Here is a 112966-nt window from a genome sequence, read left to right on the forward strand (position 1 = left end):
CGGCGCTTGGGTGAAAGGAGGAGGGGCGAAATCTCCCACAGTCTGTACTGCGGCTAACAGTCAGAATCGAGCCTTGTCCCTCCTCCTCCCTTCAAGTCCTACCATACAAGCGAGCCCTGCTCGCGATAGCGGCCTGTCAGGCGCCGCAAATACTCCAGCTTATTTCTCTACAAACGCCCGCTCGATCAGGTAATCACCCGGCTCACGCATACGTGGCGAAACGGTCAGGCCGAAGCTGTTGAGCACTTCGCTGGTTTCTTCCAGCATGCTCGGGCTGCCGCACAGCATGGCGCGGTCGTCCTGCGGATTGATCGGTGGCAGGCCGATGTCGCGGAACAGTTTGCCGCTGCGCATCAGGTCGGTCAGGCGGCCTTCGTTTTCGAACGGCTCGCGGGTCACGGTCGGGTAGTAGATCAGCTTTTCACGCAGGGCTTCACCGAAGAACTCGTTCTGCGGCAAATGCTCGGTGATGAATTCGCGGTAAGCGACTTCGTTGACGTAGCGTACGCCGTGGCACAGGATCACTTTTTCGAAACGCTCGTAGGTTTCCGGGTCCTGGATGACGCTCATGAACGGCGCCAGGCCGGTACCGGTGCTGAGCAGGTACAGGTGCTTGCCCGGCTTGAGATCGTCCAGCACCAGGGTGCCGGTGGGTTTCTTGCTGATGATGATCTCGTCGCCTTCCTTCAAGTGCTGCAGTTGGGAAGTCAGCGGACCGTCAGGTACTTTGATGCTGAAGAACTCGAGATGCTCTTCCCAGTTCGGGCTGGCAATCGAGTAAGCGCGCATAAGCGGGCGGCCGTTGGGCTGCTGCAGGCCGATCATCACGAACTGACCGTTCTCGAAGCGCAGGCCCGGATCGCGGGTGCACTTGAAGCTGAACAGAGTGTCGTTCCAGTGATGAACACTGAGGACACGCTCGTGGTTCATGTTGCTCATGTACGGGGGACTCCTGGAAATGATGCCTGCGCCGGGAAGGAGCGCAATTGCATCGCATTCTAATAGCGGCGACAATATCTGTTAAATGGATTATTAAGATAAGGGTTATCGGTTATATCGATATGCGATTTACTCTACGTCAACTTCAGGTCTTCGTCGCCGTCGCTCAGCAGGAAAGCGTTTCCCGTGCTGCGGACCTGCTCAATCTGTCGCAATCGGCCGCCAGCACTTCCATCACCGAACTGGAGCGTCAATCCAGTTGCCAATTATTCGACCGAGCCGGTAAACGCCTGAGCCTCAACGCCCTGGGCAAACAGCTACTGCCCCAAGCGGTGGCGCTGCTGGACCAGGCCAAGGAGATCGAGGACCTGCTCAACGGCAAGTCAGGCTTCGGCTCGCTGGCGGTCGGCGCCACGCTGACCATCGGCAATTACCTGGCGACCCTGTTGATCGGCGGTTTCATGCAGCGCCACCCGGAAAGCCAGGTGAAGCTGCATGTGCAGAACACAGCCAATATCGTGCATCAGGTTGCCCACTATGAAATTGATCTGGGTCTAATCGAGGGCGATTGCAGTCACCCGGATATCGAAGTGCAGAGTTGGGTGGAAGACGAACTGGTGGTGTTCTGCGCGCCGCAACATCCGCTGGCCAAGCGCGGCCAGGCGACCATGGATGAATTGACCCATGAAGCCTGGATTTTGCGCGAACAGGGCTCCGGCACCCGACTGACCTTCGACCAGGCCATGCGTCATCATCGCAGCGCGCTGAACATCCGTCTGGAGCTGGAACACACCGAAGCCATCAAGCGCGCCGTGGAGTCCGGCCTGGGCATTGGCTGCATCTCACGCCTGGCCTTGCGCGATGCCTTCCGGCGCGGCAGCCTGGTGCCGGTGGAGACGCCGGATATGGACCTGGCGCGACAGTTCTATTTCATCTGGCACAAACAGAAATACCAGACCTCGGCCATGCGCGAATTCCTCGAGCTGTGCCGGGCCTTTACGGCCGGTGCGCAGCGTAGCGACGAAATCGTACTGCCGGCCATTGCCTGAGTATTTAAAGCAGCACCAGCCCCCACACCAGCGCAATCATCGTCAGGGCGACAAGCTGGGCAGCACTGCCCATGTCCTTGGCGTTCTTGGACAACGGGTGCAATTCCAGGGAAATGCGGTCGATGGCTGCTTCCACCGCTGAATTGAGCAATTCCACGATCAAGGCCAACAGACAGACCGCAATCAACAGCGCCTGCTCGACACGGCTGACGTTCAGGAAGAACGACAGGGGAATCAGGACGACATTGAGCAGGACCAATTGACGGAACGCCGCTTCGCCGACGAAAGCCGCGCGCAGACCGTCCAGGGAATAGCCGGAGGCGTTAAGGATGCGTTTCAGGCCGGTTTGGCCTTTGAAAGGTGACATAGAGTAGGCAACTGATTGAAAGAAGTGGAAAAGCTAATCCAGGCCTGGTCAAAAAAGCGTGAATGGACACGCTATGGCTGCGGCGAAATTGACTCAAGTTGTTGCAACAACAAAGCCGCCTGGGTCCGGGTGCGCACATTCAGTTTACGGAAGATCGCCGTCACATGGGCCTTGATAGTGGCCTCGGACACATTCAATTCATAAGCGATCTGCTTGTTCAATAGCCCTTCGCAGACCATGGTCAGCACGCGAAACTGCTGCGGTGTAAGGCTGGCCAGGCCTTCACTGGCGGCCTTGGCTTCCTCGGACACGCTCACCGCCTCGAACGCCTGGGGCGGCCAGGCGGCGTCGCCATCCAGAACCGCCTTCACAGCCTTCTGAATCGCTTCAAGTGAACTGGATTTGGGGATAAACCCACTGGCGCCGAACTCCCGGGCCTTGACCATTACCGAGGCTTCTTCCTGGGCCGAAACCATCACGACAGGAATCTGTGGGTATTGACCGCGCAACAGCACCAGCCCGGAAAAGCCATAGGCGCCGGGCATGTTCAGGTCCAGCAGCACCAGATCCCAGTCGGCCTTTTCGGTCAACCGGCTCTCCAGCTCCGCGATACTGGCCACCTCCGTCAGCCGGACATCCGGGCCCAGGCCCAGGGTCACCGCCTGATGCAACGCGCTACGAAAGAGCGGATGGTCATCGGCAATCAGGATTTCGTATGTGGCCATTGTTCAAATGATCCTGTTTTTTATGGCAGACCCGATGCAATCGCGCCCTGCCAGAGCCACTCAAGACACCGTCATGCGGCGGTGCCCAAAGGGAGCACGTTCAACGCCAACGCGTCGCCATCACAGCGTCTTACCCTCGGCCGTGCCCCGGTCGGCGCCAAGCATGCCCAGCGAAACCGGGGTGGTCAAGCAGCATGGCCACGCTGCCTTCAGTATGGGCCACTATTGGGCCAATACTGGTTGGGCCACACGGATAAAGGGCATCAGCTCAGCGTGAGCCGGGGTCGATACATTCACTTCCTGCTGCCCTTTGGCACCCAGGTAGTGCTGGCTGAACACATCGAAATAGGCGTCCAGGGCCGAGGCGGCGTCACGGTCCCCCGCCAGCTCCAGGCACAGCGCCGCCACTTCGGCGGTGCACAAGTGCTCGCTGCGGGTGGAACGGCGCAAGCGGTAGCGCGACAGCCTGTCGGGCAGCAGGCTCAGGATCGGCAAACGGTCGAAATAGGGACTTTTGCGGAAAATCTTCCGCGCCTCCGTCCAGGTCGCATCCAAAAGAATGAACAGCGGACGCCTGGAGTGATCGAGATCGACCGTGTGGGTGACCCTCGACGGCTCGACGTATTCGCCGGGAAATACCAGGTAAGGTTGCCACTGCGGGTCGTTGAGCAAGGCCAGCAACTGCGGGTCGGCTTCGGTGCGCGACCAGATGAACGCATGATTGTCGCGAACCACATCGGCTATCAGCCAGCCGGTATTGCTCGGTTTGAACACTTCCTTGTTGGTCATGATCAGGCAAACCCCGGAGCGGGCCTCGACACTCGGGCGCCAGGCACAAAGGCAATGGCTTTCGATCACCCGGCAGGCACTGCAACGGGGAGCGCGCCAGCCCCGGGCCTGAAGCGGCTTGATGCCCTCATCGATGCGCTGGTCGCGCAGGCGGGCTACGGCGTTGGGGGTATGATTCGTCATGGAAAACGCCGACAGGCAGGAAAACTCGACACGAACGACACTCGGCAGGGCAATGAAGGCCGGCAGTTTACCAGAGCGCGCAAGCCTGTACCGTCCACCCTTGCTCCCCTATAATTCGCCGCCACTGAACGCACAGTCACGTGACCGGTCGAACCACCTGTCACTGAACCAGGAGAGTTTCATGCTGCGCCTTATCGTCCCCACCGTTGCCGTTCTGCTGGCGACGTCCTTCAGCGCTCAGGCTGCCTCGCTGAAAGAACTCGAACTGAACAAGATGCTGCAGAACGTGGCCAGGGAAAGCAGCGTCGGCACGCCACGGGCGATCAATGAAGACATTCTCGACCAGGGCTATACGGTCGAAGGCACCGAATTGATCAACCATCTCAGTGTGCAAAGCAGCCATGCCCAACAAATGCGCGCCGATCCCAAGGCCGTGTATTTCCAGCTGGGCGCCAGGGTGTGCACCAACCCGGGCTTCCGCAAGCTGATGGCCCAGGGCGCGACCATGCGTTACGAGTTCACGGAAGTTAAAACCAACCGCCCGGTCGCGACCGAACGCTTCCAGGAATCGGATTGCCCGAAACCGGCCAAGACCAAGAAGTAATCACCCCGTGCGTGCGCGCCGTTGCTCATCATCGGCGCGCAGTTCCGCCACCAGCGCCTGCAGATAACGCGAGCGCCACGTCCGGCCCTCCAGCCGGCGGCAACATTCTTCCTCAAGACTGACTTGATTGGCCTGGGCCGCTTCCAACAGCGCCAGATACAACTGCCTGTCGAGTTCCAGAGTCACCCTGGTCATTTTCTCCCGCCTCCATGCCCCATCCGCTTCAATCCATCGAGAGGCCCGGCCATGGGCATCGAATAGCATTGGCACGCCTGTTATCAGTAAATCAGAGCGGCACGCACCCGACCGTCAATCAGACGAGCGGCACGGTATTTCCAGTGTATGCATCCAGCGGTTGCCAACGGTCACTTTTGGGCGCCATGATCTGGACGTGAAGGTCAACTAAATTGATGAGTATCGCTTTGCTTTGGGCAGAACGAGGCTGCCCCCAGAACCTTGCCGTGAGATTGTTTTTTAATCCAAGGGAAAGACAGAACCCGATGGATGGCTCGATCGCCTTGCAGCAGACCGCATCGAGCCAAATCGAACGCCCGGGCACCGCCTGGACGACAACGACACACGACGTGTCGTGGCCCTGACGAAACTCGTCCGGACCGGGGTTCTGTAAGAAGGAGAAGCTTAATGCCTTACAAACCGAATGACCTGCTCAGTCGTCATTTTGAGAACCATGGCCACGACCTTACCCACAAGGTCGAAGAGCAACTCAACCTGGTATCACCCGACAGTCCCAACCTTCCCATCTACCGCGACATGATCCTGACCGTGCTGCGCATGGCCCAGGAAGACCACAACCGCTGGAATGCCAAGATCACCCTACAGGCGCTGCGGGAGCTGGAACATGCATTCCGCACACTCGAACAATTCAAGGGCCGCCGCAAGGTGACGGTCTTCGGCTCGGCCCGAACGCCTATCGAACACCCCCTGTACGGCCTGGCCCGGGAGCTGGGTGCAGCGCTGGCCCGCTCGGACATGATGGTCATCACCGGTGCCGGCGGAGGCATCATGGCTGCCGCCCATGAAGGCGCGGGTCGAGAGCACAGTCTCGGATTCAACATCACCCTGCCCTTCGAACAACATGCCAACCCGACCGTCGAAGGCACGCCGAACCTGCTGCCGTTCCATTTTTTCTTCACCCGCAAACTGTTCTTCGTCAAGGAAGCCGACGCGCTGGTACTCTGCCCAGGCGGTTTCGGCACCCTCGATGAAGCGCTAGAAGTCCTGACACTGGTACAGACAGGCAAGAGCCCGCTGGTGCCGGTGGTCTTGCTGGACGTTCCAGGGGGGAAATTCTGGCAAGGCGCCCTGGACTTCATTCGCGAACAATTGGAGGAAAACCGCTACATCCTGCCCACCGACATGAAACTGATGCGACTGGTATTCAGCGCCGAAGACGCCGTGGAAGAAATCAACCAGTTCTACCGCAACTTCCACTCCAGCCGCTGGCTCAAGCATCAATTCATTATCCGAATGAACCACAAGCTCAACGAGCAAGCCATGGAGCAGATGCAGGTGGAATTTGCCGACTTGTGCCTGAATGATCGTTTTCACCAACTGACCTACAACGGCGAAGAATCCGACGAGGCGCGGTTCAGTCACTTGACGCGGCTGGCCTTCAACTTCAACGCCCGTGATCATGGCCGCTTAAGGGCACTGGTGGATTACATCAACCTGCCGGAAAACTGGGTGCAGCCCCACTCCAAGGCCCGCCTCCATACCTGGGAGACGATCAAAGTCACCTGAGCCCATAAAAAAACGGCCCGCTATCGAAATAGCGGGCCGTTTTTTTATTAATCGTCCAGGCCGCGACCGCTGAACAAGCGGTTGATCATCTCCATGGAGTAACCTCTATACGCCAGGAAACGCCCTTGCCTGGCCCGTTCTCGTGCATCAATGGGCAAATGCCCTAAGAACTTGCGACGCCAGGTATCCGTTAACAGATCCTGCCAATCGATACCGCTTTCGCGCAAAGCCCGTTCGATGTCCGAGCGCTGCAAACCACGTTGCCCCAGCTCTTCACGAATCCTTAGCGGACCGTAGCCTGAGCGGGCACGATAAGCGACAAAGCTTTCGAGATAACGGGTTTCCGAGAGCAGCCCCTCTTCCGTCAAGCGGTCCAAGGCTGTTTCGATCAACTCATCGGGAGCACCGCGCTGACGCAGTTTACGCGTCAGCTCGACTCGACCATGCTCGCGTCTGGCGAGCAGGTCCATCGCAGTTCGCCGCACCGCGACGAGGGTATCGAGTACGGCGGTCATCGGATCGATCAGATATCAGCGTCAGCCAGGTCGTCAGCGGTCTCACGGCTGGACAGCGCCTTGACGTCCGCCACCGGGCTCAGCAGCTTGTCGCGCAGTTGCTTCTCGAGGGCTGCCGCCACTTCCGGGTTATCCGCCAGGAACTTGGCCGAGTTGGCTTTACCCTGACCGATCTTGGTACCGTTGTAGGCATACCAGGCGCCGGATTTTTCGACGAAACCGTGCAACACACCCAGGTCGATCATCTCACCATTGAGGTAGATGCCCTTGCCGTAAAGAATCTGGAACTCAGCCTGACGGAATGGAGAAGCGACCTTGTTCTTCACAACCTTGACGCGGGTTTCGCTACCCACCACCTCATCACCTTCCTTCACCGCGCCGGTACGACGGATGTCCAGGCGCACCGAGGCGTAGAACTTAAGCGCGTTACCACCGGTAGTGGTTTCCGGGCTGCCGAACATCACGCCGATCTTCATGCGGATCTGGTTGATGAAGATCACCAGGCAGTTGGCATTCTTGATGTTACCGGTGATCTTGCGCAGGGCCTGGGACATCAGGCGAGCCTGGAGGCCCACGTGCATGTCGCCCATTTCACCTTCGATTTCAGCTTTTGGCACCAGTGCCGCCACGGAGTCGACGATGATCACGTCGACCGCGTTGGAACGCACCAGCATGTCGGTGATTTCCAGGGCCTGCTCACCGGTGTCCGGTTGGGAGACCAGCAGATCGTCGACATTGACGCCCAGCTTGCCGGCGTATTCCGGGTCCAGGGCATGTTCGGCGTCGACGAAGGCGCAGGTCGCACCGGCTTTCTGGGCCTGGGCGATCACGGACAGGGTCAGTGTGGTTTTACCGGAGGATTCAGGACCGTAGATCTCGACGATACGACCTTTCGGCAAGCCGCCGATGCCCAGCGCAATGTCCAGGCCCAGGGAGCCGGTGGAGATGGAAGGAATAGCCTGACGGTCCTGATCGCCCATACGCATTACGGCACCCTTGCCGAATTGACGTTCGATCTGACCCAAGGCCGCAGCCAAGGCTTTCTTCTTGTTGTCGTCCATTAAAGTCCTCACGTAATCAATAAGGCCTGACGGCCAACACCTGTATAAGTAGCCAGTATTATTCCACAGCGATTCGGGATCGCCTACCCCTGATTTGAGATTTCTACGGCGGCATGTTGCAGCAACCCCTCTAGCGCGGCCTTCACCGTTTGTCGGCGGACCTCGTCGCGGTTACCCGGAAAGAATCGCTGCTCGCTGAAGACCGCGTCGCCGACGCCCCACGCGAGCCACACGGTGCCCACCGGCTTGTTCGGCGAACCACCGTCCGGCCCGGCCACGCCGCTGACCGCCACGGCAAACCGCGCCAGGCTTTTTTGCCGGGCGCCCTGCGCCATGGCCTCGACCACCTCGCGACTGACCGCTCCCACCGTCCCGAACAGATCGGCCGGCACGTTCAACTGCTGGGTCTTCTGACGATTGGAATACGTGACGTAACCCGCCTCGAACCAGGCCGAACTCCCCGGAATACGGGTGATCGCCTCGGCAATCCCACCCCCGGTGCAGGATTCGGCCGTGGTGACATGGGCATTGAGCAATTGCAAGCGCCTGCCCAGCTCAGCGGCCAGTTCGGTAATTTCGTCCATGGGGCTCTCCTGATTCGACGCAATGGGGCCTACCGTACACGAGCGTTCAAACGTTGCAAGGTTCGCCGGATTACTGACCCAACGCCCTGACGTAAGCCTGGCAAGCCTGCAGCGCGATCAATCCGCGGTCGCCTTCGTCGGTGATGGCGATAATTCGTTGAGCATGCGCCGGGTCAAGTCGGGCGCGTGGGGCGCCATGATCCACGCCGCCGGGGCCGGTGGCGGCGGGCACCGCGCAACCGGCGGCATCATCGGCGTCGAGGAGGACTGACAGCCGCACATCGGCAGTAGCAAGGCGATCGCGCAAGCGATCCTGGTCACGTTGGGCATCGCTCAAGGCTCGGTAATGGGTTTGTTCGCTGGTGGAGAGTCGTTGTTCAAGGGCGAGGCGTTTTTCCTCCTCGGCCTTTTGTTGCGCCATGGCAACCATTGTCAGCTGACTCAAAGTTTCAGCCTGCAACCTTGCTTGCTCCGCCAATACTTTGCCGTAGCGCCAGTCCTGGATTTTCCATGCTGAACCAACAATCAACAGTGTCAGCATAAACTTGGCCGCCGGCACCACCCTCAGCATGGTTGGACTCCTTGCAGTGTTTCCAGCGCCCGTGCATATAAAGCCCGCCGATCCTTTGCGCCATTCTGACCGCCATTGATCCTCTGGGTTATGGCATCGAAGCGTCCAAGATCAGCCAGGTCATTAAGCTTTAAAGTGCTCCAGAACCACGCCGCCGAATGAGCAGCCCATTGTGGCTGCTCCAATAACTCGGGCTTGTCGATTAGGTCCAAGCCCAGCGCCTGACCACAGGCCTGATAATTCGCCCGACCGGTTATCTGAATCAGTCCCCGACCTCGATATCTCAGACCATCACCATCCGGCTCGGGAGTATTCCCCAAGCGCAACGCCAGATAACCGGTATCGTATTTCTTCAGGTAGGCGTCGTTACCGAGCTCCCGTAAGTAGCGCAGTTGACCTGACTCATGACCGATTTGGGCAATAAATGCCGCAATACGCTTCGGACCAATTATCAGATAGCGGTCCATGGCTGTATTCAGGAAAGGTACAAAAACGCTGGCTTTGGTACCAACGTTCGGAAGGATACGCAGCAGTTGCGCCGAAGTGATGGGCATGGCGTTTCTCTTGAACGTGATTGAAGGATGATGAGGAAAGGATGGAATTGGCTCTAGACATTGTCGGAACCATCGCTATATTCAGCTCCTCACGCCAACCGGAACGATTCGATGAAAATCAGGGATCTCAGCAAACTGTCCGTAGATGGAGTTCTCTGCATAAGCCTTAAGGAACGACAGGACCGCAGAGACTTGTTGCTCAGGACCATGAACAACACAGGCTTGGACATCGAATTTGTGCTAGTAGACGCAGATAGGGAGGATCCAGTCAGAGGCTGCTTTGAATCACACTTGAAGTGCGCAAATATTGCGTTACAAAGAAAATATTCTAGGGTGCTGATACTGGAAGATGATGCGCTTCAATATGCTTTTTGCCAAAGCACAATTAATCACATAAACCATTTCATCACATCAAAAAATTTTTCCATACTACATCTAGGCTATACCATGGGAAAAATATGGCTCACCTGGAACCTATCCATTGCCCGCGGCAGAGTTACTGCACTACACGCTTACGTATTGAGCAAGCACGGTTGCGAAGAATTCTCAAAGCTTGAATATAACTCAGAGCCCATTGACCGAGTAGTAAGAAAAAAAATCAAGCAACACTGTGTATTTCCTATGCTATTTGGACAGCAACCTGCTCACCTTACGTCTAGTGATATAGAAAGCGTCGCATGCAATGACGATGAATTCTGGAAGAGAAACTGGAAGAAGCATATAAAGTCCGTTATAAAAAATTTTTACATGACCGTTTTTCGAGTGAATTTTTAAGCAATTTCATTCTATAACTGAAACATCGAACAAACGCTCCTCATGACAAGGAGCGTCTCTTTCGATAGCTAATACTTAATCACATATAACAATGCCAAGTTCCTTGGACGAACCTCATTGCCTCCGGAAACAGCTACCGTTATTACGTGGGCGTGATCCCCAGCAGATGCCGCAGTTCCGGAAATAGTATGGGTGTGATCGCCTGCTGATGCGGCCGTACCGGAAACGCTATGGGTATGTGCTCCGGCTGACGCCGCGGTACCACTAACAGCGTGGGTGTGTACTCCACTTGGGTTAGTCGGGGCTGTCACGCCACTTTGTAAATTCGCGGTTGTAAAATTAGGGCTCCCGCCACCCACATCATTGTTTTGTGCTCGCGGAGCAGTATGGGAATGTTCGCCAGCACTTGCAGCAGTGCCACTGACTGTATGCGCATGCGCCCCATCAGCTGCAGCCGTTGCGCTGAGCGTGTGTGTGTGGGCTCCGCCCGATGCTGCCGTAGCAGAGACAGTATGGACATGCCCCCCAGCATTAGCAGCCGTTGCGGTATGAGTATGGGAGGCATTCTGCCCGACCTGCGCCGTCCCCAGCGCCCGACCTGCATCAATCCCTCGTCCATCATCCCAACCACGGATGAACTCGCCTCGTAAATCTGGCAACGCAAAAGTTGTACTACCATCACCCGCACCAAAACGCGTGCCTATCGCCGCAAACAACGCCGCGTACTGTGTACGAGATACAAGACTGCCATTGCACTTGAGCCAGCCGTTAGGCGGCTCAATTGTCGCTACGGCTTTGATATCTCCCACGTCGCTGCCGGTTTCCTTGATCACCCCCGTACTGGCGATCATTACCCACGCACCACCTCCAACTGAACTGTTCCATTGGACCCAGACATCCCCGCCATTGGTAATTTCACCGCTCTGAATGGCGTTGTGATCCATACCAAGAATTGGCTTGGCCGCCAGTCCGTTCGGAGCGAAGGTACTTGCGCCGGTGTTGGCCCGCGCTGCCTTAAAACGCAGTACCAATCCATCAACCAGCGAAAGAGGAGCAGGTTTATAAGTAGCGATGTAAGCGTTGACCGTCGTACCAGTATCCACTGCGTAATCGACCAACCCTGACTGATTGATCTTACGTACCGCCAAAAGCAATTGCCCCAGGTCAGCTTCGTCAGGAACCATTCCGGCCCCGGTGATGACACCCAGTAACTCTTGCGTAACGGCGTTACCCCATACAGCCGGTATCAACGACCCCGGTGTACCGGTCACCGGATTCTCATCGACAAACTTGCCGTTCACCAACCCAACGCTGGGAACACTTTTTGGATAATCCATTGGTTTACCTCCTAGTCATAGTTAATGTGAACCTTCGTATGCGCCGGCGCACTACGATGAATCAGGCACTCCAGCGCCGACCCTGGATTCACGCCAAACCGCTCGCCCCAATAACTCGCGCCGAAACGTCGCCCGAGCAGCAACCGTCCACCGGTGTTGAGGGTCCACATGAATTGCGCCTGCCAGGTGCCGAAGTGGTCTTTGCCAAAACGGGCGCGGCCCATGCGGGGGGCTTTGTGTTCGGTGATGGTGGCGTTGGGGTAGCCCTGGCTCCTGGCGATTTCCACGTAGTACGCAATCGCTTGGCTGCCCACCGCCAACAAGCGTCGGCGTACCGCCAGGCGGCGATCGTCAAACAGCGGCGTGGCACCCAGGCAGGGGTCGGGCAGGTTCATCACCCGTTCCCAATCCGGCACCAGTTCGCTCACACCCGCCGGATCCATTTCGTGCAGCAAGTCAGCGGCGCGGGCATCGAGACGCGCCAGTTCCTGGGCGATGCCTTCCAACACCTGCTCCAGCTCCGGCACCCGCTCCGGGTCCCATGCGGGGCCGCTGGGGAGCAGGCTGCGCAATTGGGCCTGGTACTGTTCGGCGGTTCTTATTCCAGCCATACGCAACCCCCGAAGGTCAGCAGTTGATTGCTGGCAGCGGTCACGTCGGCGCTGGGCGCGGTCAGCTTGTGGTCGGTTTCGCCGTTGGCGCTGCTGATGGCTTCGGCGATGTGGGTGAGCAACAGCGTCTCGCCGAGACCGGCTTCGCGGTTATGCAGGTCGCGCAGTTGAGCTTCGATTGCCGCACGAACCGCGCTGGTGTCCGGAGTGATACGCAGTTTGTAGGTCACCGGCACCTGGGTCGGCGCCAACACATGCACCTCGGCGGTCACCGGGCGCAGCGGTTCGATATAGGCCCGGACTTCCTCCAGTTGATCGGCGGTGGGAATCGGTTGCGGATCGTCGTCGCGCATCACGAACAAGCCAACCGTGCCGGGCCCCAGGTAGCTGCCGCGGCACCAGGCGCGGGTAATGCCGGGGCATTCCAGGGCCCAGGTTTCATAGTCTTGCGCCGAGCCGCCGTGCGGAATGATGCGGTAGGAGCGGATCACCCTCGCCCGCAGGGACTCGAGGCTTTCCCGGGCGACGCCACCGGTCAATCCTGGCGCCAACACGGTGAAACTGCTGCCGACGCCCAGGATCGGTTGCACCGGTGTCAGGACCAGGCCGGCCTCGGCATTACCCAGGCTGCCAGCGTCCAGTGCGGCGACAGTGGCGGTGTTCAGGCCATTGCCGGTGGTGCGGGCCGTCGTCACTTTGTAGGTGCGGCCGTCGTTGGCTTGCAGCAGCGTGTCGACGTCCAGCACCGCACCGGCAGTGGCCGTGAAGCTGACGCTGCCGCTGGCCACCTGGGCCGCTTTGCGCGCCTGGTTCAGGCGCAGGGCAGCGATGCGTTCCAGGGTGGACTCGTCGGCCTTGTCCGGCAGGATCTGCTCGGCGATCCAGTCCAGATAACCATACAGGCCATAGGCTGCGCCGCCGAGGGTGCGGGCCAGCACCTGGGCATCGGACTGGCGCAGCGAATCACTGGCCAGGTCGCTTTGGGCGCGCTTGATCAGCACCGGCAGCGAAGGGGTTTCAAACGGCATAGGTCACCTGCCAACTGTTATCGGGGTTGATGTCCAGGCGCTCGCCGTCGGCCAGGGTCAGGACCGTACGCAGGCTCAGGCGCTGGCCGTCGAGGCGTTCGCTGATGATGTCGATGGCGCTGCAGTGGCCGTCGTCGATCAGCCATTGCAAGGCTTCCCGGGCATAGAATTCGGCGTCGAGCTGGGTCTGGCGGGTCAGCTTGACCCGTCGCAACAACCACAGCCGCGAGCCAATGCGGTCGTCGGCGACGGTAGGAAAGGTGTCGCCCCACCAGCCGAAACGCTCTTCGTCATCGATGGCGTCGTCGTCAGCGGCGCGACGCCAGGTGAACAGGCTGATCAGCACCGAACGGGTCAGCGCGGCATGCAGGTTCTGGCTGATGAACATCATTGGCCTCCCGCCGGCGCGCCGGTCTGGCCGCTGCCGGCCTGTACGCCGACATGCACGTGCTTGATCTGGCTGACGCCACCTGCGATCTGGTCGCCCTGGGAAACGATCTTGCCGGTGTGATTGATCACGGGACTGTCGATGTTCACCGCGCTGCTGGCGTGGATATTCAAAGTCGCGGTATCGATGTCGATGACGTGGCCGCGCTTGAAGTGAATCCTGTCGCCTTCGTCGGTGTAGATCGCCACCTCGCCGGGGGCCAGGGCCTTGAGGCGAAAGCGGCGGTCGGCGACCACCAGGACCACGGCATGGGAACGATCACCGCCCAGGAACGTGGCGATACCCTCGGCACCGGCGAGGGGGTTGCTGGTGAAGCCGTAGGGTTCGAAGTGTTCCATGTCGTCGTTCACTTCGCCGGCGGTAAGGCGCATTTGCAGCGATTGAAGCTTGGAGGCCGAGTTGGCGAGCACGACAGTGCCGCGCGCCAGGAGGCGGGTCAGTAGGCTCATTGGGGTTCCTTCGGAATCGCAAAAATATGTCAGCCACCACGGGACACTGTGGGAGCGGGCTTGCTCGCGATGGCGGTGGGTCAGCGGACGCAGGGGTGACTGATACGCCGTCTTCGCGAGCAAGCCCGCTCCCACAAAGGTTCGGCGCCAGCTCAGGATTTGGGCTTGATCGGGTTCGCGTCGAAGGTATGGGGTGGGGCGACCTGCAGGGTGGTCACGGAGCCTTGGGCGGACAGTGAATACGTCACTTTGGAAATCAGCCTGTCGCCATCGAAACCCAGCACCGGGTCGATCACCCGCACCAGGGTGTTGTGCCGCCACAAGTCGCCATTGGCCTGGCGCCAGCCCTGCACGCGGTAGGTGGTGGTCAGGGCACGGCCGGTGCGGATGGCGCTTTCCCAGTCGGCCCGTTGCTGGGCCAGTTCGAAGGTCAATTGGGCGCTCTCGCTGATCACCGTCACCCGCTTGCGCTTGAAACTCAGGTCGGTGGCGGTGCCGGAGACTTCACTCACCGCTGCCCCGCTCTGCTGGTCGCTACCCTTGTGCTGGCCGATGACGCGGTATTCGGAGAACACCTGGCTGTAATCCATCGGTGCGCTGGCCGAGAGAATATTCTTGCCCAGTTCCAGCACGTCGCTGGCGCGTCCGCCGCTTCCCGGCTTTGCCAGCAATACCCGCCCTTCGGCGTCGTCGGTGGAAAACACCCGGAACAAGGTCAGCAGCCGGTCAATGGACTGGAAGACCGTTTCCCCGGGCACGATGCTGTGCTGGCTCAACCGAGCGGTTTCCGGGATCTCGCTGACTACCCCGACGCCATATTGCGACGCCAGGGCCTGGACGATGCTCAGTACCGTCTGGCCGCGCCATTGGGTCGGTCGGTTGATTGCCGCGCAGTCCACCAGGTCCTGGGTCTTGGAACCGCCTTCGATGCTCAGGCTGATCTGGCGTCCGTCATAGCTGATCGGTGCCTTGAACACGTAGCCACTGAGCACCAGGTCGGAACCGATGCGCACCTGGCATTCGTCACCGGGGCGGATCGGTACTGCCTGGGTCTGTCCAGGCCATTGCCAGGTGATGTCGAGTTTGAATGTGCGGAACTGACGCTCCAGGTCCGCACTGATTTCCACGCTTTTCCAGCCACCGTAATCCAGCCCGCCGACGGTGAGCGTGACAACATTGTCGAGCTCGCTCATGGCTTACTCTCCCGAGACTTTCAGGTCATTGGGTGGCAGGAAACCAGGGTGGGCGACGCCGTTGCGCTGGGTCACTTCGGTGACCCGGGTGGCATCGGCGAATTGCTGATACGCCACCACCAGCGCCGGCAGGCTCTGCTTGAACGACAGGTTGATCAGCCTGACACCCGAAGAAGCCACTGCCGTCAGGTGCGCAGCCATTTGCTGACGCAGGTTATTCAAGGCCTGGTAGTGTTCCGGATCGGCCTTGAGGGAGGCCTGCCAAATGGCATCGTTGAGGGCATCGCGCAGGGCCAGTACATCGTCGGCCACCGGCACGTCCCGGCGCTGGATCGGCTGCACGGCCTGCTGCGCCACCGATGGCGTGGCCCCCAGCTTGACCACCGGCACCGCCACGGGCATCGCCGCAATCCATTGCGCGGCCTGCACCAGCAGCGTGTCCTGGACCAGATCGGCCACGGCCTGGGCCGCCGCCGTGGTGTCCTTGCCGGTGGTGAGCTTGGGCGCGTCCGTCTTGCGAATGGCTTCCACCTGTTGCGACACGCTGGCAATCACGCCGCGATAGCCGTCACGGGCGAAGTCCTTCAACTCGCGAATATCTCCCAGCAGTCCCTTGAACTCGGCCGCCACTTCCCTGGGCAACTCCTTGACCGCCTTGACCAGATCGCTGAGTTGCCGATAGGTCTCGATCAACGGCTTGAGCTCCTGCTCGATGATGCCGTACACCTCTTTGAGGCTGTTGCGCAGGTCGGCGATGCCGATCCGCGCCGCCTTGATCAACGTCATGGCGTCTTCGAAACGCCGCACCGCGGAGCCCAGCAGACTGTCGGCCGACACCAGCAGCAGCTTTTGGCTGTTGATCGCAGCCGAAGGAAATTGCAGCGGCTGATCGGGGTAGAACTTCAAGGCGAACGTCACCAGCCCGCCGTCCTGGCGAGTCTGGGTCATGTCGCACTCGCCGACCTTGACTTGCAGGCGCCCCAACCACGGATGCACCAGTTCGCCGCTGCCCTGCTCCAGCGCCTTGAGCAGCTTGTCGCGCTGCTCCAGGCAATCGGGGCCAACGATGAACGCAGTCAGTTCATGAATCCTGGCCTGCTGGCCCAGCCCTTCGAAAAACGGCTGGTCGCGCTGGGGATATTCATGCAACTGGCCCTTGTGACCCACCGGGGTCTTCGCCTGGTCGACCCAGAACCCGACGCCACGAAACGACGCCGGCAACAAACGATCACGCCAGCTCATTGGAGCCTCCTGTGGAAAGTGAGCGATAGCCGATGCGCGAACTCACCGCCAGGCCCGGTTGATTGGTCTGTGGCGGATCGGCGCGCAAACCGGCCGGCGCGTTTTCGAAGCGCACGGTCAGACCGCCTTCGAGTTGCGTACGATTGTTGGCGGCGCTTTGCTGTACCAGGGCACTGGAAGTCTGAGGCAACGCACCCGGCGCCAGCGCGGTTTTCGCCACCGGATTGCCGGGCGGTGGCGCGAGGCTGGAAGACAGGCCCGAAGGCTGTTCACTGGCCCCACCAAAGAATGCCGGCGCCAGTTCACCCTTGCCTTCGGCATTGGTCTTTTGCTGCGCTTCGGCCAACCCCTGCACCTTGCCGGTGAAGGTGGTGATGATTTCCCCGAAGCCACCGTTGAAAAACGCCTTGATCGGCGCAATCACACCCTGCAGCTCGTCCCACCACTGGCTGAACCACTCGCCCACCGGGCCCCACTGCTTGACGAGCCCTTCGATGGGCGACCAGTCGAACAAACTGCTGAACACCGCCAGCATGAGCGACACCTGGTTGCGAATGCCTTCGCCGATGCCGGCGAAGACCTCGACGAGGGTGCCCCAGTTGGCCATGATCAGGCCCAACGGCGTCCAGTTGAACAGTCCCTGGAGCACATCCATCACCGGCACTGTCAATGCCTTGAGCAAATCCCAAATGGCCGAGAACAACCCGGTCAGGGGCGTCCAGTTGCTGATGATCAACCCCAGGGGTGACCAGGCGAACAAGGTCTGCATGAACCCGATGACTGGCGTCGTCGCCGCCACGAGCACATTCCAGAGCACACCGAAAAACGCGCTGATCGGTCCCCAGTTGCTGATCACCAGCCCCATGGGCGTAAAGGCGAACATCGTCCTGAAGAACTCGGCCATCGGCAGCACGATGGGCGCAACCCTTTGCCACAGCCCGGCGAAAAACGCCGAGATCGGCTCCCAGTAGGCGATGATCATCCCGGCTGCCAGGGCGATACCCATGGCGATCAGGCCGATGGGATTCATCTTCAAGGCCAGGTTGACCACTTCCAGGGCCTGGCTCGCGCCACTGACTGCCGTCTGCATCGCGCTGAACGCCACGGCGCCGGTGGCCAGGCCCTGCACCAGTTGCGGGTTGTCCTGCAGCACTTGGCCCACGCCGTTGACCATCGGCTGCAAACCGGTCGCCACCGCGTTGACCGCCGGCCCCAGCGCCGAACCGAACTGTACCGACACGTTGCTGATGGAAGTCTTCAATCCATCCAGGCTCTGTGCCGCCACGCGAGGGGCCTCGGGTGCCTGGAGGGCGCCGGTCGCCACGTTCACCTCGGCGACTTCGCTCTTGAGGGCCGTTGCCGAGCGCAGCCCCTCCATGAACGGCTTGGCGAGGCCACCGTCCGGGAGCAGGCCTGAAATATCCAGGCTGCCCAGGCCCGTTGCATCGAGGTTCTGCTTGAACAGTTGGACTTTCGCCCGAAGGCCGGCGAGCTTGGGCGACAGCTCATCGATGCCGGTCAGCAGCACCGCCCTTTTCTCTACCTTTTGTGTGTCTGCCATCACTGCACCTGCTGCATCGCATTGATCCGTTGCGCGTGCTCCAGGGATTCGCGGAGCACATCCAGTGGCCTGGCCATCATCTGCTGGGGGTCAACCTTCCAGAACCAGGCCAGGTCATAGGCGGCTGCGATCAGGTCGCCGATGGCTGCGACGCCGCACTCATGAAAAAACTCGCGACAGCCCAGCTCAACGCGTTGAGGTCAGCCAGGTCCAACTGGTTGACCGACGACGGCGGGATGCCGGCGCAGACCGCGATGTATTTGGCCGCGACGTCCATGTCCAGGCTCACTTCTTCGCTCTTGTCGATCTTGTACGGCAGCGCCTTGATCGCGCGGACCTCCTGCACCGTAGGGCGGCGCAGGATCAGTTCGTGCAACGGCTCGCCGTGGGCCTCGATGGCCACGCGCAACGTCACGACATCCTTCATTGCCAAGTCCCCTTGATGCCCTCGAATTTCAGCTCGATGGTGGCGTCGTCGCCCTTGGACACCGACTCTTCCACCAGGTAGGCGCCGGCCAGCACGTAGACTTTGCCGTTGTTGAATTCACAGGTGACGGTCATGTCGGTGCCGGCCACCAGCTGCTTGAGCGGGAAGTCCGCAGTGTGCAAGGCCGTCACCTTGAAGGACGGCGCGATGTCGGTTTCCTTGTAGAAGCCCGGCACGACGGTTTCGCGTTTGGTGAACATCAGCGGTGCTTCACAGCCGCCGTTGATGGTCAGTTGAGCGCCGTCCACTTTGACGTAGCAGGTGCCCGCAATCAATTGACCCATGGTGTTTCTCCCTTCAAATAAAAAGCCCACAGGAAGTGGGCTGAATTCAGCTGTCCGAACACTATGTTCAGGCGGCGTCGTCGTATTGCAGGCGGAACTGGTTGAGCAGCGCGAACACGCGCAGGCCGTTGATGTAGTCCGGCGGGAACAGCACGTTGACCCGGCTCGGGTCCTGGCTGTCGCGCTCGACGATCAAGTGCTCGGCGAACAGTTCGGCGTTTTCCACGTGGCCTTCCAGTTCGAGCTTGGCGTACTGGGCAATCAGCTCACCGCGAATGGTGCTCGGCGTGACGATGGGCTGGCCTGCGCCGAAACGGGTGCCGTCGGAAGCCAGTTTGTGGCGGCCGTACTTGCTGGTGATCACGCTTTGCAGCCGGCGCACGATGAACGCCGACTGGTGCATGGTTTCGCTGTCCAGGTAAGAGTTGTCGGCCTGGCCGAAGGCATTCTTCTGATAGGTGGTGATGGAGCGCTGGATGCGAACGTAGCCACCTTCGTAATACGCCGTGGCGATGCCGTAGTTGAGCAGCGACTGACGCTCGGTCAGGGTGAAGCGTTCGCTGGCCGGGGCCGGATCCAGGCCTGGCAAGCTGCCGCTCTGAGTCGGACGGCTGGCGTCGGCCGAGATGAACACCGCGGTACGCGCGGCCAGTGCAGCGGCCTGAACCCAGAACGGTTGCGGTACGCCCGGCTCCAGAGCCTGGATGGTCATGTGCTGGTCATTGCGTGCCTGACCGGCAGCCACCAGCGTGCCGATAGTACCGCGCTTGGCACTGTAGACATGGCCGAACAACTGCTTGGCCCAGGACCAGCGACCGGTGCTGTCATCCATGACCGCTTGCCAGGTGTTCAGACTCGACACGTCGGACCAGGGCATGGCAATGAACTCGAACGGCTCGTCGCCCAGGGCCGCGACGGCAGCGGTCTGGTCCGGCACACCGGCGCCGCCGGTCATGGCGGTGACGGCCGTGGTCAGGCCCGCGGGCGTGTCTTCGCCGTTGCTCTTGCCGAGGCGATTGAATTGCAGGCTGATGTCGTTGCCGCTGTCGCCGGTCCATTTGGCGCTGAGGGTCACGACGCCATCGACGGCCGCGGCAGTCACCGGCAGATCGGCTGCGGCGTTAACCTTCAGGGCCAGTGCCGTGGCAGCCTGGGCAGCGGTGGCGCCGTTGACGATGGCTGCCTGGACGCGCACGCCGCCCACATACAGGTTGAGCACACCGCTTTCGGTGGCGGTACCGGTGAGGGTCAGCACACCCTTGGCGATGGCACCTTCGACGTTGTGCAGGGGCAGGCACCAGATTTCGCCGAGGGGATCGGTCTTGCGCCAGGTTTCGTACATCGAGGCGAGCATCGAACCCTGCCCACCGATGCTTTTCGCCAGGGCAGCGCTGGAAACCAGCACCAGTTTGCCGACGTCTGCCGGCGGTACGTTGTCGTTGACCTGGGCCACGATCAGCCGGCGCATCGCCGACGACGCGCTATTGGCGGCCGAGTTGTCCATTTCGGCGTAGAACAGCGGAACACGAATGTCCGCGGGAATGTTGCTGAATCCGATCGCCATTATTTGGCTCCCTGTGGTTTTGCCGTTTTCACGGCTTTGGTAGTGATATCGCCATCGGCCAGACGTCGACGCCACCAGGCGTTGTCCGGCACTTCACGGCCTTCGAGGGGCAGCAAGTCGCCCGCTTCCGGGTCCGGTACAGCCCGGCCGGGGGCCGGCAGCACGGTGATGCGTTTGCTCATGGGGTTACGCCTCCAGAGAAAGTCAGTTCCAGGCGCCCGTCGGGGCCGGGATGTTTCAGGTTGGGGTCCGCCGGATCGATGGCATCGACCCGCACGGTGACCCCGGTAAAGGACGACAAGCCGTCCAGTTCACGCTCGTGCCAGCTTTCGGCAGGCTGGCTCGCCAGATTGCGGCCCAGCTGGAACTCGGCGAAAAAGCGCAGCCGGTACAACACGCGGCTGCCATTGACCGAAACCGGTTCGCTGCCGTCGTACTCGATGCCGACGTAATCACCGCCCGGCTTGAATCCCACCAGTGCGCGCCACAACTCGGCCCGTAGCTCATGCAACAGTTCCAGCGCTTTTGTCGGGTCGCTGGCGTCGAGCACCAGCACGACGTCGAAGCGATCACGCACGGTTTGCAGCGTGACGTTCTGCGCGGTATTGCGGCCGGCGCTGTCGGCACTCGGCAGCACGTAGGCGCAGGGAGATTGCAGCGGCGTGTCGGCCAGCAACGTGGCGAGATCGAAGCCGGCGGCCACGCGACGGGCGAGCGTGGGGCATTGCTCACGCAACTGCGTGAGGATCGGGGTGATCTTCATGGGGGGCTCCAGCATTATTGGGATGTGCAACGAATGCTTCTTTGCAACGGCGGAGAACGGCTGCGAAGTTTTTTCAATGAATGAGAGCAAGCATGAGATGGCTTCTCTCTGTGAATCGGCAGCACCGGGCTCACTGTGGGTCGGAACGGGAATCCGGTGGCGGTACTTCGCACACGCCGATCCGCTTGGCGACCCAGCGCTCGTAGAGACCGATGGCCACGTCGGCACCGGCCATGGCGGTCAGGCAACCCAGGGCGCAGGCGCTCCAGATCGACATGCCGAGGGCATACAGCAGCATGATTGCCGAGACACCGCAGATCACGCAGGCACCGGAGCGCAAGGCCAGACGCCGTAACAGCGACCAGCCACGGGCTCCTTCCTTGTCGGCACGCCACATCTCGCCGGACACCCCGCCCACCAGGGCGAGCAGGATGACCAGCCAGATCGGCATGTCCAGCAACGCTTGTTGCTCGTTTGTCATTCACGACTCCTGGGGGATGGTTGATGGGGTGGGTACTGGCGGGAAGGACGATGTTTTACAGCCGCTCGACAATGACGTTGTCGATAAAGGCGAAGTGAGCATTCGGATTCTGCTCATTCCAGAAGCTCAACGTGGTTTGATCGCTCACCGCGGTGAAATCGTAGGTTCTGGTTTCCCATACGGTTGCATCACTGGTGGCGACAGGGGTGTCGAAACGGGTCGTCTGGCCTGCGACTTTGACGTTGATGATGCCGGTCCCCGTGCGGTTTACGTACTTGGAACTGCCGGCACTGAACGTCAGGCGATAACGTGCGCCTACCACCGTGTTGATGTTCTGCTGGATGCCCCCGCCGTTTTGATAGGCGTAGTTGGCGAGGTCGACACTCATTGCCCCCTCAGCGGCGACCGAACTGCCAATGGCAGCCCTGACATTGATGTACTCCACGCCCGACAGAAAGGTGGTCCAGCCGGTCACAAAGTCGGCTTGGGCAGGGGTATTCAGTACGCAGTCATTGCCACAACCAGGGGTTTCAAAGCTGCCGTTAACGACCAGGTTGGCTGCGAAGGCAGAATCGCACGCCGACAACAGCGCCAGAGACAGGACGAACGGACCAATAAGACTTTTGATTTTTTTCATGTTTTCACCTGAAGAGTCGAATGTTTTTTGCGCGAAGATTGCGCATTCATGTCGCTCAAAGGCGATAACTCGAGACTCAAGGCCTTCACATGATTCAACGTCCCGCATCGGGAACATTTGATCTGGAGTTCGGTGTGTTCGCCCATGCGGGCCAGAAGTCGTTTGCATTGACCGCATCTGAAATCCTTCAGCATTAGAAATGCCCTTCCATGGCGACGGCGAGCTGCGTTCAGCTCAAGCCTTTGTTTCTACTTGAGCAGAACTGGCTTTATTTTGGAGCAGCGCAGGTCGCGCCTTTGTAAGTCATGGTGTAGGTGTAATGCCTGTCCCAAGACAGCGGGAGCGCGCTCGGTGCAGCCCATTCCGCATAACTGCCCGACATCGAACCAACAGCAGTTACCTTCCCCATGGCGATGGTGGCGAGATTGTTGGCACTCCCTGCCCCCTTCATGGGCACACTCCCATTCCATTGGAGATCATCTCCATTCTGGAACCACGCTCCGTTCCAGCCTGCCTGCGAAGTGGAATACCAGGTGTTGTCCGCCTTGAAGCAAATCGTTTGGTTGGCATAAAAACCGCCGCCTGGAACGTGGTAGGAAGCGAATTGCCAAGAACCGATAGGCGATGTTTCAGCGAACGCATAAAGGATCTGGCTCGCCAGAACTGTTGCAACCAGCACACTGAACAACTTTTTCATGGGCTTGTTTCCTTTAGGTAAATAAGTTTTTGGAACGTTGATCTGCCTTTCGGCGCAGGCATTCCAAAAAGCCCGGTTGCCCAGGCTTCCGAGATGCATTCCTCTTAAGGGAGTACGGGCCAGACAACGGTGTGTGGGAAACCGGGTTGCTTGTTGACCTGGGTAAAGGCGACGAGGTACTCCTTGATAGCGACTAGGTAAGCCTGTTCGGCGGCGCTGGCGACGCCCAGATCGACTTTGAACTGCAATCCCGAAGACGCAATTTGGCTCAAGACATTGTCGTACCGACGGTTTCTTTCAATTCGCATCTGTTCGGCCAACGCAGTCTGCGACCAGGGAAACTCGGAGTTAAAAGACCAGACACCGTCGGTATTGACTGCGTTGTAGTCATAATCAACCTGACCGCTGAGAGTGCTGGTGATGTCGATCCAAAGTTGATTGGTTGGAAACTCCTCCGAGATTGGATTCACGGTTTCATAAATGTTGTCGACTTTGCCATCTACCACGCGTGCATATTTCTTCAGGCTCATTTCCATATTTCCTCGTTTAATGGCCGGCCACTCCGGCACTTGGATCTGCCCCATCAGGTAGGCATTCCAAAAAGCCCGGTGTGTATCGGGCCTTTCAGTAATGCGGTCCTTCACTCTCCCAGGCTGAGCCTGCAGAGTTGATCTTTCGGCGCGACTGGCGCGGTACGGATCCATTCAAATTGTTCCTCCGACCGCGGCCCCTGCCCGCCGGATAACTGCTTCTGGTGCTTTACGCTGCACACCTGGGCCAGTTGCCAACCCTCTGAACCGTTAAGGCCGGTTCATCGCTGCCTGTTGGTGGAACTAAAGAGCGTTGTTGCCAGCCGCTTTGTCGAGCGGCTTGGACACAGAATATGCATGGATGCATATACAGTCAATGCGGAAATGCATTTATTTATGCACAGAAAATGCACTAACGCATCGACGCTCAATGAATACGGGGGGATCGGCGGATTTTCAGGGCGAAAAAAAACCCGCACGGTGGCGGGTTTATCGGATGGCGGCGGGGTTAACGGGCGTACATGCCCCACCAGAAGACGTGACCGAGGATGACGATCTGCTCATCCTGCATCTCCTGGAAGCTGTAGTCTTCGTCTGGATGTTCATCGCGGTTGAAGCTGCGCAGACGAATACCGGTAGGCAGACGGTAAAGCTGCTTTACCCGCAACTGACCGTTGTGATTGATGGCGTACAGGTCGCCGTCGACAATGTCGCCGATCCCGCACTTGCCCGCGTTCACCCCGACCGTCGCGCCGTCGCGCAGCACCGGCAACATGCTGTTGCCACGAACAGTCACGCATTTGGCCTGGTCGAACTGCACGCCGTTATGCCGCAGGCTGCGCTTGCCGAAGCGCAGGCTCGAGCGCTCGCTCTCCTCGATGACGAATCTTCCTGATCCAGCAGCCAATTCAACCTCACGCAGAAAAGGGACCGACACCTCGTCTTCTTCGACGGGGGTATCGTCGTCCCACAGGCTAATGTCCTTGAGTTCGGAATGCGACGCGTCGCGGCGGCTGTTGCCGGCGGGCGAAACATCCGCGCGCCCGCGCAACTGGTCGGTGCTCACGGCAAAATATTCGGCGATCTTCGAGATGTGTTTATCCGAAGGATCGACGATCTTGCCGCTGAGGATCCGCGAAAGTGTGGATTGAGGCACGCCGGTACGACGGTGAAGCTCCGTGGGGGAGATCCCGTGCTGATCGAGCAGCGCTCTTAATACGGTAGAAACGTTGCGTTTTTGCATAACGCGCATGATGCTTGTTCTTTTTGCAGAAGACAAATGCGGATTTGCATAAATCCGCATATCAGGGCGGAAACCTGTGGGAGCAAGGCTTGCCTGCGATGACTTAGGCACATTCAACATTGGTGCAAGCTGACCCCCCGCTATCGCGAGCAGGCTCGCTCCCACAAAGGGATCGAGGCTGTACGCAGCATCGGCGGACGACTCGGTAAACCTGTGGGAGCGAGCCTGCTCGCGATGACGCTGGCACATCCAACATCGCCCCAAACTGCCCCTCCGCCACCGCGAGCAGGCACTTGGGAGATTTCCCCTACACCCTCTTGGGAAACGGCCCGATCCGTGTCCTTCAAATGTGCGACACCCGGCTACGTTGCCTTGCGCCTCTGCCTACAACTACGCCAGAATCCGCTGGCTTGTGCGCCTTGGGCCTCGTCGATACTTTGGTTCTCGTCACTGCCCATCAGTGATCGGGTTTAGTCGCCCGGTATTCCAAGGTGTTCACAGCCGCATTCAGTCAGGTAATCCCTATTCCTGCACTCGATGGTGGCTGTGCGCAGGGCGCCCTCGGGCGCGCCGGTTTCTTGGATCCCCGGTCGACTAACCTGCGTACAGCCGCCGCCCCCTCGTTTAGTCGCGAGAGGATGGTGGCTCAACCTAGAGGATCCATGAGCATGTTCAAAATCACACCGAATCCACCATCCACCGACGCCGCCGATTCGACCTCCAGCCGCACTGACTCCAAAAAACTCGACGAAGCCGCTACCCGCGCCTTGGACTATTACCTCAAGCCACCCGCCGAAAAAGAAACATCCGACGCCATCGACACCCTTTTCATCATCGCCCCGAATATCGACGCCGAATGCCTGCTGGCCAACCTCAGTGAAACCCTGGCCTCGGCCAATGCAATGGTCAGCGACCTGGCGTTCGACCTGGAGGGCTCGCGACGTCATGTAGCGCTGGGGGTCCAGCAAATGATCGAGCTGGGTCAGTTGCTGGCGAACCGGGCGTTGGATGTGGTTGAAGTGAGGCAAAACGTTCGTTAACGCATGCCCCATGTGGGAGCGAGCCTGCTCGCGATAGCGGTGCAACAGTCGGCAGGTACGTTGCCTGACACACCGCCATCGCGAGCAGGCTCGCTCCCACAAGGGTTACCTCCTAACCTGATTGAGTCATGCTACCTATGTTCCCGGAGCTTGGCTGCTATGGCTACTAATAGATGGATGGGACCGATTCAAATCGAACGCCTGATTTTTCTGACTGTCCTACTTGCTGTAGGAGTTTTTTTCAAAGTCACCGGTCTAGCGCTACCTTTCTCTGCCGATAGCTTGGCATGGGGGGAACGGACGAGTGGCGCTTGCTATAGCTTTTTTTCATTGACTTCATGCGTTGACGTATGAAAAATCACCCTCCATTTTAAGTGGACACAAAATCTTTCGTTTTGTGAGCACAAGCGTCGCCATTACTCGCTATAGTCATGGCATGTCCCGGCGGGCCGGGATTGAGGAGAGTATCGTGGGAAATGCACTGAAAAAAACTGATCGTATCTGCATACCGCAGCGCGACAAATCGAGCGTGGCGCTTGCGCGTCCTGCTGACGGCGCATACCAGGCTCAAATCGAAAAGGCTTTCTGCACAGCATTCCAGCGGTATGAAAAGGCGTTTGAGGATCTGGCCAAGGTCTGATTGAGGTTTCCAAATGCCGACAATGGAGCTGTCGGAACTCAGTGAAGCTCTGGAGGGGATAAGGTATCTCACTCCAGAGGCACTGATTTGGATCAACAAACGCTTGATCCTTGCTCAGACACCTAAAGAACCCATAGGGCTTCTAAAGCCGAATGAGCTGATTTCTTCTCAACAGCGACCTGCACAACACCGGTACTACACAGGTATCGAAGACATGTATTGCCTAGCCGCTCTACTGATGCAGAGTCTTATCCAGAATCATCCATTTGCAAATGCCAACAAGCGAACGGCAGCAGCAGCCGGCTATATGTTTCTTCTACTGAATGGTTACGAGTTAACCGCTCCAGGAGATGAATTCGTAGCCATTATGGTTGGAGTCGCAAATCATGAGTACAACGAACAGGACCTAGAGAATTGGCTTGCGTATTGGTCTCGTCCCTTCGATGCAGGGACTCTGAACGGCCCCAATGATTTTCTCGCAATGTTTGGCTACCAAGAGCTAGAAACCAAACCGGCTTGTTAAACCTCCACGTAACAAATAGGAAGCCAGCGAATGCTGGCTTTTTTCATTACTCCGCCTCAGCTTTTACGCAGAACCATTTTTTGTCAACTTGCTCATATTTTTTTCACTCTCATGCTCAGACCACCATCAGAGGCGCACTTATGATATCGATCAAGCTAGGTTTGTCCAAAGGCGCAAAAAGCACCTTCGCTGACTTCATTCGCAACGCGAAGTCGGAACAAAAGAAGCGTGTCTACAGCGAAGTGTTAACCGAAGCCACCAAGCAACAAAACCTGGTGATGATGCAAGCCGAAGCGAAACGAGCCTAACCATCATAGATGGAAGAGAACCCGACCAAGTGTCGGTTTTTTTGTTTCCATTCGAACAGGCATTGGAGCGCGGACGGGTAATTCGAGGCCCCGATGACGGATCCTGGTAGATCAAAGCTGTTCCCGCCTGGGTCACCCCCGACCACCCATGTTAACCTTGCGCCCATCGCGGAAAAGCCGGGCCAATGCCCCACTTTTGCCCCACACCTTTCAACGAGTTTGCCCGACACCGATGAATACAGCCGTGAACGATCTGTCCTCCCACACGCCGATGATGCAGCAGTACTGGCGCCTGAAGAATCAGCACCCCGATCAGTTGATGTTCTACCGCATGGGCGACTTCTACGAGATCTTCTACGAGGATGCGAAGAAGGCCGCCAAGCTGTTGGACATCACCCTCACGGCCCGTGGGCAGTCAGCGGGCATGGCGATTCCGATGTGTGGGATTCCTTATCATGCGGCGGAAGGTTACCTGGCGAAACTGGTCAAGCTCGGCGAGTCGGTGGTGATCTGTGAGCAGGTGGGCGATCCGGCCACCAGCAAAGGGCCGGTGGAACGCCAGGTGGTGCGCATCATCACCCCCGGTACGGTCAGCGACGAGGCGTTGCTGGATGAACGTCGCGACAACCTGATCGCAGCGGTGCTGGGGGACGAGCGTCTGTTTGGCATGGCGGTGCTGGATATCACCAGCGGCAACTTCTCGGTACTGGAAATAAAGGGCTGGGAGAACCTGCTGGCGGAGTTGGAGCGGGTCAATCCGGTGGAGCTGTTGATTCCCGATGACTGGCCAAAGGACCTGCCGGCGGAAAAACGCCGTGGCGTTCGTCGTCGGGCGCCGTGGGATTTTGAGCGCGATTCGGCGCTGAAAAGTCTCTGCCAGCAATTTTCCACCCAGGACCTCAAGGGGTTCGGCTGTGAGAACCTGACCCTGGCCATCGGTGCGGCCGGCTGTCTGTTGGCCTACGCCAAGGAAACCCAGCGCACCGCCCTGCCCCATTTGCGCAGCCTGCGCCATGAACGCCTGGATGACACGGTGGTGCTGGACGGCGCCAGCCGACGCAACCTGGAACTGGACACCAACCTGGCCGGCGGTCGCGACAATACCCTGCAATCGGTGGTGGATCGCTGCCAGACCGCGATGGGCAGCCGCCTGCTGACCCGCTGGCTGAACCGCCCATTGCGGGACCTGACGGTACTGCTGGCGCGCCAGTCCTCCATTACCTGCCTGCTGGATCGTTATCGCTTCGAGCAGTTGCAGCCGCAACTCAAGGAAATCGGCGATATCGAGCGGATCCTTGCGCGGATCGGTCTGCGCAACGCCCGTCCCCGGGACCTTGCCCGCCTGCGCGATGCCCTTGGCGCCCTGCCCGAACTGCAATTGGCGATGACCGACCTCGAAGCTCCGCATCTTCAGCACTTGGCGCGCATCACCAGCACTTACCCGGAACTGGCCGCGCTGTTGGAAAAAGCCATCATCGACAACCCACCCGCGGTGATCCGTGACGGTGGCGTGCTGAAAACCGGTTACGACGCCGAACTCGACGAGCTGCTGGCGCTGAGCGAGAACGCCGGCCAGTTCCTCATCGACCTCGAAGCCCGGGAAAAGGCCCGTACCGGCCTGAGCAATCTCAAGGTCGGCTACAACCGCATCCACGGCTACTTCATCGAGTTGCCGAGCAAGCAGGCCGAACAGGCTCCGGCCGATTACATCCGTCGCCAGACCCTCAAGGGCGCCGAGCGCTTTATTACGCCGGAACTCAAGGCGTTCGAGGACAAGGCGCTGTCGGCCAAAAGCCGTGCCCTGGCCCGCGAAAAAATGCTCTATGACGCGCTGCTGGAAGACTTGATCAACCAATTGCCGCCCTTACAGGACACCGCCGCCGCCCTGGCGGAGCTGGACGTTCTGAGCAACCTGGCCGAGCGCGCATTGAACCTTGACCTGAATTGCCCGCGCTTCGTCAGCGAACCGTGCATGCGCATCAGTCAGGGCCGTCACCCGGTGGTCGAGCAGGTTCTGACCACCCCGTTCGTGGCCAACGACCTGAGCCTGGACGACAACACCCGCATGCTGGTGATCACCGGTCCGAACATGGGCGGTAAATCCACCTACATGCGCCAGACGGCGTTGATCGTGCTGCTGGCCCACATCGGCAGTTTCGTGCCGGCCGCCAGCTGCGAGTTGTCCCTGGTAGACCGCATCTTCACCCGGATCGGCTCCAGCGATGACCTGGCCGGTGGGCGCTCGACCTTCATGGTGGAAATGAGCGAGACCGCCAACATCCTGCACAACGCCACCGAGCGCAGCCTGGTGCTGATGGACGAAGTCGGACGGGGCACCAGCACCTTCGATGGCCTGTCCCTGGCCTGGGCGGCGGCGGAGCGACTGGCACAACTGCGCGCCTACACCTTATTCGCGACCCATTATTTCGAGCTGACGGTGCTGCCGGAAAGCCAGCCGCTGGTGGCCAACGTCCACCTCAACGCCACCGAGCACAACGAGCGCATCGTGTTCCTGCACCATGTGCTGCCCGGCCCGGCCAGCCAAAGTTACGGCCTGGCGGTTGCCCAGTTGGCCGGTGTACCAGGCGAAGTGATAGCCCGGGCCCGCGAACACTTGAGCCGTCTGGAAACCTCCAGCCTGCCCCACGAGGCGCCGCGTCCGACCAAAGGCAAACCGGCGGCCCCGCAGCAAAGCGACCTGTTCGCCAGCCTGCCCCACCCGGTGCTCGACGAACTGGCCAAGCTCGACCTGGACGACCTGACCCCGCGCCGGGCACTGGATTTACTCTATACATTGAAGACACGGATCTAACGCACAGGCGTTCAAGCTGTTAGAATCTCGCGCGGTTTGGGATGCTGAGGACTATTAGCCTGGTCCGCACCCAAGCCTGGCGAGCCCTACCGTGAAGAGGGACCCGCTGCCGCCGCCTGAGGAGAGAATTAGAAATGACCTTCGTCGTCACCGACAACTGCATCAAGTGCAAGTACACCGACTGCGTAGAAGTGTGTCCGGTGGACTGCTTTTACGAAGGCCCGAACTTCCTGGTCATTCACCCAGACGAGTGCATCGATTGCGCCCTGTGTGAACCGGAATGCCCGGCACAAGCCATTTTCTCGGAAGACGAAGTGCCGGCTGGCATGGAGAACTTCATCGAGCTGAACGCCGAACTGGCGGAAATCTGGCCAAACATCACCGAGAAGAAAGACGCCCTGCCGGACGCCGAAGAGTGGGATGGCAAGCCGGGCAAGATCGCGGACCTCGAACGCTGATCGTCCCTGCGTACGTCTTGAAGGCCCCTTGTGGGCCTTTTTGCTGCCCGGACACAAATCGCAGACAAAAAAAAGGGGCGGTTTGACCCGCCCACATTTTTTCCCTAATCCCTTTGATCCTTTTCATCGTCCTGATGAATCGCATCCTGCGATGTCCTTCCTTCCCCATCGTCCGTGACGGGTGTGTCTGTCCGTCGACACAGGACTGATATTAGTGTTTTCCCTGGCGAGTGCAATTCATCCCCAAGCGGCGGACATCTACTGTCACCATTCGTTCACAAAAAAATAACCTTTGAAATCAATCAAATACAAACATCCACGCGGTTTATTGTCCTCTGTCCCCGGCCATGAGAAACCGAACGCTTACACAACACTAGGCAAAAGCTTACAAACCAAACCAGAAAACAGCGCAGGATCAGAAAACAGTCGTCCAGAAACGGCAAAGCCCCGAACCGGTCGGGGCTTTTTGTGCTGTAGCGGAGTGACTACTGGAACAGCGACTCGCTCGACAAGCCATTCTTTTCCAGGATTTCCCGCAGACGCTTGAGGCCCTCCACCTGGATCTGCCTGACCCTTTCCCGGGTCAATCCAATTTCCAGGCCGACATCTTCGAGGGTGCTGCTTTCGTGACCGCGCAGGCCAAAACGTCGGATCACCACTTCCCGTTGCTTGTCCGTCAGCTCCGAGAGCCATTGGTCGATGCTCTGGGACAAATCGTCGTCCTGCAGCAACTCACAGGGGTCGGTGGGACGTTCGTCGGTAAGGGTGTCCAGCAGGGTCTTGTCCGAGTCTGGCCCCAGCGAGACATCCACGGAGGAAACCCGCTCATTGAGCCCAAGCATTCGCTTGACCTCGCCCACCGGTTTTTCCAGCAGGCTGGCGATTTCTTCCGGTGAGGGTTCATGGTCGAGCTTCTGGGTCAGCTCACGGGCAGCCCGCAGGTAGACGTTCAGCTCCTTGACCACATGAATCGGCAGCCGGATCGTGCGGGTCTGATTCATGATCGCCCGTTCGATGGTCTGGCGGATCCACCAGGTGGCGTAGGTCGAAAAACGGAACCCCCGCTCAGGATCGAATTTCTCGACAGCGCGGATCAACCCCAGATTGCCCTCTTCAATCAGGTCCAGCAGTGAAAGCCCACGATTGACGTAGCGTCGGGCGATTTTCACCACCAGGCGCAGGTTGCTTTCAATCATGCGTTTTCGACCGGCCGGGTCGCCCTTTTGCGACAGGCGCGCAAAATGTACTTCTTCCTCGGGGGAGAGCAGCGGCGAAAAACCGATTTCGTTGAGGTACAGCTGAGTGGCGTCCAGCGCCCGGGTGTAATCGATGTACTTATGTTGTTTAAGCGAAGCGGAGTGTCTGGATTTGGCGCGAACGGAAGGTGGAGACGACGCCCCTTCATCATTCGACATCGAATCCATAGCGATGCCGGTCTCCATCAGGAGAACCTCATCGTCGATGTCAAACTCCGGCACTTCTTTACTGAGAGCCATTGTTATAGTCCTTTGGTGAGTTCGACCTCAAGCTCGAGCGACGCCTTTATCCTTGGCAACGCTGGAGCCTGTTCCCTCTACGTGACGGAACAGGCTGACAACCAATCAACGACGTGGCAGGAATTGCAGCGGATCTACCGGTTTACCTTGTCGGCGAATCTCAAAATGCAGTTTCACCCGGTCTGTACCCGTCGACCCCATTTCGGCAATTGTCTGTCCGACCTTGACCTGCTGCCCCTCCCGAACCAACAGCCTGCGGTTGTGACCGTAGGCACTGACGTAGGTATCGCTGTGTTTGATGATCACGAGTTCGCCGTAGCCCCTCAAACCACTCCCGGCGTACACAACCGTGCCATCAGACGCGGCTAAAACAGGCTGTCCCAAATCCCCGGCGATATCAATTCCTTTATTCAAACTACCGTTTGAAGAGAATTTTCCAATAAGAACGCCATTAGAAGGCCATCCCCAGCCTGTCGGGGCGGGGCCTGCCGGAGGCATCGGTGCGGGCTCCGGTTTGCTCGCGACGGACGGTACGGTGGCCGTCCCGGCGCCGACGGGTCGGCGAATGACAGTGGTTTTACTCGATGACGACGGTGTCGACCCCGACTGCGTGACCACCGCGGTCGGTGTTGAACCGCTGCGCCCATCGAAGCGAATTGTCTGACCCGGATGGATCGTATAGGGCGCAGGAATGTTGTTCCGCGCTGCCAAGGCTTTGTAGTCCCAGCCGTAGCGAAAGGCGATGGAAAACAACGTATCGCCCTTACGGACTACATACTGACCGGTCGTTACTGTAGGACGTTGTGGCGCAGCAGCGGTGTTGCGATCGACAACCCGGACGTTACCCGACGGTGTACTGGAACAACCGACCAGCAAGGTACTCAAGACAAGGCCAGTCACCAGGCGCTTAAAGCTCGTGATACCCATACGCTGCGCAATGACTGTGAGACTCACCCGCTGCTCCCTTTGTGGTGGCTGAAAAAATGGAAACTGCCTGTCCAGGCAGTGGTGGTGCGAGTAACGGGCGCATCCATCCTTCTATTAATGAAGCACGGGACGTTGCCGCACACGTTTGCTCGCCGCCATTGAAGCCTGTTCGATGAACCGATGCCGCTGTAAGACACAGCAAGCGTCACGGAATTCAGCCGCAGTTTATAAATGCTCAGGCCAACGGCCCATTGAGTAATGGTACGAACCGCACGGCTCCCAGAACGTGCCGCGAGAAGCCATGTTCTTCTCGTACGATCAGCATCAGTTGCTGCACTTCGCCGGCGCCCACCGGGATGACCATGCGTCCACCGGGAGCGAGTTGATCCAGCAGGGCCTGGGGAACATCAGTCGCCACGGCGGTGACAATGATTCCGTTATACGGCGCGAGGGCCGGCCAACCTTCCCAGCCGTCGCCCCAGCGAAACACCACGTTGCGCAGGTTAAGCTCCACCAGGCGCTCCTTGGCGCGGTCCTGCAACACCTTGATCCGCTCTACGGAAAACACCCGCTCGACCAACTGCGACAATACCGCCGTCTGATAACCCGAACCGGTACCGATCTCCAAAACCTTGTCCAGCGGCCCCGCCTCCAGCAGCAACTCGCTCATGCGGGCCACCATATAAGGCTGGGAAATGGTCTGGTTGTGTCCGATCGGCAGAGCCGTGTCCTCATAGGCACGATGGGCGAGGGCTTCATCGACGAACAGATGCCGCGGCGTGCGGCGGATGACTTCCAGCACCTGGGCATTGGACAGCCCCTCTTCGTAGAGCCGCTGGATCAGGCGTTCACGGGTGCGCTGGGAGGTCATGCCGATCCCGCGGCGCAGCATATCGTCTTGCTCACGAGCCATCAGTGCAGCCCCTCCAGCCAGCCATCGAGATGTCGGAAGGCATCATTGAAGGTGCGATCGAGCTGCAACGGTGTAATCGAGACGTAACCTTGCATCACCGCATGAAAATCCGTGCCCGGCCCGCCATCCTCGGCATCCCCGGCGGCGGCGATCCAGTAGCCGGCCTTTCCGCGTGGATCGACCACATGCATGGGCCTGGCGGCGCGGGCACGATGACCCAGGCGAGTCAGCTGGATGCCCCGGATGTGGTCGAGGGGCAGGTTCGGGATGTTCACGTTCAACACCGTGCGCGGTGGCAGGTCCAGCTCGCCGTGGGCTTGCACCAGTTTGCGGGCGAAATAGGCGGCGGTGGGCAGGTTGTCGACCTGCCGGGAAACGAACGAGAAGGCAAACGACGGGTGTTCGAGGAAACGCCCCTCCAGGGCCGCGGCGACCGTGCCGGAATACAGCACGTCATCGCCCAGGTTGGCCCCCAGGTTGATGCCTGAAACGACCATGTCCGGCGCACGCTCCAGCAAACCGTTGATGCCCAGGTGCACGCAATCGGTCGGCGTGCCGTTGAGACTGATGAAACCGTTATCCAGATAGCAGGGGTGCAGCGGACGGTCGAGCGTCAGCGAGCTGCTGGCGCCGCTTTTGTCCTGGTCCGGGGCGATCACCACGCACTCGGCAAAATCCGCCAGCGCAGCATAGAGCGCGGCAAGACCGGGTGCTGTCACCCCGTCGTCGTTAGAAATCAGAATACGCATGGGCTGTCCGTCTGCCCTACCGGCACCAGATCGACGAGTTCGCGCACCAAGGCAGTGGCGAAACATCCGGCCGGCAGGACGAATTCCAGTTGCAGAATGTCAGGCTCGGGATAATGCCACGACAGCCCGCCAATGGGCAGTCGCAGGATGCGACGTTCGTGATTCATTCCCGCGTTTATCAACCAGTCCCGCAGCTCGGCCTCGTCCTCGGCGATGGCCTGTTCCAGCGCGAAAGTCGCGCCGGCGGCCGGCGAAGGCCCCTCGCCCCACTGTGGCCCGGTCGGATGCAAGTCGAGGATAGCCAGGCGCGGATCGCTGCATTCAGCCTCTGCGGCCGGGAAAAAGCTGCGGCTGTCGGTGAAGGCCAGCAAGTCACCCACCTGGGCCAGTTGCCAGGTACCATCGGCCACTCGGGCCGCCAGTACCCGGTTGAACAAATAACTGCGGGCTGCCGACAGCAGCCGCGAACGCACGTTGCGCTGCTCCGGCAAGGCCTTGCGCGCCGCCCAGGCACGGGCATCGACGACGTTACCGCCGTCATGGCCAAAGCGCTGGGCGCCGAAATAATTGGGGATGCCCTGACGGACAATCCGTTGCAGCCGCGCATCGACAGCCGCCGCGTCACCCTTGAATTGGGTCAGGCGCAAGGTGAAGCCATTGGCCGAGTGTGCGCCACGCTGCAGCTTGCGTTTATGCCGAGCGGTCTTGAGGATTCTCAGCGTCTCATTCTCTGCCGACGACAGATCCGGATCGGCCTTGCCGGGCAACTGGACGCTGAACCATTGGCGGGTCAGGGCCTGACGGTCCTTGAGCCCGGCATAGCTGACGGTGCGCAACGGCACGCCGGCCGCCTTGGCAATCCGTCGGGCAGCCTCTTCTGTATTCAGGCCGCGCTTCTCGACCCAGATCCACAAATGCTCGCCATCACCGGTCAACGGGATGTCGAGGACTTCATCGACCTGGAAATCTTCGGCGGTGGCTTTCAGCACCGCGCTGCCCAGCGCCTCGCCATAGGCCCGCGGGCCCAACAGTTCCAGTTCGGTCATGGGCGCAGCAACAAGGCAACGGAATGAACGGCGATACCTTCTTCACGACCGACGAAGCCAAGCTTCTCGGTGGTGGTGGCCTTCACATTCACCTGATCCAGTTCGACCTGCAGGTCCTCGGCGATCATCCGGCGCATCGCTTCGATGTGCGGCGCCATCTTGGGAGCCTGGGCAACGATGGTGTTGTCGACATTGCCGACTTTCCAGCCCTTGGCATGGATCAGCGAGACGACATGGCGCAGCAGCATGCGGCTGTCCGCGCCCTTGAATTGCGGGTCGGTGTCGGGGAAATGCTTGCCGATGTCGCCCAGGGCGGCCGCGCCGAGCAACGCATCGCTCAAGGCGTGCAGCAGGACATCACCGTCAGAATGCGCGAGCAGCCCGAAGCCGTGTGCGATCCGCACGCCGCCCAGCGTGATGAAATCGCCTTCAGTGAACCGGTGAACATCGTAGCCGTGGCCAATACGCATAAAAAAACGCCCTGATTTCTGTCAGGGCGTGATTCTACCTGCATTAGGCGCTTAGAGCGCGCGCATGATGTTGCAGATGATCATCGATAAAACTGGCGATGAAATAATAGCTGTGGTCATAGCCCGGTTGCAGGCGTAACTCCAGCGGATGCCCGGCCGTCCTGGCCGCTTGCTGCAAGGCTTGCGGCTTGAGCTGGTTGTCGAGGAAATCATCGCGATCACCCTGGTCCACCAGCAATGGCAGTTTCTCGCCCGCCTCGGCAATCAGCGCGCAGGCGTCCCATTCCCGCCATTTGGAGCGATCTTCGCCCAGGTAACGGGAAAAGGCTTTCTGGCCCCACGGACAGTCCATCGGATTGTTGATCGGGGAAAACGCCGACACCGAACGGTAACGACCAGGGTTGCGCAAGGCGCAGACCAGTGCGCCATGACCGCCCATGGAATGACCGCTGATGCCGCGTTTATCCGACGCAGGGAAATGAGCCTCAACAAGTGCAGGCAATTCCTGCACCACATAGTCATGCATCCGATAGTGCTGCGCCCAGGGTTCCTGCGTGGCGTTCAGATAGAATCCCGCGCCGAGGCCGAAGTCCCAGGCACCGTCCGGATCGCCCGGCACATCGGCGCCACGGGGGCTGGTGTCCGGCGCGACAATAATCAACCCCAACTCGGCAGCCATGCGCTGGGCACCGGCTTTCTGCATGAAATTCTCGTCGGTGCAGGTCAGCCCGGACAACCAATACAGCACAGGCAACTTGCCGCCCTGCTCGGCTTGCGGTGGCAGGTATACCGCAAAAACCATGTCACAACCGAGCACTTCGGAACGATGTCGGTAACGCTTGTGCCAGCCGCCGAAGCTCTTCTGACAGGAAATATTTTCGAGGTTCATAGCTTCACCTCAGCGCCAAGCTGCAAGCCGCAAGCTGCAAGAAAAAGCACCGCGCTTCACTTGCAGCTTGTAGCTGGCAGCTTGCAGCTGCTCTTAAAAATGAATAACGGTGCGGATGCTCTTGCCTTCATGCATCAGGTCGAATGCCTTGTTGATATCTTCCAGGCCCATGGTGTGGGTGATGAAAGTGTCCAGCGGGATCTCGCCCTTCTCGGCCATCTCCACGTAGCTGGGCAACTCACTGCGCCCGCGCACGCCACCGAATGCCGAACCACGCCAGACGCGCCCGGTCACCAGTTGGAACGGACGAGTGGCGATTTCCTGGCCGGCACCGGCCACGCCGATGATCACCGACTCGCCCCAGCCTTTGTGGCAGCATTCCAGCGCGGCACGCATCAGCTGAACATTGCCGATGCACTCGAAGGAAAAGTCCACGCCGCCATCGGTCATGTCGACGATGACCTCCTGGATCGGACGGTCGAAGTCCTTCGGGTTGACGAAGTCGGTGGCGCCCAGTTGCCGGGCGATTTCGAACTTGGACGGGTTGATATCGATGGCGATGATGCGCGACGCCTTGGCCTTCACCGCTCCGATCACCGCCGACAGGCCAATGCCGCCCAGACCGAAGATGGCCACTGTGTCACCGGGCTGGACCTTGGCCGTGTTGATCACCGCGCCAATGCCGGTGGTGACGCCGCACCCCAGCAGGCAGACTTTTTCCAACGGTGCATCCTTGGCGATCTTCGCGACGGAGATTTCCGGCAGCACGGTGTATTCGGAGAAGGTCGAGGTGCCCATGTAGTGGAAAATCGTCTCGCCCTTGTAGGAAAAGCGCGAAGTACCGTCAGGCATCAAGCCTTTGCCCTGGGTGGCGCGAATCGCCTGGCAGAGGTTGGTCTTGCCCGACTTGCAGAACTTGCACTGCCCGCACTCCGGTGTGTACAGCGGGATCACGTGGTCCCCCACTGCCACCGAGGTCACGCCCTCGCCGATGGCTTCGACGATTGCGCCACCTTCGTGGCCGAGAATCGACGGAAAAATCCCTTCCGGGTCGGCGCCCGACAGGGTGTAGGCGTCGGTGTGGCAGACGCCGGAGGCCACCACGCGCAGCAGCACTTCACCCGCCTTGGGCATGGCGACGTCGACTTCTACGATTTCCAGGGGTTTCTTGGCCTCGAAGGCAACGGCGGCGCGCGACTTGATCATCGTGTTTCTCCAGCAAATAAAAACGAGATCGGAGTGTAATCCGCCGCCATACAAGGAATAATCCAATCAAAAGCAAAACATTATTGCCATACAGGGATAATCTTTCATGTCTGACAATCGCTGGGAAGGCATCGACGAGTTCGTCGCCGTGGCTGAGTGCAGCCAGTTCACCGCCGCGGCCGAACGTCTCGGGGTATCGTCCTCCCACATCAGTCGACAAATCGTACGGCTCGAAGAGCGCCTTCAAACGCGACTGCTGTATCGAAGCACCCGTCGCGTCACCCTGACCGAGGCCGGCCAGACTTTTTTGCAACATTGCCAGCGCTTGCAGGATGGACGGGAGGAAGCCTTGCGGGCGGTGGGGGATCTGGCCAGCGAACCCAAGGGCATGTTGCGAATGACCTGCGCGGTGGCCTATGGCGAACGTTTCATCGTGCCCTTGGTGACCCGGTTCATGGGGCTGTATCCGCAACTGCGGGTGGACATCGAATTGAGCAACCGTCCGCTGGACCTGGTCCATGAGGGGCTGGACCTGGCGATTCGCCTGGGTCGCTTGCAGGACTCACGCTTGATCGCCACACGCCTGGCCCCACGACGCATGTACCTGTGCGCCTCGCCGTCCTACCTGGAACGCTACGGCCGGCCCCATAGCTTGTCGGAACTGAGCCGTCATAACTGTCTGATCGGCAGTTCCGACCTCTGGCAACTGGAGCAGAACGGGCGGGAATTTTCTCAGCGCGTGCAGGGAAACTGGCGCTGCAACAGTGGGCAAGCGGTGCTGGACGCGGCACTGCAAGGCGCGGGCTTGTGCCAACTGCCGGACTACTACGTGCTGGAGCATCTGCACAGCGGCGCGCTGATCTCGCTGCTCGAAGCCCATCAGCCACCGAATACAGCGGTGTGGGCGCTGTATCCGCAGCAACGACATTTATCACCGAAGGTGCGCAAGTTGGTGGACTATTTGAAGGAAGGGTTGGCGCAGCGGCCGGAGTATCGGGGCTAAGTGTCAGCAGCATTTTGGGTGATTGGACGATCGCCTTCGCGAGCAAGCCCGCTCCCACCGGGGATCTTGTTGATATGAAGATCAGTATCCGCTGGAATTTCCGTGTGGGAGCGGGCTTGCTCGCGAAGGGCGCGGCGCGGTATCGCACAATTTAATGACGCTGTGCCCAACGCTGGCGCAACCACTCCAGATCCTCGGGGCGGGTGATCTTGATGTTATCCGACCGCCCTTCGATCAATCGAGGCGCCTGCCCTGCCCACTCCATCGCCGAGGCCTCATCGGTAATCACGACATCCGCCACCAGGCTGTCAGCCAAGGCCCGATGCAAGGCGCCAAGACGAAACATCTGCGGCGTGTAGGCCTGCCAGATCACGCTGCGATCAACGGTTTCCAGCACCCGGCCGTGCTTGTCGACGCGCTTGAGAGTATCGCGCGCCGGAACGGCCAGCAGGCCGCCGACCGGGTCATTCGCCAACTCGCTGAGCAAGGTATCCAGGTCGTCACGGGACAGATTGGGTCGGGCGGCATCGTGCACCAGCACCCAATCGTGATCGTCGGCGCCCTGGCCATGAAGATGCAGCAAGGCGTTGAGCACCGAATCCGAACGCTGGGCACCCCCGTCCACTCGCTGGATGCGCGGGTCGCTGGCGCAGGCCAGGGTCGGCCAGTAGGGATCATCGTGCGCAACACTGACCACCACGCCCTTGACGGTCGGATGATCGAGGAAACAGCCGAGGCTGTGTTCGAGAATTGTGCGGCCACCCAGTTGCAGGTACTGCTTGGGACGGTCCGCGGCCATTCGGGCTCCGATGCCCGCGGCAGGAATCACGGCCCAGAAGGCCGACAAACGAATACTCATTGGGCCAACTGGTAGAGGGTTTCGCCCTCCTTCACCATGCCCAGCTCATGACGAGCCCGCTCTTCAACGGTCTCCATGCCTTTTTTCAGCTCCATCACTTCGGCGTCCATCACCCGGTTGCGCTCCAGCAGGGCCTCGTTCTCGGCGTGCTGGTCAGCGATCTGCTGAGTCAGCTCGGCCACTTGGGCGAGACTGCCATTGCCCACCCACAGACGGTACTGCAGGCCGGCCAGCAACAGAAGCAAGACGAGGAACAACCAATTGGGACTGCGCATCGAATATCGGGTATCCAGTGAAAAAAGACCGCCATGCCAAACTTTGAAGCACCTGATAGCACGAAGCCTGGAAAAACCAGGCTTGTGCTTGATAAGGCATCAGATTAGAGGGAAAGCCACCGCTATGACGACTTTTCCGACGCAATCCGCTGTCTTTTTACCATTTACCGCTTAACCGCGAAACTCGGCGCGACCGTTGTACTTGGCCTTGCCGTTCAACTGCTCTTCGATACGCAGCAGTTGGTTGTACTTGGAAACGCGGTCGGAACGGCACAGCGAACCGGTCTTGATCTGGCCCGCCGCGGTGCCCACGGCCAGGTCGGCAATGGTCGAATCTTCGGTTTCGCCGGAGCGATGGGAGATCACGGCGGTGTAGCCGGCGGCCTTGGCCATCTGGATGGCTTCCAGGGTTTCGGTCAGGGTGCCGATCTGGTTGAACTTGATCAGGATCGAGTTGGCGATCTTCTTGTCGATGCCTTCCTTCAGGATCTTGGTATTGGTGACGAACAGGTCGTCGCCCACCAGCTGGGTCTTGGCGCCGATTTTGTCGGTGAGGATTTTCCAGCCGGCCCAGTCGGACTCGTCCAGGCCATCTTCGATGGAGATGATCGGGTAGCGCTCGGTCAGGCCCTTGAGGTAATCGGCGAAACCTTCGGCAGTGAACACCTGGCCTTCGCCGGACAGGTTGTACTTGCCGTCTTCGAAGAACTCACTGGCGGCGCAGTCCAGGGCCAGGGTCACGTCGGTGCCCAGCTTGTAGCCGGCGTTGGCAACGGCTTCGGAGATCACTTTCAGCGCGTCTTCGTTGGAGGCCAGGTTCGGTGCGAAACCGCCTTCGTCGCCAACGGCGGTACTCAGGCCACGGGCTTTGAGGACGGCCTTGAGGTGATGGAAAATCTCGGTGCCCATGCGCAGGCCTTCGGAGAAGGACTTGGCGCCCACCGGCTGGACCATGAATTCCTGGATATCGACGTTGTTATCGGCGTGCTCGCCGCCGTTGATGATGTTCATCATCGGCACCGGCATCGAGTAGACGCCCGGAGTGCCGTTGAGGTTGGCGATGTGAGCGTACAGTGGCAGATCCTGGTCCTGGGCGGCGGCCTTGGCGGCGGCCAGGGAAACGGCGAGGATCGCGTTGGCACCCAGGGAGGCTTTGTTCTCGGTACCGTCGAGCTTGATCATCGCCAGGTCGAGAGCCTTCTGGTCGGCAGGATCCTTGCCCAGCAGCAGGTCACGAATCGGACCGTTGATGTTGGCGACGGCTTTCAGTACGCCCTTGCCCAGGTAACGACCCTTGTCGCCATCACGCAGCTCCAGCGCTTCGCGCGAGCCGGTGGAAGCACCGGACGGCGCACAGGCGCTGCCGATGATGCCGTTGTCGAGAAGCACGTCCGCTTCGACAGTGGGGTTGCCACGGGAGTCGAGAACTTCACGACCTTTGATGTCGACGATTTTTGCCATTGTTGTAAACACTCCAAAGTTGACGAAAACGCTGTGGGAGCACGGCTTGCCGGCGATGGGGGCCTCAAGGGCGCCATCGCTGGCAAGCCATGCTCCCACAAGAGCAGTGCGGCCAGCGGGCCAGAGCGATAATCGAGCGGTACTTTACCGGAGAAAACCGCGTTATGCGGTTTCTATCGTCGGAAACCCTTTGACCAGCTCATCCAAAGCCTTGAGCTGAGACAGGAAAGGTTCCAGCTTGTTCAAGCGCAAGGCACACGGTCCGTCGCACTTGGCGTTGTCCGGATCCGGATGCGCCTCAAGGAACAGGCCCGCCAGGGACTGGCTCATGCCGGCCTTGGCGAGGTCGGTCACCTGGGCGCGACGCCCGCCGGCGGAGTCGGAACGGCCGCCCGGCATCTGCAGTGCGTGGGTCACGTCGAAGAACACCGGGTATTCGAACTGCTTCATGATGCCGAAGCCGAGCATGTCCACCACCAGGTTGTTGTAGCCGAAGCTCGAACCGCGCTCGCAGAGGATCAATTGGTCATTGCCGGCCTCTTCGCACTTGCTCAGGATGTGTTTCATTTCCTGGGGCGCGAGGAACTGGGCCTTCTTGATGTTGATCACCGCGCCGGTCTTGGCCATCGCGACCACCAGGTCGGTCTGGCGCGACAGGAAGGCCGGCAGCTGGATGATGTCGCAGACCTCGGCGACGACCGCGGCCTGGGCAGGCTCGTGGACGTCGGTGATGATCGGCACGCCAAAGGCTTGCTTGATGTCCTGGAAAATCCGCATGCCTTCTTCCAGGCCCGGACCACGGTAGGAGGTCACGGACGAGCGGTTGGCCTTGTCGAAGCTGGCCTTGAACACGTAGGGGATGCCCAGCTTCTGGGTGACCTTCACGTATTCCTCGCAGACCTGCATCGCCATGTCGCGGCTTTCCAGCACGTTCATGCCGCCGAACAGCACCATGGGCTTGTCGTTGGCAATCTCGATATCGCCGACGCGGATGATCTTCTGGGCCATCGTCTTATGCCTTTTTCTGGTGTTGAGCCAAAGCGGCCTTCACGAAACCGCTGAACAGCGGGTGGCCGTCCCGTGGCGTCGAGGTGAACTCAGGGTGGAACTGGCAAGCGACGAACCATGGATGATCCGAGGATTCGACCACTTCCACCAGTGCGCCATCACCGGAGCGACCGGAGATTTTCAAGCCGGCTTCGATCAGTTGCGGCAACAGGTTGTTGTTCACTTCGTAGCGATGGCGGTGACGCTCGACGATCACGTCCTTGGCGTAGCACTGGTGGACCAGGGAGCCAGGCTCGAGCAGGCATTCCTGTGCGCCGAGGCGCATGGTGCCGCCCAGATCGGAGGCTTCGGTCCGCACTTCCACGGCGCCGGTGGCATCTGCCCACTCGGTGATCAGACCCACCACCGGATGGCCGCTGGCGCGGTCGAACTCGGTGGAGTTGGCGTCTTTCCAGCCCATCACGTTACGGGCGAACTCGATGACCGCCACCTGCATGCCCAGGCAGATACCCAGGTAAGGCACTTTGTTCTCGCGAGCGTATTGCACGGCGGTGATCTTGCCTTCCACGCCCCGCAGGCCGAAGCCGCCGGGTACGAGGATCGCATCGGCGCCTTCGAGCAGGCCGGTGCCCTGGTTCTCGATGTCTTCGGAATCGATGTAGCGCAGGTTCACCTTGGTGCGGTTGCTGATACCGGCATGACTCATCGCTTCGATCAGCGACTTGTAGGCGTCCAGCAGTTCCATGTACTTGCCGACCATGGCGATGGTGACTTCGTGCTCCGGGTTGAGCTTGGCATCGACCACGGCGTCCCATTCGGACAGGTCGGCGCCGGCGCATTGCAGGCCGAAGCGCTCGACGACGAAATCGTCCAGGCCCTGGGAGTGCAGGATGCCCGGGATCTTGTAGATGGTGTCGGCGTCTTCCAGGCCGATGACCGCACGCTCTTCAACGTTAGTGAACTGGGCGATCTTGCGACGCGAGGAAATGTCGATCGGGTGATCGGAGCGGCAGATCAACACGTCCGGCTGCAGGCCGATGGAACGCAGTTCCTTGACCGAGTGCTGGGTTGGCTTGGTCTTGGTTTCGCCGGCGGTGGCGATGTACGGAACCAGCGTCAGGTGCATCAGCATCGCGCGCTTGGCGCCGATTTCGAAACGCAACTGGCGGATGGCTTCGAGGAACGGCTGGGACTCGATGTCGCCCACGGTACCGCCGATCTCGACCATGGCCACGTCGGCATCGCCGGCGCCCTTGATGATGCGGCGCTTGATTTCGTCAGTGATGTGCGGGATGACCTGGATGGTCGCGCCCAGGTAATCACCACGACGCTCTTTGCGCAGCACGTGCTCGTAGACGCGGCCGGTGGTGAAGTTGTTGTTCTGGGTCATGGTCGTGCGGATGAACCGCTCGTAGTGGCCCAGGTCCAGGTCGGTCTCGGCGCCGTCGTGGGTGACGAACACTTCGCCGTGCTGGAACGGGCTCATGGTGCCCGGGTCGACGTTGATGTACGGGTCCAGCTTGAGCATGGTGACCTTAAGTCCCCGCGCCTCCAGGATGGCCGCCAATGAAGCCGAGGCAATGCCTTTCCCCAATGAAGAAACAACACCGCCCGTGACGAATATGTAGCGCGTCATGAAAAACCCTAGAAGTCTGCGTTAAAGCGGTCCGAGCCGCCGGGGAAAGCGAAGGAAGGCCGAAGCCCCCGATCACCTGCATTAATCACAGTGCACCTTTCAAAAAAACCGCCGCGTTGGGACAGACCGGAAGAGAAATCACCGGTACGTTGCTCGCTACACATTTTTTGGAATCGCCCAGCAAAGACTGCTTGGTAATCGGCAACTCCTGCAATTCAGGCGAATCCACAGAAGTTGTATCAAGAAGGGAGCGTAGTCTACCGGAAAGCCCCTTTCAGCTCAAACCCCGATCTTGCCCCGGTGGCTGCCAACGCAATCGCCAGGTGCCATCAAGGTCTGCATCCAGCCCCGGAAGGCCGGCCACCGCCAGCAATTGTTCGCCCCGATACAGCAGCGGCAATCGGCCGCGAACGAACGCCGGCACGCCACGTTCATTAAGCAAACGCTTGAGATCCCGATGACCGCGTCCAGGCAACATCATGATTTCACCGCCCTGACGATAGCGCACACACAGCGGCCCTGCAGGGGGATGGCCCTCGACAATCACTTGACCATTACCCGGCAGGTTCAGGGGCTCGGCGACCTGCGGCCAGTCGAGGGCGCCTGGGACCGGGCCCAGCCAGTGGTCGGGTAACCACCAGACCCGCCCGCCCGTCCGGTGCAGCTCACCACCGACCAATCGCCAGACCGGTCGGGCATCATCCCCGGCATCCCGCAGCGAATCCCAACCGGCCCAGTGGTTGCTGTCGGGCAGCATCGTCATCGACGCCAGCCAATGGCTCAACGCATTGCGTTGGCGAGCGGGCGACAACGCCTGCAACGGCGCCAGCTCCAACGACCGCAACCCGAGCCAGTCGAACGCTCCCTGAGTGGTGGCGTGAGCCAGGTCGATTCGCGCCAGGTCATCCAACAGGCCTTGGGCTTCGCTCAGGTGCGCGGCACTGCGCGCCAGGGTCGACGAAGCTTGAGGCCACTGCTCCGTCAACACGGGAAAAACCCGCTGACGCAGATAATTGCGTGCATAACGGTGGTCATCGTTGGACGGGTCTTCAATCCAGCCAAGGCCGTGCTGCCTGGCATAGGCTTCCAGTTCCTCACGTGACACATCGAGCAACGGCCGCAGCAAATGCCCGGCCCCCAGAGGGCGCTGCCTCGGCATCGCCGACAACCCCCTCACCCCCGCGCCCCGCAGCAAGCGAAACAGCAGGGTTTCTGCCTGATCGTCGCGGTGCTGGGCGGTGAGCAACACTTCATTGTCCCGAAGCGCCGCGATGAACGCACCGTAACGCGCTTCCCGCGCCGCGCGCTCGACACTGGCGCCAGGCCGCACCTGGACGTTCACCACCTCAAGCGGTACGCCAAGGGCTTCGCACACCGAACGGCAATGACCAGGCCAGGCATCCGCGGCAGCCTGCAGGCCATGATGGACATGGATGGCGCTCAAGGCGGGCAGGGTTTGAGTGTTGGCGAGAGACGCGAGCAGGTGCAACAGGACAGTGGAGTCGAGGCCACCGGAGAAGGCGATGCGCCAGGTGGCGGCGTTGCGCCAGGGGGATAACTGTGTGAGGAGCCGGGTTGGCAGATCAATCCTGGACTGATTCATAGAAACGGGCCTTCACACAAATCAAATGTGGGAGCGAGCTTGCTCGCGATAGCGGTGTATCAGTCAACTTATCTGTTGAATGTTAAACCGCTATCGCGAGCAAGCTCGCTCCCACACAGGGGTACAGCGCTCGGATCAGAGACCGTAGCTCATCAACCGCTCGTAGCGACGGGCCAGCAGCGCGTCGTTGTCGAACTTCTTCAGCATCGACAGTTGCGAACTCAGCTCGGTGCGAATCAGTGCAGCCGCGGCAGCCGGGTCGCGGTGAGCGCCGCCCACGGGCTCGTTGATCACCTTGTCGACGATGCCCAGGCCTTTGAGGCGCTCGGCGGTGATGCCCATGGCTTCGGCGGCATCCGGCGCCTTCTCGGCGGTTTTCCACAGGATCGACGCGCAGCCTTCCGGCGAAATCACCGCGTAAGTGGAATATTGCAGCATGTTCAATTGATCGCAGACACCGATGGCCAATGCACCGCCGGAACCACCTTCACCAATCACAGTGGCGATGATCGGTGTTTTCAGGCGGGCCATCACTCGCAGGTTCCAGGCAATCGCTTCGCTCTGGTTGCGCTCTTCGGCGTCGATGCCCGGGTACGCGCCAGGGGTATCGATGAAGGTCAGGATCGGCATCTTGAAACGCTCGGCCATTTCCATCAGTCGGCAAGCCTTGCGGTAGCCTTCCGGACGTGGCATGCCGAAGTTGCGGCGCACCTTCTCACGCACTTCGCGGCCCTTTTGATGGCCGATCACCATCACCGGCTGATCGTCCAGACGGGCAACACCACCGACAATCGCGGCGTCATCGGCAAAGTGACGGTCGCCGTGCAGCTCATCGAATTCGGTGAAGATGTGTTCAATGTAGTCCAGGGTATATGGACGACGGGGATGACGTGCCAGGCGTGCGATCTGCCAACTGGTCAGCTTGCCGAAGATGTCCTCGGTCAGCGTGCGGCTTTTGTCCTGCAAACGGGAGATCTCATCGCCGATATTCAGCGAATTGTCATTACCGACCAAGCGCAACTCTTCGATCTTGGCTTGCAGGTCGGCGATCGGCTGTTCGAAATCTAGAAAATTCGGGTTCATAGGCGTCCGTCTTGGGTCGACGTCCAAGAGAGCTTGGGCCGGCCGGTTGTCTATTCGCGCCCTACCTTAAGGGAGAGGCGCGTTCAGGTCGAGATTAAAAATTCAGGTTGGGGTCAGGGCCACTCCGAGTCCAGGAGTGGCACCTGGCCGTCAACGGTATTGGAGGAAGACGTTGTCTTTGCCGAACTGGTCACGCAAGGCTTGAATCAACGCATCCGCCGGATCGATCCGCCAGCCTTCGCCGAACTGCAGCACGGCCTTGGCGTCGGGGCGCACGTATTCCATGGTGATCGGGCAGGCACCGCGATGACGGGTGAACAACTCCCCCAGCCAGCGTAGCTGATCGCCCTTGAGATCCTGGGTCTGCAACTTCAAGCGCAGGCTCTCGGCCAGGTTGGTACGGGCATCCTCCATGCTCATCACCCGCTTGACCCGCAACCGCAGGCCACCGGAAAAATCATCGTTGCTGACCTCGCCTTCCACCACCACCATCGCGTCGGTCTGCAACAGCGACTGGGCCGAATGGAACGCATCGGCAAACAGCGAGGCCTCGATGCGCCCGGAACGGTCGTCGAGGGTAATGAAGCCCATCTTGTCGCCCTTCTTGTTCTTCATCACCCGCAGGGCAATGATCATCCCGGCGACGGTTTGCGTATCGCGAGCCGGCTTCAGGTCGATGATGCGCTGGCGGGCAAAGCGACGGATCTCGCCCTCGTACTCGTCGATCGGGTGACCGGTCAGGTACAGCCCCAAGGTGTCCTTCTCGCCTTTGAGGCGTTCCTTGAGGGTCAGCTCCTTGGCCTTGCGATGGTTGGCGTAGACATCGGCATCTTCCTCGACGAACAGCCCGCCAAACAGGTCGGCATGGCCGCTGTCATGGGTCCGGGCGGTCTGTTCGGCGGCCTTGATCGCTTCTTCCATGGCCGCCAGCAACACGGCACGGTTGCGGTCGATGTTGGCTTGGTAAGCCTTGGGCTCATCGTGGAAATAGGGACCCAGCCGATCCAGCGCACCACTGCGGATCAAACCGTCCAGGGTGCGCTTGTTGATCCGTTTGAGGTCGACCCGGGCGCAGAAATCGAACAGATCCTTGAACGGCCCGTCCTGGCGCGCCTCGGTGATGGCCTCTACCGGCCCCTCACCCACGCCCTTGATCGCGCCAAGACCATAGATGATGCGGCCTTCCTCGTTCACCGTGAACTTGAACTCCGAAGCGTTCACATCCGGCGCGTCGAGGCGCAGCTTCATGGTCCGCACTTCCTCGATCAAGGTCACGACCTTGTCGGTGTTGTGCATATCCGCCGACAGTACCGCGGCCATGAACGGCGCCGGGTAATGGGCCTTCAGCCACGCGGTCTGGTAGGACACCAGGCCGTAGGCGGCGGAGTGGGATTTGTTGAAGCCGTAGCCGGCGAACTTCTCTACCAGGTCGAAGATGTTGCCGGCCAGGTCCGCATCGATGCCGTTCTTGGCGCAACCTTCGATGAAGCCACCGCGCTGCTTGGCCATTTCCTCGGGCTTTTTCTTACCCATCGCCCGGCGCAGCATGTCCGCGCCGCCAAGGGTGTAGCCCGCCATGACCTGGGCGATCTGCATCACCTGTTCCTGGTACAGGATGATGCCGTAGGTCGGTGCCAGGACCGGCTTGAGGCCGTCGTACTGGTAATCCGGATGCGGGTACGCCAGCTCGGCGCGCCCGTGCTTGCGGTTGATGAAGTCGTCTACCATGCCCGATTGCAGCGGGCCCGGACGGAACAGGGCCACCAACGCGATGAGGTCTTCCAGGCAGTCGGGCTTGAGCTTTTTGATCAGCTCCTTCATGCCTCGGGATTCCAGCTGGAACACCGCGGTGGTTTCGGCCTTCTGCAACAGACTGTAGGTCGGCTTGTCGTCCAGCGGAATGAAAGCGATGTCCAACGGCTCCTCGCCAGCCCTGGCCCGGTCGCGGTTGATGGTTTTCAACGCCCAGTCGATGATGGTCAGGGTCCGCAGCCCCAGGAAGTCGAACTTCACCAGGCCTGCCGCCTCGACATCGTCCTTGTCGAACTGGGTGACCAGACCATCGCCCTCTTCATCGCAATAGATTGGTGAAAAGTCAGTCAGCTTGGTCGGTGCGATCACCACGCCACCGGCGTGCTTGCCGACGTTACGCACGATGCCTTCAAGCTTGCGGGCCATTTCCCAGATTTCGGCGGCTTCTTCGTCGACCTTGATGAAGTCCCGCAGGATTTCCTCCTGCTCGTAGGCCTTCTCCAGGGTCATGCCGACTTCGAACGGAATCATCTTCGACAGCCGGTCCGCCAGGCCATAGGACTTGCCCTGCACCCGCGCCACGTCCCGCACCACCGCCTTGGCGGCCATGGAACCGAAGGTGATGATCTGGCTCACGGCATTGCGGCCGTACTTCTCGGCCACGTAGTCGATCACCCGGTCGCGACCGTCCATGCAGAAGTCGACGTCAAAGTCGGGCATGGAAACCCGTTCCGGGTTGAGGAAACGTTCGAACAGCAGGTCATATTCCAGCGGGTCGAGGTCGGTGATCTTCTGTACGTAGGCCACCAGCGAGCCCGCACCCGATCCACGGCCAGGCCCCACCGGCACGCCGTTGTTCTTGGCCCACTGGATGAAGTCCATCACGATCAGGAAGTAACCGGGGAATCCCATCTGGATGATGATATCCAGTTCGAAATTCAGCCGGTCGACATAGACCTGGCGCTTGGCCTCGTAGTCTTCGGTGGTGTCCTTGGGCAGCAGGACGCTGAGGCGTTCCTCCAGGCCGTCGAAGGACACCTTGCGGAAATACTCGTCGATGGTCATGCCATCGGGAATCGGGAAGTTGGGCAGGAAGTGCTTGCCCAGTTTCACTTCGATGTTGCAGCGCTTGGCGATTTCGACGGTGTTTTCCAGCGCCTCGGGCAGGTCACTGAACAGCTCGGCCATTTCCTCGGCGCTTTTGAGATATTGCTGGTCGCTGTAGTTCTTCGGCCGGCGTGGATCATCGAGGGCCCGGCCTTCACCAATGCAGACACGGGTTTCGTGGGCTTCGAAATCTTCCTGCTTGATAAAACGCACGTCGTTGGTCGCCACCAGCGGCGCGCCGATCCGGTCGGCCAGGGCCACCGCGGCATGCAGGTGTTCTTCGTCGTTGGGGCGATTGGTGCGCTGCACTTCGATGTAGAAGCGATCCGGGAACACGGCCATCCACTCGCGGGCGAGGGTCTCGGCCTCTTCGGTATTACCACTGAGCAGGGCCAGGCCGATTTCGCCCTCCTTGGCCGCCGACAGCATGATCAGACCTTCGCTGGCCTCGGCCACCCACTCACGCTCGATGATGATCGAGCCGTTGCGCTGACCATCGATAAAGCCACGGGAAATCAACTCGGTGAGGTTTCGATAGCCGACGGCGTTCATCACCAACAGGCTGATACGGCTCAACGGCGCATCCGGGTCCTTGCTCGACAGCCACAGGTCGGCGCCGCAGATCGGCTTGATCCCGCCGCCCATCGCCGTCTTGTAGAACTTGACCAGCGAACACATGTTGTTCTGGTCGGTGACCGCCACGGCAGGCATGTTCATGCCGGCCAGGGTCTTGATCAGCGGCTTGATCCGCACCAGACCGTCAACCAGGGAGTATTCAGTGTGCAGGCGTAGATGAACGAATGAAGCCGGCATAGTGATCCTGCGTAAAGTCATGAAAACAACAAGGCCCGGATTGTACCGGGCCTTGGGTAAAACATCAGCCATGAGTGTCCGGTCTTGAAAACGCGAGCACGGCTGTTGTGGCGAGGGGATTTATCCCCACTGGACTGCGAAGCAGTCCCAAAGTCGATTAGATGTAACGAGTTGTCAGGTTTAAGGGCCGCTTCGCGCCCCAGCGGGGATAAATCCCCTCGCCACAAAAAGCAGCGTTCGTCTTAAGAAACAGGGCACTGACTGTTTATGATCAACCCCTCACGCGCTTCATAAGCCAGCCGCACCGGTGCGAACGAGCGCCGATGAATGGGCGTGGGGCCCAGGCGTGCCAGGGCCTCCAGATGAACGGGCGTCGGATAACCCTTGTGGTTGCCGATGCCGTAGCCCGGGTAGATCATTTCAAAGGCGGCCATCTCGCGGTCGCGGCTGACCTTCGCCAGGATCGATGCCGCCGCGATGGCCGGCACCTTGCCGTCGCCCTGGATGACGGCTTCGGCGCGCATCGACAGCTTCGGGCAGCGATTGCCATCGATCATCGCCAGTTTCGGCGTAATGTGCAGCCCTTGCACGGCCCGCTGCATGGCAAGCATGGTGGCGTGCAGGATGTTCAGCTCATCAATTTCTTCGACTTCCGCCCGGGCGATGCACCAGCTCAGGGCTTTCTCGCAGATCTCGTCATAGAGGGCTTCGCGTCGAGCTTCGGTCAGCTTCTTCGAATCGTTGAGGCCCAGGATCGGCCGGTTCGGATCGAGAATCACCGCCGCCGTCACCACCGCGCCACACAGCGGCCCACGACCTACCTCGTCGACACCCGCCACCAACTCTTCCACCTCGGCGACGAGATTGAAATCCAGGCCCATCTGCATCTTCGGGTTGCTCATGATTTTGCGCCGATCAGGGTCAGTACCGCATCCGCGGCCTGGTTGGAGGCATCACGGCGCAAGGTACGGTGGATTTCATCGAAGCCCCGGGTCTGTTCCTCGCCACCCTCGATCAAGGGTAATAGCGTATTGGCCAGCGCCTCGGGCGTCGCCTCATCCTGCAACAACTCAGGCACCAGCAAGCGCTGGGCCAACAGGTTCGGCAAGGAAACGTAGGGGCTCTTGACCATGCGTTTGAGGATCCAGAACGTCAACGGTGCCAGGCGATAGGCGACCACCATCGGGCGTTTGTACAACAACGCTTCAAGGGTAGCAGTGCCGGACGCAATCAACACGGCGTCACAGGCCGCCAGTGCCTGGTGGGAACGGCCATCGAGCAACGTGACCGGCAGATCGCGCCCCGCCAACAGCGCTTCCAATTGGACTCGGCGCTGTGGACTGGCGCACGGCAGGACGAAACGCACCTCCGGACGCACCGCCCGCAGCCGTTCGGCGGCGTCGAAGAACAAGCCACCCAGGCGACTCACCTCACCGCCGCGGCTACCCGGCATCAGGGCCACCAGCGGCCCCTCAGGCAGGCCCAACGCCTGGCGCGCCTCGTTGCGGTCGGCCTCCAGGGGAATGGTATCGGCCAGGGTGTGACCGACAAAGCGCACCGGCACACCCTTTTCCTCGTAGAACCGGGCCTCAAACGGCAACAACGTCAGCATCAGATCGCAACCTTCGCGAATCTTCAGGACACGCTTCTGCCGCCAGGCCCAGACCGAAGGACTGACGTAGTGCACGGTCTTGATCCCGGCCTGACGCAGCTTGAGCTCGATATTGAGGGTGAAGTCCGGCGCATCGATGCCGATGAACACATCCGGTTTTTCTTCGATCAAGGTCTTGATCAGCGCCTTGCGGCGCGCCAGCAGCTCTCGCAGGCGACCGAGCACCTCCACCAAACCCATCACGGAGAGGCGTTCCATCGGGAAATAGGAGTTCAACCCCTCGGCTTGCATCAACGGACCGCCGACGCCGATAAACTCGACTGCCGGATGCTGCGCCTTGAGCGCACGCATCAAGCCGGCACCCAGAATGTCGCCGGAAGCCTCTCCCGCCACCAGCGCGATACGCAAGGTCGCCATGGTCAGCGAGTGATGCCGCGGGTCGAAGACTGGATGGAGTCGCGGAATATCGCGACTTCAGGGTGCTGCGCTGCAGCCTCGGCCAGCTCGGCCAGCGCCTGCTCGACGGTCAGCCCCTGGCGATACACAACCTTATAGGCCCGACGCAACGCAGCAATAGCCTCTTCGCTGAAGCCGCGACGACGCATGCCTTCGAAGTTCATGCTGCGTGCTTCGGCCGGGTTGCCGAATACCGTGACATAGGCCGGAACGTCCTTGCCAATGGCGGTGCCCATGCCGGAAAAACTGTGGGCGCCGATATGGCAGTACTGATGCACCAGGGTGAAGCCGGACAGGATCGCCCAGTCGTCCACATGAACATGGCCGGCCAGCGCCGTGTTGTTGACCAGGATGCAATGGTTGCCGATAACGCTGTCATGGCCGATGTGTGCATAAGCCATGATCAGGTTATGGTCGCCCAGGGTCGTTTCGGAGCGATCCTGAATGGTGCCACGGTGAATCGTCACACCTTCACGGATCACGTTATGGTCACCGATGACCAGGCGGGTTTCCTCGCCTTTGTATTTGAGATCGGGCGTGTCCTCGCCTACCGAAGAAAACTGGTAGATGCGGTTGTGCCGGCCGATCCGGGTCGGTCCCTTGAGAATTACGTGGGGCCCGATCACCGTGCCCTCGCCGATTTCCACACCTGCGCCGACAATCGACCACGGGCCGACCTCGACATCGGCGGCCAGGACGGCCGTCGGGTCGATGATTGCGCGAGGGTCGATCAAACTCATAGTTTGCGTTCCGCACAGATGATTTCAGCGGAGCAGACTGGCTTGCCGTCGACCGAAGCCTGGCATTCGAATTTCCAGATCTGGCGCTTGCAACTGATGAACTTGGCCTCGAGGATCAATTGATCGCCCGGGGTGACCGGCTGACGGAAACGCAGCTTGTCGGAGCCTACGAAGTAGTAGAGCGTACCGTCGGCGGGTTTTACGTCCATGATCTTGAAGCCAAGGATCCCGGCAGCCTGAGCCATCGCCTCGATGATCAGCACGCCGGGCATGATGGGATGCGCGGGGAAGTGACCATTGAAGAACGGCTCGTTGATGCTGACATTCTTGTAGGCGCGAATGCGCTTGTCCTCAACATCCAGCTCCACTACCCGATCCACCAGCAGGAACGGGTAACGGTGAGGCAGGTATTCGCGAATCTCGTTGATGTCCATCATTTCGGGGGGAAGCCTATGTAAAGATTGGGAGCGCGGGTTGCCACGCACTCCGCTGGCAAATCAAGGAGGCAGTCTAACGGCTGTGCACACTTGATATGAAAATGGTATCAGCCATCTGATGAAGCATTACCGTCAGGGGTCACGTCCCCCACACGCTTTTCCAGCTGTCGCAGGCGTCGAGCCATGTCGTCGAGCTGCCGGATACGGGCCGCGCTCTTGCGCCACTCGGCCGCCGGCTGCATGGCGGTGCCGGAAGAATAGGCACCCGGCTCGGTAATCGAGTGAGTCACCATGGTCATCCCGGTCAGGAAAACGTTGTCACAGATCTCGATATGCCCCACCAGCCCTACGCCGCCGGCGAGCATGCAATGCTTGCCGATTTTGGTGCTGCCGGAGATCCCCACGCAGGCCGCCATGGCGGTGTGATCACCGACCTGAACGTTGTGGGCAATCTGGATCTGGTTGTCCAGCTTGACGCCATTACCGATGATCGTGTCGGCCAACGCACCACGGTCGATGGCAGTGTTGACGCCAATCTCGACGTCGTCGCCGACCGTCACGCCACCGATCTGGGCAATCTTCTGCCAGATGCCTTTTTCGTTGGCAAAACCGAACCCTTCACCCCCCAGCACCGCGCCGGACTGGATGACCACCCGCTTGCCGATGCGTACGTCGTGGTACAGGGTGACCCGGGGCGCCAGCCAGCCGCCCTCGCCTATCTCGCTGCGAGCGCCGACGAAGCAATGAGCCCCCAGCGTGACACCCGCACCGATGCGCGCCCCACTTTCGATGACCACGAAAGGACCGATACTGGCGGAGGGGTCCACCACGGCATCGGCAGCAATCACCGCACTGGGATGAATGCCGGCAGCCGCCTTGGGCTTGGGGTCGAACAGATGGGAAATCCGTGCATAGGCCAGGTACGGGTCGGGCACAATCAGGGCATCACCGGCAAAACCTTCGGCATCGGCAGCCTTGAGCAACAGCGCGGCAGCGCGGCTGTAGGCCAGGTACTTGCGGTACTGGGGATTTGCCAGGAAGCTCAATTGAGCTGGGCCAGCCTCTTGCAAAGTGGCCAGCCCAGTGATTGCCTTCTCCGGGTCGCCACGCAGGGTGGCGCCGAGGAACTCGGCCAGCTGGCCAAGCTTGATAGTCGCTGTCATGGATTACTTCAGCTGATTCATGCGCTCGATGACCTGGCGCGTGATGTCGTACTGAGGTTTGACATCGATCACCGCGCCACGCTCGAACACCAGGTCAAAACCACCTTTCTTGATGACTTCTTCCACGGCACTGTCGAGCTTGGGCTTGAGCTGCTTGAGCATTTCACGGTCGGCCACGGCTTTGGCTTCGTTCAGCTCCTTGGACTGGAACTGAAAGTCACGGGCCTTTTGCTTGAATTCAAGCTCCAGACGCTCACGCTCGCCTTGGGCCATCTTGTCGCCGCCGGCTACCAGACGGTCCTGAATGCCTTTGGCGCTGCTTTCCAGGCTCTTGAGCTTGGTCAGTTGCGGGCCGAACTTCTTCTCGGCATCCACGGCGTACTTCTTGGCCGCATCGGATTCCAGCAAGGCCATCTGATAGTTCAGCACGGCAATCTTCATGTCGGCAAATGCCGGACCTGCGACCAGTACGGTCGCCAGGAGAACCAATTGAGTCAACTTACGCACGATGTACTCCTACAAAATCCATTGTCGTTATCTTGGGTCTGACGCTTAGAACGTCTGGCCGAGGGAGAATTGGAACACTTGGGTTTCAGCGTCATCCGGTTTCTTGATCGGCATCGCCAGGGCGAAGCTCAAAGGACCGAGCGCGGTGACCCAGGTCACGCCCACGCCCACGGAACTGGCCAGGTTGCTGAGGCTGATGTCGTTGCATTTCGCGTTGGACTTGGTGCCGTTGGCGTTTGTGGTGTCGTCGCAACTCGAGTCGAAAACGTTGCCCACATCCCAGAATACCGAGGTGCGCAGAGACCGTTGGTCCTTGACGAAAGGCATTGGGAACAGGACTTCCAGGCCACCCTGGATGAGTACGTTGCCACCGAACGGCAGCGGATCCTGATCCGGATCGGCCACGGTCCCCGTGTTACCAGTGACGGCCGCACCCCGGCTCGGGGTACTGCGCGGACCCAGGGTACTATCCTTGAAACCACGAACCGAGTTGAAACCACCTGCATAGTAGTTCTCGTAGAACGGCAGGCCATCGGTGGAACCGTAGCCGTCACCATAACCCAGCTCAGTGTGCAGGCGCATGGTGTAGGTATCGGTCAACGGCTGGAACAGCTGGCCACGGTAGTCGAGCTTGAAGAACGACAGGTCGCTGCCAGGGGTCGTGGTTTCAAAAACCAGGCTCTGGGAATGACCACGGGTCGCCAGCACACCTTTGTTCAGGGTCGACTCGGACCAGCCAGCGGACGCCTTGAAGTTCAGGTAGCTGTCGCCTTCCTTTTTGACGAAGTCGAAGATCTCGTCAACGGTGTAACGACCGGTGTTGATCTTGTCCTGCTGGGCAGTCAGACCGAACGTCAGGCGCGAGGTCTCGCTGATCGGATAGCCGATGTTGGCGCCGACACCGTAGCTGTCGACGGCATAGCTGGAAATATCGGAGTCCAGCTCGTCATAGTCGGTGGTGCGGTAGAAGGCGTTATAACCCAGGCTCACACCGTCTGCGGTCCAGTAGGGGTCCACGAAACCGAAGTTGTAACGGGTCTGGTATTCGCTGCGGGTCAGGCCGATGCTGACCTTGTTACCGGTACCCAGGAAGTTGTTCTGGGTGATCGAACCACCGAGGATCAGGCCGGCGCTCTGGGCAAAACCGACGCTGGCGGTGATCGAGCCGGAAGCCTGCTCCTCGACGCTGTAGTTCACATCGACCTGGTCATCGACGCCCGGTACCGCCGGTGTCTCGACGTTGACTTCCTTGAAGAAGCCCAGGCGCTCCAGACGGGTCTTGGACTGGTCGATCAGGTAGGTCGAAGCCCAGCCACCTTCCATCTGGCGCATTTCGCGACGCAGCACTTCGTCCTCGGACTTGGTGTTGCCACGGAAGTTGATGCGGTTGACATAGGCACGCTTGCCCGGGTCCACGGCGAAGGTGATGTCGACGGTATGGTCTTCGTCGTGCGGCTGCGGCACGCCGTTGACGTTGGCGAAGGTATAGCCTTCGTTACCCAGTCGACGGGTGATCAGTTCGGAGGTGGTGGTCATCAGCTTGCGCGAAAACACTTGGCCCTTCTGCACCAGCAACAGCGACTTGACCTGGTCTTCGGGCACCTTCAGGTCACCGCTGAGCTTGACGTCGCGAACGGTGTACTTCTCGCCTTCGTTGACGTTGACGGTAATGTAGACGTGCTTCTTGTCCGGCGTGATGGACACCTGGGTCGAGGCGATGTCCATGTTGATGTAGCCACGGTCCAGGTAATAGGAACGCAGACGCTCCAGGTCACCGGAGAGTTTCTCACGGGCGTACTTGTCATCGTTCTTGAAGAACGACAACCAGTTGGTGGTCTTGAGTTCGAACAGGTCGATCAGGTCTTCGTCGGGGAAAACCGTGTTGCCCACGACGTTGATGTGCTGGATCGCCGCTACGGTGCCTTCGTTGATATTGACCTTGAGGCCAACGCGGTTGCGCGGCTGCGGCACCACTTCGGTGTCGACGGTGGCGGAGTAGCGGCCCTGGGCGACGTATTGGCGTTGCAGTTCGTTACGGACGCCTTCGAGGGTCGCACGCTGGAAGATCTCGCCTTCGGCCAGACCGGATTGCTTGAGGCCCTTCATCAGGTCTTCGGTGGAGATCGCCTTGTTGCCCTCGATCTCGATACTGGCGACCGAAGGCCGCTCCACAACCGTGATGACCAGGACATTGCCGTCGCGGCCCAGCTGGATATCTTGAAAGAAGCCGGTCTTGAACAGCGCACGAGTGGACTCCACCAGGCGCCGATCATCCGCCTGCTCGCCGACGTTCAACGGCAAGGCACCAAACACGCTACCCGCGGAGACCCGCTGGAGGCCGTTGACGCGAATATCAGAGATAGTGAAGGACTCGGCGTGAACTTCGGCGATCATCAACACGGTAATTACCGCGGTTAGCAGCAGACGTTTCATGAAGTCCTTTCTTATTCCAACTGGCAATAAACAAACTGCCGCAAAATGCGGCAGATTCGCAATTCAGCGAAGCGTTACAGACGACCCAGATCGTTGACCAGGGCAAGCAACATAACCCCGACCACCAAGCTGATACCGATCTGTATCCCCCAACCTTGAACCCGATCCGACAAGGGACGACCACGCGCCCACTCGATCAGATAAAACAGCAGATGCCCCCCATCCAGTACCGGGATAGGCAGCAAATTCAGAACCCCCAGGCTAATGCTCAGATAAGCAAGGAAATTCAGGAAATCAGCGACGCCCGACTGGGCAGAAGCGCCCGCCACTTTAGCAATGGTTATCGGTCCACTCAAGTTTTTTACCGAGAGCTCACCGAACAACATTTTCTTCAGCGAATCGAGGGTCAGAACACTCATGGTCCAGGTACGACGCGCACCCTCGCCAATCGCCGCGACAGGCCCGAAGCTGACCTCGCGGATCATTTCCGGTGGCCACTCGACGGCCTTGACACCCGCCCCCAGGTAGCCGCTCGGCGCCTTGCTCTCGCCACGGGCAGCCAGGGCGACCGGGACGTCGATTGGAACACCGTCGCGCTCGACGCGCAGCACAATTTTGGTATCAGGACGTACACGAACCGCGTCGACCACCTGCTGCCAGTCGCTGACTGACTGCCCGTCGAGGGCCAGCAGGCGATCACCGGTCTTGAGGCCCGCGACCTGGGCCGGACCTTTCGGGTCGAGCTCGGCCAGGACCGGCGGCAGTGCCGGGCGCCAGGGGCGAATGCCCAGGGAACGGATCGGGTCCGGTTCATCGGCTCCCTTGAGCCAGTTATCCAGCACCAGTTCCCGAGGTGAGTCTGTCGTCGAGCCCTGCTCGCGCACCATCAACTGCAACGATCCACTCTCGCCAAGCCGACGCACCAATTGAAGATTGACAGCCGCCCAGCCGGAGGTTGGCTCACCGTCGACCGCCACGATCTCCTGACCCGGGCTCAGCCCGGCGCGCGCCGCCACGCTGCCGGCCTCGACCGCGCCGATGACCGGCCGCACCTGCTCGCTACCCAACATGGCCAGCGCCCAGAAAAACACCAGCGCCAGCAGGAAATTGGCGATCGGACCCGCCGCCACGATGGCGATGCGCTGACGGACGGTCTTGCGATTGAAGGATTGGTCGAGCTGATCGGCAGGCACTTCACCTTCGCGCTCGTCGAGCATTTTTACGTAACCGCCCAACGGGATAGCCGCCACGACGAACTCGGTACCTGTCTTGTCATGCCAGCGCAGCAACGGCATGCCGAAGCCAACGGAAAAACGCAGCACCTTCACGCCACAGCGACGCGCGACCCAGAAATGACCGAATTCGTGAAAAGTGACCAGCACACCCAACGCAACCAGGGTGCCGACAATCATATAGAGCGCGCTCATCTGCTTTCTCCGCAATCCAGTCCAGGGCGACCCTGGCTAACGTATCGCAACCTCAACGCCCGTAGCGCTTCAACCATTGGCCCGCCAGCTCGCGAGCCTTGGCGTCGGCAGTGAATACCGCGTCGAGATCATCGAGGCGAACCACAGCCTCGAGGTTCAAGACCTCTTCGATGATACTCGCGATCTCAAGGTAACGGACACGCCCATCGAGAAACGCGGCTACCGCCACTTCATTGGCCGCGTTCAGCATGGCCGGTGCGCTGTCTCCTGCCTCGGCGGCCTGGCGGGCCAGGCGCAGGCAAGGGAAGCGCTGCTCGTCGGGCGCCTGGAAATCCAGGCGAGCGATGGCGAACAGGTCCAGCGGCGCCACACCCGAATCGATCCGCTCTGGCCAGGCCAGCGCATTGGCGATGGGGGTACGCATGTCCGGGTTGCCCAACTGGGCCAGTACCGAACCGTCCACATAATCCACCAGAGAATGAATCACGCTCTGGGGATGGATCACCACCTCGACCTGGGACGGCTTGGCATCAAACAGCCAGCAGGCCTCGATCAGCTCCAGCCCTTTGTTCATCATGCTGGCCGAGTCCACAGAAATCTTGCGCCCCATGGACCAGTTCGGATGAGCGCAGGCCTGCTCAGGCGAGACATGCTCCAGTTCCGCCAGGGGGGTCTGCCGGAACGGACCGCCGGACGCCGTCAGCAAAATTCGCCGGACCCCCACCGCATCCAGGCCGCGGGAAAAATCCTGCGGCATGCATTGAAAAATCGCATTGTGCTCACTGTCGATCGGCAGCAGCACCGAACCACTTTTTCCGACAGCTTGCATGAACAGCGCGCCGGACATGACCAGCGCTTCCTTGTTGGCGAGCAGGATCTTCTTGCCCGCCTTCACCGCCGCCAGGGTGGGACGCAGGCCAGCCGCACCAACAATCGCCGCCATCACCGCATCGACCTCAGGATCGGAGGCCACTTCACACAGCCCTTCCTCTCCGACCAGCACCTGGGTCTGCAGGCCGGCAGCGCGCAGGTCGTCCTGCAACGCCCGCGCCACGCCGGCCTCCGGCACCACCGCGAATCGCGGGGCATGGCGCATGCACAAGGCCAGCAATTCGCTCAGCCGGGTGAAACCACTGAGGGCAAAGACCTGGTAACGCTCTGGATGCCGGCCAATGACATCCAGAGTGCTAAGACCGATCGAACCGGTGGCCCCCAGTACAGTGATCTGTTGAGGGCGACTCACGGCGCAGCCATCCACAACAGCACGGCAAAGATCGGGATCGCAGCCGTCAGGCTGTCAATGCGGTCCAGCACGCCGCCATGGCCTGGCAATAGACTACTGCTGTCCTTGATTCCGGATTGGCGCTTGAACATGCTTTCGGTCAGGTCGCCGACCACCGATACGAATACGATCAGCGCGGCGCCGAACAGGCCGATCAGCAACTGCCCAGCCGTCCATTCGCGCATGACACCGACCACCGTCGTGATCACCAGGCTCAAGGCCAGGCCACCGTAGACACCTTCCCAGCTCTTGCCGGGACTGACTTTCGGCGCAAGCTTACGCTTGCCGAACGCCTTGCCGGAAAAATAAGCACCGACATCAGCGCCCCAGACCAGCACCATCACAGCCATGATCTGCCAGTTGCCCAACGGGCCCTGCTTGATCCAGATCAGCCCTTGCCAGGCCGGCAGCAGGATCAACAGGCCAATGGTCAGCTTGGTCGCCGCGTTGGCCCAGTGATGGGTGGTCCGAGGGTAGGTCAGCACCAGGAACGTTGCCGTTGCCCACCACAGCACCGACGCGCCCAGCACCCAGGGTGCGATGCCCGGCACCACGTACATAACGAACAGCATGGCCGCCACGGCCGCCGCGTAGGTCATGCGCGCCGACTGCGCGGCAAAACCCGCCAGCCGTGCCCACTCCCATGCCCCCAGTGTCACGACCAGGCCGATGAACAGGGCAAAGCCAGCCCCTTCGAGCAGGAAGAAACCACCCAGGGCGATGGGCAACAGGATCAGGGCGGTGATGATTCGTTGTTTAAGCATTAAACCCGGGCTCCAGCTTCGATCTGCTCGCTCGTTTTACCGAAACGACGCTGACGGGAAGCGAAATCGGCCAGCGCAATGCGCATGGCTTCGTGTTTGAAGTCCGGCCAGAAAAGGTCGGAGAAGTACAGCTCGGCGTAAGCCAGCTGCCAGAGAAGGAAATTGCTGATGCGATGCTCGCCCCCCGTGCGGATGCACAGGTCCGGCAATGGCAGGTCGCCCGTGGCCAGGCATGTTTGCAGCAGATCGGGCGTGATGTCTTCCGGCCGCAGATGCCCGGCCTGAACTTCGCGTGCCAACCGCTGGGCAGCCTGGGCAATGTCCCACTGGCCGCCATAGTTGGCGGCGATCTGCAGGACAAAGCGGTCGGCACCGGCTGTAGCGGCCTCGGCTTCGCGCATCGCGGCCTGCAACTCCGGATGAAAGCGCGAGCGATCACCGATGATACGCAGGCTGATACTGTTCTCGTTGAGGCGCTTGGCTTCACGGCGCAAGGCCTTGAGGAACAGCTCCATCAAGGCGCTGACCTCATCGGCCGGACGCTGCCAGTTTTCACTGGAGAAGGCGAACAGGGTCAACACTTCAACCCCGGCCTCCGCGCACACCTCGATGACCGCGCGAACCGCATCGACCCCCGCCTTATGCCCGGCGACACCGGGCATGAAGCGTTTCTTGGCCCAGCGGTTATTGCCGTCCATGATGATCGCCACATGGCGCGGCACCGCGAACGACCCGGCCTGCTTGGTCTTTTCCATGAAAACGAGACCCTTATACGGCCATCAGGTCTTTTTCTTTCTGCGCCAAATCCGCGTCGATCTTAGCCACATACTTCTTGGTCAGGTCGTCGATCTCGCCCGCGGCGCGGCGCTCTTCGTCCTCGCTGATTTCCTTTTCCTTGACCAGGTCCTTGAGCGAACTGTTGGCATCGCGGCGGATGTTGCGCACGGCAACACGGGCTTCTTCAGCCACATCGCGGGCCTGCTTGGTGAAGCCCTTGCGGGTTTCTTCGGTCAGAGCCGGCATGGAGATCAGCAGCAACTCACCCAGGTTGGTCGGGTTCAGGTTCAGACCGGCACTGCCGATGGCCTTGTCGACCGCAGCGAGCATGTTACGCTCAAAGGCCACGACCTGCAGGGTGCGGGCGTCCTTGACCGTGATGTTGGCCACTTGCTTGATCGGGGTGTCGGTACCGTAGTAAGGCACCATCACGCCTTCGAGAATGCTCGGGTGCGCCTGGCCGGTGCGGATACGACCGAAGTTGTGCGCCAGAGACTCCAGGGACTTCTGCATGCGCTGTTCGGCGTCTTTCTTGATTTCATTGATCATTGTTGAACTTCCTCGATCAGGGTTCCTTCGGCGCCGCCATGCACGATATTCAGCAGGGCACCGGGCTTGTTCATGTTAAAGACACGCAGCGGCATCTTGTGATCGCGGCACAGGCAAATAGCCGTCAGGTCCATGACACCCAGCTTGCGATCCAGCACTTCATCGTAGGTCAGATGATCGAACTTCTCGGCATGCGGGTCCTTGAACGGGTCAGCGGTATAGACGCCGTCAACCTTGGTCGCCTTGAGCACGACATCGGCATCGATCTCGATCGCTCGCAGGCAGGCGGCCGAATCCGTGGTGAAGAACGGATTGCCGGTGCCGGCAGCAAAAATCACCACTTCCTTGGAGTTGAGGTGGCGCATGGCCTTGCGGCGATCGTAGTGATCGGTCACGCCAACCATGGAAATGGCCGACATCACGATGGCCGAGATATTGGCACGCTCCAGCGCGTCACGCATAGCCAGCGCATTCATCACGGTGGCCAACATGCCCATGTGGTCGCCCGTGACCCGATCCATGCCAGCCGCGCTCAGGGCCGCGCCGCGGAACAGGTTGCCGCCGCCGATGACCAGGCCGACCTGGACACCGATCCCGACCAGCTGACCGACTTCCAGGGCCATGCGATCCAGCACTTTCGGATCGATCCCGAACTCTTCCGAGCCCATCAGGGCCTCGCCGCTAAGCTTGAGTAGAATGCGTTTATAGCGAGCCTGATAACCACTGCCCTGCTGAGCCATTGCGAATCTCTCCTGCGGCGTATTTTCAAAAATTCTTTGCAAGCTGTTTACAGCCTGCCTTCAGCCTAGCTTGACGCTGACACAGCGTCATCGGAACACGGCTTTGTAAGCCAGTTCCGACAGGAAACCAATATAAATCGGCGTCCTCATCCAAAAAGAGGCTGCGCGCGTGAGCGGGCAGCCTCTTCTGGGCGACAGTTGTAAAAACCTGTCTTATTGCTTGGCGGCAGCAGCTACCTGGGCGGCAACTTCTTCAGCGAAGTTGTCGACCGGCTTCTCGATGCCTTCGCCTACTTTGAAGTAGGTAAAGGATACGATTTCAGCGCCGGCTTTCTTCGCCAGGTCACCCACCTTGATTTCCGGGTTCTTGACGAAAGCCTGCTCAACCAGGCTGGCTTCGGCCAGGAACTTGGAGATACGGCCAGCCACCATTTTCTCGGCGATGTCAGCAGGCTTGCCTTTGAGCTTCTCTTCGTTCAGCTGCAGGAAAACCGCTTTTTCACGCTCGATCGCTTCAGCCGAAACGTCCGAAGGCAGCAGGAATTCAGGGTTGGTTGCCGCTACGTGCATGGCGATTTCTTTCGCCAGCTCGGTGTCGCCGCCCTTGAGGACGACAGCCACGCCGATCTTGTTGCCGTGCAGGTAAGTACCGACCACGTCACCTTCAACGCGAACCAGACGACGGATATTGACGTTCTCGCCGGTCTTGCCAACCAGAACCAGACGCGCTTGCTCCTGAGCTTCGATCAGCGGAGCGGCATCGGTCAGCTTGTCAGCGAAAGCTTTTTCAACGCTGGCAGCGACGAATGCCTTGAAGTCGTCCTGCAGAGCCAGGAAGTCGGTCTGGGAGTTCACTTCCAGCAGCACGGCGGCCTTGCCGTCGTCCTTGATGGCGATGGCGCCTTCAGCGGCAACGTTGCCGGCTTTCTTGGCAGCCTTGATCGCGCCCGAAGCACGCATGTCATCAATGGCTTTCTCGATGTCGCCGCCAGCCTTGGTCAAGGCTTTCTTGCAATCCATCATGCCTTCGCCGGTACGCTCGCGCAGTTCTTTGACCAACGCTGCAGTAATCTCTGCCATTTCAAAATCCTCTTGGATAGGTTTTCAACCATTCCACCCGACCGAACGGGCGATCAATTCTTCCTGAAAACCACTGCTTATAGACCGCGGCAGGTTACAAACAGGTAGCGGTGCCGGCGACAAATGGTTTTCGAGGTGGCAAAAAGGGGGCCAAGCCCCCTTTTTGCTTACTGAGCCAACGCCAGGGGCGTCGATTACTCAGCGGCTGCTGCCGGAGCTTCTTCAGCGAAGACTTCGGTGCCGCCATTAACGTTGTTGCGACCACGGATAACAGCGTCAGCCATCGAACCCATGTACAGCTGGATGGCGCGGATGGCGTCATCGTTGCCTGGGATGATGTAGTCAACGCCTTCCGGGCTGCTGTTGGTATCGACAACGCCGATGACCGGGATACCCAGCTTGTTGGCTTCGGTGATCGCGATGCGCTCGTGATCAACGTCGATCACGAACAGTGCGTCAGGCAGACCGCCCATGTCCTTGATACCGCCCAGGGAGCGGTCCAGCTTCTCAAGATCGCGAGTGCGCATCAGCGCTTCTTTCTTGGTCAGCTTGGCGAAAGTGCCGTCTTCGGACTGGACTTCGAGATCACGCAGACGCTTGATGGAAGCGCGGATGGTCTTGAAGTTGGTCAGCATGCCGCCCAACCAGCGGTGATCGACGTACGGCGAACCGCAACGTGCTGCTTCTTCAGCAACGATCTTGCCAGCGGAACGCTTGGTGCCGACGAACAGAATCTTGTTTTTGCCCTGGGCCAGGCGCTCTACGAAGGTCAGTGCTTCGTTGAACATCGGCAGGGTTTTTTCAAGGTTGATGATGTGGATCTTGTTACGCGCGCCGAAAATGTACTTGCCCATTTTCGGGTTCCAGTAACGGGTCTGGTGGCCGAAGTGCACACCGGCCTTCAGCATATCGCGCATGTTGACTTGGGACATGATAGTTCCTTGATAAGTCGGGTTTGGCCTCCACGTATCCCAATGACCAACCAGCGACTTATATAAGCCGAAGGCACCCAGGTCATCGTGTCGACACGTGTGTGGATTTAAGCTTGCGGGGTCATCCCCGGAAAGCGGCGCATTTTATACCACAGCAAGGGCGAAAACGAAACCCGGATTCTGAAAACCTGTGGCGAGAGGATGAAGGGAGCAAGCTTTGCTTACTCAATCCACTCACCATGGAGCGCCAGGCCGGGAGCGCTTTGCCCCGATCGTCTGTTAGAATCGCGTCTTTAAGGGCCGCCCGGAACATCCTCCGCCGCCCATTTCGTTTCGAACAGCGCCGCCGGGCGCAGAGAGAGCCTGTATGACCGTCACCCTCAAGACCCCCGAGGACATCGCGAAAATGCGTGTCGCGGGCAAACTCGCCGCCGATGTGCTGGAAATGATCGCCGACTACGTCAAGCCCGGCGTCACCACCGAAGAGCTGGACCGTATCTGCCACGACTATATCGTCAACGAGCAGAAAGCCATCCCCGCGCCGCTCAACTACAAGGGCTTTCCGAAGTCGATCTGCACCTCGATCAACCATGTGGTCTGCCACGGTATCCCCAACGAAAAGCCGTTGAAGGATGGCGATACCCTGAACATCGACGTCACCGTCATCAAGGACGGCTATCACGGTGACACCAGCCGCATGTTCCATGTCGGCAACGTGCCGGAATGGGCCCAGCGCCTGTCGAAAGTCACCCAGGAATGCATGTACATGGCCATCGAGCTGGTGAAGCCGGGCTGCCGCCTGGGCGATATCGGCGAAGTGATCCAGAAGCATGCGCAGAAGAACGGTTTTTCCGTGGTACGCGAATTCTGTGGCCACGGCATCGGCAAGGTCTTCCACGAAGAACCGCAGATTCTGCACTACGGCCGCGCCGGCACCGGCATGGAACTGCAGGCGGGGATGACCTTCACCATCGAGCCGATGATCAACCAGGGTCGCGCCGAAACCAAGGTACTGGGCGACGGCTGGACCGCCATCACCAAGGACCGCAAGCTGTCGGCCCAATGGGAGCATACCCTGCTGGTGACCGAGACCGGGTACGAGATCTTTACCCTGCGCAGCGACGACACCATCCCTCGCGTTTCCGCCTGAACCGACCCCAGCTATAGATAGAAAGGAAAGCCATTCGATGCCGCAGGTGGATCCCGAACTCTTCGACCGAGGCCAGTTCCAGGCTGAACTGGCCCTGAAGGCAAGCCCCATCGCGGCCTTCAAGAAGGCGATCCGCCAGGCCCGTGAAGTGCTCGACCAGCGCTTCCGCAATGGCCGGGATATCCGTCGGCTGATCGAGGACCGTGCCTGGTTCGTCGATAACATCCTGCAAAGGGCCTGGGAGCAGTTCAACTGGAGCCCCGACACCCACATCGCCCTGGTGGCGGTGGGCGGCTATGGTCGTGGCGAACTGCACCCCTATTCCGACATCGATTTGCTGATCCTGCTGGACGGCGCCGACCACGAAGTCTTTCGCGATTCCATCGAGCGCTTCCTGACGCTGCTCTGGGACATTGGCCTGGAAGTCGGCCAGAGCGTGCGTTCGGTGCAGGAATGCGCCGATGAAGCCCGTGCCGACCTGACAGTCATCACCAACCTGATGGAAAGCCGCACCATCGCCGGTCCCGAGCACCTTCGTCAGCGCATGCTCGACGTCACCAGCACGGCGCACATGTGGCCCAGCAAGGACTTTTTCCTGGCCAAGCATGCCGAGCAGAAGGCCCGCCACCACAAGTACAACGACACCGAATACAACCTGGAACCCAACGTCAAGGGCTCGCCCGGCGGACTGCGGGATATCCAGACCATCCTCTGGGTTGCCCGTCGCGAGTACGGAACCCTGAACCTGCGGGCCCTGGCTGGCGAAGGGTTTCTGGTGGAGAGCGAAAATGCCTTGCTGGCATCTTCCCAGGAATTTTTGTGGAAGGTTCGCTACGCCCTGCACATGCTCGCCGGACGCGCCGAGGACCGCTTGCTGTTCGATCACCAGCGCTCCATCGCGGGCCTGCTGGGCTTCGAAGGAAGTGATGCCAAGCAGGCCATCGAAAACTTCATGCAGCAGTACTACCGGGTGGTGATGAGCATCGCCCAACTCAGCGAGCTGATCATCCAGCACTTCGAGGAGGTCATCCTCGCGCCGGAAGACGCCGAGCCGCCACAACCCATCAACGCCCGGTTCCAGTTGCACGATGGCTACATCGAGGCACGCAACGCGAACGTGTTTCGCCGCACGCCCTTCGCCATGATCGAAATTTTCGTGCTCATGGCCCAGCAGCCGGAAATCAAGGGGGTGCGGGCCGACACCATCCGCCTGCTGCGGGAAAATCGTCACCTGATCGATGATGACTTCCGCCACGATATCCGCAACACCAGCCTGTTCATCGAGTTGTTCAAATGCAAGATCGGCGTGCATCGCAATCTGCGGCGCATGAACCGCTACGGGATCCTGGGGCGCTATCTGCCGGAGTTCGGTTTCATCGTCGGACAGATGCAGCACGACCTGTTCCACATCTATACGGTCGACGCCCACACCCTGAACCTGATCAAGCACCTGCGTAAGTTGCAATACACCCAGGTGTCCGAGAAATTCCCGCTGGCCAGCAAGCTCATGGGCAAGCTGCCCAAGCCCGAGCTGATCTACATGGCCGGGCTGTATCACGACATCGGCAAGGGTCGTCACGGCGACCACTCCGAGATCGGTGCGGTGGATGCCGAAGCGTTCTGCCAGCGGCATCAACTGCCGGTCTGGGACAGCCGGCTGATCGTCTGGCTGGTCCAGAATCATTTGTTGATGTCGACCACGGCCCAGCGCAAGGACCTATCCGACCCGCAAGTGATCCACGACTTCGCTCAGACCGTCGGCGATGAAACGCGCCTGGACTACCTTTACGTACTCACCGTGGCCGACATCAATGCCACCAATCCCACGCTGTGGAATTCCTGGCGTGCCAGCCTGTTGCGCCAACTCTACACCGAGACCAAGCGCGCCTTGCGTCGCGGCCTGGAAAACCCGGTGGACCGGGAAGAGCAGATCCGTCGTACACAAAGTGCCGCCCTGGACATCCTGGTGCGCGGCGGCACCGACCCGGACGACGTCGAACAGCTCTGGTCGCAATTGGGCGATGATTATTTCCTGCGCCATACCGCAGGCGACGTGGCCTGGCACAGCGACGCGATCCTGCAGCAACCGGCCGATGGCGGCCCCCTGGTGTTGATCAAGGAAACCACCCAGCGCGAGTTCGAGGGTGGCACGCAAATCTTCATCTATGCCCCGGACCAGCATGATTTCTTCGCCGTGACCGTGGCCGCGATGGATCAACTCAACCTCAACATCCACGATGCCAGGATCATCACGTCCAGCAGCCAGTTCACCCTCGACACCTACATCGTGCTGGACACCGACGGCGATTCGATCGGCGACAACCCGGCACGGGTCAAGCAGATTCGCGACGGCCTCACCGAGGCCCTGCGTAACCCGGCGGACTATCCGACCATCATCCAGCGCCGGGTGCCACGCCAGCTCAAGCACTTCGCGTTTGCGCCCCAAGTGACCATCCACAACGACGCCCTGCGCCAGGTCACGGTGCTGGAACTCAGCGCCCCGGACCGTCCGGGCCTGCTGGCGCGGATCGGGCATATTTTCCTGGAGTTCGACCTGTCGTTGCAGAACGCCAAGATCGCCACCCTGGGTGAGCGGGTGGAGGACGTGTTCCTCATCACCGATGCGCATAACCAACCGTTGTCCGACCCACAGTTATGCAGCCGCTTGCAGGACGCGATCGTCCGGCATTTGAGCGTCAATCAGGAAACCGATATCAACCCGACGCGTATCAGCATCTGAACCCACGATTTTCCCCCCTGTGGGAGCGAGCTTGCTCGCGATAGCGTCAGATCAGCCGACCTTGATGTTGACTGACCCACCGCTATCGCGAGCAGGCTCGCTCCCACAAGGACAGCGCCCCACTTTGAAGAGGCCCTCGATGAACAACGCTCTGAACCAGTTGCAGCCCTACCCGTTCGAAAAGCTCCGCGCCCTGCTGGGCGGCGTCACGCCAAACCCTGGCAAGCGCCCGATCGCCCTGTCCATCGGTGAGCCCAAACACCGCTCCCCGAGCTTCGTGGCCGACGCGCTGGCGAACAACCTGGACCAGATGGCCGTCTACCCGACCACCCTTGGCCTGCCTGCCCTGCGCGAGTCCATCGTGGGCTGGTGCGAGCGGCGCTTCAATGTCCCGAACGACTGGCTCGACCCGGCGCGCCACGTGCTGCCGGTCAACGGCACCCGTGAGGCGCTGTTCGCCTTCACCCAGACCGTGGTCAACCGTGGCGACGATGCATTGGTCGTCAGTCCGAACCCGTTCTACCAGATCTATGAGGGCGCCGCGTTCCTGGCCGGAGCCAAGCCGCATTACCTGCCATGCCTGGACGAAAACGGCTTCAACCCGGACTTCGACGCCGTGTCGCCGGACATCTGGAAACGCTGCCAGATCCTGTTCCTGTGCTCGCCCGGCAACCCGACCGGTGCACTGATTCCGGTAGATGTGCTGAAGAAACTCATCGCCCTGGCCGATGAGCACGACTTCGTGATCGCCGCCGACGAGTGCTACAGCGAACTGTATTTCGACGAACAGACCCCGCCGCCGGGGCTGCTCAGTGCCTGTGTCGAACTCGGGCGCAAGGACTTCAAGCGTTGCGTGGTGTTCCACAGCCTGTCCAAGCGCTCCAACCTGCCAGGCCTGCGCTCCGGTTTCGTGGCCGGCGACGCGGACATCCTCAAGGGTTTCCTGCTGTATCGCACCTATCACGGCTGTGCGATGCCGGTGCAGACCCAACTGGCGAGCATCGCCGCGTGGAACGACGAAGAACACGTGCGGGCCAACCGGGCGCTGTATCGCGAGAAGTTCGATGCGGTGCTGGACATCCTCAGCCCGGTGCTGGACGTGCAACGTCCCGACGGCAGCTTCTACCTATGGCCGAACGTGGCGGGCGACGACGCGGCATTCTGCCGGGACCTGTTCGAACAGGAACATGTGACCGTGGTGCCGGGCTCCTACCTGTCCCGTGAGGTCGATGGCACCAACCCCGGCGCCGGGCGCGTGCGCATGGCATTGGTCGCGCCACTGGCGGAATGTGTGGAAGCGGCGGAACGGATTCGGGCGTTTATCCAGCGGCGGGGGTGAGGGATTCAGCGAGGGGCCTCAAATGAGGCTGAAACACCTGGCTCATCAACACCCAAAAACAACTGTGGGAGCGGGCTTGCTCGCGAAGGCGTTGGATCAGCTGAATTTTCCTCGGCTGACAGTCCGCTTTCGCGAGCAAGCCCGCTCCCACAGTGGGTTTGTGTGCTGTCCGGATTTGTGAACGCCATTCTTGTGTGCCAGCCTGCTCGCGATGAGGCGGGGCCCTTACAGGACATGCAAGGCGTAATCGCAGGAGTAAAGGCCTATCTTCCACTCTGACCTGCGTTATTTAACCAACCCCAAATTCGCCTCCGCCAGATCCAACTCCCCCAAGACCTCGCGCAACACATCATCGCCAATCTGGTGATGCCGACTAAGCCGATACAGCTCCAAGCGCTGCGCCTTCAGCGCCTTCAAGCGCAGCCGGCGTTCCAGCAGGTCCATTTCAAAGGCCAGGGCCTGGGCTTCGGCGGAGTCGTCGAAGACCTCCAATTGATGGCGATATTCGGACATCAGCCGCGCCTTGACCTCGGTCGACAGCGCCGCCGCCGGCGCGCTGGCAGGCTCGGCCGGCTCTTCCACTTCCAGCGCTCGGATTGCCGCTTCAGCGGTCTTGCGCCAGGCATCGCGGACTTCGTTGCGGCGCTTGTCGTCGGGGCTTTTTTCGACGCCCCGCAGCAACATGGGCAGGGCGATGCAGGCCGCGACCAGCGACAGCAAGATCACCCCGGCGGCAATGAAAATCAGCAGGTCACGCTCGGGAAACACCTCGCCCGCGTCAATCAGCAGCGGCACCGACAACACGCCCGCCAGTGTCACCGCACCGCGCACGCCACCGAATGTCAGCAGCCAGCACGAGCGCGCCGTCGGGACCAGGGTCAGTTCACCCCGGCCGCGCCAGCGCCGCAGCAATCCGGACAACCGCCAGATGCTTTGCACCCAGACAAACCGCAGCACCAGCAGTACCAGGAATATCGCCACCACATCCAGGCATCGGAAGAACAACGTCGGCCATAACGCCGTCTCGTGGCTGGTCACCGCCTTGATGATGTCCGGCAGTTGCAAGCCCAGCAGCAGGAAGATCAACCCGTTGAAGGCGAACTCCAGCAACGTCCAGACACTGCGATTGAGCAACCGGGTGCCGGTCTGGCGTGGCAGCAGGTCGAGCCAGCTCTGCATCATTCCCGCCGCCACTGCCGAGAGGATGCCCGAAGCGCCCAGTCGCTCAGCCAGCACATAGGCGGCGAACGGCAGCAGCAACATGAACACGACGTGGGTGGCCGGGTCGTCCCAGCCCCGTGCGACCATCCAGGCCCGCAGCCGGCCCATCAGCCAGCTCAAGGTGACGCCGACCAACAGACCGCCCAGCGCCACCAGTACGAAAGTCAGACTGGCACTGGCCAGGGAAAATACGCCGGTGATGGCCGCCGCCAAGGCGAACTTGAAGGTCACCAGGCCCGACGCATCGTTCATCAGCGCTTCGCCCTGGAGCATGTGCATCAGCGGCGCGGGCAGGCGATCCCGGGCAATCGCCGAGACAGCCACAGCGTCGGTGGGCGACAACACCGCCGCCAGGGCGAAGGCCACCGGCAGCGGAATACTCGGCAGCAGCCAATGAATGAAGTAACCGGCGCCCACCACGGTGAACAGCACCAGCCCCACCGCCAGCGTGAGGATTGGCCCGCGCAGGCGCCACAGTTCGCGCTTGGGCATGCGCCAGCCATCGGAGAACAGCAGCGGCGGCAGGAAGAGGAACAGGAACAGCTCAGGATCAAGGGCCACATGCAGGCCCAGGGAGGGCCAGGCCAACACGGCTCCGGCGCCGATCTGCACCAGGGGCAAGGGTAACGGGATCAACCGACCGATCAGGCGCGAAACGCCCACCAGCAACAACAGGATCAGGACGGTATAGGCGCTTTGCATGACGGCTTCCAGTAACTGCAACACACACATCCGGCAACAGGTTGCCGTTGAAGTGCCATATTAGCCGCTTAGCATGGACCTGACCGTTGCACTTATGTCGCAGCAGCTCCTTTTGGGAGCAAGGCTGTGGGAGTCATTCTGTGGGAGCAAAGCTTGCTCGCGATGAAACCACTTCGATCTGCCAGAACATCGCGTCATCGTTCATCGCGGGCAAGCCTCGCTCCCACAACCGTCCGGTCATGGCATAATCCTTCACCTTTTATTTCCAGCACCTGCAAAGGGGGCAGTTCCTTGACCGATTCAAGCAAAACGTTGCACCTTTTCGGCATCAAAGCCTGTGACACGATGAAAAAGGCGCGTATCTGGCTCGATGAACACGCTGTGCACTACGATTTTCACGACTACAAAATTGCCGGCATCGACCGTGAGCACCTGACCCAATGGTGCGACGAGCATGGCTGGCAAGTGGTGTTGAACCGTGCCGGTACGACCTTTCGCAAGCTCGACGACGAACGCAAAGCCGATCTCGACCAGTCGAAAGCCATCGAACTGATGCTCGCCCAACCCTCGATGATCAAGCGCCCGGTGCTCGATCTCGGTGACCGAACCCTGATTGGCTTCAAGCCAGATATCTATGCGGCGGCGCTTCAGTAAGCCTGCCCTGTCCATTTTGTTGAGGTAACGTTCATGTCCACTACCCTGTTCAGCCTGGCCTTCGGTGTCGGCACTCAAAACCGTCAAGGCGCCTGGCTGGAAGTGTTCTACGCACAGCCACTGCTCAATCCGTCGGCCGATATCGTCAAGGCCGTCGCGCCGATCCTGGGTTACAGCGAAGGCAACCAGGCCATCACCTTCACCACCGCCCAGGCCTCGCAACTGGCCGAAGCCCTCAAGGGCGTCGATGCCGCGCAAGCCAAGCTGCTGACTCGCCTGGCCGAGAGCCACAAGCCTCTGGTCGCCACCCTGCTGGCCGAAGATGCCCAACTGAGCTCCACGCCTGAGGCCTACCTCAAGCTGCACTTGCTGTCCCATCGCCTGGTCAAGCCTCACGGCCTGAACCTGGCCGGTATCTTCCCGCTGCTGCCGAACGTCGCCTGGACCAGCCAGGGTGCAATCGACCTGAGCGAACTGGCCGAGCACCAGCTCGAAGCCCGCCTGCGTGGCGAGTTGCTGGAAGTGTTCTCGGTGGACAAGTTCCCGAAAATGACCGACTACGTGGTTCCGGCCGGTGTGCGCATCGCCGATGCCGCGCGGTTGCGTCTGGGCGCCTACGTGGGCGAAGGCACCACCGTGATGCACGAAGGTTTCGTCAACTTCAACGCCGGTACCGAAGGCCCGGGCATGATCGAAGGCCGTGTCTCGGCCGGTGTGTTCGTCGGCAAGGGGTCGGATCTGGGCGGCGGTTGCTCGACCATGGGCACCCTGTCGGGCGGCGGCAACATCGTGATCAAGGTCGGCGAAGGCTGCCTGATCGGCGCGAACGCCGGCATCGGCATCCCGCTGGGCGACCGCAACACCGTGGAATCGGGCCTGTATGTGACCGCTGGCACCAAGGTCGCGCTGCTGGACGAGAACAATCAGCTGGTCAAAGTAGTCAAGGCCCGCGACCTGGCCGGCCAACCGGACCTGCTGTTCCGTCGCAACTCCGAGACGGGCGCGGTGGAGTGCAAGACCCACAAGTCGGCCATCGAGCTGAACGAAGCACTGCACGCGCATAACTAAGCCGCTTCACTGTCACCTGTGGGAGCACACTTGCTCCTACAGGGTCCGGCGTCACTCCAGCAGGGCCCGAAAGCATGTTGATTCCCTCCCCCTGGCGTGCCGATTTCCCGGCCATCGCCGCCCTTCAACGGCAAGGCCAGACCTACCTGGACAATGCCGCCACCACGCAGAAACCCCAAGCCCTGTTGGACGCCCTGGCGCACTACTACGCCAATGGCGCCGCCAACGTGCACCGCGCGCAGCATCTACCGGGCGCCCACGCCACCCAGGCGTTCGAGGACAGCCGCCTCAAGGTGTCGCAATGGCTTAATGCGGGGAGCTGCGGGCAGGTCGTCTTTACCCATGGCGCCACTTCGGCGCTGAACCTCCTGGCCTATGGGCTGGAGCATCTATTCGTTCCGGGCGATGAGATCGTCATCAGCGCCCTGGAACATCACGCCAACCTGTTGCCCTGGCAGCAGTTGGCCGAGCGCCGTTCGCTGAAGCTGGTGGTGTTGCCACTCGATGCCTGCGGGGTGATTGACCTCGACGCAGCCGCTGAACTCATCGGTCCGCGTACACGGCTGCTGGCGGTAAGTCAGTTGTCCAACGTACTGGGAACCTGGCAACCCTTGCCGGCGCTGTTGGCGCTGGCCAAGGCTCAGGGGGCGCTGACGGTGATCGATGGCGCCCAGGGCGTGGTCCATGGCCGCCATGACGTGCAGGCCCTGGGTTGTGATTTCTACGTATTTTCCAGCCACAAGCTCTACGGCCCCGAAGGGCTCGGCGTCCTGTTCGGCCGTAGCGAAGCCCTTGGCAAGCTGCGTCATTGGCAGTTCGGCGGCGAGATGGTGCAGCAGGCCGATTACCACAGCGCCACCTTCCGCCCCGCACCGCTGGGCTTCGAGGCCGGCACACCGCCCATTGCCAGCGTGATCGGCCTGGGGGCGACCCTGGATTACCTGTCCGGCCTCGATGCCCAAGCGGTCGTCGATCACGAGACGGCGCTGCACGACTATCTGCTCCACGGCTTGCTCGCGCGCAACGGCGTGCGACTGGTAGGCACCCCACGCCTGGCGCTGGTCAGTTTCGTGGTCGAGGGCATTCACAACGCCGACCTCGCCCACCTGTTGACCGAGCAAGGCATCGCCGTACGCGCCGGGCATCATTGCGCCATGCCGCTGTTCAAGCATTTGCAGTTGTCGGGGGCAATTCGGGTGTCGCTGGCGCTGTATAACGACTCCGCCGACATTGAACGTTTCTTCGAAGCAATGGATCAGGCCCTGGAGATGCTGCGATGAACCTGCCGGACGACGCCGTCGCGGCGCTGCAGATCTTCCAGGACGCCTCAGGCTGGGAACAACGCGCCCGGCTGCTGATGCAATGGGGCGAGCGCCTGCCGACCCTGAGCGACGCGGACAAATGCGAGGCCAACCTGGTCAGCGGTTGTGAAAGCCAGGTGTGGTTGGTGGGCCGGTTGCAGGAGGGCCACTGGCAATTCCGCGCAGCCAGCGATGCACGGTTGATTCGTGGGTTGGTGGCGTTGCTGCTGGCGCGAGTCAACGGACTGTCCGCCGCCGAGTTGCAGCAGGTGGATCTGCCGGGCTGGTTCAATCAGCTGGGATTGTCGCGCCAGCTATCGCCTTCGCGCAGTAATGGGTTGAATGCGGTGTTGCAGCGGATGGTTGAGTTGACTCGGTAACCGCTAAAAGCTTCGCGAGCAAGCCCGCTCCCACAGGAGATCTCATCGAACACAAATCTTGTGTACACCCCATATCCACTGTGGGAGCGGGCTTGCTCGCGAAGAGGCCATCAGCGACACCCTCAAACCTGAGGCTTGACCCGGTCAGCCGGCCGCCGCACACCCGCGACGATCTTATCCACAGCCTTGGTCGCCGCGACCATGCCGAACGTTGCCGTCACCATCATCACCGCGCCAAACCCGCCGGCGCAGTCGAGCTTCACGCCGTCGCCGACAAAACTTTTCTGCAAGCAGATGCTGCCATCCGGCTTCGGGTAGCGCAGTTGCTCGGTGGAGAACACGCACGGCACGCTGTAGTGGCGAGTGACGGTGCGGGAGAAGCCGTAGTCGCGGCGCAGGGTCGAGCGTACTTTGGACGCCAGCGGATCGTTGAACGTGCGGTTCAGGTCGCAGACCTGGATCAGCGTCGGGTCGATCTGCCCGCCCGCGCCACCCGTAGTAATAATCTGGATCTTGCGGCGCTTGCACCAGGCAATCAGCGCCGCCTTGGCATTCACACTGTCGATGCAGTCGATGACGCAGTCGATGTTCGGTGTGATGTATTCGGCCATGGTGTCCCGGGTGACGAAATCCGCCACCGCGTGCACCGTACAGTCGGGATTGATGCCGCGCAGCCGCTCGGCCATCACCTCGACCTTGGGCTTGCCGACAGTGCTGTCCAGGGCGTGCAACTGACGGTTGGCGTTGCTGACGCAGACGTCGTCCAGGTCGAACAGGGAAATCTCGCCCACGCCGCAGCGAGCAACGGCCTCCGCCGCCCAGGAACCGACACCGCCCACCCCGACAATCGCCACGTGGGCCGCCCGCAGGCGCTCCAGGCCTTCGATGCCATACAACCGAGCGATGCCGGCAAACCGTGGATCTTCTGTACTCATGACCGTTACCCCAAAAACCGGCGCGCATTATAGGGCACCTGCAGCCCATGCGTTGCGTTTTGCTATAAGATAACCGCCATTTTGCGGGAGCGTATTGGCTCCCGCCCATGTCTGTCCTTGCGCGCACTCGATAATCCCGGAGCTTTCCATGACGGCCCCCGCCGACCTCTCGCCGACCCTGCAACTCGCCTGCGACCTGATCCGCCGTCCGTCCGTGACGCCGGTGGATGCCGATTGCCAGAAACTGATGATGCAGCGCCTGGGCAACGCGGGCTTTACGCTCGAACCGATGCGCATCGAAGATGTGGATAACTTCTGGGCCAGCCATGGCAAGCATGACGGGCCGGTGCTGTGCTTCGCCGGGCACACCGACGTGGTGCCCACCGGTCCGGTGCAGGCGTGGCAGCTCGACCCGTTCGATGCGGTCATCGATGAGCACGGCATGCTCTGTGGCCGTGGTGCAGCGGACATGAAAGGCAGCCTGGCGGCCATGGTGGTGGCAGCCGAGCGGTTCGTTGCCGATTACCCGGACCACAAGGGCTCGGTGACTTTCCTGATCACCAGCGATGAAGAAGGCCCGGCACACCACGGCACCAAAGCCGTCGTGGAACGTCTCAAGGCCCGCCAGGAGCGACTGGACTGGTGCATCGTTGGCGAACCGTCGAGCACCACCCTCGTGGGCGACGTAGTGAAGAACGGCCGGCGCGGCTCCCTCGGCGCCAAACTGACCGTGCGCGGCAAGCAGGGTCACGTGGCTTATCCACACCTGGCAAAAAACCCGATCCACCTGGCTGCGCCAGCCCTGGCGGAATTGGCCGCGGAACATTGGGACCATGGCAACGACTTCTTCCCGCCCACCAGTTTCCAGATCTCCAACCTCAACGCCGGTACCGGGGCCACCAACGTGATCCCCGGTGAGCTGGAGGCGGTGTTCAACTTCCGTTTCTCGACTGAATCCACCGTCGAAGGCCTGCAACAGCGCGTCGCCGACATTCTCGACAAGCATCAACTGGACTGGCACATCGACTGGGCGCTGTCCGGCCTGCCGTTCCTCACCGAACCGGGTGCGCTGCTGGACGCCGTATCGTCGAGCATCAGAGACGTCACCGGCCGCGAAACCCAGGCGTCCACCAGCGGCGGCACCTCCGATGGTCGCTTCATCGCCACCATGGGCACCCAAGTGGTGGAACTGGGGCCGGTCAACGCGACCATCCACCAGGTCAACGAGCGCGTGCTGGCAGCCGATCTCGACGTGCTGACCGAGATCTACTACAAGACGCTGATCAAGTTGCTCGCCTGATGCTCGCCTGTCCGATCTGCAGCGAACCGCTAAATGCGGTGGATAACGGTGTGGCCTGCCCGGCCGGCCATCGATTCGACCGCGCACGCCAGGGCTACCTGAATCTTTTGCCGGTGCAGCACAAGAACAGTCGCGACCCGGGCGATAACCAGGCCATGGTCGAAGCCCGTCGCGACTTCCTCAACGCCGGGCACTACGCGCCGGTGGCCCGGCGGCTCGCCGAACTGGCCGCCGAACGAGCGCCGGGACGTTGGCTGGACATTGGCTGTGGCGAGGGTTACTACACCGCGCAGATCGCCGACGCCTTGCCCGAGGCCGATGGCTACGCCTTGGATATCTCCCGCGAGGCGGTCAAGCGCGCCTGCAAACGCAACCCGCGCCTGACCTGGTTGATCGCCAGCATGGCTCGGGTGCCGCTGGCGGACGCTTGCTGCCAGTTCCTGGCGAGCGTGTTCAGCCCATTGGACTGGCAGGAAGCCAAGCGCCTGCTCAGCCCCGGTGGCGGCCTCATGAAAGTCGGCCCAACCCGCGGCCACCTGATGGAACTGCGCGAGCGGCTGTATGACGAAGTGCGCGAATACACCGATGACAAGCATCTAGCCCTGGTGCCGGCGGGCATGGCGCTGGATCACAGCGAAACCCTCGAATTCAAGCTCACGCTCGACAACGGCCAGGACCGCGCCAATCTGCTGGCGATGACGCCCCATGGCTGGCGCGCCAGTGCCGAACGCCGCGCCAGCGTGATCGAACAGGCCGAGCCGTTCGAGGTCACCGTGTCGATGCGCTACGATTATTTCGTTCTTCAATAACCGATCAAATCCGCGAATGGATTTTTCAAGACCGCAGCGAGGACATCCATGCGCCAACCCGATATCGAGATTTACCTCAAGGACGCCGACGTCGACCACAAGGCCATCGCCGCCTGGCTGACCCAGGCCCTGGGCCCGTGCAGCGACTGGACCCAGAAGGGCCAGACCTACAAGTGCAAGGCCGGCAACATCCCGGTGACCTGGCTGCCCAAGGCCGTCGGCAAATGGAACAGCCTGTACCTGGAAAGCGACCAGACCCCATGGGACGACGACATCGCCTGCGCCCGCGCCGCCTACGCCGCACTGAACGTCGAAGTGCGCTGCGCGCCCGGTTCGTGGGTGGAAGAGGAAGGCGAGGATTCGGCTGATCGCTGGATTCGGATCAGTGCCGACGGGGAGGAGGAGATTACCTGGCGGACTGCCTGACGCAGGCCTACAGCCCACCGTAGATCAAAATGTGGGAGCGGGCTTGCTCGCGAATGCGGTGTGTCAGTCGATACTTTCATTGACTGATACACCGCATTCGCGAGCAAGCCCGCTCCCACAGGGGATTAGTGGCGCTGTTACAACCCCACCACATCCTCAGCCTGCAAGCCCTTCTGCCCTTCCACCACCGCGTATTCGACCTTCTGCCCTTCGGTCAGCGAACGATGGCCTTCGCCACGGATCGCGCGGTAATGCACGAATACGTCTGCTCCGCCTTCACGCTGGATGAAGCCGTAGCCCTTCGCGTCGTTGAACCACTTCACGTTGCCGGTTTCACGTGCTGCCATGGTGCTCACTCCCATTCTTATTTTTAGGTCGGCTGTTTCGAACTTTCGCCACCGTCCGGCCGTCCATGAGGGAGGCGGAGGCAGCCAGCCGACCGAGTATATGACAGCCGCAAAAACTCTCAACTGACTTTACTTCGCCGCTTTTTTGCCGATTTTCGATGAATCCTGCAAACTAGCGAGCCCGAGCATCCGCTCGGTTTCATCCACTCACGCAGAAGCCGTATGACCCGTTCTCCGTTCCGCCGTCTTGTGTTTGGCACCCTGCGCCGACTGTTGTACCTCTGGGTTCGCTCCGAGACGATCAACCAGTCGTCCTTCACCCTCAACCTCGACCGCAGCCGTCCGGTGTTCTACGTCCTGCAAGACCCTTCGCTCACCGACCTGGCGGTACTCGACACCGAGTGCACCAAGGCCGGCCTGCCCCGTCCGGTATTGCCGGTTTCGGTGGGTCAGCTATTGGAACCGGCGGCATTTTTCTACCTGACCCCGGCCCCGGACTGGCTCGGACGCCAGGACAAACGCGGCGCGCCGCCCACGCTGACGCGGCTGGTCAACGTGCTGAGCCATGACGCTGCCGAAGATGCGCAGATCATTCCCGTCAGCGTGTTCTGGGGCCAATCGCCGGACAGCGAATCCAGCCCGTGGAAGCTGTTGTTCGCTGACAGCTGGGCGGTCACCGGGCGTCTGCGGCGCCTGCTGAGCATCATGATCCTGGGTCGCAAGACCCGCGTGCAGTTCTCCGCGCCGATCCACCTGCGCGAGCTGATCGAGCACGACAAGGGCCACGAACGTACCGTGCGCATGGCCCAGCGGATTCTGCGGGTGCATTTTCGCAACTTGAAGGCGGCGGTGATCGGGCCCGATATTTCCCACCGACGCAACCTGGTCAAAGGGTTGGTGAACCAGCCGCTGGTCAAGCAGGCGATTGCCGACGAGGCCGAACGGGAAAAGATTTCCGCCGAGAAAGCCAAGGCCCAGGCCCTGCGCTACGGCAACGAAATCGCCTCGGACTACACCTACACCGCAATCCGCTTCCTGGAAGTGGTGCTGAGCTGGTTCTGGAACAAGATCTACGATGGCATCAAGGTCAACCACATCGAGAATGTGCAAGCGATCGCGCCCGGTCACGAGGTCATCTATGTGCCCTGCCACCGCAGCCATATCGATTACCTGCTGCTGTCGTACCTGCTGTTCCGCAACGGCCTGACGCCACCGCACATCGCCGCCGGCATCAACCTGAACATGCCGGTCATCGGTGGCCTGCTGCGCCGTGGCGGGGCGTTTTTCATGCGCCGTACGTTCAAGGGCAACCCGCTCTACACCGCTGTGTTCAACGAATACCTGCACACGTTGTTCACCAAGGGCTTCCCGGTGGAGTACTTCGTCGAGGGCGGTCGCTCACGCACCGGACGCATGCTGCAACCCAAGACCGGCATGCTCGCCATCACCCTGCGCAGCTTCCTGCGCTCATCGCGCACGCCCATCGTGTTCGTGCCGGTCTACATTGGCTATGAGCGGGTACTGGAAGGCCGCACCTACTTGGGTGAACTGCGCGGAGCCAGCAAGAAGAAAGAATCGATCTTCGACATCTTCAAGGTCATCGGCGCCCTCAAGCAACGCTTCGGCCAGGTGGCCGTGAACTTCGGCGAACCGATCAAGCTGGCCGAATTCCTCGACGGTGAGCAGCCCGGCTGGCGCCAGCAGGAACTGGGCCCGCAATTCAAACCGGCCTGGCTCAACGCAACCACCCACCGCCTGGGCGAGCGCGTGGCGCGGCACCTGAACGAAGCCGCCGCGATCAACCCGGTCAACCTGGTGGCGTTGGCCCTGCTGTCCACCAGCCGCCTGGCCCTGGACGACCGCGCCATGGCACGGGTGTTGGATCTGTACCTGGCGTTGCTGCGCAAAGTGCCGTATTCGCCCCACACCACCCTGCCCGCGGGTGACGGCCAGGCGTTGATCGAGCACGTCAAGGGCATGGACCTGCTGTCGGAACAGAGCGACGCCCTTGGCAAGATTCTGTACCTGGACGAACAGAACGCGGTGCTGATGACCTACTACCGCAACAATGTGCTGCACATCTTTGCCCTGCCGGCGTTACTGGCCAGTTTCTTCCAGAGCACTTCGCGCATGAGCCGCGAGCAGATCCTGCGCTACACCCGCGCGTTGTACCCGTACCTGCAATCGGAGCTGTTCATCCGCTGGTCGCTGGAAGAACTCGACGGTGTGGTCGACCAGTGGCTCGAAGCGTTCGTCGAACAAGGCCTGCTGCGTTTCGAAAAGGACCTGTACCTGCGCCCGGCCCCGAGCTCGCGGCACTTCGTGCTGTTGACGCTGCTGTCCAAGAGCATCGCCCAGACCTTGCAGCGCTTCTACATGACCGTCTCGCTGCTGCTCAACAGCGGCCAGAACAGCATCAGCGCCGAGGAACTGGAAGACCTCTGCACCGTAATGGCCCAGCGCCTGTCGATCCTCCATGGCCTGAACGCGCCGGAGTTCTTCGACAAGAGCCTGTTCCGCCACTTCATCCAGACTCTGCTGGACCTCGACGTGCTGCGCCGGGACGAAGCGGGCAAGCTAAGCTATCACGAGCTGTTGGGCGAACTGGCCGAAGGCGCCGCGAAACGGGTGCTGCCGGCGGAGATTCGCCTGTCGATTCGCCAAGTGGCGTTGCATCGCAGTGAAGACGCGGCGGATCAGGTTGCCCCGGAGTCCCGGGACTGATCTTCCCACAGGCGTCAGTTCGTCAACTGGCGCCTTCAATCAAGGACTGCCCCATGAACAAGCTTCTTACCCTTGCTCTCGCCGCACTGCTCAGTGCCTGCTCCAGCGCACCACTGGCGGACAAGCACAGCCTCGATGGCGAAGTGTTCTATCTGCAACGCATCGCCCTGCCACCCTCCGCGATCTTGAACGTGAGCCTGCAAGACGTATCCCTGGCCGATGCCCCGGCCGTGGTGCTCGATGAACAGAGCGGCCCGGTCAACGGCCAGGTCCCGCTGCCGTTCCACCTCAGTTATGATCCGGCCCAGGTCAAGCCAGGCCATCGTTATGCTGTCAGCGCTCGGATCGAAGTCGACGGCCAACTGATGTTCGTCACCACCGAACAACACACCGTGCAACTCGATGGCAACGATCCACAGCCGTTGAAGATCCGCGTCAATGCGGCACGCTGATTCCCTTTACTTCACCAAGGACGCTCCCATGTTCCGTTCCACCCTGCGTTTCACCGGCCTGTGCGCCGGCCTGTTGTTCGGTGCCCATGCCATGGCCCTGTCCCTGGGCGATCTGTCGCAATCGGATGCCACGGGCGGTCTCAAGGATGCCTTGACCCAAGGCGCACAAATCGCGGTCAAGCAACTGGGCACGCCCGGCGGTTTCAGCAACAACCCGGACGTGAAGATCGAGTTGCCGGGCAAGCTTGGTAAAGTCGCCAGCAAGATGAAAGCCTTCGGCATGGGTGATCAGGTCGATCAGCTGGAAACCAGCATGAATCAGGCCGCCGAGGCCGCGGTTGTCCAGGCTCAGCCGATCCTGGTCAACGCAGTGAAAAACATGAGCGTGAACGACGCCAAGGGGATTCTGAGCGGTGGCAACGATTCAGCCACCCAGTACCTGAACAAGAGCAGCCGCGAGCAGATCCGCGCCAAGTTCCTGCCTATCGTCAAGCAAGCCACCGACAAGGTCGGCCTGGCCCAGAAATACAATGCCTTCGCCGGCCAGGCCGCGACCTTCGGTGTGCTGGATGCGAAAAGCGCCAACGTCGAAAACTACGTGACCGAGCAAGCGCTGGATGGCTTGTTCGAAATGATCGGCAAGCAGGAAGCCACCATTCGCAAGAACCCGGCGGCTGCGGCGACCAGTCTGGCGAAGAAGGTGTTCGGCGCCCTCTGACCCCCAGCACTGAACAACGGTGGGAGCGGGCTTGCTCGCGAAAGCGATGGATCAGCCTATCAGGTGTCAACTGATGCTCCGCTTTCGCGAGCAAGCCCGCTCCCACATTGGCTTTGCGGTGTTCACTACATCGCAGTCAGGTCTTCTTGACCCTGAACCACGCCGCATACAGCGCCGGCAGGAACAGCAGCGTCAACGCCGTCGCCACGATCAGCCCGCCCATGATGGCCACGGCCATCGGGCCGAAGAACAGGCTGCGTGACAGCGGGATCATCGCCAGCACGGCCGCCAGTGCGGTGAGCACGATTGGCCGGAAGCGACGTACCGTGGCTTCGATGATCGCCTGCCACGGCGTGAGGCCGGCCTCGATGTCCTGTTCGATCTGATCCACCAGGATCACCGAGTTGCGCATGATCATCCCCGACAGCGCAATGGTGCCCAGCATGGCGACGAAGCCGAACGGCTGGCGGAATACCAGCAAAAACAGCGTCACGCCGATCAGCCCCAGAGGCGCCGTGAGAAAGACCATGGCCGTGCGCGAGAAGCTGCGCAGTTGCAACATCAGCAGCGTCAACACCACCACGATGAACAGCGGCACACCGGCGTTCACCGATTTCTGGCCACGGGCCGAGTCCTCGACCGTGCCCCCGACCTCCAGCAAATAGCCGTCCGGCAATTCGGCCTGAATCGGTTCCAGGGTCGGGAAGATCTGCTGCACCAGCGTCGCCGGCTGCTCCTTGCCGTAGATATCGGCCCGCACGGTCACGCTCGGCAGCCGGTTGCGGTGCCAGATCACGCCTTCTTCGAAGCCGTACTCCAACGTTGCAATCTGCGACAGCGCTACGCTGGCGCCATTCTCGGTGGGCACCGCCAGGCTTGGCAGCAGCGACAGTTCGGTGCGTTCGTGCACGGTGCCGCGCAGCAGGATCTCGATCAGCTCGTTGTCTTCCCGGTACTGGCTGACGCTGGAGCCGATGAGGGAGCTTTGCAGGAATTTCGACAGGTCGGCGGTGCTCACGCCCAAGGCCCGGGCACGCTCTTGATCGACATTCAGGTAGACGACCTTGCTCGGTTCTTCCCAATCCAGATGCACATTGGCCACGTAGGGATTCTCGCGAACCTTCGTCGCCACTTTGCGGGCCAGGGCGCGGACCTGCTCGATATGTTCGCCGGTGACCCGGAACTGCACCGGGTAACCCACCGGCGGTCCGTTCTCCAGGCGGGTGACCCGTGAACGCAGGGTCGGGAATTGCTCGTTCAGCGTGGTGATCAGCCAACTGCGCAACGGCTCACGGTCCTCGATGGTCTTGGCCAGCACCACGAACTGGGCAAAGCTCGACGCCGGCAGTTGTTGATCCAGCGGCAAGTAGAAGCGCGGTGAACCGGTGCCGACATAGGCCACATAGTTGTCGATGCCGGGATGGTCCTTGAGCAGGGCTTCAAGGCGCTTGACCTGTTCGGCGGTGTTGCTCAGGGAGGCGCCCTCCTCAAGCTTCAGGTCCACCATCAACTCCAGCCGGCCCGACGCTGGGAAGAACTGCTGCGGAACGAAACGGAACAGCACCACCGAGCCCACGAACAGCAGCACGGTCAGCATGATGACGGTTTTGCGCCGTCTCACGCACCACTCCACCAACCGCCGGACACGCTGGTAGAACGGAGTGGCGTAAGGGTCCGGATGCCCGTCACCGGTACCGTGCTTGGCCGCATGAATTTTCGCCAGGTCCGGCAGGAGTTTTTCCCCCAGGTAAGGCACGAACACCACCGCCGCCACCCAGGACGCTACCAGCGCGAGGGTCACGACCTGAAAGATCGAACGGGTGTATTCGCCGGTGCCCGATTGCGCCGTGGCGATCGGCAGGAAGCCCGCCGCCGTGATCAGCGTACCGGTGAGCATCGGGAACGCCGTGCTGGTCCAGGCGAAGCTGGCGGCCTTGATCCGGTCGAAACCCTGCTCCATTTTGATCGCCATCATCTCGACTGCAATGATGGCATCGTCCACCAGCAGCCCCAGCGCCAAGACCAACGCGCCCAGGGAAATCTTGTGCAGGCCGATCCCCAGGTAATACATCGCGGCGAAAGTCATCGCCAGCACCAACGGAATTGCCAGGGCCACCACCATCCCGGTGCGCAACCCCAGGGAGAAGAAGCTCACCAGCAACACGATGACCAATGCTTCCACCAGCACCCGGACGAACTCGCCAACGCCGGTCTTCACGGCCGCCGGCTGGTCAGACACCTTGCGCAGCTGCATGCCGGCCGGGAGATTGTCCTGGATTCGGGCGAACTCGGCCTCCAGGGCCTTGCCGAGGATGAGGATGTCGCCCCCCTCCTTCATGGCCACGGCCAGGCCGATGGCGTCTTCGCCCATGAAACGCATGCGTGGCGCGGGTGGATCGTTGAAACCACGACGCACATCCGCCACATCGTCGATACGGAACGTACGGTCGCCGACCCGGATCGGAAAGCGGCGGATCTCTTCTACCGTCTGGAAATTACCCGACACCCGCAGTTGCAACCGTTCGGTACCCGTTTCGAAGAAGCCGGCGGTAGACACCGCATTCTGTTCTTCGAGGGCTTGCTGGACGGCTGCCAAAGGCAAGCCCAGCGTCGCCAGCTTCACGTTTGACAGCTCGATCCAGATCTTCTCGTCCTGCAGGCCGATCAGCTCGACCTTGCCCACGTCCTTGACCCGTTGTAGCTGGATCTGCACGCGATCGGCGTAGTCCTTGAGCACGCCATAGTCGAAGCCTTCGCCGGTCAGGGCATAGATATTGCCGAAGGTGGTGCCGAACTCGTCGTTGAAGAACGGCCCCTGAATACCCGGCGGCAAGGTATGGCGGATGTCGCTGACCTTCTTGCGGATCTGGTACCACAGCTCGGGGATCTGCGCTGAATGCAGTGAGTCGCGGGCCATGAACGTTACCTGGGATTCGCCCGGGCGGGAGAAGGAAACGATGCGCTCGTAGTCGCCGGTTTCCATCAGCTTCTTTTCGATGCGCTCGGTCACCTGGCGGGACACTTCCTCGGCCGTAGCGCCCGGCCAGTTAGTGCGGATGACCATGGCCTTGAAGGTAAACGGCGGGTCTTCACTCTGGCCCAACTTGGTGTAGGAAAGGGCACCAACGATAGCCAGCAACAGCATCAGGAACAGTACGATCTGGCGGTTACGCAGCGCCCATTCTGAAAGATTGAAACCCATCGGGATTACTCCTTGGCCGCCAGATTGACCACGCGGTTGGAGCGATCCACCGGCCGTACCTGCTGGCCGTCGAGGAGCACATGCACGCCGGCCGCCACCACCCAATCATTGGGGTTCAGGCCTTCAAGCACCGGCACGGACTTTTCGCCGAAGGCGCCGACGCGCACCGGGACTTTTTTCAGGGTGTTGTCGGGATTGACCACCCAGACATAGGTCGCGCCGTTCTCGGCGGTGAGCGCCGACAGTGGAACCGACAGTGGCACCTTGTCCGCGGCCTGGATAAACACCCGCGCACTCTGGCCCAGCTCAGCCGGAACGCTGCCCGACGTGAACGCTACGCGAGCGGCGAACGTACGGGATTTGGGGTCCGCGGCCGGCGAAAGTTCTCGAATATGCCCACTGAAGCGCTGATCGGGCTGACTCCACAGCTCCACCGAGACAGGCTGACCAATCTTGAACCGACCGAAACTCTGTTCCGGCAGGCTAATCAGCACTTCACGTTCGCCATCGGTGGCCAGGGTGAAGACGGTCTGCCCGGCCGACACCACCTGTCCGACTTCCACCGAACGCCGGGCCACCACACCGTCCTGGGGCGCGCGCAGGACCGAATAGCTGGCCTGGTTGTTGGCAACGTCGAATTCGGCCTGGATCTGCTTGAGCCGGGCGGCGCCGGAACGGTAGAGATTTTCGGCGTTGTCGTACTGCGAGCGACTGACCATCTGCCGATCCAGCAAGGTCTTGTAGCGGTCACGTTCAGCACGCACCAGGTTGAGATTGGCCTCGGCGGCGGCGACCTGGGCCCGGGTGGCTTCCAGTTGCAGGCGCACATCCTGAGGATCGAGTTCGGCCAGCGGTTGATTAGCCTTGACCCGCTGGCCTTCTTCGACCAGTCGTCGGCTCACTTTGCCGCCGATGCGAAACGCCAGGTCCGGCTCGAAACGAGCCCGCACTTCGCCGGGATAGCTTTGCGTCGCCTGGGCCGAAGGCTCCGGTTTGACTACCATGGCGGGGCGCACGGCGACGGACACCGGCTCGTCATGGCCACACGCAGACAATAAAAAAACCAGGCTGACTGGCAGGGCGAGGGACGACGCATAGCGGAACATGACGAGAGACCTTTCGCTAAGGATGCTTGGAATAATTATACTGGCGAGTATGTTATTAATAGCAAACTCACCAGTCCAGTATTAAAGCGAAGAATGTCGAACAATCTTTCACCGCCCAACGGCCCTGGCCGCCCGAAGGATCTGGCCAAGCGCCAGGCCATTCTCGATGCGGCAAAACGGCTGTTTCTCAGTATGGGATATGCCAGCACCAGCATGGACGCGGTCGCCGCCGAGGCGGGCGTGTCGAAGCTCACGGTCTATAGCCATTTCAACGACAAGGAAACGCTGTTTTCCGCCGCCGTGATCGCCCAGTGCGAAGAGCAGGTACCGCCACTGTTTTTCGAATGGCCTGAGGGGGTGCCGATTGAAAACGTACTGTTGAACATCGCCCGTGGCTTCCATCAACTGATCAGCAGCGCTGAATCGGTGAACCTGCACCGGCTGATCATGGCCCTGGGCAGCCAGGACCCGAAACTCTCGACGATTTTCTACGAGGCCGGTCCACAGCGAATGCTCTGCGGCATGGAGCGGTTGCTGAGCAAGATAAGCCAGAGTGGCGCCCTTTCCATCGACAAACCTCGCCATGCCGCCGAGCATTTTTTCTGCCTGATCAAGGGTGCACCGAATTTCCGACTGTTGTACGGCTGCGGCGCGCCGCTGGACGCCGAAGCGGCCGAGGCCCATGTGCGGGAAGTGGTGGGGTTGTTCATTCGGGCTTATCGCCCTTAGTTCTCGGTGTACTGCAGGGCCTCATCGCGAGCAGGCTCGCTCCCGCACAGGTCCGGTGTCGTTCATCGACGTGGTATTCGACACTGATCCCTGTGGGAGCGAGCCTGCTCGCGATGAAGGCGCCTCGGTCTCAGGGCTTGAGCGCCTTCTTCGGATAGATATCGTAACGACTGGACTTGCCCTCCAGCCCATGGCTCGGCTTAGGTCCTTCGATGCACGGCGCCTTGCGTGGGCGCTTGACCACCACCCGATGGGTCGCCAGGGCCAGGGCCGCCGCCAGCAACGCAGGGGCATCCGCGTCGTCACCCACCAGAGGACGGAACAGACGCATCTCCTTCTTCACCAGGGCGGTTTTCTCACGGTGGGGAAACATGGGGTCCAGGTAGATCACCTGGGGCGGCTCGCCTTCCCAGTTACGCATCAACTCGATGGAGTTACCCTTGAGCAGGCGCATACGGCCCACAATGGGGGCCACGTCGAAATCCTCCGTCCCACGAGCCAGCCCGTCCTCCAGCAAGGCACCGATCAGCGGCTGGCGCTCGATCAGGCTCATGTCACAGCCGAGGCTGGCCAGCACGAAGGCGTCCTTGCCCAGCCCGGCCGTGGCGTCCAGCACACGAGGCCGCACACCCTGGGCGATGCCGACCGCCTTGGCGATCATCTGCCCGCTGCCACCGCCATACAACCGGCGATGAGCCGCTCCGCCCTCGACGAAGTCCACCCGCACCGGCCCCGGCGCATCCGGCCCCAATTGCTGCAATTGCAGCCCCTGCTCGCCGACCTGCAAGGCAAACTCGCTATCATCCACCTGAAGGGGCAGCCCAAGCCGCTGGGCCCAATGCTCCGCCTGGGGCTGGAAGGCCGGGGCCAGGGCCTCGACGTGGATGCGGCAGGCCGCAGGTTGCTCACTCATGGAAGTTGTTCATTCGCAAACATGCTCAAAAAATTAAGGATCGGCAAAAACGGCCGATAACAACGGTGAACGGCATTTTGCCAGAGCTGAGCGTCGACCGAAAAAAATGTCAGACATTCAATCCACATCGATAGGCGTTATCTCCCCTTACGGCGATTACAGCCTGCGTAACACCCAAGCGCTGAGCGGTGTCAGTCACCTGTGGCAGGATTTCTTTGCCCGGGCCCTGGCCGATCAACTGGGTGAAAACGCACCGGCGCCGGGCAGCTACCAGCCCGCCACCCTCGATGAAGCGGTTGAACCGACCCTCGGCGCCGAGTTGCTGGATCACATCGTCAGCCAACGCACCCTCGACGTGAAAGATACCCCGGTCAAGCCACCGGAGCCGTTGTTCCTGCCTATCGCCGAATTCGAACTCGACTTGCTGGACAAACCGTTCCCGCCCTTCCCGCCGGAAGAAATCGCCGCCCAGCAAAAACAGCAGAACTTCGAGAGCCACTGGGTTCGCCCCATCGTCCTCGCCGCCGGCCAACCGCTGCCCGAGCCTGGCCCGGCACCGCAGCCACGCCCGCTGCACCTGCCTATTGCCGAGTTTGAACTGGACCTGCTGGACAAACCCTTCCCGCCGTTCCCGGAAGAAGAAATCGTGGCCCAACAGAAAGCCCTGGATTTCGATACCCGCTGGGCACGCCCGATCGTGTTGCAGAACCTGCGTATCGCCGCCTGACGGGTGTCCCGTATCACCAATACGGTTCCTTTTTGACGGAACAAGACACTATCGACAGATCCACCACGGCCCCACGTCCAAGTGGAAATGGTTGCGGTGCGCCGCATTGTAATCCGGGCTCAAGACCACACTGAACATGTCACAGGCCCCGTCGCGCACCTCACGCAGGAAACGCGCATCGTTGCTGTCTTTCGGCCAATCCCTGAGCACGCTGACCGTGCGACCGTCCGCCAGGCGAAACCCGGCGATGTCTAACGCACTGGCCGTGGCATGCTGGCTGCGCGCACCGGTTTCCCGACCGTACATGTTACGGCAAGCGAAACTGCCCAGGTGATCCACCCGCGTCACTTTCTGCCCGTAGGCACCTATAGCCGCCGGCTGCAATGCATGGCGCTCGAACAGGGCGAACGCCACCGCCAACGGACAACTGGCCAGGAAGCTGCTGCTCAATGCCACCTCGCCACCCTGCACCCTCAACACGTTGGTCAGCGGGCAGTCAGCCTTGGCGCCACTGTCGGCCTGGCGAGCGGTCCGCAACCCGGAGGTCGAGAGGGCCTGGTCGCACAGTTGTGGGTCGTTGCGCAGGGCCATGAGCTTGTAGCGGGTCAGCAGGTTCGGCGGGACGTTGACATCCAGGGGTGCCCAGGGATTCCACTGCGGTGGCAGCGACAGCCAACCGCGCCATGCCGCGAATAACGCAACGCCCACCAACAGCCCCACCACCAGCAAACCTTTCAGAACCCGCACGGCCATGCCTCGATCATCAGCCCTTGAACAGCTCGTTGGCCTGCTTGAACGGCATTGAGCGTTTTGTGAAGGTGAACGTGCCGTGCTGCTGGATCTCCTCGGCAGCGCGGAAGAATTCGCCATACGCCGCCAGGGCCAGGGCCGAACCGACGCTGATACGCTTGACGCCCAATTCGCTCAGCTGCGCGACCGTCAAGTCCAGCGCCCCGGACATCAACACGTTCACCAGTTTCGGTGCCACGGCCTGAACCACGGCGAGCACTTGCTCGGCAGTGCTTAACCCCGGGGCATACAACACATCGGCACCCGCGTCGGCGAATGCCTTCAAGCGACGAATCGTGTCATCCAGATCGGGATTGCCGTGCAGGAAGTTTTCCGCGCGGGCCGTCAGCAGGAAAGGAAACGGCAGGCTGCGCACCGCGTCGGCTGCGGCCTTGACCCGTGCCACGGCATGGTCGAAGCAATAAATCGGGCTTTCTTCGCGCCCCGTGGCGTCTTCGATGGAGCCCCCGACCGCACCGGCGTGCGCCGCACGAAGCAGGTTGCGGGCGCAATCCTCGGGCCCATCGGCAAAGCCGTTCTCCAGATCGACCGCCACCGGCAGGTCAGTGGCCGCCACGATGGCCCGGACATTGGCGAGCGTGTCCTCCAGCGCCAGGGCGCCATCGGGCCGGGCCAGGGAGAAAGCATGACCGGCGCTGGTGGTCGCCAGCGCCTCGAAACCGAGCGTTGCCAGCATTTTCGCGGAACCGGCATCCCACGGATTGGGAATGACAAAGGCCCCTTCGCGTTCATGCAAGGCCTTGAACGCCTGGGCTCGACGGGTTTGTGCATCCATGAATGTGGCTCCTGAGCAGAGAAGATATCGCCTCAGAGCAAACCCAGTTGCTCGGCGGCGGGCTCTCTGTATAGCTCAGGCAGGGCCGGCAGGCCAGGCAATCGAGTCATCAATCGCCGATGGAAATGTTGCGCGAGTTTCGCCGCCAGCCGGTTATCCGAGGTATGCAAGAAGATATAAGGCGTACGCCCTTCTTCGATCCAGCCGGCGATCTTCTCCACCCATGGCGTCAGGAACGGCTCGTTGGCCTCCAGCACCGGATGACCGATGAAACGCACTTGCGGGTATTGGGTAAAAGCTGCCGGCCGAGGCGGCACCCGGGGTTTCTTCGATTGAGCATGGAGCACCGCCGGATCGGTCGAGGTACAACTGAACAAAGCCCGCGGGTCGAGACAGATGCGCTCGACGCCACGGTCAAGCAACAAGCGATTGAGACGCCGCTCGGCATCGCCCTTGGCGAAGAACTCATCGTGGCGGACTTCTACCGCCAGGGGACGCTGCAAGGCGTCGATGAACCCGGCCAACTCGGGCAGTCGATTCGGGGTGAAGGCCTTGGACAGTTGCAGCCAGAACGGCGAGACACGCTCGTCCAAGGGGCTGAGCAGTTGCAGGAACGTGTCGACGGCCACCGGGTGTTCACGCAAGTCGCCACCGTGGCTGATATCACCGGGAAACTTGGCGGTGAAGCGAAAATGCTCGGGCATGGTATCGGCCCAGCGCTGCACGATGGCCGCTGACGGGCTCGCGTAGAAGGTGGTGTTGCCTTCCACGGCATTGAACACTTGAGTGTAGAGATTCAGGAAATCGGAGCTTCTGGCATCCTGGGGATAAAGGTAATCGCGCCAGGCATTTTCGCTCCAGGACGGACAGCCCAGGTAATAAGGCAACACCATCAGATATAGAGGTCGAGCCCCAGCACTTCCATATCCCAGTCGACGAAACCGGCGGTGCTCAGGTAGCTCGCCAGGGCGGTCGCCACGCTTCGGGTCATGGCACGGTGGTAAATCATGTCTTGCTGACGGGCGGGAAGATTGCTCAGGCGTTGCGCGGAGGCTTTGGCGGCACGGGCAGCCAATTGCTCTTCGGACGGAAACTCCAGTTCGCCATCGACGTCGTCGAAGGTCTCCTGATCAGCGATCTTGCCCGTACGAGGCCTGCGCTTGATGGGATAGGACTGAGAAGAAACGCCGTCTATACGCATGACAGAATGCTCGGTATCAATGATGGCAATTTAGCGGCACTTTTAAAGCCGCGCAAATGCGCAAGTGATAACTAGAACACATAAAAGCTAAAAGGTTTAAAAACGGGGTAAAAAAATGACGACTGGTAATATCGGCTGTGACTTTTGGCGGAGAGTTCGTTGGGTGGGAGCAAGGCTAGCTCCCTCCGCCTGTAGAGCTGGGGTTAGCGTTCGGATTTAGGCGTGGCGACCTTGTCCCGCAGGTAAACAGGCTGGGCATCATCGGCCGGAATGGCTTCGCCACGCTCCCAGGCAAAACGCGCCAGGGTGAGCAGGTCTTCGGCGTGAGGCAACGAGGTGGCGTCCTGGCCGCTGAGCTTCACGGCAATTCGATCGCCGTAGCCCCAACCGGTGCCGGCGCCGAACCACTCCCCCTCGGCGCCTGCCGGCAACGCCGCGACTTCGGGTGGCAGAACCGCTTCGGCCCCCACCAGGCGCATCTCGCCAGCGGTTTCCCGGTAGCAGCCCCAGTACACCTCATCCATGCGCGCATCGATGGCAGCCGCCACCTGGCGGGCGCCATGCTCACGCAATGCCCGCTGGGCCAGCACCGCCAGGTTCGACACCGGCAGAACCGGGCGCTCCAAGGCAAACGCCAGCCCCTGCACCACACCAATGGCGATGCGCACGCCGGTGAAGGCCCCCGGGCCACGACCGAAGGCAATTGCATCCACCGCCTGCAAGGTCGTGCCGGCATCGCTGAGCAACTGCTGGATCATCGGCAGCAGTTTCTGGGCATGCAGGCGCGGAATCACCTCGTAATGGCTCGTGACCTTGCCGTCGTGCAGCAAGGCAACGGAGCAAGCTTCAGTCGCGGTGTCCAGTGCCAGCAAGGTGCTCATCGATGTGTCCGTCAGTCAGGTAGGAAAAGTGCGCCAGTATAAACAACTCCGGCCCGCAAGCGGGCCGGAGTCGAGACAGCGGATCAGATCTCTCAGCTCAGCGCTTCAAGCACTTTGCTGGTGATTGCATCGACCGAGCCGACGCCTGGGATGTGGCTGTACTTTGGCTTGCCCTGGGTCTTGGTGGACAAGTCCTGGTAGAAGGCCACCAGTGGTTTGGTCTGGGAATGGTAGACCGACAGGCGATGACGCACGGTTTCTTCAGTGTCGTCCTTGCGCTGCACCAGTTCTTCACCGGTGATGTCGTCCTTGCCAGCCAGTTTTGGCGGGTTGTAGACGGTGTGGTAGACGCGGCCCGATGGCTCGTGGACGCGGCGCCCGGCGATACGCTGGACGATCTCTTCGTCATCCACGGCGATTTCCACGACGTGGTCCAGTTCCACACCGGCTTCCACCAAGGCTTCGGCCTGTGGAATGGTGCGTGGGAAACCGTCGAACAGGAAACCGTTGGCGCAGTCGGGTTGAGCGATACGATCCTTGACCAATGCGATGATCAGGTCATCCGACACCAGGCCGCCAGCGTCCATGATGCCCTTGGCCTTGATGCCCAGCTCGGTGCCGGCCTTGACCGCCGCTCGCAGCATGTCGCCGGTGGAGATTTGCGGGATACCGAATTTTTCAGTGATGAACTTAGCCTGAGTACCTTTACCGGCCCCGGGAGCTCCCAGCAGAATGACGCGCATCGATGTGCTCCTCAATTTTTTTATGTAAAACGCTCGGATTCGCCTCGTGGGGCCAATCTCGGAAAACTGGATCGTGGCCGCCCAAACGGCCAAGGGCTGCTCAAGATACACAGCGGGCCCCACCCACACAAGCCGCCGAAAGTCGGAGGAACCCCCGCCCGGCGCGACCTTTGGATGAGGTGGCGAACGTCGCAACCGGGCAACAAACTGTCGCCCGGCCGACCTGATCGTGCACACGCCAGGCACTGCCCGGCGAAAGCGGGCGTGCCCTGGAAAGACATCAGACGGACCTCAACCGGTGTTGCGCAAGCCAGCGGCGATCCCCGCTACAGACACTAACAACGCCTGTTCCACGGGGCTGCCCTGGGCAACGTCCTGCTGCCTCGAACGCGCCAGGAGTTCGGCTTGCAACAGGTGCAACGGGTCCAGGTAGGTGTTGCGCAGGCTGATGAACTCCAGTGTCTCTGGGCTATGTGCCAGTAGCTGCGACTGACCGGTCAAACCCAGGACCACGGAGCAGGCCTGCGACAATAGGTCGCGTAAGTGCGCACCCAATGGTTGCAGTGCCGGTTCCACCAGACGCTCGTCGTAGGAGCGCGCGATATCGGCATCCGCCTTGGCCAGCACCATTTCCAGCATGTCGATGCGGGTCCGGAAGAAGGGCCACTGCTCGCGCATCTGCCCCAGCAACTCACCCTCGCCACGCTCCAGCGCCTTGCTCAGGGCGGTTTCCCAGCCGAGCCAGGCCGGCAACATCAGGCGGGTCTGGGTCCAGCCGAAGATCCAGGGAATCGCCCGCAGGCTTTCGATACCTCCAGCCCGCCGCTTGGCCGGCCGGCTGCCCAGGGGCAGGCGGCCCAGCTCCTGCTCCGGCGTGGACTGGCGGAAATACTCGACGAACTGCGGGTTTTCCCGCACCACGGCGCGGTACGCCTTGACGCCGTCGGCCGCCAGTTCATCCATCAGGTGCCGCCACTGGGGCGTGGGCGGCGGCGGTGGCAGCAAGGTCGCCTCCAGCACCGCTGCGAGGTAGAGGTTGAGGTTTTGTTCGGCGATGTCCGGCAGGCCGAATTTGAAACGAATCATTTCACCCTGTTCGGTGGTGCGGAAACGTCCCGCCACCGATCCTGGCGGCTGCGACAGGATGGCCGCATGTGCCGGGCCGCCCCCACGCCCCACGGTGCCACCACGGCCATGGAACAGCAGCAATTCGACTTGCTGTTCGCGGCAGATGTCCACCAGCCGTTCCTGAGCCCGGTATTGGGCCCAGGCCGCCGCCGTGGTTCCGGCGTCCTTGGCCGAATCGGAGTAACCGATCATCACTTCCTGGGGCCCTTGCAACCGGGAACGGTAACCCGGCAACAGCAACAACCGCTCGATCACCGGCCCGGCGTTGTCCAGGTCCGCCAGGGTTTCGAACAGCGGCACCACCCGCATCGGCCGCAACACGCCTGCCTCTTTCAACAGCAGCTGGACCGCCAGCACATCGGAAGCCGCGCCAGCCATGGAGATCACATACGACCCCAGTGATGCCGCCGGCGCCGCCGCGACTTCCCGGCAGGTCGCCAGGACTTCCGCCGTATCCGCCGAAGGCTTGAAATTGGACGGCAGCAGCGGGCGACGGTTATTCAGCTCGTCCAGCAGGAAGCCGATGCGCTGCTCCTCGTCCCATTCCTCGTAGCGGCCAAGTCCCAGGTAATCGGTAATTTCGGTCATGGCGGCGGTATGACGCGTCGAGTCCTGACGCACATCGAGGCGCACCAGGAACAACCCGAACGTCACTGCCCGGCGCAGGCAGTCGAGCAACGGCCCGTCGGCGATCACGCCCATGCCGCACTCATGCAGCGACTGGTAGCACAGCTCCAGGGGATCGAGCAGCTCGCGGTTGTTCTGCAACACCTCCGCCGGGGCCGGCGTAGCGACTTTGAGCGATGCCTGTGCCCAATTGCGCGTGGCCCGCAAGCGCTCGCGCAATTGCTTGAGCACCGCACGATAAGGTTCGGCACTGTCGCCGGCCTGGGCACGCAACGCGTCGCTGGCCTTTTGCATGGACAGGTCGGCCGCCAGCTGATCGACGTCGCGCAGGTACAGGTCGGCCGCCATCCAGCGCGCCAGCAACAAGACTTCGCGGGTCACGGCGGCCGTGACATTCGGGTTGCCGTCGCGGTCGCCGCCCATCCAGGAAGCAAAGCGCACCGGCGCAGCCTCCAATGGCAGGCGCAGGCCGGTGGCGGCGTGCAGGGCCTGGTCGGCCTTGCGCAGATAGTTGGGGATGGCGTGCCACAGCGAATGCTCGATCACGGCGAAGCCCCACTTGGCTTCATCGACGGGAGTCGGCCGGGTACGGCGGATTTCCTCGGTGTGCCAGGCTTCGGCGATCAATCGCTGAAGACGCTGATGAATCTGCGCCCGTTCGGCGGTGGTCAGGTCCCGATGATCCTGTGCCGCCAGTTGCGCGGCGATGGCGTCGTATTTCTGGATCAGGGTACGGCGGGCCACTTCCGTGGGGTGCGCAGTGAGGACCAGTTCGATCTCCAGCCGGCCCAATTGCCGTGCCAGGGATTCGGCACTGTGTCCCTCGGCCCGCAACCGCGCCAGCAGTTCCGGCAACACCCGCGCCTCGAACGGCGCAGGCTTGGATTCGTCGCGCCGGTGGATCAGTTGATACTGCTCGGCGATGTTGGCCAGATTCAGGAACTGGTTGAACGCCCGTGCCACCGGCAGCAGTTCATCCTCGGTCAACTGATTGAGGCTGGCGCTGAGTTCGGCATCCGCGGAGCCACGCCGATCGGCCTTGGCGCCCTTGCGAATCTGCTCGATCTTGTCGAGAAACCGATCCCCGTACTGTTCGCGAATGGTGTTGCCCAACAACTCGCCAAGCAGGTGAACATCCTCGCGCAAGCGTGCATCGATATCGGTCATCAGCAGTTCTCCAGCAAAAAGGTCCGGACAGCTATCGGGTTAGACACATGAGTTAGAGAGTGCCGATGCCAGTCGTTTATGACAAGCGACGAAGGGTCTTTAAACCTTGTAGGGCAAAGCTAGTCTCATGAGTAAGCCACACGACGGCTTGCCGTTCACCGCGCCTGCCACGAGCAGACTGATTGAGGTCATCATGAAAATCCGTGAGCTTGCCCAGCACTGGGAAGAAAACGCCAAGGGCCACCTGACCCAGACCGGCTACACGATTCATCTGGATGTAGAAGCCGCCGCACGCCTGGCGGCGATCTGCGATATGTACCCCAAACGCCAGCCCGAAGAATTGCTCGGCGAACTGATCGGGGCAGCCCTGGAAGAACTGGAAGCGAGCTTCCCGTACGTCAAGGGTTCACAAGTGGTCGCCACCGACGAAGAAGGCGACCCGCTGTACGAAGACGTCGGTCCTACGCCGCGATTCCTCGCCCTTTCCCGCCGCCATCTGCATCAGCTTTCGTCGCAGAACGACAAGTCGAAGCACTGACACATCCTCCTTCCGTACCGCTTCCCAGCGCCGTCATTTGGCGCTGGGAATACCGCTGCGCGCCTTGAAAGTTCAGCTTTTTTCACCTTGACCGATCGGTCAGCAATACTTTTTGGCGATTGGCCATCTTTGCTGAACTTTTGAAAAACGCCCTGTGTCACACCGAATAACCATACTGGAACGGTTGTTTAAATAAACGCGCCCTGGCCCCCCGTAAAAACAGACGCCAGGCTTGGCGTTTCAGCATGGATTTGTAGTTTTCTCAGGAGTTTTCCAATGGAGTTGAAGCCTATGAATACCTGCACTGCCAAACCCTCAGCCAATGGCCTGCGCGGCCTGAAATTGGCCGCCCTGGCCATCGGTAGCAGCTTCATCCTGGCCGGTTGTGCCGGAAATCCACCGTCGGAGCAGTACGCGGTGACGCAATCGGCGGTCAACAGCGCCGTCAGCGCCGGCGGTACCGAATTCGCCGCCGTGGAAATGAAGTCCGCCCAGGACAAGCTCAAGCAGGCCGAGATCGCCATGCACGACAAAAACTACGCCGAAGCCAAGCGTCTGGCCGAACAGGCCGAGTGGGACGCACGCGTAGCCGAGCGCAAGGCCCAAGCCGCCAAGGCTGAACAGGCTCTCAAGGATTCCCAGAAAGGGGTTCAGGAGTTGCGTCAGGAAGGCATGAACAAGATTCAGTAAGCCATTCATGCCGCGACCACTGTTATTGATAAAAGGACGACAGACTATGATGCACAAACATTTGATGATGCCCGCCCTGCTCGCTGCCTGTGTTTCGCTGGCCGCTTGCTCCACCGACCCTAACGTGAACCTGGAGCAGGCCCGTACCAACTACAACGGCCTGCAGGCCGACCCGGCGGCGACCAAGGTCGCTGCACTGGAAACCAAGGACGCTGCCGATTTCCTGGCCAAGGCCGACAAGGCCTATCTGGACAAGGAAGACGAAGCCAAGGTCGACCAACTGGCCTACCTGACCAACCAGCGCGTTGAAGTGGCCAAGCAGACCATCGCCCTGCGCACCGCCGAAGCCGAACTGAAAAATGCCGGCGACGAACGCGCCCGCGCTTTGCTTGAAGCTCGCAACGCCCAGATCAAGCAACTGCAGGACAGCCTCAACGCCAAGCAGACTGAGCGCGGTACGGTCGTGACATTCGGCGACGTGCTGTTTGCCACCAACAAGTCCGACCTGCGCGCAAACGGCGTGGCCAACGTGAACAAACTGGCGCAGTTCCTCCAGGAAAACCCGGACCGCAAGGTGATCATCGAGGGTTACACCGACAGCACCGGTTCGGACTCCTACAACCAGTCGCTGTCCGAGCGTCGCGCCAGCTCCGTGCGCACCGCACTGGTGAAAATGGGCGTCGACCCGGCCCGCATCGTGACCCAGGGTTATGGCAAGGAATTCCCGGTCGCCGACAACACCAGCGTCTCGGGCCGCGCCATGAACCGTCGGGTGGAAGTGACCATTTCCAACGACAACCAGCCTGTGGCACCGCGCTCGAGCCTGAGCGCCAACTGATGGGTTGAATGCCACGAAAAAGCCCCGCCTGACTGCATCAGGCGGGGCTCTTTATTAGCTGCACCTCGGCCAATGTGGGAGCGGGCTTGCTCGCGAAAGCGGTGTGTCAGTTAACGATGATGTCGACTGATCCACCGCCTTCGCGAGCAAGCCCGCTCCCACATTAGAGAGGGTTGAGTTACGGTTGGAGCTTCTGCGGCGTCTCTTGTCCCATGCACCGCACAGCGCGTTTCTTGTCGTTGACCAACACACCGGTCAGGCCTTTCTGTTCGGTATCGAACAGCACCAGCACGCCGTCGATGCACTGGGCCACCTGGGGCGCCGGCTCCAGGGAGACTTTGTAGTCTTCGCCCGGCACGGTCTTGAGCATGGTGAATTCGTTGAGCAGCAACGCATCCTCGGGCTTGGCGAAGTGCAGGTAGCCGTAGTACCAAAGCACCGCGACGGTGCCAAGGATGCTGCAGATACCGGTGATGATCAGGGGAATGGCGTTACGTTCTTCGCTCATTGCGGGCTCTCAGGAGTTTCAACGGATGTTTTCGGATAATTCGGGACTTCGCCCAGACGGCGCAGGCCGTCGAAATGTCGGGGATCGTCGAGGTAACGCAGCATCACCGTACGCCAGGTCGGGTCGGCGAACGTCTGCACGTGGCCGCCGCGGGTCAGTTGCAGGACCCGCGGCGGCGGTGCAGCTTGATACAAGCGGATGCCATTGGAAAGCGGCACGATCGGGTCATCGAGGCTGTGGTAGATCAGTTTCGGTACATCGATCAGTTGCGCGATCGAGCCGATTGCACTGTCGCCGTCAGGCACCAGCCAGGACAGCGGCACCTGGAACGTCCAGGTCAGCCATGACGTGCTCAAGGCGAAACGCCCGACATCGCGATAGCTGGCAGGCACACCATCGAGCACCAACGCTTTGAGTTGCCGTTGGCGCTGCGGATGTTCGACCAGATAGTGCACCGCCAACGCACCGCCCAGGCTCTGGCCAAGCAGCACCAGCGGCTTGCCCTGGACCTCGGGTGACTGGTCGAGCCACTTGAACGCCGCGTCGATGTCCTGATAAATCGCCGGCAGGCTCGGCTCGCCTTCGGACAAGCCATATCCCCGATAGTCGACCATCAGAACCTGATAGCCCTGCTCCGGCAGCCACCAGCTGCCACCGAGGTGCCAGGACAGGTTGCCGCCGTTGCCGTGCAAGTGCAGCACCGTCCCCTTGACCTCGACGCCTTTCCTGACGGGCAGCCACCAGCCGTGGAGCCGCAGGCCATCCGCGGTAGTCAGCGTGACGTCACGGTAATCGAGCCGGGCCCGCTCCGGGGTGAAGGGCTGGCCGCGCTCGGGGTAGAACAGCAGGGAACTGCAACCGCTCAGGGCCAACAGCAGGCAGATGATGCCGAGGGTTCGCATCCGGTGAAGCCTCGTAACACTTGAAGTTGAAACACGGTCCCTGTGGGAGCGGGCTTGCTCGCGAATGCGCTAAGTCAGTGACCTATGTATCGACTGACACACCACCTTCGCGAGCAAGCCCGCTCCCACAGGGGGTTGGGGTGACTCAAAGGATATTGGAATAATCCGCTTCGATCCGGTCCAGGCTCAGATGGTTCAGGAAGTTGGAGAAGCACATCCATGCCGACAACGCATTCATGTCGCGGAACTGATCGGGCAGGTACTTGGGCGGCACGACCAGGCCTTCATCCACCAGTTGCCGCAGGGTACGCATGTCCTCCAGAGTGGTCTTGCCGCAGAACAGCAGCGGCACTTGCTCCAGCTTGCCCTTGCGCACGGCCAACTGAATGTAGTTGTAAACCATGATGAAGCCCTTGAGGTAGGACAAATCTTTGGTGAATGGCAGACCGGTCGGCACCGAGCCACGGAAAACCCGACTGGCGTTGCCGTAGCTTTCAGCCATCTCAAAACCCTGCTCGCGGAAGAATTCGAAGATCTGGAGGAAATCGGCGCCCTCTTCCACCATATGGATCGCCCGGGTGCGGTTGGTGAGTTTGCGCAGGCGGCTCGGGTAGGAGGCGAACGTAATGATTTCCATCAGGATCGCCAGGCCTTCCTGGGTCACCGTGGACGAGGGCGGCCCCTTGGACAGGAAGGTGCAGATCGGCTGGTTCAAGCCATTGAGAGTCGTCCCGACGTGGACCAGGCCCTCATGGACCTCAAGGGCTCGCACGTCGCGCTCGTTGAACATCGCATCGGTACGGATCTTGATGTAGTCGGCGCCCGCCGCTGCGTCGGCGACGATGCCATCGGACTCGAACACCCGGATGGTTTCCTCGGCCTCGCCGAACACCCGATTGAGCCGGTGCTGCAACAGGTTGACCGCGTCCTTGGCACTGAGGATTTTTGGCTCGTCCTTTAGATCCCCACGGCCATCGATGTTGTTGAGGTAATCGGACAGCATCAGGCCCAGGTCGGACAGGGTCGGGTCACCGGCATGGAAGGCGTCGGACGCGGCGCCGTACAGTTCCTGGGAAATCAATCCGAAATCCTCGGTGCCGCGGGCCTCGAGCATGCGCACCACCATGCGGTATTCCTTGCACATGCGACGCATGATCTGGCCGACCGGGTTGAACTGCCCGAGCTGACGGGTAATGTCCCGTTCGATGTTCTGGAATTCCAGCTTCACCCCGCTGGAGTCGAAGGACAACGGTCGGTTGAGGTAATAATCGCGGTCCACGGCGGGCAGTTCCTTGCCCTTGGCCTTGAGAAAACCCTTGCGGATGTTCTCGTCCCACTTCACCGCGTCGAGAATGCGAATCGGCGTTTGCGCCAGCACTATGCGATCGGACAAGGTGCGTATCGTCTGCTGGTAATCGTCCACCCGAAACTCCTGATAAAAACGTCCGTTGAATACTGTTATTGGGCCTTGAGCCGTTGATAGCGCACAGCCTCCGAGAACACGTCGGAATTGGCCGGGTCGTCGAGGTAACTGAAGACCTTGCGCATGTCGCTGTCCACCAGCACACCCTCTCCCTCTTCGCTGTGGTTCGACTGGCCGCTGAGAAGCTTCTGGCCGATGGCCTGATTGATCTGTTCGATGTCCAGGTTGTAGACCACCAGCTCCTGCTTGTCGGTCAGCTCGAATCCGGCGATGACAAAATGCCCGCCGTATCGGGCCGGCACCTTGGCCGACAAGTACCAGCGGCTGCCGTGACGGGAGACGGTCAGGGGAATGGCTTCGCGCTCATGGGGCCGAGCCCGGAAGTAAGTGATGGCCTGGTAGCGGTGCTTGCCGACTTTCGTCAACTCCAGGTTCAACGGCTCGCCCCAGGCGTTGGTACTGGTCCAATGCCCGAGCAGGCCTTCGGGCGCAGCTTCGCTGTCGGGCAACGGCGCCGTGAAGGATACCAGGCAGCCACTGAGCAGCAGCAACGACACGGCCAGTACAACGGCACGCCAGGCTTTCATTTGAACTCCCTATGGCAGGCGACGCTTGGTCCCCTGTGGCGAGGGGATTTATCCCCGTTGGGCTGCGCAGCAGACCCAAACCCTTCAACTCGGTCTGCCTGAGGCACCGAGTTGTAGGGTTTCAGGGCCGCTGCGCGCCCCAGCGGGGATAAATCCCCTCGCCACAAGGACAGTGGTGACCCACAAAAATGAGTTACACCGACGCCAATACCAAGTGCATATAGCGGGTCAAAATGCCGAGCATATCCTCATCTGCGACGGGCTCGGCGCCATTGAGCAAGCCCTGATATTCCATCCGTCCGATAATGGCCGTCAACACTTTGGCATCCTGCTGCGGCTCACGGGAGCCCAGCACCTGGAAAAACTGGCAGGTACCGTGCAACAGAATCTGCTGGTGGGAACGCACCAATTCCGCCAGGCGCGGGTTGAGCAGCGCCTCCTGGCGAAAGGCCTGCTCGGCCATCAGATAGTCGCGTCGACTATGTAATTGGTGCTGCACATAATCGGCGGTCATCCGGGCAATGTCGTCTGCCAGCTGTGAACGGGACTCGGGGCTCCCGTCCCCGTAGGCGACCATTTCGCGCAGCAATCCCTCATTGTTGGCCCACAGCTTGGCCATGAACGCCGCGCTGCGTTCCACATACTGGGCGAAAGTATCGGTGAGCAGATCATCGATGTCCTTGAAATAGTATGTGGTGGCCGACAGTGGCACGCCCGCCTCGGCGGCCACCGCCCGGTGTCGTACCGCTCGCACGCCATCGCGCACGACAATGCGCATGGCCGCGTCGAGAATCTCCTGGCGACGCTGTTCACTGCCCTGTCGGCTGGCCTTGCGGCCCTGGTACTGAACACTTTCAGCCACAGCGGTGGCGACGCCCGCTGCACCTTCTTGAACCATTGCACGATTCACGACAGGTCTTTCCTCGCTATTTCAAAAGTAACCAATTGATACGTTTGTACCAGACAGGCATTAAAAAGCCGCCTGTGATAGGCGGCTTTTTAATTGAAGCACTTACGCTTGGGGCCGCATGTGCGGGAAGAGAATGACATCCCGGATCGACGGCGAGTTGGTCAGCAACATCACCAGGCGATCGATACCGATGCCTTCACCGGCGGTCGGCGGCATGCCGTATTCAAGTGCCCGGACGAAATCGGCATCGTAGTGCATGGCTTCGTCGTCGCCGGCGTCCTTGTCGGCCACCTGGGCCATGAAACGCTCGGCCTGGTCTTCGGCATCATTGAGCTCGGAGTAGGCATTGGCGATTTCGCGGCCGCCAATGAACAGCTCGAAACGGTCGGTCACGTTCGGGTTCTCGTCGTTGCGACGGGCCAGCGGCGAGACTTCGAACGGGTACTGGGTGATGAAGTGCGGCTGTTCCAGCTTGTGCTCGACCAGCTCTTCGAAAATCATCACCTGCAGCTTGCCCAGGCCTTCGAAGCCCAGCACCTTCGCACCGGCTTTCTTGGCAATTGCACGCGCCTTGTCGATGTCGTTGAGATCATCGGCGGTCAATTCAGGGTTGTACTTAAGGATCGAGTCGAACACCGACAGGCGCGCGAACGGCTCACCGAAGTGGAACACCTTGTCGCCGTAAGGCACGTCGGTGGTGCCGAGCACCAGCTGCGCCAGTTCGCGGAACAACTCCTCGGTCAGGTCCATGTTGTCTTCGTAATCGGCGTAGGCCTGGTAGAACTCGAGCATGGTGAACTCGGGGTTGTGCCGGGTCGAAACGCCTTCGTTACGGAAGTTGCGGTTGATCTCGAAGACCTTTTCAAACCCACCGACCACCAGGCGCTTGAGGTACAGCTCCGGCGCGATACGCAGGAACATTTCCATGTCCAGGGCATTGTGGTGGGTTTCGAACGGCTTGGCCGCCGCGCCGCCGGGAATGGTCTGCAGCATCGGCGTCTCGACTTCCAGGAAGTCGCGCTTCATCAGGAAGCTGCGGATGTGCGCAATGACCTGCGAACGCACGCGGAAGGTCTGACGTACGTCTTCGTTGACGATCAGGTCGACGTAGCGCTGACGGTAGCGTTGTTCGGTGTCGGTCAGGCCGTGGTGCTTGTCCGGCAGCGGGCGCAGGGATTTGGTCAGCAGGCGCACGTCGGTCATTTCAACGTACAGGTCACCCTTGCCGGAGCGGGCCAGGGTGCCCTCGGCGGCAATGATGTCGCCCAGGTCCCAGGTCTTGACCGCCGCCAGGGTTTCTTCCGGCAGGGTCTTGCGGTTGACGTAGACCTGGATGCGCCCGGTCATGTCCTGAATCACCATGAACGAACCGCGATTGAGCATGATGCGACCGGCCACCTTGACCGGAATCGCGGCCTCGGCCAGCTCTTCCTTGGTCTTGTCCGCGTACGTCTTCTGCAACACGTCGCAATAGGCATCGCGGCGGAAGTCGTTGGGGAAGGCCTGGCCCTTGGCACGCTCGGCAGCAAGCTTTTCCTTGCGCAGGGCGATCAGGGAGTTTTCTTCCTGTTGCAGGGCTTGCGGGTCGAGTTCTAGGTCGCTCATGTCTTTAAGGTTTCCATCACAGGTTCGTTGCCACCGGCCGGGGCCGCGCTTTCATGAAAGCGTGCCCGCCCGCCGCATGGGTGTCGCGTTACAGCCCTTGTTTGAGGCTCGCTTCCAGGTATTCGTCGATGTCGCCGTCGAGCACCTTGTCGCAGTCACTGCGTTCGATGTTGGTGCGCAGATCCTTGATGCGCGAGGCATCGAGGACATAGGAACGGATCTGATGACCCCAACCGATGTCGGACTTGCTGTCTTCCAGCGCCTGGGACGCCGCGTTGCGCTTCTGGATCTCCTGCTCGTACAGGCGGGCCCGGAGCATCTTCATCGCGGTGTCTTTGTTGGCGTGCTGGGAGCGTTCGTTCTGGCAGCTGACCACGGTGTTGGTCGGTACGTGGGTGATCCGTACGGCCGAGTCGGTGGTGTTGACGTGCTGGCCACCGGCGCCCGAAGAACGATAGGTGTCGATGCGCAGGTCCGCCGGGTTGATCTCGATTTCCACCTTGTCGTCGATTTCCGGGGAAACGAACACCGCCGAGAACGAGGTGTGGCGACGGTTGCCGGAGTCGAACGGACTCTTGCGCACCAGGCGGTGCACGCCGATCTCGGTGCGCAACCAGCCAAAGGCGTATTCGCCCTTGATGTGCACGGTGGCGCCCTTGATCCCGGCGACTTCACCGGCCGACAGTTCCATGATGGTTGCGTCGAAACCGCGTTTATCGGCCCAGCGCAGGTACATGCGCAGCAGGATGTTGGCCCAGTCCTGGGCTTCGGTACCGCCGGAACCGGCCTGGATGTCCAGGTAGGCGTTGTTCATGTCCATTTCGCCGCTGAACATGCGGCGGAATTCCAGCTTGGCCAGGGACTCGCCGAGGCGGTCCAGTTCGGCGACCACGTCACCGACCGCGCCTTCGTCGTTTTCTTCGACGGCCATGTCCAGCAAGTCGCGACAATCGGCCAGGCCACCGGACAATTCGTCCAGGGTCTCGACGATCTGCGCCAGCGCGGCGCGCTCGCGGCCCAGTTCCTGGGCGTACTCAGGCTTGTTCCAGACACTCGGATCTTCAAGCTCGCGATTGACTTCGGTCAGACGCTCATGCTTTTGATCGTAGTCAAAGATACCCCCGAATAGTTTCGGAGCGCTCGGACAGGTCCTTGATAGTGTTCAGGATCGGGTTGATTTCCATGGCGGGCAACACTCGTTGGCGAACTTTTGAAAGCCGGCGAGTATAACGTAATCAAGCGTCGACGGCAGCCCGCCTGGCGGCTTCGGGAGCACCAATGTGCAGTCCCTATGCAGTTCCTGTGGCGAGGGGATTTATCCCCACTGGCCTGCACAGCAGACCCTAAATCGACGATTCAATGGTTCCTGACACACCGAGTCGCCTGGTTTTGGGGCCGCTTCGCAGCCCAGCGGGGATAAATCCCCTCGCCACAGGTAGCATCCTCGAAAATATGGGGGTTATTCCACCCCGACCCGGTTACGCCCACTGTGCTTGGCCATGTACAGGCCCTTGTCCGCCGCCGAGATCAGTTGCCGGCAATCGCCGCCCTGCTGCGGGGTCACGGTCGAGACGCCAATGCTGATGGTCAGGTTCTCGCCGCCGTCAGGGGTGGCGTGGGGGATTTTCAGGGCTACGACACTCTGGCGCAGTTTCTCGGCCATCAACCGGGCGCCGCCGGATGCCGTGCCGGGCAGCACCAGGGCGAACTCCTCGCCGCCATAACGGGCCGGCAGGTCGGACGGACGGCTGCACGCCTCGCGGATCGCCGCGGCGACTTTGCGCAAGGCTTCGTCACCGTCCAGATGGCCGAAGTTGTCGTTGTAGGATTTGAAGTAATCCACGTCGATCATCAACAGCGACAGCTGGGATTGGTCCCGCATCGCCCGCCGCCATTCAAGTTCCAGGTATTCGTCGAAATGCCGGCGGTTGGACAATCCGGTCAGGCCATCGGAATTCATCAACCTTTGCAGCACCAGGTTGGTGTCGAGCAATTGCTGCTGGCTGACCCGCAGGGCGCGGTAGGCCGCGTCGCGTTGCAACAGCATCATGTAGGAGCGCGAGTGATAGCGGATACGCGCCACCAGTTCGATGTTGTCCGGCAATTTGACCAGATAGTCGTTGGCCCCGGCGGCGAACGCCGCACTTTTGACCAGCGGGTCTTCCTTGGTAGACAGGACGATGATCGGGATATCGCGGGTCGCCGGATGGTTACGGTATTCGCGCACCAGGCTCAGGCCATCGAGACCGGGCATCACCAGGTCTTGCAGAATCACCGTCGGCTTGATGCGAACGGCATGGGCGATGGCCTGGTGCGGGTCGGAGCAGAAGTGGAAGTCGATGTTATTTTCATTCGAAAGCCCACGCCGCACCGCCTCGCCGATCATCGCCTGGTCGTCGACGAGCAGGACCATCGCGGCGTTTTCATCGCGCTTGAAATCGTCGAGCTGTAATTCATTCATGGGGCTCACCTGAGTGCGGCCTGGGCCAGGACTGCTGGGATTGTCATTTTGCAAAAATCTCTACCAAGCGGGGGGCTATGGCGTCCAGGGCAAGAATCTGCGTCGCCGCGTCAATGGCCGCCGCCGCCTTGGGCATGCCGTACACCGCACTGCTTCGCTGGTCTTGAGCGATGGTCACGCAGCCCTGCTGGCGCATCAGTTTAAGCCCTTGCGCACCATCGCGGCCCATGCCGGTGAGCAGGATACCCACCGCATCACCGTTCCAGAAGTTGGCGACACTCTCGAAAAACACATCGATGGACGGCCTGTAGATTTCGTTCACCGGCTCGGCGGTGTACGCCAGGGTGCCGTCCTTCAACAGGCGCAGGTGATGGTTGGTACCGGCCAGTAGCACCGTGCCATTTTGCGGCGATTCGCCGTGTCGTGCCAGGCGGACCTTGTGGCCGGACACACTGCTCAGCCATTCGGCCATGCCCGCGGCAAAAACCTCGTCCACGTGCTGGACCAGGACGATGGCCGGGGCGAAGTGCCGCGGCAACGCCTTGAGCAAGACTTCCAGCGCCGCCGGCCCGCCCGCCGATGAACCGATGGCTACCAGGCTCTTGCGAGACGCAGCGGCGCGCTGGGCCGACGGTGCGGGACGCTCACGGTGACCGCGCTCGCCGATCAACCAGCCGATGTTGGTGATTTTGCGCAGCAAGGGTGCCGCCGCGTCTTCGGGATTGCCGACACCCAGGGCCGGTGTATCGACCACGTCCAGCGCGCCATTGCCCATGGCTTCGAACACCCGGTGGACGTTCTGCTGGCTGTCGCCGGTGACGATCAGGATGGCGCAGGGGGTTTCGGCCATGATCCGGCGCGTGGCCTCCACGCCATCCATGATCGGCATGAGCAAATCCATCAGGATCAGATCGGGGGTGTATTCGGCACAGCGCTGCACCGCCTCGGCGCCATTGGCGGCCACCCAGACCAGTTGATGAGCCGGCTCGAACGCCAGCGCGCGGCGCAGGGCCTCGACCGCCAGGGGCATGTCATTGACGATGGCGATCTTCAAGTACGTGCCCCTCCGATCAGTTCGACCACGGCATCGAGCAAGGCGTCGTCATGAAAGCTCGCCTTGGCCAGATAATAGTCGGCCCCTGCATCCAGACCACGGCGGCGGTCTTCTTCGCGGTCTTTGTAGGACACCACCATCACCGGTAGCGATTGCAGGCGGTTGTCGCGTCGCAGCAGTGTCACCAGCTCGATGCCATCCATGCGCGGCATGTCGATGTCGGTGATCAGCAGGTCGAACGCCTCAGAGCGTAGCGCGTTCCAGCCGTCCATGCCGTCCACCGCCACGGCGACGTCATAGCCGCGATTGAGCAGCAGTTTGCGCTGCAACTCTCGCACGGTCAGGGAGTCGTCCACCACCAGGATCCGCTTGCGGGGGGCTTGAGTCCGGTCCTGGCGGGCAATGCGTTCCAGGCGACCGGTATCGAGCAGCTTGTCTACCGAACGCAAGAGGTCTTCCACGTCGATGATCAGCACGACCGAGCCGTCGTCCAGCAGCGCTCCGGCGGAAATGTCCTGGACCTTGCCCAGACGCTCGTCCAGCGGCAGGACCACCAGGGTCCGTTCGCCGATGAACCGTTCCACCGCCACCCCGTAGATCGTATCCCGCTCGCGAATCACCACCACCTTGAGGGTCTGGCCGCTGCTCTGCGTGGCCGGGCGATCAAGCAACTGGCTGGCGGCGACCAGCCCGACGTGGCGGCCCTCGTGCCAGAAATGCTGGCGCCCTTCGACCTGCACGATGTCTTCCGGCGCCAGGTCGCACATGCGTTCGATATGCGCCAGGGGAAAGGCATAGGCTTCGGCACCGACTTCCACGACCAGGCTGCGCACCACCGAAAGCGTCAACGGCACCTCGAGGTGGAAACGACTGCCCTCGCCCGCCGTCTGCTCCAGCACCACCGCCCCGCGCAACTGCCGGACCATATGCTGGACGGCGTCCAGGCCGACGCCACGCCCGGAGACTTCGGTGACCTTGTCCCGCAGGCTGAAGCCGGGCAGGAACAGGAATGCCAACAGTTCTTCTTCGCTCAAGCTGGCAGCGGTGTGCTCAGGAGAAAGGCCGCGCGCGACGACGCTACGGCGTACCCGTTCCAGGTCGACGCCGGCGCCATCGTCCGACAGTTCAAGGACCAGCAGGCCAGCCTGATGGGAAGCGCGCAGGCGGATCAGGCCTTCGGCGGGCTTGCCCGCCAGCAATCGCTGATCCGGGGATTCGATGCCATGGTCCACCGCGTTACGCAGCAAGTGGGTCAACGGCGCTTCGAGCTTTTCCAGGACGTCGCGGTCGACCTGGGTTTTTTCGCCTTCTATCTCAAGGCGCGCCTGCTTGCCCAAGCTGCGGCCCAGGTCGCGCACCATACGCGCCTGGCCCGACAGCACATCGGCAAAGGGTCGCATACGACAGGCCAGCGCCGTGTCGTACAGCACTTGCGCCCGTTGGCTGGCCTGCCAGGCGAATTCGTCCAGCTCGGCTATTTTCTGTGCCAGCGACAGTTGGGTCTCGGCCAGCAGGCGCCGGGCGTCCCCCAGAGCCTCCTGGGCCTGAAGGCTCAAGGCGTGGTCCTTGAGGTGCACATTCAGCTCTTCCAGAGCACGCAAACCATTGTCCTGCTGACGCTTGAGCCGCTGCATCGTTGCCAGCCAGGGTCTGAGGCGCTGAGTTTCAACCAGGGATTTGCTCGACAGGTCCAGCAAGCTGTTGAGGCGCTCAGCCGTGACCCGCAGAACCCGCTCACCACTGTCGGTGATCCGCCTGTTCCGGGGGGCCGGTTCCCCTGGCACATCGGGCGCAGTTTCGGGCACCTCGACACGAATCGGTTCGATGGGTGCCTCGATCTTTGCCGACGCCATTACCGCCGGAAGCGGCACCGCGTCCGGATCGAGCAGACGCGTCATCATCGCCACGTAGGCATCGACGTCCGCGGCGCCGACATCGTGGCCCGGTGTCGCGATACGCGTCAGCAAATCAGTGCCTCGCAGCAAGGCATCGATGTGTTCGGCACCCAATACCAGGCGACGCTCCTGGGCTCCCACCAGGCAATCTTCCATGACGTGCGCCACACTGACACCGGCGTCGACCCCGACGATGCGCGCCGCCCCCTTGAGCGAGTGAGCCGCACGCATGCAGGATTCGAGGTGGTCGGCCTGGGTCGGGTCGCGTTCCAGGGCCAGCAGACCGGCGATCAGCACCTGGACCTGGGCTTCGGCTTCCAGGCTGAACAGTTCCAGCAACGAGGCATCGCGCATCTGATCGGGGGTCATGACAGGCTCCGGGCCATGGCGCTCAACAAGTGTTCCTCGTCCAGCCAACGCAGGCTGCGCCCCCTGAAAGGCAACACGCCGCGGGTGTACGTGTCGTCCGATGGCGACGCCGCCGCCAGGATGCGTTCATCGATGGCATGAATGCCGTCCACTTCATCCACCGGCACCACCACCGGCCCACCCTGGGCTGCGACAATCAGCATGCGCGGCATGACCCGTGCGCCAGGCACAACCGCCGAGCCTGGCTCCAGGTCCAACAGTTCCACCAGCGACAGGCAAGCCACCAGTGCCCCGCGTACATTCGCCACGCCCAACAAGGCTCGCGAGCGCTGGTGCGGCAATGAATGAATCGGTTGCATCGGCGCCACTTCCACCAGGCTGCGGGTGGTCAGGCCCAGCCATTCTTCGCCCAGGCGGAACATCAGCAACGAGCGGGTGACGACATCGGTGTCCACCGGATCATGAACCTGCTCGTGACCATCCTGTTGCAAGGTATAGCGGTCGAGCAGCCGGGTTGCGGCCGCCGAGTACACCGAGCAATTGCGACAGTGGATATGTTCGGCCAGTAGAGGACAGGATTTGTCGCCATGCACGCCGATGCGGTTCCAGCAATCGTCGATAGCCTGGGCGTCGTCATGGGTGACGTTCTGAAAAGCCGAACCGCTCATTGTTTACGCTCACTGTCAGCCGTGCGCCCGCCACGGGCAGCACGTTCCTGCAATCGACGGGCTCCGGCCACGTCTCCCTGGGAAGCCAGCAGCGCCGCCAGATGGACCAGGGCTTCGGCGTGTTGCGGCTCAAGATACAGCGCCTTGCGATAGAAACCCTGGGCTTCGAGTGCGCTACCGGCCATGTCGCTGAGCAGGCCCAGCCAATAGAACACCTGGGCTTTGGGCGGATGGCT

Annotated in this window: 113 protein-coding genes (1 of these 113 cut by a window edge); 28 read left to right on the forward strand and 85 right to left on the reverse strand. The window is 60.9% G+C overall.

The features are described 5' to 3' along the window. Positions 1–159: 159 nt before the first annotated feature. Positions 160–939, reverse strand: coding sequence for a ferredoxin-NADP reductase (fpr, locus tag EGM97_RS00005; RefSeq protein ID WP_016966062.1), 780 nt, complete (start codon positions 937–939; stop codon positions 160–162). Between the two features lie 122 nt (positions 940–1061). On the opposite strand from fpr, the gene EGM97_RS00010 reads away from it, so the two are divergent. Further along, entirely contained in the window at positions 1062–1988 is a 927-nt protein-coding gene (locus EGM97_RS00010) for a LysR family transcriptional regulator (protein WP_053152929.1), read from the forward strand. Between the two features lie 4 nt (positions 1989–1992). Here the strand turns inward: EGM97_RS00010 and EGM97_RS00015 are convergent, their stop codons facing one another. The 3 genes from EGM97_RS00015 to EGM97_RS00025 all read right to left on the reverse strand — a co-directional run bounded on the left by EGM97_RS00015 (position 1993) and on the right by EGM97_RS00025 (position 4052). Next, positions 1993–2355: a diacylglycerol kinase gene (locus EGM97_RS00015; RefSeq protein WP_053152926.1), complete on the reverse strand. Its 363-nt coding sequence runs from the start codon at positions 2353–2355 to the stop codon at positions 1993–1995. A 71-nt stretch (positions 2356–2426) separates the two neighbouring features. Further along, positions 2427–3080, reverse strand: a complete 654-nt coding sequence (erdR, locus tag EGM97_RS00020; RefSeq protein WP_053152923.1) for a response regulator transcription factor ErdR — start codon at positions 3078–3080, stop codon at positions 2427–2429. A gap of 222 nt (positions 3081–3302) precedes the next feature. Beyond that, positions 3303–4052: a tRNA-uridine aminocarboxypropyltransferase gene (locus EGM97_RS00025; protein ID WP_238961309.1), complete on the reverse strand. Its 750-nt coding sequence runs from the start codon at positions 4050–4052 to the stop codon at positions 3303–3305. 181 nt (positions 4053–4233) lie between these two features. Between EGM97_RS00025 and EGM97_RS00030 the strand changes: the two genes are divergently transcribed. Then, positions 4234–4656, forward strand: a complete 423-nt coding sequence (locus EGM97_RS00030; protein WP_238961310.1) for a quorum-sensing-regulated virulence factor family protein — start codon at positions 4234–4236, stop codon at positions 4654–4656. Here the strand turns inward: EGM97_RS00030 and EGM97_RS00035 are convergent, their stop codons facing one another. Next, positions 4657–4851, reverse strand: a complete 195-nt coding sequence (locus EGM97_RS00035; RefSeq protein ID WP_053152917.1) for a hypothetical protein — start codon at positions 4849–4851, stop codon at positions 4657–4659. A 447-nt stretch (positions 4852–5298) separates the two neighbouring features. Here EGM97_RS00035 and EGM97_RS00040 point away from each other — a divergent pair, with 447 nt between their 5' ends. Continuing rightward, the gene (locus tag EGM97_RS00040) at positions 5299–6417 is read left to right on the forward strand and encodes an LOG family protein (protein WP_238961311.1); all 1119 of its coding nucleotides are present in this window, start codon (positions 5299–5301) and stop codon (positions 6415–6417) included. 47 nt (positions 6418–6464) lie between these two features. On the opposite strand, the gene recX is transcribed toward EGM97_RS00040, so the two are convergent. The 24 genes from recX to EGM97_RS00160 form a co-directional block, all read right to left on the reverse strand. Continuing rightward, positions 6465–6932 carry a recombination regulator RecX gene (gene recX, locus EGM97_RS00045; RefSeq protein WP_238961312.1) on the reverse strand — a complete coding sequence of 156 codons (468 nt, stop codon included), beginning with the start codon at positions 6930–6932 and terminating at the stop codon, positions 6465–6467. Between the two features lie 8 nt (positions 6933–6940). Then, entirely contained in the window at positions 6941–7993 is a 1053-nt protein-coding gene (recA, locus tag EGM97_RS00050; protein WP_053152907.1) for a recombinase RecA, read from the reverse strand. Between the two features lie 83 nt (positions 7994–8076). Then, positions 8077–8577 (reverse strand): CinA family protein, encoded by a 501-nt coding sequence (locus EGM97_RS00055; RefSeq protein WP_238961313.1) that lies wholly within the window; start codon positions 8575–8577, stop codon positions 8077–8079. A 70-nt stretch (positions 8578–8647) separates the two neighbouring features. Next, the gene (locus EGM97_RS00060; RefSeq protein WP_238961315.1) at positions 8648–9148 is read right to left on the reverse strand and encodes a lysis system i-spanin subunit Rz; all 501 of its coding nucleotides are present in this window, start codon (positions 9146–9148) and stop codon (positions 8648–8650) included. Further along, on the reverse strand, positions 9142–9702 hold the full coding sequence (locus EGM97_RS00065) for a glycoside hydrolase family 19 protein (protein WP_238961318.1): 561 nt from the start codon (positions 9700–9702) through the stop codon (positions 9142–9144). The genes EGM97_RS00060 and EGM97_RS00065 overlap by 7 nt, the downstream gene beginning before the upstream one ends. Before the next feature lie 842 nt (positions 9703–10544). Further along, positions 10545–11813, reverse strand: a complete 1269-nt coding sequence (locus EGM97_RS00070; RefSeq protein ID WP_238961320.1) for a phage tail protein — start codon at positions 11811–11813, stop codon at positions 10545–10547. Positions 11814–11824: 11 nt separating this feature from the next. After that, positions 11825–12424 (reverse strand): YmfQ family protein, encoded by a 600-nt coding sequence (locus EGM97_RS00075; protein ID WP_238961321.1) that lies wholly within the window; start codon positions 12422–12424, stop codon positions 11825–11827. Then, positions 12412–13452, reverse strand: a complete 1041-nt coding sequence (locus EGM97_RS00080) for a baseplate J/gp47 family protein (protein WP_238961322.1) — start codon at positions 13450–13452, stop codon at positions 12412–12414. Before EGM97_RS00080 ends, EGM97_RS00075 begins: the two co-directional genes overlap by 13 nt. Further along, positions 13442–13840: a phage GP46 family protein gene (locus EGM97_RS00085; RefSeq protein WP_238961323.1), complete on the reverse strand. Its 399-nt coding sequence runs from the start codon at positions 13838–13840 to the stop codon at positions 13442–13444. Before EGM97_RS00085 ends, EGM97_RS00080 begins: the two co-directional genes overlap by 11 nt. Continuing rightward, positions 13840–14349: a phage baseplate assembly protein V gene (locus EGM97_RS00090; protein WP_238961324.1), complete on the reverse strand. Its 510-nt coding sequence runs from the start codon at positions 14347–14349 to the stop codon at positions 13840–13842. The genes EGM97_RS00085 and EGM97_RS00090 overlap by 1 nt, the downstream gene beginning before the upstream one ends. Positions 14350–14501: 152 nt before the next feature. Further along, a complete protein-coding gene (locus EGM97_RS00095; protein WP_238961325.1) occupies positions 14502–15542 on the reverse strand; it encodes a phage baseplate assembly protein in 1041 nt (346 codons plus the stop codon). Between the two features lie 3 nt (positions 15543–15545). Continuing rightward, on the reverse strand, positions 15546–16784 hold the full coding sequence (locus EGM97_RS00100) for a DNA circularization protein (protein WP_238961326.1): 1239 nt from the start codon (positions 16782–16784) through the stop codon (positions 15546–15548). After that, the gene (locus tag EGM97_RS00105; RefSeq protein ID WP_238961327.1) at positions 16771–18345 is read right to left on the reverse strand and encodes a phage tail tape measure protein; all 1575 of its coding nucleotides are present in this window, start codon (positions 18343–18345) and stop codon (positions 16771–16773) included. Before EGM97_RS00105 ends, EGM97_RS00100 begins: the two co-directional genes overlap by 14 nt. A 130-nt stretch (positions 18346–18475) precedes the next feature. Then, positions 18476–18772: a phage tail assembly protein gene (locus EGM97_RS00110; RefSeq protein WP_238961328.1), complete on the reverse strand. Its 297-nt coding sequence runs from the start codon at positions 18770–18772 to the stop codon at positions 18476–18478. Next, complete coding sequence (locus EGM97_RS00115; protein WP_238961329.1) at positions 18769–19116, reverse strand: phage tail tube protein; 348 nt, start codon at positions 19114–19116, stop codon at positions 18769–18771. The genes EGM97_RS00110 and EGM97_RS00115 overlap by 4 nt, the downstream gene beginning before the upstream one ends. 67 nt (positions 19117–19183) lie before the next feature. Next, positions 19184–20680: a phage tail sheath subtilisin-like domain-containing protein gene (locus EGM97_RS00120; RefSeq protein WP_238961330.1), complete on the reverse strand. Its 1497-nt coding sequence runs from the start codon at positions 20678–20680 to the stop codon at positions 19184–19186. Beyond that, positions 20680–20862, reverse strand: a complete 183-nt coding sequence (locus EGM97_RS00125) for a DUF2635 domain-containing protein (protein WP_053152846.1) — start codon at positions 20860–20862, stop codon at positions 20680–20682. Before EGM97_RS00125 ends, EGM97_RS00120 begins: the two co-directional genes overlap by 1 nt. Continuing rightward, positions 20859–21458: a phage tail terminator protein gene (locus tag EGM97_RS00130; protein WP_477788772.1), complete on the reverse strand. Its 600-nt coding sequence runs from the start codon at positions 21456–21458 to the stop codon at positions 20859–20861. Before EGM97_RS00130 ends, EGM97_RS00125 begins: the two co-directional genes overlap by 4 nt. 115 nt (positions 21459–21573) lie before the next feature. Continuing rightward, complete coding sequence (locus tag EGM97_RS00135) at positions 21574–21924, reverse strand: phage holin family protein (protein WP_053152799.1); 351 nt, start codon at positions 21922–21924, stop codon at positions 21574–21576. A 55-nt stretch (positions 21925–21979) separates the two neighbouring features. Continuing rightward, the gene (locus EGM97_RS00140; protein ID WP_238961332.1) at positions 21980–22561 is read right to left on the reverse strand and encodes a DUF642 domain-containing protein; all 582 of its coding nucleotides are present in this window, start codon (positions 22559–22561) and stop codon (positions 21980–21982) included. Then, positions 22558–22755 carry a Com family DNA-binding transcriptional regulator gene (locus EGM97_RS00145; RefSeq protein ID WP_238961333.1) on the reverse strand — a complete coding sequence of 66 codons (198 nt, stop codon included), beginning with the start codon at positions 22753–22755 and terminating at the stop codon, positions 22558–22560. Before EGM97_RS00145 ends, EGM97_RS00140 begins: the two co-directional genes overlap by 4 nt. 74 nt (positions 22756–22829) lie before the next feature. Next, the gene (locus EGM97_RS00150; protein WP_238961334.1) at positions 22830–23258 is read right to left on the reverse strand and encodes a hypothetical protein; all 429 of its coding nucleotides are present in this window, start codon (positions 23256–23258) and stop codon (positions 22830–22832) included. Positions 23259–23362: 104 nt separating this feature from the next. Further along, positions 23363–23962, reverse strand: coding sequence for a tail fiber assembly protein (locus EGM97_RS00155; RefSeq protein ID WP_238961335.1), 600 nt, complete (start codon positions 23960–23962; stop codon positions 23363–23365). A gap of 334 nt (positions 23963–24296) precedes the next feature. Beyond that, positions 24297–25031, reverse strand: coding sequence for a LexA family transcriptional regulator (locus EGM97_RS00160; protein WP_238961625.1), 735 nt, complete (start codon positions 25029–25031; stop codon positions 24297–24299). A gap of 668 nt (positions 25032–25699) precedes the next feature. Between EGM97_RS00160 and EGM97_RS00165 the strand changes: the two genes are divergently transcribed. The 6 genes from EGM97_RS00165 to fdxA all read left to right on the forward strand — a co-directional run bounded on the left by EGM97_RS00165 (position 25700) and on the right by fdxA (position 30812). Then, positions 25700–26071 (forward strand): DUF6124 family protein, encoded by a 372-nt coding sequence (locus EGM97_RS00165; RefSeq protein WP_238961336.1) that lies wholly within the window; start codon positions 25700–25702, stop codon positions 26069–26071. 469 nt (positions 26072–26540) lie between these two features. Next, entirely contained in the window at positions 26541–26711 is a 171-nt protein-coding gene (locus EGM97_RS00170) for a hypothetical protein (RefSeq protein ID WP_238961337.1), read from the forward strand. A 13-nt stretch (positions 26712–26724) separates the two neighbouring features. Continuing rightward, complete coding sequence (locus tag EGM97_RS00175) at positions 26725–27234, forward strand: type II toxin-antitoxin system death-on-curing family toxin (protein ID WP_238961338.1); 510 nt, start codon at positions 26725–26727, stop codon at positions 27232–27234. Positions 27235–27374: 140 nt separating this feature from the next. Next, positions 27375–27542, forward strand: coding sequence for a hypothetical protein (locus tag EGM97_RS00180; protein ID WP_238961339.1), 168 nt, complete (start codon positions 27375–27377; stop codon positions 27540–27542). A gap of 244 nt (positions 27543–27786) precedes the next feature. Beyond that, positions 27787–30354 carry a DNA mismatch repair protein MutS gene (mutS, locus tag EGM97_RS00185; RefSeq protein WP_238961340.1) on the forward strand — a complete coding sequence of 856 codons (2568 nt, stop codon included), beginning with the start codon at positions 27787–27789 and terminating at the stop codon, positions 30352–30354. A 134-nt stretch (positions 30355–30488) separates the two neighbouring features. Further along, positions 30489–30812: a ferredoxin FdxA gene (fdxA, locus tag EGM97_RS00190; protein ID WP_011535248.1), complete on the forward strand. Its 324-nt coding sequence runs from the start codon at positions 30489–30491 to the stop codon at positions 30810–30812. A gap of 485 nt (positions 30813–31297) precedes the next feature. Here the strand turns inward: fdxA and rpoS are convergent, their stop codons facing one another. From rpoS to EGM97_RS00230, 8 genes are all read right to left on the reverse strand, one after another. Next, positions 31298–32308 (reverse strand): RNA polymerase sigma factor RpoS, encoded by a 1011-nt coding sequence (gene rpoS / locus EGM97_RS00195; RefSeq protein WP_053152784.1) that lies wholly within the window; start codon positions 32306–32308, stop codon positions 31298–31300. 105 nt (positions 32309–32413) lie between these two features. After that, positions 32414–33262, reverse strand: coding sequence for a peptidoglycan DD-metalloendopeptidase family protein (locus tag EGM97_RS00200; RefSeq protein WP_238961341.1), 849 nt, complete (start codon positions 33260–33262; stop codon positions 32414–32416). A gap of 208 nt (positions 33263–33470) precedes the next feature. Then, complete coding sequence (locus EGM97_RS00205; RefSeq protein WP_172679635.1) at positions 33471–34106, reverse strand: protein-L-isoaspartate(D-aspartate) O-methyltransferase; 636 nt, start codon at positions 34104–34106, stop codon at positions 33471–33473. Between the two features lie 41 nt (positions 34107–34147). After that, the gene (surE, locus tag EGM97_RS00210; RefSeq protein WP_238961342.1) at positions 34148–34897 is read right to left on the reverse strand and encodes a 5'/3'-nucleotidase SurE; all 750 of its coding nucleotides are present in this window, start codon (positions 34895–34897) and stop codon (positions 34148–34150) included. After that, positions 34885–35943 (reverse strand): tRNA pseudouridine(13) synthase TruD, encoded by a 1059-nt coding sequence (gene truD / locus EGM97_RS00215; RefSeq protein ID WP_238961343.1) that lies wholly within the window; start codon positions 35941–35943, stop codon positions 34885–34887. The genes surE and truD overlap by 13 nt, the downstream gene beginning before the upstream one ends. Next, the gene (ispF, locus tag EGM97_RS00220) at positions 35940–36413 is read right to left on the reverse strand and encodes a 2-C-methyl-D-erythritol 2,4-cyclodiphosphate synthase (protein ID WP_238961344.1); all 474 of its coding nucleotides are present in this window, start codon (positions 36411–36413) and stop codon (positions 35940–35942) included. The genes truD and ispF overlap by 4 nt, the downstream gene beginning before the upstream one ends. Before the next feature lie 43 nt (positions 36414–36456). Continuing rightward, complete coding sequence (fghA, locus tag EGM97_RS00225; RefSeq protein WP_238961345.1) at positions 36457–37302, reverse strand: S-formylglutathione hydrolase; 846 nt, start codon at positions 37300–37302, stop codon at positions 36457–36459. Positions 37303–37395: 93 nt separating this feature from the next. Next, positions 37396–38508, reverse strand: a complete 1113-nt coding sequence (locus tag EGM97_RS00230) for an S-(hydroxymethyl)glutathione dehydrogenase/class III alcohol dehydrogenase (RefSeq protein ID WP_053152770.1) — start codon at positions 38506–38508, stop codon at positions 37396–37398. Positions 38509–38614: 106 nt separating this feature from the next. On the opposite strand from EGM97_RS00230, the gene EGM97_RS00235 reads away from it, so the two are divergent. Beyond that, positions 38615–39511 carry a LysR substrate-binding domain-containing protein gene (locus tag EGM97_RS00235; protein ID WP_238961346.1) on the forward strand — a complete coding sequence of 299 codons (897 nt, stop codon included), beginning with the start codon at positions 38615–38617 and terminating at the stop codon, positions 39509–39511. 151 nt (positions 39512–39662) lie between these two features. On the opposite strand, the gene ispD is transcribed toward EGM97_RS00235, so the two are convergent. From ispD to rpsB, 23 genes are all read right to left on the reverse strand, one after another. Continuing rightward, the gene (gene ispD / locus EGM97_RS00240; RefSeq protein ID WP_238961347.1) at positions 39663–40370 is read right to left on the reverse strand and encodes a 2-C-methyl-D-erythritol 4-phosphate cytidylyltransferase; all 708 of its coding nucleotides are present in this window, start codon (positions 40368–40370) and stop codon (positions 39663–39665) included. Next, positions 40367–40645: a cell division protein FtsB gene (gene ftsB / locus EGM97_RS00245; protein WP_030139474.1), complete on the reverse strand. Its 279-nt coding sequence runs from the start codon at positions 40643–40645 to the stop codon at positions 40367–40369. The genes ispD and ftsB overlap by 4 nt, the downstream gene beginning before the upstream one ends. Before the next feature lie 171 nt (positions 40646–40816). Continuing rightward, the gene (gene eno / locus EGM97_RS00250) at positions 40817–42106 is read right to left on the reverse strand and encodes a phosphopyruvate hydratase (RefSeq protein ID WP_238961348.1); all 1290 of its coding nucleotides are present in this window, start codon (positions 42104–42106) and stop codon (positions 40817–40819) included. Between the two features lie 162 nt (positions 42107–42268). Then, the gene (gene kdsA, locus EGM97_RS00255; protein WP_053152762.1) at positions 42269–43114 is read right to left on the reverse strand and encodes a 3-deoxy-8-phosphooctulonate synthase; all 846 of its coding nucleotides are present in this window, start codon (positions 43112–43114) and stop codon (positions 42269–42271) included. 4 nt (positions 43115–43118) lie between these two features. After that, a complete protein-coding gene (locus EGM97_RS00260) occupies positions 43119–44750 on the reverse strand; it encodes a CTP synthase (protein WP_238961349.1) in 1632 nt (543 codons plus the stop codon). A gap of 274 nt (positions 44751–45024) precedes the next feature. Further along, entirely contained in the window at positions 45025–46353 is a 1329-nt protein-coding gene (gene tilS / locus EGM97_RS00265; protein WP_238961350.1) for a tRNA lysidine(34) synthetase TilS, read from the reverse strand. A 135-nt stretch (positions 46354–46488) separates the two neighbouring features. Further along, positions 46489–47436, reverse strand: coding sequence for an acetyl-CoA carboxylase carboxyltransferase subunit alpha (locus EGM97_RS00270; protein ID WP_238961351.1), 948 nt, complete (start codon positions 47434–47436; stop codon positions 46489–46491). A 150-nt stretch (positions 47437–47586) separates the two neighbouring features. Beyond that, positions 47587–51108: a DNA polymerase III subunit alpha gene (dnaE, locus tag EGM97_RS00275; protein ID WP_238961352.1), complete on the reverse strand. Its 3522-nt coding sequence runs from the start codon at positions 51106–51108 to the stop codon at positions 47587–47589. A 242-nt stretch (positions 51109–51350) separates the two neighbouring features. After that, a complete protein-coding gene (gene rnhB / locus EGM97_RS00280) occupies positions 51351–51995 on the reverse strand; it encodes a ribonuclease HII (RefSeq protein ID WP_238961626.1) in 645 nt (214 codons plus the stop codon). 11 nt (positions 51996–52006) lie between these two features. After that, complete coding sequence (lpxB, locus tag EGM97_RS00285; protein WP_238961353.1) at positions 52007–53137, reverse strand: lipid-A-disaccharide synthase; 1131 nt, start codon at positions 53135–53137, stop codon at positions 52007–52009. A gap of 2 nt (positions 53138–53139) precedes the next feature. Continuing rightward, the gene (gene lpxA / locus EGM97_RS00290; RefSeq protein WP_053152748.1) at positions 53140–53916 is read right to left on the reverse strand and encodes an acyl-ACP--UDP-N-acetylglucosamine O-acyltransferase; all 777 of its coding nucleotides are present in this window, start codon (positions 53914–53916) and stop codon (positions 53140–53142) included. Continuing rightward, positions 53913–54353, reverse strand: a complete 441-nt coding sequence (gene fabZ / locus EGM97_RS00295) for a 3-hydroxyacyl-ACP dehydratase FabZ (protein ID WP_053152746.1) — start codon at positions 54351–54353, stop codon at positions 53913–53915. The genes lpxA and fabZ overlap by 4 nt, the downstream gene beginning before the upstream one ends. 107 nt (positions 54354–54460) lie before the next feature. Further along, entirely contained in the window at positions 54461–55516 is a 1056-nt protein-coding gene (lpxD, locus tag EGM97_RS00300; protein WP_238961354.1) for a UDP-3-O-(3-hydroxymyristoyl)glucosamine N-acyltransferase, read from the reverse strand. Positions 55517–55519: 3 nt separating this feature from the next. Next, the gene (locus EGM97_RS00305; protein WP_024779019.1) at positions 55520–56023 is read right to left on the reverse strand and encodes an OmpH/Skp family outer membrane protein; all 504 of its coding nucleotides are present in this window, start codon (positions 56021–56023) and stop codon (positions 55520–55522) included. Between the two features lie 45 nt (positions 56024–56068). Continuing rightward, positions 56069–58456: an outer membrane protein assembly factor BamA gene (bamA, locus tag EGM97_RS00310; RefSeq protein WP_238961355.1), complete on the reverse strand. Its 2388-nt coding sequence runs from the start codon at positions 58454–58456 to the stop codon at positions 56069–56071. 74 nt (positions 58457–58530) lie between these two features. Then, positions 58531–59883, reverse strand: coding sequence for a sigma E protease regulator RseP (rseP, locus tag EGM97_RS00315; protein WP_238961356.1), 1353 nt, complete (start codon positions 59881–59883; stop codon positions 58531–58533). A gap of 52 nt (positions 59884–59935) precedes the next feature. Beyond that, complete coding sequence (ispC, locus tag EGM97_RS00320) at positions 59936–61126, reverse strand: 1-deoxy-D-xylulose-5-phosphate reductoisomerase (RefSeq protein ID WP_238961357.1); 1191 nt, start codon at positions 61124–61126, stop codon at positions 59936–59938. Further along, complete coding sequence (locus EGM97_RS00325; RefSeq protein ID WP_238961358.1) at positions 61123–61929, reverse strand: phosphatidate cytidylyltransferase; 807 nt, start codon at positions 61927–61929, stop codon at positions 61123–61125. The genes ispC and EGM97_RS00325 overlap by 4 nt, the downstream gene beginning before the upstream one ends. Then, complete coding sequence (gene uppS / locus EGM97_RS00330; RefSeq protein WP_053152735.1) at positions 61929–62684, reverse strand: polyprenyl diphosphate synthase; 756 nt, start codon at positions 62682–62684, stop codon at positions 61929–61931. The genes EGM97_RS00325 and uppS overlap by 1 nt, the downstream gene beginning before the upstream one ends. A 13-nt stretch (positions 62685–62697) precedes the next feature. Next, a complete protein-coding gene (gene frr / locus EGM97_RS00335) occupies positions 62698–63255 on the reverse strand; it encodes a ribosome recycling factor (protein WP_053152734.1) in 558 nt (185 codons plus the stop codon). After that, positions 63252–63995, reverse strand: coding sequence for a UMP kinase (pyrH, locus tag EGM97_RS00340; RefSeq protein WP_003198235.1), 744 nt, complete (start codon positions 63993–63995; stop codon positions 63252–63254). Before pyrH ends, frr begins: the two co-directional genes overlap by 4 nt. A gap of 213 nt (positions 63996–64208) precedes the next feature. After that, entirely contained in the window at positions 64209–65075 is an 867-nt protein-coding gene (gene tsf / locus EGM97_RS00345) for a translation elongation factor Ts (RefSeq protein WP_053152732.1), read from the reverse strand. 194 nt (positions 65076–65269) lie between these two features. Next, entirely contained in the window at positions 65270–66007 is a 738-nt protein-coding gene (rpsB, locus tag EGM97_RS00350; RefSeq protein ID WP_003198231.1) for a 30S ribosomal protein S2, read from the reverse strand. Between the two features lie 367 nt (positions 66008–66374). Between rpsB and map the strand changes: the two genes are divergently transcribed. The 3 genes from map to dapC all read left to right on the forward strand — a co-directional run bounded on the left by map (position 66375) and on the right by dapC (position 71236). Further along, on the forward strand, positions 66375–67157 hold the full coding sequence (gene map, locus EGM97_RS00355; RefSeq protein WP_053152730.1) for a type I methionyl aminopeptidase: 783 nt from the start codon (positions 66375–66377) through the stop codon (positions 67155–67157). A 37-nt stretch (positions 67158–67194) separates the two neighbouring features. Further along, a complete protein-coding gene (locus EGM97_RS00360) occupies positions 67195–69897 on the forward strand; it encodes a [protein-PII] uridylyltransferase (RefSeq protein WP_238961359.1) in 2703 nt (900 codons plus the stop codon). A 139-nt stretch (positions 69898–70036) separates the two neighbouring features. Further along, positions 70037–71236 carry a succinyldiaminopimelate transaminase gene (gene dapC / locus EGM97_RS00365; RefSeq protein WP_238961360.1) on the forward strand — a complete coding sequence of 400 codons (1200 nt, stop codon included), beginning with the start codon at positions 70037–70039 and terminating at the stop codon, positions 71234–71236. Between the two features lie 285 nt (positions 71237–71521). Here dapC and EGM97_RS00370 read toward each other — a convergent pair whose 3' ends face one another. Further along, positions 71522–73159: a Na+/H+ antiporter gene (locus tag EGM97_RS00370; protein WP_238961361.1), complete on the reverse strand. Its 1638-nt coding sequence runs from the start codon at positions 73157–73159 to the stop codon at positions 71522–71524. Positions 73160–73450: 291 nt separating this feature from the next. Here EGM97_RS00370 and EGM97_RS00375 point away from each other — a divergent pair, with 291 nt between their 5' ends. The 4 genes from EGM97_RS00375 to EGM97_RS00390 all read left to right on the forward strand — a co-directional run bounded on the left by EGM97_RS00375 (position 73451) and on the right by EGM97_RS00390 (position 76562). Continuing rightward, positions 73451–73813 carry an ArsC family reductase gene (locus EGM97_RS00375; RefSeq protein WP_275300554.1) on the forward strand — a complete coding sequence of 121 codons (363 nt, stop codon included), beginning with the start codon at positions 73451–73453 and terminating at the stop codon, positions 73811–73813. A 33-nt stretch (positions 73814–73846) separates the two neighbouring features. Then, entirely contained in the window at positions 73847–74881 is a 1035-nt protein-coding gene (gene dapD / locus EGM97_RS00380; RefSeq protein ID WP_053152720.1) for a 2,3,4,5-tetrahydropyridine-2,6-dicarboxylate N-succinyltransferase, read from the forward strand. A 74-nt stretch (positions 74882–74955) separates the two neighbouring features. After that, positions 74956–76161, forward strand: coding sequence for a cysteine desulfurase (locus EGM97_RS00385; protein ID WP_238961362.1), 1206 nt, complete (start codon positions 74956–74958; stop codon positions 76159–76161). Further along, positions 76158–76562 carry a SufE family protein gene (locus tag EGM97_RS00390; protein ID WP_238961363.1) on the forward strand — a complete coding sequence of 135 codons (405 nt, stop codon included), beginning with the start codon at positions 76158–76160 and terminating at the stop codon, positions 76560–76562. The genes EGM97_RS00385 and EGM97_RS00390 overlap by 4 nt, the downstream gene beginning before the upstream one ends. Positions 76563–76684: 122 nt before the next feature. Here the strand turns inward: EGM97_RS00390 and tcdA are convergent, their stop codons facing one another. Then, a complete protein-coding gene (tcdA, locus tag EGM97_RS00395) occupies positions 76685–77497 on the reverse strand; it encodes a tRNA cyclic N6-threonylcarbamoyladenosine(37) synthase TcdA (RefSeq protein ID WP_238961364.1) in 813 nt (270 codons plus the stop codon). A gap of 148 nt (positions 77498–77645) precedes the next feature. Here tcdA and dapE point away from each other — a divergent pair, with 148 nt between their 5' ends. Genes dapE through EGM97_RS00410 form a run of 3 tightly spaced genes read left to right on the forward strand, consistent with a single transcriptional unit; the run spans position 77646 to position 80032 of the window. Next, positions 77646–78797, forward strand: coding sequence for a succinyl-diaminopimelate desuccinylase (gene dapE / locus EGM97_RS00400; protein ID WP_238961365.1), 1152 nt, complete (start codon positions 77646–77648; stop codon positions 78795–78797). Beyond that, on the forward strand, positions 78797–79606 hold the full coding sequence (locus tag EGM97_RS00405; RefSeq protein WP_238961366.1) for a putative RNA methyltransferase: 810 nt from the start codon (positions 78797–78799) through the stop codon (positions 79604–79606). The genes dapE and EGM97_RS00405 overlap by 1 nt, the downstream gene beginning before the upstream one ends. 48 nt (positions 79607–79654) lie before the next feature. After that, positions 79655–80032, forward strand: coding sequence for a hypothetical protein (locus tag EGM97_RS00410; protein WP_238961367.1), 378 nt, complete (start codon positions 79655–79657; stop codon positions 80030–80032). A gap of 137 nt (positions 80033–80169) precedes the next feature. Here the strand turns inward: EGM97_RS00410 and EGM97_RS00415 are convergent, their stop codons facing one another. Beyond that, positions 80170–80379 (reverse strand): cold-shock protein, encoded by a 210-nt coding sequence (locus EGM97_RS00415; RefSeq protein WP_053152705.1) that lies wholly within the window; start codon positions 80377–80379, stop codon positions 80170–80172. A gap of 222 nt (positions 80380–80601) precedes the next feature. Here EGM97_RS00415 and plsB point away from each other — a divergent pair, with 222 nt between their 5' ends. From plsB to EGM97_RS00430, 3 genes are read left to right on the forward strand one after another with little or no spacing between them, the layout of a single operon-like run. Beyond that, positions 80602–83103 carry a glycerol-3-phosphate 1-O-acyltransferase PlsB gene (gene plsB, locus EGM97_RS00420; protein ID WP_238961368.1) on the forward strand — a complete coding sequence of 834 codons (2502 nt, stop codon included), beginning with the start codon at positions 80602–80604 and terminating at the stop codon, positions 83101–83103. Between the two features lie 53 nt (positions 83104–83156). Further along, complete coding sequence (locus tag EGM97_RS00425) at positions 83157–83555, forward strand: YbaY family lipoprotein (RefSeq protein ID WP_238961369.1); 399 nt, start codon at positions 83157–83159, stop codon at positions 83553–83555. Positions 83556–83583: 28 nt separating this feature from the next. Beyond that, complete coding sequence (locus EGM97_RS00430; protein WP_238961370.1) at positions 83584–84273, forward strand: DUF4197 domain-containing protein; 690 nt, start codon at positions 83584–83586, stop codon at positions 84271–84273. Between the two features lie 136 nt (positions 84274–84409). Here EGM97_RS00430 and EGM97_RS00435 read toward each other — a convergent pair whose 3' ends face one another. Together EGM97_RS00435 and EGM97_RS00440 are read right to left on the reverse strand one after the other, a co-directional pair. Continuing rightward, positions 84410–87475, reverse strand: a complete 3066-nt coding sequence (locus EGM97_RS00435; protein ID WP_238961371.1) for an efflux RND transporter permease subunit — start codon at positions 87473–87475, stop codon at positions 84410–84412. Positions 87476–87480: 5 nt separating this feature from the next. Beyond that, complete coding sequence (locus EGM97_RS00440) at positions 87481–88581, reverse strand: efflux RND transporter periplasmic adaptor subunit (protein WP_238961372.1); 1101 nt, start codon at positions 88579–88581, stop codon at positions 87481–87483. Positions 88582–88674: 93 nt separating this feature from the next. Here EGM97_RS00440 and EGM97_RS00445 point away from each other — a divergent pair, with 93 nt between their 5' ends. Then, positions 88675–89310: a TetR/AcrR family transcriptional regulator gene (locus EGM97_RS00445; RefSeq protein ID WP_238961373.1), complete on the forward strand. Its 636-nt coding sequence runs from the start codon at positions 88675–88677 to the stop codon at positions 89308–89310. 130 nt (positions 89311–89440) lie between these two features. On the opposite strand, the gene EGM97_RS00450 is transcribed toward EGM97_RS00445, so the two are convergent. Further along, positions 89441–90223, reverse strand: coding sequence for a class I SAM-dependent methyltransferase (locus tag EGM97_RS00450; protein WP_238961374.1), 783 nt, complete (start codon positions 90221–90223; stop codon positions 89441–89443). A 106-nt stretch (positions 90224–90329) separates the two neighbouring features. Between EGM97_RS00450 and EGM97_RS00455 the strand changes: the two genes are divergently transcribed. Next, positions 90330–90950, forward strand: a complete 621-nt coding sequence (locus EGM97_RS00455; protein WP_238961375.1) for an energy transducer TonB — start codon at positions 90330–90332, stop codon at positions 90948–90950. A 48-nt stretch (positions 90951–90998) separates the two neighbouring features. Here the strand turns inward: EGM97_RS00455 and EGM97_RS00460 are convergent, their stop codons facing one another. The 7 genes from EGM97_RS00460 to ppc form a co-directional block, all read right to left on the reverse strand. Next, positions 90999–91697, reverse strand: a complete 699-nt coding sequence (locus EGM97_RS00460) for an extensin-like domain-containing protein (RefSeq protein ID WP_238961628.1) — start codon at positions 91695–91697, stop codon at positions 90999–91001. 16 nt (positions 91698–91713) lie between these two features. Further along, positions 91714–92535 carry an isocitrate lyase/PEP mutase family protein gene (locus EGM97_RS00465; protein ID WP_238961376.1) on the reverse strand — a complete coding sequence of 274 codons (822 nt, stop codon included), beginning with the start codon at positions 92533–92535 and terminating at the stop codon, positions 91714–91716. Positions 92536–92567: 32 nt separating this feature from the next. Further along, positions 92568–93428 carry a DUF72 domain-containing protein gene (locus EGM97_RS00470; protein ID WP_238961377.1) on the reverse strand — a complete coding sequence of 287 codons (861 nt, stop codon included), beginning with the start codon at positions 93426–93428 and terminating at the stop codon, positions 92568–92570. Further along, on the reverse strand, positions 93428–93736 hold the full coding sequence (locus tag EGM97_RS00475) for a hypothetical protein (RefSeq protein ID WP_238961378.1): 309 nt from the start codon (positions 93734–93736) through the stop codon (positions 93428–93430). Before EGM97_RS00475 ends, EGM97_RS00470 begins: the two co-directional genes overlap by 1 nt. 203 nt (positions 93737–93939) lie before the next feature. After that, positions 93940–94617, reverse strand: coding sequence for a tRNA (adenosine(37)-N6)-threonylcarbamoyltransferase complex dimerization subunit type 1 TsaB (gene tsaB, locus EGM97_RS00480; RefSeq protein ID WP_238961379.1), 678 nt, complete (start codon positions 94615–94617; stop codon positions 93940–93942). A 92-nt stretch (positions 94618–94709) separates the two neighbouring features. Continuing rightward, positions 94710–95360 carry an adenylate kinase gene (gene adk, locus EGM97_RS00485; protein WP_053152677.1) on the reverse strand — a complete coding sequence of 217 codons (651 nt, stop codon included), beginning with the start codon at positions 95358–95360 and terminating at the stop codon, positions 94710–94712. Between the two features lie 291 nt (positions 95361–95651). After that, complete coding sequence (ppc, locus tag EGM97_RS00490) at positions 95652–98282, reverse strand: phosphoenolpyruvate carboxylase (RefSeq protein WP_238961380.1); 2631 nt, start codon at positions 98280–98282, stop codon at positions 95652–95654. Positions 98283–98475: 193 nt separating this feature from the next. On the opposite strand from ppc, the gene EGM97_RS00495 reads away from it, so the two are divergent. The 3 genes from EGM97_RS00495 to lptF all read left to right on the forward strand — a co-directional run bounded on the left by EGM97_RS00495 (position 98476) and on the right by lptF (position 100348). Next, complete coding sequence (locus EGM97_RS00495; RefSeq protein WP_053152674.1) at positions 98476–98820, forward strand: hypothetical protein; 345 nt, start codon at positions 98476–98478, stop codon at positions 98818–98820. Positions 98821–99096: 276 nt separating this feature from the next. Continuing rightward, positions 99097–99510, forward strand: a complete 414-nt coding sequence (locus EGM97_RS00500) for a DUF4398 domain-containing protein (protein ID WP_238961381.1) — start codon at positions 99097–99099, stop codon at positions 99508–99510. A gap of 49 nt (positions 99511–99559) precedes the next feature. Beyond that, entirely contained in the window at positions 99560–100348 is a 789-nt protein-coding gene (gene lptF, locus EGM97_RS00505) for a lipotoxin F family OmpA-related lipoprotein LptF (protein ID WP_238961629.1), read from the forward strand. 178 nt (positions 100349–100526) lie between these two features. Here the strand turns inward: lptF and EGM97_RS00510 are convergent, their stop codons facing one another. The 12 genes from EGM97_RS00510 to EGM97_RS00565 all read right to left on the reverse strand — a co-directional run. After that, on the reverse strand, positions 100527–100856 hold the full coding sequence (locus tag EGM97_RS00510) for a PA3694 family proteiin (protein ID WP_238961382.1): 330 nt from the start codon (positions 100854–100856) through the stop codon (positions 100527–100529). Continuing rightward, complete coding sequence (locus tag EGM97_RS00515) at positions 100853–101758, reverse strand: alpha/beta hydrolase (protein ID WP_238961383.1); 906 nt, start codon at positions 101756–101758, stop codon at positions 100853–100855. Before EGM97_RS00515 ends, EGM97_RS00510 begins: the two co-directional genes overlap by 4 nt. 145 nt (positions 101759–101903) lie before the next feature. Continuing rightward, positions 101904–103181, reverse strand: a complete 1278-nt coding sequence (locus EGM97_RS00520; protein ID WP_238961384.1) for a flavohemoglobin expression-modulating QEGLA motif protein — start codon at positions 103179–103181, stop codon at positions 101904–101906. A gap of 35 nt (positions 103182–103216) precedes the next feature. Next, positions 103217–103768, reverse strand: a complete 552-nt coding sequence (locus EGM97_RS00525; RefSeq protein WP_238961385.1) for a hypothetical protein — start codon at positions 103766–103768, stop codon at positions 103217–103219. A 193-nt stretch (positions 103769–103961) separates the two neighbouring features. Further along, positions 103962–104678 (reverse strand): TetR/AcrR family transcriptional regulator, encoded by a 717-nt coding sequence (locus EGM97_RS00530; protein ID WP_238961386.1) that lies wholly within the window; start codon positions 104676–104678, stop codon positions 103962–103964. 102 nt (positions 104679–104780) lie between these two features. After that, positions 104781–106283, reverse strand: a complete 1503-nt coding sequence (gene lysS, locus EGM97_RS00535; RefSeq protein ID WP_053152660.1) for a lysine--tRNA ligase — start codon at positions 106281–106283, stop codon at positions 104781–104783. A gap of 88 nt (positions 106284–106371) precedes the next feature. Continuing rightward, a protein-coding gene (gene prfB / locus EGM97_RS00540) for a peptide chain release factor 2 (protein WP_156315945.1) occupies positions 106372–107467 on the reverse strand; the annotation gives its coding sequence in 2 pieces (ribosomal slippage) (positions 106372–107394 and positions 107396–107467; 1095 coding nt in all). Between the two features lie 275 nt (positions 107468–107742). After that, positions 107743–108744 carry a diguanylate cyclase gene (locus EGM97_RS00545; protein ID WP_238961387.1) on the reverse strand — a complete coding sequence of 334 codons (1002 nt, stop codon included), beginning with the start codon at positions 108742–108744 and terminating at the stop codon, positions 107743–107745. Positions 108745–108787: 43 nt separating this feature from the next. Beyond that, positions 108788–109798 (reverse strand): chemotaxis response regulator protein-glutamate methylesterase, encoded by a 1011-nt coding sequence (cheB, locus tag EGM97_RS00550; protein WP_238961388.1) that lies wholly within the window; start codon positions 109796–109798, stop codon positions 108788–108790. Continuing rightward, on the reverse strand, positions 109795–112062 hold the full coding sequence (locus tag EGM97_RS00555; RefSeq protein WP_238961389.1) for a hybrid sensor histidine kinase/response regulator: 2268 nt from the start codon (positions 112060–112062) through the stop codon (positions 109795–109797). The genes cheB and EGM97_RS00555 overlap by 4 nt, the downstream gene beginning before the upstream one ends. Then, on the reverse strand, positions 112059–112730 hold the full coding sequence (locus EGM97_RS00560; protein ID WP_238961390.1) for a chemotaxis protein CheW: 672 nt from the start codon (positions 112728–112730) through the stop codon (positions 112059–112061). Before EGM97_RS00560 ends, EGM97_RS00555 begins: the two co-directional genes overlap by 4 nt. After that, positions 112727–112966, reverse strand: partial view of a CheR family methyltransferase gene (locus tag EGM97_RS00565; protein WP_238961391.1) — the final stretch only. The gene runs 1035 nt beyond the window's last position; the window shows 240 of its 1275 coding nt (coding positions 1036–1275); its start codon lies off the right edge, out of view — the gene reads right to left on this strand; its stop codon occupies positions 112727–112729. The genes EGM97_RS00560 and EGM97_RS00565 overlap by 4 nt, the downstream gene beginning before the upstream one ends.

This window comes from Pseudomonas sp. AF32 (assembly GCF_022342325.2).
In the GTDB taxonomy this organism is placed as follows: Bacteria; Pseudomonadota; Gammaproteobacteria; order Pseudomonadales; family Pseudomonadaceae; genus Aquipseudomonas; species Aquipseudomonas uvaldensis.

Bases quoted from the DNA above. Each gene is read 5' to 3' on its own strand.
- EGM97_RS00165 (WP_238961336.1), top strand. From the start codon at position 25,700: ATGTTCAAAATCACACCGAATCCACCATCCACCGACGCCGCCGATTCG.
- EGM97_RS00135 (WP_053152799.1), bottom strand. From the start codon at position 21,924: ATGACAAACGAGCAACAAGCGTTGCTGGACATGCCGATCTGGCTGGTC.
- surE (WP_238961342.1), bottom strand. From the start codon at position 34,897: ATGCGTATTCTGATTTCTAACGACGACGGGGTGACAGCACCCGGTCTT.
- rpsB (WP_003198231.1), bottom strand. From the start codon at position 66,007: ATGTCCCAAGTCAACATGCGCGATATGCTGAAGGCCGGTGTGCACTTC.
- EGM97_RS00445 (WP_238961373.1), top strand. From the start codon at position 88,675: ATGTCGAACAATCTTTCACCGCCCAACGGCCCTGGCCGCCCGAAGGAT.
- EGM97_RS00475 (WP_238961378.1), bottom strand. From the start codon at position 93,736: ATGCGTATAGACGGCGTTTCTTCTCAGTCCTATCCCATCAAGCGCAGG.
- lpxD (WP_238961354.1), bottom strand. From the start codon at position 55,516: ATGACAGCGACTATCAAGCTTGGCCAGCTGGCCGAGTTCCTCGGCGCC.
- EGM97_RS00085 (WP_238961323.1), bottom strand. From the start codon at position 13,840: ATGTTCATCAGCCAGAACCTGCATGCCGCGCTGACCCGTTCGGTGCTG.
- EGM97_RS00145 (WP_238961333.1), bottom strand. From the start codon at position 22,755: ATGCTGAAGGATTTCAGATGCGGTCAATGCAAACGACTTCTGGCCCGC.
- EGM97_RS00065 (WP_238961318.1), bottom strand. From the start codon at position 9,702: ATGCCCATCACTTCGGCGCAACTGCTGCGTATCCTTCCGAACGTTGGT.
- truD (WP_238961343.1), bottom strand. From the start codon at position 35,943: ATGACCGAACTGGAACTGTTGGGCCCGCGGGCCTATGGCGAGGCGCTG.
- EGM97_RS00115 (WP_238961329.1), bottom strand. From the start codon at position 19,116: ATGGGTCAATTGATTGCGGGCACCTGCTACGTCAAAGTGGACGGCGCT.
- fpr (WP_016966062.1), bottom strand. From the start codon at position 939: ATGAGCAACATGAACCACGAGCGTGTCCTCAGTGTTCATCACTGGAAC.
- EGM97_RS00500 (WP_238961381.1), top strand. From the start codon at position 99,097: ATGGAGTTGAAGCCTATGAATACCTGCACTGCCAAACCCTCAGCCAAT.
- map (WP_053152730.1), top strand. From the start codon at position 66,375: ATGACCGTCACCCTCAAGACCCCCGAGGACATCGCGAAAATGCGTGTC.
- lptF (WP_238961629.1), top strand. From the start codon at position 99,560: ATGCACAAACATTTGATGATGCCCGCCCTGCTCGCTGCCTGTGTTTCG.
- EGM97_RS00425 (WP_238961369.1), top strand. From the start codon at position 83,157: ATGAACAAGCTTCTTACCCTTGCTCTCGCCGCACTGCTCAGTGCCTGC.
- EGM97_RS00415 (WP_053152705.1), bottom strand. From the start codon at position 80,379: ATGGCAGCACGTGAAACCGGCAACGTGAAGTGGTTCAACGACGCGAAG.
- EGM97_RS00515 (WP_238961383.1), bottom strand. From the start codon at position 101,758: ATGCGAACCCTCGGCATCATCTGCCTGCTGTTGGCCCTGAGCGGTTGC.
- EGM97_RS00235 (WP_238961346.1), top strand. From the start codon at position 38,615: ATGTCTGACAATCGCTGGGAAGGCATCGACGAGTTCGTCGCCGTGGCT.
- EGM97_RS00095 (WP_238961325.1), bottom strand. From the start codon at position 15,542: ATGAGCGAGCTCGACAATGTTGTCACGCTCACCGTCGGCGGGCTGGAT.
- EGM97_RS00150 (WP_238961334.1), bottom strand. From the start codon at position 23,258: ATGAAAAAGTTGTTCAGTGTGCTGGTTGCAACAGTTCTGGCGAGCCAG.
- frr (WP_053152734.1), bottom strand. From the start codon at position 63,255: ATGATCAATGAAATCAAGAAAGACGCCGAACAGCGCATGCAGAAGTCC.
- dnaE (WP_238961352.1), bottom strand. From the start codon at position 51,108: ATGCCGGCTTCATTCGTTCATCTACGCCTGCACACTGAATACTCCCTG.
- EGM97_RS00125 (WP_053152846.1), bottom strand. From the start codon at position 20,862: ATGAGCAAACGCATCACCGTGCTGCCGGCCCCCGGCCGGGCTGTACCG.
- EGM97_RS00035 (WP_053152917.1), bottom strand. From the start codon at position 4,851: ATGACCAGGGTGACTCTGGAACTCGACAGGCAGTTGTATCTGGCGCTG.
- eno (WP_238961348.1), bottom strand. From the start codon at position 42,106: ATGGCAAAAATCGTCGACATCAAAGGTCGTGAAGTTCTCGACTCCCGT.
- ispF (WP_238961344.1), bottom strand. From the start codon at position 36,413: ATGCGTATTGGCCACGGCTACGATGTTCACCGGTTCACTGAAGGCGAT.
- lysS (WP_053152660.1), bottom strand. From the start codon at position 106,283: ATGAGCGACCTAGAACTCGACCCGCAAGCCCTGCAACAGGAAGAAAAC.
- EGM97_RS00560 (WP_238961390.1), bottom strand. From the start codon at position 112,730: ATGAGCGGTTCGGCTTTTCAGAACGTCACCCATGACGACGCCCAGGCT.
- EGM97_RS00175 (WP_238961338.1), top strand. From the start codon at position 26,725: ATGCCGACAATGGAGCTGTCGGAACTCAGTGAAGCTCTGGAGGGGATA.
- tcdA (WP_238961364.1), bottom strand. From the start codon at position 77,497: ATGAGTACAGAAGATCCACGGTTTGCCGGCATCGCTCGGTTGTATGGC.
- EGM97_RS00430 (WP_238961370.1), top strand. From the start codon at position 83,584: ATGTTCCGTTCCACCCTGCGTTTCACCGGCCTGTGCGCCGGCCTGTTG.
- lpxB (WP_238961353.1), bottom strand. From the start codon at position 53,137: ATGGCGACCTTGCGTATCGCGCTGGTGGCGGGAGAGGCTTCCGGCGAC.
- plsB (WP_238961368.1), top strand. From the start codon at position 80,602: ATGACCCGTTCTCCGTTCCGCCGTCTTGTGTTTGGCACCCTGCGCCGA.
- EGM97_RS00140 (WP_238961332.1), bottom strand. From the start codon at position 22,561: ATGAAAAAAATCAAAAGTCTTATTGGTCCGTTCGTCCTGTCTCTGGCG.
- EGM97_RS00130 (WP_477788772.1), bottom strand. From the start codon at position 21,458: ATGCTGGAGCCCCCCATGAAGATCACCCCGATCCTCACGCAGTTGCGT.
- EGM97_RS00015 (WP_053152926.1), bottom strand. From the start codon at position 2,355: ATGTCACCTTTCAAAGGCCAAACCGGCCTGAAACGCATCCTTAACGCC.
- EGM97_RS00230 (WP_053152770.1), bottom strand. From the start codon at position 38,508: ATGATCAAGTCGCGCGCCGCCGTTGCCTTCGAGGCCAAGAAACCCCTG.
- EGM97_RS00470 (WP_238961377.1), bottom strand. From the start codon at position 93,428: ATGGTGTTGCCTTATTACCTGGGCTGTCCGTCCTGGAGCGAAAATGCC.
- erdR (WP_053152923.1), bottom strand. From the start codon at position 3,080: ATGGCCACATACGAAATCCTGATTGCCGATGACCATCCGCTCTTTCGT.
- EGM97_RS00180 (WP_238961339.1), top strand. From the start codon at position 27,375: ATGATATCGATCAAGCTAGGTTTGTCCAAAGGCGCAAAAAGCACCTTC.
- EGM97_RS00385 (WP_238961362.1), top strand. From the start codon at position 74,956: ATGTTGATTCCCTCCCCCTGGCGTGCCGATTTCCCGGCCATCGCCGCC.
- EGM97_RS00405 (WP_238961366.1), top strand. From the start codon at position 78,797: ATGCTCGCCTGTCCGATCTGCAGCGAACCGCTAAATGCGGTGGATAAC.
- EGM97_RS00495 (WP_053152674.1), top strand. From the start codon at position 98,476: ATGAAAATCCGTGAGCTTGCCCAGCACTGGGAAGAAAACGCCAAGGGC.
- EGM97_RS00075 (WP_238961321.1), bottom strand. From the start codon at position 12,424: ATGGCTGGAATAAGAACCGCCGAACAGTACCAGGCCCAATTGCGCAGC.
- EGM97_RS00160 (WP_238961625.1), bottom strand. From the start codon at position 25,031: ATGCAAAAACGCAACGTTTCTACCGTATTAAGAGCGCTGCTCGATCAG.
- EGM97_RS00105 (WP_238961327.1), bottom strand. From the start codon at position 18,345: ATGGCAGACACACAAAAGGTAGAGAAAAGGGCGGTGCTGCTGACCGGC.
- uppS (WP_053152735.1), bottom strand. From the start codon at position 62,684: ATGGAAAAGACCAAGCAGGCCGGGTCGTTCGCGGTGCCGCGCCATGTG.
- recX (WP_238961312.1), bottom strand. From the start codon at position 6,932: ATGACCGCCGTACTCGATACCCTCGTCGCGGTGCGGCGAACTGCGATG.
- EGM97_RS00010 (WP_053152929.1), top strand. From the start codon at position 1,062: ATGCGATTTACTCTACGTCAACTTCAGGTCTTCGTCGCCGTCGCTCAG.
- EGM97_RS00390 (WP_238961363.1), top strand. From the start codon at position 76,158: ATGAACCTGCCGGACGACGCCGTCGCGGCGCTGCAGATCTTCCAGGAC.
- EGM97_RS00030 (WP_238961310.1), top strand. From the start codon at position 4,234: ATGCTGCGCCTTATCGTCCCCACCGTTGCCGTTCTGCTGGCGACGTCC.
- EGM97_RS00025 (WP_238961309.1), bottom strand. From the start codon at position 4,052: ATGACGAATCATACCCCCAACGCCGTAGCCCGCCTGCGCGACCAGCGC.
- EGM97_RS00510 (WP_238961382.1), bottom strand. From the start codon at position 100,856: ATGAGCGAAGAACGTAACGCCATTCCCCTGATCATCACCGGTATCTGC.
- EGM97_RS00070 (WP_238961320.1), bottom strand. From the start codon at position 11,813: ATGGATTATCCAAAAAGTGTTCCCAGCGTTGGGTTGGTGAACGGCAAG.
- EGM97_RS00090 (WP_238961324.1), bottom strand. From the start codon at position 14,349: ATGAGCCTACTGACCCGCCTCCTGGCGCGCGGCACTGTCGTGCTCGCC.
- EGM97_RS00465 (WP_238961376.1), bottom strand. From the start codon at position 92,535: ATGGATGCACAAACCCGTCGAGCCCAGGCGTTCAAGGCCTTGCATGAA.
- EGM97_RS00110 (WP_238961328.1), bottom strand. From the start codon at position 18,772: ATGAAGGATGTCGTGACGTTGCGCGTGGCCATCGAGGCCCACGGCGAG.
- EGM97_RS00040 (WP_238961311.1), top strand. From the start codon at position 5,299: ATGCCTTACAAACCGAATGACCTGCTCAGTCGTCATTTTGAGAACCAT.
- dapE (WP_238961365.1), top strand. From the start codon at position 77,646: ATGACGGCCCCCGCCGACCTCTCGCCGACCCTGCAACTCGCCTGCGAC.
- rseP (WP_238961356.1), bottom strand. From the start codon at position 59,883: ATGAGCGCGCTCTATATGATTGTCGGCACCCTGGTTGCGTTGGGTGTG.
- ftsB (WP_030139474.1), bottom strand. From the start codon at position 40,645: ATGCGCAGTCCCAATTGGTTGTTCCTCGTCTTGCTTCTGTTGCTGGCC.
- fabZ (WP_053152746.1), bottom strand. From the start codon at position 54,353: ATGATGGACATCAACGAGATTCGCGAATACCTGCCTCACCGTTACCCG.
- fdxA (WP_011535248.1), top strand. From the start codon at position 30,489: ATGACCTTCGTCGTCACCGACAACTGCATCAAGTGCAAGTACACCGAC.
- EGM97_RS00205 (WP_172679635.1), bottom strand. From the start codon at position 34,106: ATGACCTCCCAGCGCACCCGTGAACGCCTGATCCAGCGGCTCTACGAA.
- EGM97_RS00270 (WP_238961351.1), bottom strand. From the start codon at position 47,436: ATGAACCCGAATTTTCTAGATTTCGAACAGCCGATCGCCGACCTGCAA.
- EGM97_RS00100 (WP_238961326.1), bottom strand. From the start codon at position 16,784: ATGAGCTGGCGTGATCGTTTGTTGCCGGCGTCGTTTCGTGGCGTCGGG.
- ppc (WP_238961380.1), bottom strand. From the start codon at position 98,282: ATGACCGATATCGATGCACGCTTGCGCGAGGATGTTCACCTGCTTGGC.
- EGM97_RS00055 (WP_238961313.1), bottom strand. From the start codon at position 8,577: ATGGACGAAATTACCGAACTGGCCGCTGAGCTGGGCAGGCGCTTGCAA.
- recA (WP_053152907.1), bottom strand. From the start codon at position 7,993: ATGGACGACAACAAGAAGAAAGCCTTGGCTGCGGCCTTGGGTCAGATC.
- rnhB (WP_238961626.1), bottom strand. From the start codon at position 51,995: ATGCAGATGGGCCTGGATTTCAATCTCGTCGCCGAGGTGGAAGAGTTG.
- dapC (WP_238961360.1), top strand. From the start codon at position 70,037: ATGAACAACGCTCTGAACCAGTTGCAGCCCTACCCGTTCGAAAAGCTC.
- EGM97_RS00525 (WP_238961385.1), bottom strand. From the start codon at position 103,768: ATGAAAGCCTGGCGTGCCGTTGTACTGGCCGTGTCGTTGCTGCTGCTC.
- EGM97_RS00260 (WP_238961349.1), bottom strand. From the start codon at position 44,750: ATGACGCGCTACATATTCGTCACGGGCGGTGTTGTTTCTTCATTGGGG.
- EGM97_RS00545 (WP_238961387.1), bottom strand. From the start codon at position 108,744: ATGAATGAATTACAGCTCGACGATTTCAAGCGCGATGAAAACGCCGCG.
- EGM97_RS00120 (WP_238961330.1), bottom strand. From the start codon at position 20,680: ATGGCGATCGGATTCAGCAACATTCCCGCGGACATTCGTGTTCCGCTG.
- tilS (WP_238961350.1), bottom strand. From the start codon at position 46,353: ATGAATCAGTCCAGGATTGATCTGCCAACCCGGCTCCTCACACAGTTA.
- EGM97_RS00450 (WP_238961374.1), bottom strand. From the start codon at position 90,223: ATGAGTGAGCAACCTGCGGCCTGCCGCATCCACGTCGAGGCCCTGGCC.
- tsf (WP_053152732.1), bottom strand. From the start codon at position 65,075: ATGGCAGAGATTACTGCAGCGTTGGTCAAAGAACTGCGCGAGCGTACC.
- bamA (WP_238961355.1), bottom strand. From the start codon at position 58,456: ATGAAACGTCTGCTGCTAACCGCGGTAATTACCGTGTTGATGATCGCC.
- EGM97_RS00060 (WP_238961315.1), bottom strand. From the start codon at position 9,148: ATGCTGAGGGTGGTGCCGGCGGCCAAGTTTATGCTGACACTGTTGATT.
- EGM97_RS00080 (WP_238961322.1), bottom strand. From the start codon at position 13,452: ATGCCGTTTGAAACCCCTTCGCTGCCGGTGCTGATCAAGCGCGCCCAA.
- pyrH (WP_003198235.1), bottom strand. From the start codon at position 63,995: ATGGCTCAGCAGGGCAGTGGTTATCAGGCTCGCTATAAACGCATTCTA.
- EGM97_RS00455 (WP_238961375.1), top strand. From the start codon at position 90,330: ATGTCAGACATTCAATCCACATCGATAGGCGTTATCTCCCCTTACGGC.
- lpxA (WP_053152748.1), bottom strand. From the start codon at position 53,916: ATGAGTTTGATCGACCCTCGCGCAATCATCGACCCGACGGCCGTCCTG.
- EGM97_RS00370 (WP_238961361.1), bottom strand. From the start codon at position 73,159: ATGCAAAGCGCCTATACCGTCCTGATCCTGTTGTTGCTGGTGGGCGTT.
- EGM97_RS00440 (WP_238961372.1), bottom strand. From the start codon at position 88,581: ATGTTCCGCTATGCGTCGTCCCTCGCCCTGCCAGTCAGCCTGGTTTTT.
- fghA (WP_238961345.1), bottom strand. From the start codon at position 37,302: ATGAACCTCGAAAATATTTCCTGTCAGAAGAGCTTCGGCGGCTGGCAC.
- EGM97_RS00410 (WP_238961367.1), top strand. From the start codon at position 79,655: ATGCGCCAACCCGATATCGAGATTTACCTCAAGGACGCCGACGTCGAC.
- kdsA (WP_053152762.1), bottom strand. From the start codon at position 43,114: ATGGCCCAGAAGATCATCCGCGTCGGCGATATCGAGATTGCCAACGAC.
- EGM97_RS00555 (WP_238961389.1), bottom strand. From the start codon at position 112,062: ATGACCCCCGATCAGATGCGCGATGCCTCGTTGCTGGAACTGTTCAGC.
- EGM97_RS00435 (WP_238961371.1), bottom strand. From the start codon at position 87,475: ATGGGTTTCAATCTTTCAGAATGGGCGCTGCGTAACCGCCAGATCGTA.
- dapD (WP_053152720.1), top strand. From the start codon at position 73,847: ATGTCCACTACCCTGTTCAGCCTGGCCTTCGGTGTCGGCACTCAAAAC.
- EGM97_RS00325 (WP_238961358.1), bottom strand. From the start codon at position 61,929: ATGCTTAAACAACGAATCATCACCGCCCTGATCCTGTTGCCCATCGCC.
- rpoS (WP_053152784.1), bottom strand. From the start codon at position 32,308: ATGGCTCTCAGTAAAGAAGTGCCGGAGTTTGACATCGACGATGAGGTT.
- tsaB (WP_238961379.1), bottom strand. From the start codon at position 94,617: ATGAGCACCTTGCTGGCACTGGACACCGCGACTGAAGCTTGCTCCGTT.
- ispD (WP_238961347.1), bottom strand. From the start codon at position 40,370: ATGAGTATTCGTTTGTCGGCCTTCTGGGCCGTGATTCCTGCCGCGGGC.
- EGM97_RS00360 (WP_238961359.1), top strand. From the start codon at position 67,195: ATGCCGCAGGTGGATCCCGAACTCTTCGACCGAGGCCAGTTCCAGGCT.
- adk (WP_053152677.1), bottom strand. From the start codon at position 95,360: ATGCGCGTCATTCTGCTGGGAGCTCCCGGGGCCGGTAAAGGTACTCAG.
- EGM97_RS00155 (WP_238961335.1), bottom strand. From the start codon at position 23,962: ATGGATCCGTACCGCGCCAGTCGCGCCGAAAGATCAACTCTGCAGGCT.